This window comes from Gardnerella washingtoni (genome assembly GCF_049262705.1).
Classification (GTDB): domain Bacteria; phylum Actinomycetota; class Actinomycetes; order Actinomycetales; family Bifidobacteriaceae; genus Bifidobacterium; species Bifidobacterium vaginale_D.
The window spans coordinates 115,344-230,686 of sequence record NZ_CP058398.1; the positions used below are offsets into that span (position 1 = coordinate 115,344).

63 protein-coding genes, 3 tRNA genes, 2 pseudogenes and 1 riboswitch (2 of these 69 cut by a window edge) are annotated in these 115,343 nt (G+C 44.8%); of the genes and pseudogenes, 59 read left to right on the forward strand and 9 right to left on the reverse strand.

What is annotated here, in order from left to right; translation table 11 throughout:
* Positions 1–145, forward strand: the end of a protein-coding gene (gene glf / locus HXT28_RS00345; RefSeq protein WP_422113457.1) for a UDP-galactopyranose mutase. 1,082 nt of this gene lie to the left of the window's left edge; only the last 145 of its 1,227 coding nucleotides appear in the window; its start codon lies beyond the left edge, outside the window; the stop codon is at positions 143–145.
* Between the two features lie 523 nt (positions 146–668).
* A tRNA-Ser gene (locus tag HXT28_RS00350) sits at positions 669–753 on the forward strand.
* Positions 754–1,657: 904 nt separating this feature from the next.
* Here the strand turns inward: HXT28_RS00350 and rfbB are convergent.
* A complete protein-coding gene (rfbB, locus tag HXT28_RS00355; protein ID WP_422113458.1) occupies positions 1,658–2,740 on the reverse strand; it encodes a dTDP-glucose 4,6-dehydratase in 1,083 nt (360 codons plus the stop codon).
* Positions 2,741–2,978: 238 nt separating this feature from the next.
* On the opposite strand from rfbB, the gene HXT28_RS00360 reads away from it, so the two are divergent.
* The 6 genes from HXT28_RS00360 (at position 2,979) to HXT28_RS00385 (ending at position 8,566) form a co-directional block, all read left to right on the forward strand.
* A complete protein-coding gene (locus tag HXT28_RS00360; RefSeq protein WP_422113459.1) occupies positions 2,979–4,124 on the forward strand; it encodes a DMT family transporter in 1,146 nt (381 codons plus the stop codon).
* Between the two features lie 42 nt (positions 4,125–4,166).
* Positions 4,167–5,177, forward strand: a complete 1,011-nt coding sequence (locus HXT28_RS00365) for a ribokinase (protein WP_422113460.1) — start codon at positions 4,167–4,169, stop codon at positions 5,175–5,177.
* Positions 5,178–5,385: 208 nt separating this feature from the next.
* Positions 5,386–6,399: a ribose-phosphate diphosphokinase gene (locus tag HXT28_RS00370; protein ID WP_422113461.1), complete on the forward strand. Its 1,014-nt coding sequence runs from the start codon at positions 5,386–5,388 to the stop codon at positions 6,397–6,399.
* A 153-nt stretch (positions 6,400–6,552) separates the two neighbouring features.
* Positions 6,553–6,885, forward strand: a complete 333-nt coding sequence (locus HXT28_RS00375; RefSeq protein WP_422113462.1) for an ACT domain-containing protein — start codon at positions 6,553–6,555, stop codon at positions 6,883–6,885.
* Positions 6,886–6,945: 60 nt separating this feature from the next.
* Positions 6,946–8,310, forward strand: coding sequence for a PFL family protein (locus tag HXT28_RS00380; RefSeq protein WP_422113463.1), 1,365 nt, complete (start codon positions 6,946–6,948; stop codon positions 8,308–8,310).
* A gap of 85 nt (positions 8,311–8,395) precedes the next feature.
* Positions 8,396–8,566, forward strand: a complete 171-nt coding sequence (locus HXT28_RS00385) for a hypothetical protein (protein WP_422113464.1) — start codon at positions 8,396–8,398, stop codon at positions 8,564–8,566.
* A 181-nt stretch (positions 8,567–8,747) separates the two neighbouring features.
* Here the strand turns inward: HXT28_RS00385 and HXT28_RS00390 are convergent, their stop codons facing one another.
* The 3 genes from HXT28_RS00390 to HXT28_RS00400 form a co-directional block, all read right to left on the reverse strand.
* Positions 8,748–9,518 (reverse strand): peptide ABC transporter permease, encoded by a 771-nt coding sequence (locus HXT28_RS00390; protein WP_422113465.1) that lies wholly within the window; start codon positions 9,516–9,518, stop codon positions 8,748–8,750.
* 150 nt (positions 9,519–9,668) lie between these two features.
* Entirely contained in the window at positions 9,669–10,745 is a 1,077-nt protein-coding gene (locus HXT28_RS00395; protein WP_422113466.1) for an A/G-specific adenine glycosylase, read from the reverse strand.
* A gap of 32 nt (positions 10,746–10,777) precedes the next feature.
* Positions 10,778–11,479 (reverse strand): tRNA (cytidine(34)-2'-O)-methyltransferase, encoded by a 702-nt coding sequence (locus HXT28_RS00400; protein WP_422113467.1) that lies wholly within the window; start codon positions 11,477–11,479, stop codon positions 10,778–10,780.
* A gap of 1,150 nt (positions 11,480–12,629) precedes the next feature.
* Here HXT28_RS00400 and rpoB point away from each other — a divergent pair.
* From rpoB to HXT28_RS00450, 10 genes and pseudogenes are all read left to right on the forward strand, one after another.
* On the forward strand, positions 12,630–16,178 hold the full coding sequence (gene rpoB, locus HXT28_RS00405) for a DNA-directed RNA polymerase subunit beta (RefSeq protein WP_064347766.1): 3,549 nt from the start codon (positions 12,630–12,632) through the stop codon (positions 16,176–16,178).
* A gap of 131 nt (positions 16,179–16,309) precedes the next feature.
* On the forward strand, positions 16,310–20,329 hold the full coding sequence (locus tag HXT28_RS00410) for a DNA-directed RNA polymerase subunit beta' (protein ID WP_064347754.1): 4,020 nt from the start codon (positions 16,310–16,312) through the stop codon (positions 20,327–20,329).
* Between the two features lie 412 nt (positions 20,330–20,741).
* A complete protein-coding gene (locus HXT28_RS00415; protein ID WP_422113468.1) occupies positions 20,742–22,004 on the forward strand; it encodes an AMP-dependent synthetase in 1,263 nt (420 codons plus the stop codon).
* Positions 22,005–22,461: 457 nt separating this feature from the next.
* Positions 22,462–23,490 carry an ORF6N domain-containing protein gene (locus HXT28_RS00420; protein ID WP_422113469.1) on the forward strand — a complete coding sequence of 343 codons (1,029 nt, stop codon included), beginning with the start codon at positions 22,462–22,464 and terminating at the stop codon, positions 23,488–23,490.
* A 437-nt stretch (positions 23,491–23,927) separates the two neighbouring features.
* Positions 23,928–24,188: a type II toxin-antitoxin system RelE/ParE family toxin gene (locus tag HXT28_RS00425; RefSeq protein ID WP_422113470.1), complete on the forward strand. Its 261-nt coding sequence runs from the start codon at positions 23,928–23,930 to the stop codon at positions 24,186–24,188.
* Complete coding sequence (locus HXT28_RS00430; RefSeq protein ID WP_422113669.1) at positions 24,188–24,547, forward strand: helix-turn-helix domain-containing protein; 360 nt, start codon at positions 24,188–24,190, stop codon at positions 24,545–24,547. The genes HXT28_RS00425 and HXT28_RS00430 overlap by 1 nt, the downstream gene beginning before the upstream one ends.
* Positions 24,548–26,403: 1,856 nt before the next feature.
* Positions 26,404–28,230 (forward strand): SpaH/EbpB family LPXTG-anchored major pilin, encoded by a 1,827-nt coding sequence (locus HXT28_RS00435; RefSeq protein WP_422113471.1) that lies wholly within the window; start codon positions 26,404–26,406, stop codon positions 28,228–28,230.
* A gap of 1,099 nt (positions 28,231–29,329) precedes the next feature.
* A pseudogene (locus HXT28_RS00440) lies at positions 29,330–30,332 on the forward strand (class C sortase); the annotation flags it as partial.
* A gap of 1,045 nt (positions 30,333–31,377) precedes the next feature.
* Positions 31,378–39,351, forward strand: coding sequence for a cell wall-binding protein (locus tag HXT28_RS00445; RefSeq protein ID WP_422113472.1), 7,974 nt, complete (start codon positions 31,378–31,380; stop codon positions 39,349–39,351).
* Between the two features lie 221 nt (positions 39,352–39,572).
* Positions 39,573–39,686, forward strand: a riboswitch (TPP riboswitch).
* Entirely contained in the window at positions 39,676–41,433 is a 1,758-nt protein-coding gene (locus HXT28_RS00450) for a bifunctional hydroxymethylpyrimidine kinase/phosphomethylpyrimidine kinase (protein WP_422113473.1), read from the forward strand. (Overlaps the previous riboswitch by 11 nt.)
* A gap of 315 nt (positions 41,434–41,748) precedes the next feature.
* Here the strand turns inward: HXT28_RS00450 and thiM are convergent, their stop codons facing one another.
* Positions 41,749–43,215, reverse strand: a complete 1,467-nt coding sequence (gene thiM, locus HXT28_RS00455) for a hydroxyethylthiazole kinase (protein WP_419471013.1) — start codon at positions 43,213–43,215, stop codon at positions 41,749–41,751.
* A gap of 818 nt (positions 43,216–44,033) precedes the next feature.
* Here thiM and HXT28_RS00460 point away from each other — a divergent pair.
* The 7 genes from HXT28_RS00460 to pepN all read left to right on the forward strand — a co-directional run bounded on the left by HXT28_RS00460 (position 44,034) and on the right by pepN (position 61,843).
* Positions 44,034–44,915, forward strand: coding sequence for a hypothetical protein (locus tag HXT28_RS00460; RefSeq protein WP_422113474.1), 882 nt, complete (start codon positions 44,034–44,036; stop codon positions 44,913–44,915).
* A gap of 46 nt (positions 44,916–44,961) precedes the next feature.
* Positions 44,962–49,887, forward strand: coding sequence for a PD-(D/E)XK nuclease family protein (locus tag HXT28_RS00465; protein WP_422113475.1), 4,926 nt, complete (start codon positions 44,962–44,964; stop codon positions 49,885–49,887).
* Complete coding sequence (locus tag HXT28_RS00470; RefSeq protein ID WP_422113476.1) at positions 49,884–54,299, forward strand: ATP-dependent DNA helicase; 4,416 nt, start codon at positions 49,884–49,886, stop codon at positions 54,297–54,299. The genes HXT28_RS00465 and HXT28_RS00470 overlap by 4 nt, the downstream gene beginning before the upstream one ends.
* Before the next feature lie 156 nt (positions 54,300–54,455).
* Positions 54,456–55,154: a GNAT family N-acetyltransferase gene (locus tag HXT28_RS00475; RefSeq protein WP_016637095.1), complete on the forward strand. Its 699-nt coding sequence runs from the start codon at positions 54,456–54,458 to the stop codon at positions 55,152–55,154.
* Positions 55,155–55,278: 124 nt separating this feature from the next.
* On the forward strand, positions 55,279–56,688 hold the full coding sequence (locus tag HXT28_RS00480; RefSeq protein ID WP_064346844.1) for an MFS transporter: 1,410 nt from the start codon (positions 55,279–55,281) through the stop codon (positions 56,686–56,688).
* 257 nt (positions 56,689–56,945) lie between these two features.
* The gene (locus tag HXT28_RS00485; protein WP_422113477.1) at positions 56,946–59,054 is read left to right on the forward strand and encodes a ribonuclease J; all 2,109 of its coding nucleotides are present in this window, start codon (positions 56,946–56,948) and stop codon (positions 59,052–59,054) included.
* Positions 59,055–59,227: 173 nt separating this feature from the next.
* The gene (pepN, locus tag HXT28_RS00490; RefSeq protein ID WP_422113478.1) at positions 59,228–61,843 is read left to right on the forward strand and encodes an aminopeptidase N; all 2,616 of its coding nucleotides are present in this window, start codon (positions 59,228–59,230) and stop codon (positions 61,841–61,843) included.
* Between the two features lie 668 nt (positions 61,844–62,511).
* Here the strand turns inward: pepN and HXT28_RS00495 are convergent.
* Positions 62,512–62,694 carry a hypothetical protein gene (locus HXT28_RS00495; protein ID WP_422113479.1) on the reverse strand — a complete coding sequence of 61 codons (183 nt, stop codon included), beginning with the start codon at positions 62,692–62,694 and terminating at the stop codon, positions 62,512–62,514.
* A 236-nt stretch (positions 62,695–62,930) separates the two neighbouring features.
* Between HXT28_RS00495 and glmM the strand changes: the two genes are divergently transcribed.
* The 5 genes from glmM (at position 62,931) to HXT28_RS00520 (ending at position 69,357) form a co-directional block, all read left to right on the forward strand.
* On the forward strand, positions 62,931–64,346 hold the full coding sequence (gene glmM, locus HXT28_RS00500; RefSeq protein WP_422113480.1) for a phosphoglucosamine mutase: 1,416 nt from the start codon (positions 62,931–62,933) through the stop codon (positions 64,344–64,346).
* A gap of 209 nt (positions 64,347–64,555) precedes the next feature.
* Complete coding sequence (locus HXT28_RS00505; protein WP_016637729.1) at positions 64,556–65,209, forward strand: peptide deformylase; 654 nt, start codon at positions 64,556–64,558, stop codon at positions 65,207–65,209.
* A gap of 664 nt (positions 65,210–65,873) precedes the next feature.
* Positions 65,874–67,244 (forward strand): ABC transporter permease, encoded by a 1,371-nt coding sequence (locus tag HXT28_RS00510; protein WP_064347439.1) that lies wholly within the window; start codon positions 65,874–65,876, stop codon positions 67,242–67,244.
* Positions 67,245–67,304: 60 nt separating this feature from the next.
* On the forward strand, positions 67,305–68,624 hold the full coding sequence (locus HXT28_RS00515; RefSeq protein ID WP_016637161.1) for an FtsX-like permease family protein: 1,320 nt from the start codon (positions 67,305–67,307) through the stop codon (positions 68,622–68,624).
* 91 nt (positions 68,625–68,715) lie between these two features.
* Positions 68,716–69,357, forward strand: a complete 642-nt coding sequence (locus HXT28_RS00520; protein WP_016637162.1) for an ABC transporter ATP-binding protein — start codon at positions 68,716–68,718, stop codon at positions 69,355–69,357.
* 569 nt (positions 69,358–69,926) lie between these two features.
* On the opposite strand, the gene glnA (HXT28_RS00525) is transcribed toward HXT28_RS00520, so the two are convergent.
* Positions 69,927–71,363 (reverse strand): type I glutamate--ammonia ligase, encoded by a 1,437-nt coding sequence (glnA, locus tag HXT28_RS00525; protein WP_016637736.1) that lies wholly within the window; start codon positions 71,361–71,363, stop codon positions 69,927–69,929.
* A gap of 165 nt (positions 71,364–71,528) precedes the next feature.
* Here glnA (HXT28_RS00525) and HXT28_RS00530 point away from each other — a divergent pair, with 165 nt between their 5' ends.
* The 12 genes and pseudogenes from HXT28_RS00530 (at position 71,529) to HXT28_RS00585 (ending at position 89,462) form a co-directional block, all read left to right on the forward strand.
* Positions 71,529–73,103 carry an AI-2E family transporter gene (locus tag HXT28_RS00530; protein ID WP_016637737.1) on the forward strand — a complete coding sequence of 525 codons (1,575 nt, stop codon included), beginning with the start codon at positions 71,529–71,531 and terminating at the stop codon, positions 73,101–73,103.
* A pseudogene (locus HXT28_RS00535) lies at positions 73,100–74,325 on the forward strand (glycosyltransferase family 2 protein). The gene HXT28_RS00530 and the pseudogene HXT28_RS00535 overlap by 4 nt, the downstream one beginning before the upstream one ends.
* Positions 74,326–74,454: 129 nt before the next feature.
* Positions 74,455–75,318 (forward strand): ABC transporter ATP-binding protein, encoded by an 864-nt coding sequence (locus tag HXT28_RS00540; RefSeq protein ID WP_422113481.1) that lies wholly within the window; start codon positions 74,455–74,457, stop codon positions 75,316–75,318.
* A 15-nt stretch (positions 75,319–75,333) separates the two neighbouring features.
* Positions 75,334–76,986 (forward strand): hypothetical protein, encoded by a 1,653-nt coding sequence (locus HXT28_RS00545; RefSeq protein WP_064347445.1) that lies wholly within the window; start codon positions 75,334–75,336, stop codon positions 76,984–76,986.
* A gap of 75 nt (positions 76,987–77,061) precedes the next feature.
* Positions 77,062–78,786, forward strand: a complete 1,725-nt coding sequence (locus HXT28_RS00550; RefSeq protein ID WP_422113482.1) for a D-alanyl-D-alanine carboxypeptidase/D-alanyl-D-alanine-endopeptidase — start codon at positions 77,062–77,064, stop codon at positions 78,784–78,786.
* A 46-nt stretch (positions 78,787–78,832) separates the two neighbouring features.
* Positions 78,833–79,951, forward strand: coding sequence for a tRNA lysidine(34) synthetase TilS (tilS, locus tag HXT28_RS00555; RefSeq protein ID WP_422113483.1), 1,119 nt, complete (start codon positions 78,833–78,835; stop codon positions 79,949–79,951).
* A complete protein-coding gene (gene hpt / locus HXT28_RS00560) occupies positions 79,926–80,480 on the forward strand; it encodes a hypoxanthine phosphoribosyltransferase (RefSeq protein WP_016636970.1) in 555 nt (184 codons plus the stop codon). The genes tilS and hpt overlap by 26 nt, the downstream gene beginning before the upstream one ends.
* Positions 80,481–80,564: 84 nt before the next feature.
* Positions 80,565–82,844, forward strand: coding sequence for an ATP-dependent zinc metalloprotease FtsH (ftsH, locus tag HXT28_RS00565; RefSeq protein WP_016636971.1), 2,280 nt, complete (start codon positions 80,565–80,567; stop codon positions 82,842–82,844).
* A gap of 601 nt (positions 82,845–83,445) precedes the next feature.
* Positions 83,446–84,687 (forward strand): hypothetical protein, encoded by a 1,242-nt coding sequence (locus HXT28_RS00570; RefSeq protein ID WP_016636972.1) that lies wholly within the window; start codon positions 83,446–83,448, stop codon positions 84,685–84,687.
* A complete protein-coding gene (locus HXT28_RS00575) occupies positions 84,687–85,190 on the forward strand; it encodes a DUF3180 domain-containing protein (protein WP_016636973.1) in 504 nt (167 codons plus the stop codon). Before HXT28_RS00570 ends, HXT28_RS00575 begins: the two co-directional genes overlap by 1 nt.
* Positions 85,191–85,701: 511 nt before the next feature.
* A complete protein-coding gene (ettA, locus tag HXT28_RS00580; RefSeq protein WP_032814331.1) occupies positions 85,702–87,378 on the forward strand; it encodes an energy-dependent translational throttle protein EttA in 1,677 nt (558 codons plus the stop codon).
* Between the two features lie 185 nt (positions 87,379–87,563).
* Positions 87,564–89,462 carry a DEAD/DEAH box helicase gene (locus HXT28_RS00585; protein ID WP_422113484.1) on the forward strand — a complete coding sequence of 633 codons (1,899 nt, stop codon included), beginning with the start codon at positions 87,564–87,566 and terminating at the stop codon, positions 89,460–89,462.
* A 170-nt stretch (positions 89,463–89,632) separates the two neighbouring features.
* Here the strand turns inward: HXT28_RS00585 and HXT28_RS00590 are convergent, their stop codons facing one another.
* The gene (locus HXT28_RS00590) at positions 89,633–90,055 is read right to left on the reverse strand and encodes a DUF3052 domain-containing protein (RefSeq protein ID WP_016636976.1); all 423 of its coding nucleotides are present in this window, start codon (positions 90,053–90,055) and stop codon (positions 89,633–89,635) included.
* A 695-nt stretch (positions 90,056–90,750) separates the two neighbouring features.
* On the opposite strand from HXT28_RS00590, the gene nrdD reads away from it, so the two are divergent.
* The 7 genes from nrdD to HXT28_RS00625 all read left to right on the forward strand — a co-directional run bounded on the left by nrdD (position 90,751) and on the right by HXT28_RS00625 (position 101,385).
* A complete protein-coding gene (gene nrdD / locus HXT28_RS00595; RefSeq protein ID WP_422113670.1) occupies positions 90,751–93,123 on the forward strand; it encodes an anaerobic ribonucleoside-triphosphate reductase in 2,373 nt (790 codons plus the stop codon).
* A gap of 214 nt (positions 93,124–93,337) precedes the next feature.
* Positions 93,338–94,045 (forward strand): anaerobic ribonucleoside-triphosphate reductase activating protein, encoded by a 708-nt coding sequence (nrdG, locus tag HXT28_RS00600; RefSeq protein WP_016636980.1) that lies wholly within the window; start codon positions 93,338–93,340, stop codon positions 94,043–94,045.
* Positions 94,046–94,915: 870 nt separating this feature from the next.
* The gene (locus tag HXT28_RS00605) at positions 94,916–96,760 is read left to right on the forward strand and encodes an ABC transporter ATP-binding protein (RefSeq protein WP_422113485.1); all 1,845 of its coding nucleotides are present in this window, start codon (positions 94,916–94,918) and stop codon (positions 96,758–96,760) included.
* A complete protein-coding gene (locus HXT28_RS00610; RefSeq protein WP_422113486.1) occupies positions 96,760–98,913 on the forward strand; it encodes an ABC transporter ATP-binding protein in 2,154 nt (717 codons plus the stop codon). Before HXT28_RS00605 ends, HXT28_RS00610 begins: the two co-directional genes overlap by 1 nt.
* A gap of 105 nt (positions 98,914–99,018) precedes the next feature.
* Positions 99,019–99,092 (forward strand) — tRNA-Asp (locus HXT28_RS00615).
* A 42-nt stretch (positions 99,093–99,134) separates the two neighbouring features.
* Positions 99,135–99,207, forward strand: a tRNA-Phe gene (locus tag HXT28_RS00620).
* A 684-nt stretch (positions 99,208–99,891) separates the two neighbouring features.
* Entirely contained in the window at positions 99,892–101,385 is a 1,494-nt protein-coding gene (locus tag HXT28_RS00625; protein ID WP_422113487.1) for a leucine-rich repeat domain-containing protein, read from the forward strand.
* A gap of 196 nt (positions 101,386–101,581) precedes the next feature.
* On the opposite strand, the gene galE is transcribed toward HXT28_RS00625, so the two are convergent.
* Positions 101,582–102,601, reverse strand: a complete 1,020-nt coding sequence (galE, locus tag HXT28_RS00630) for a UDP-glucose 4-epimerase GalE (RefSeq protein WP_016637497.1) — start codon at positions 102,599–102,601, stop codon at positions 101,582–101,584.
* Positions 102,602–102,902: 301 nt separating this feature from the next.
* Here galE and HXT28_RS00635 point away from each other — a divergent pair, with 301 nt between their 5' ends.
* The 10 genes from HXT28_RS00635 to HXT28_RS00680 form a co-directional block, all read left to right on the forward strand.
* The gene (locus HXT28_RS00635) at positions 102,903–103,226 is read left to right on the forward strand and encodes a YggT family protein (protein WP_230469620.1); all 324 of its coding nucleotides are present in this window, start codon (positions 102,903–102,905) and stop codon (positions 103,224–103,226) included.
* 154 nt (positions 103,227–103,380) lie between these two features.
* Positions 103,381–104,703 carry a DivIVA domain-containing protein gene (locus HXT28_RS00640; RefSeq protein WP_422113488.1) on the forward strand — a complete coding sequence of 441 codons (1,323 nt, stop codon included), beginning with the start codon at positions 103,381–103,383 and terminating at the stop codon, positions 104,701–104,703.
* A gap of 115 nt (positions 104,704–104,818) precedes the next feature.
* Positions 104,819–105,349, forward strand: coding sequence for a signal peptidase II (locus HXT28_RS00645; RefSeq protein WP_422113671.1), 531 nt, complete (start codon positions 104,819–104,821; stop codon positions 105,347–105,349).
* Positions 105,350–105,363: 14 nt separating this feature from the next.
* Positions 105,364–106,335, forward strand: coding sequence for an RluA family pseudouridine synthase (locus HXT28_RS00650; RefSeq protein ID WP_422113489.1), 972 nt, complete (start codon positions 105,364–105,366; stop codon positions 106,333–106,335).
* A 46-nt stretch (positions 106,336–106,381) separates the two neighbouring features.
* Positions 106,382–109,948, forward strand: a complete 3,567-nt coding sequence (gene dnaE / locus HXT28_RS00655) for a DNA polymerase III subunit alpha (RefSeq protein WP_016637492.1) — start codon at positions 106,382–106,384, stop codon at positions 109,946–109,948.
* 8 nt (positions 109,949–109,956) lie between these two features.
* Positions 109,957–110,742, forward strand: coding sequence for a hypothetical protein (locus HXT28_RS00660; protein ID WP_016637491.1), 786 nt, complete (start codon positions 109,957–109,959; stop codon positions 110,740–110,742).
* Between the two features lie 165 nt (positions 110,743–110,907).
* A complete protein-coding gene (glnA, locus tag HXT28_RS00665; RefSeq protein WP_422113490.1) occupies positions 110,908–112,245 on the forward strand; it encodes a type I glutamate--ammonia ligase in 1,338 nt (445 codons plus the stop codon).
* Between the two features lie 740 nt (positions 112,246–112,985).
* The gene (gene mraZ, locus HXT28_RS00670) at positions 112,986–113,837 is read left to right on the forward strand and encodes a division/cell wall cluster transcriptional repressor MraZ (protein ID WP_032814928.1); all 852 of its coding nucleotides are present in this window, start codon (positions 112,986–112,988) and stop codon (positions 113,835–113,837) included.
* Positions 113,837–114,862, forward strand: coding sequence for a 16S rRNA (cytosine(1402)-N(4))-methyltransferase RsmH (rsmH, locus tag HXT28_RS00675; protein WP_422113491.1), 1,026 nt, complete (start codon positions 113,837–113,839; stop codon positions 114,860–114,862). The genes mraZ and rsmH overlap by 1 nt, the downstream gene beginning before the upstream one ends.
* 1 nt (position 114,863) lies before the next feature.
* Positions 114,864–115,343: the 5' portion of a hypothetical protein gene (locus HXT28_RS00680; RefSeq protein ID WP_422113672.1), read on the forward strand. 81 nt of this gene lie beyond the right edge of the window; the window shows 480 of its 561 coding nt (coding positions 1–480); the start codon lies at positions 114,864–114,866; its stop codon lies beyond the right edge, outside the window.

Here is a 115,343-nt window from a genome sequence, read left to right on the forward strand (position 1 = left end):
CGCGCGCTATGCGGAGCTTGCTGCAGCAGAGCCTAACACTGTTTTCGGTGGCAGGCTTGGAACTTACAGCTATTACGACATGCACAACGTAATCGACATGGCTTTGCGTGCTTACGAAACGCAAGTAGTGCCTTTGCTTAAGTAATCTCAACTTTCACCGCCGCAAACATTTAACGTGGTTCTTGCTTTATGTGGCGCGAGTTTTGGGGGATTTCTTTCCTCGCATGCGCGACGACCTGCTTGAGCGCAGCATTGTGCGCGCGAAAGCAACTCGGAGCGTGAGCTTGCTCAAGTTGAAAGCACGGGGTGCTTTCAACGCAAGTGAGGTCTGCCTTCGTCTCGATTGACGAAGGCAGGGCAGGTTAGTGTAGTAGCCCATTGGAATTTTGGTTCTGGCCGCCGCGTGCGCTTTGACCATTCTTCGGACACTCACGCAGATTGCGTACTGCGTTAGGGTCTCATTTTGCCTGTTTTGGGACGCGGATGCAGAAAGCGCACTGCGCGAGTGTCTGAAAACTGGCAGAATGGGACACGGATGCAGAAAGCGTACTGCGCGAGTGTCTCCAAAAAAGGTGGTTCGGCGCGCGCGAGTTTGCAATATCCGTGATTTGTGGTACTCTATTTAAGTTGTCTGCTTAGCAAGCATTTAGTTGCTGGGCAAACAGTTTGGAGAATTCGCCTAGTGGTCTATGGCGCACGCTTGGAAAGCGTGTTGGTGTAACAGCCTCACGAGTTCGAATCTCGTATTCTCCGCGCCTAGGGTTTCTAGCCAATCGCTAGAAGCCCTTTTTTCATGCCGAAAACCCTTGAAATATCAACGTTTTTGGCTTGTTTTCAGTGTTTTTCTGTTTTGCATTTTGTATCATTAAGTGCCATTATTTTTGATTATAAGCAGGGTGTATAAAGGGGTGAATATCGGGTTATTTCCCAAAAAGGGTGTAAAGCTAAGCTGATGAATATTCTGTGGCATAAACCATAGCCTCAGCACTGTTAAAAACTCAGTTATCTAGCTGAGAAAACAACGGTAATCACCCGAACACTGTTATTAGCTCAGTTATCTAGCTGAGAAAACAACGGTAATCACTCAAACACTGTTAAAAACTCAGTCAAGTATCTGAGAAAGTAACGGTTGTATGTTACTGGTGCAGTACGTAATCTGCGTTAATAACGAATAAGCGGGGTTATACGTTCTTCGCGCAGTACGTAATCTGCATTAGTAACGAATAATTGCGATTTAGCGTTATTCGCGCAGTACGTAATCTGCGTTAATAACGAATAAGCGGGGTTATACGTTCTTCGCGCAGTACGTAATCTGCATTAGTAACAAAGTTTGACGATTTATTGTTAAATATTCAGCTAATACCTACTTTGAACGCCGATTAGCATAAGAAATAACCCACATTCGATATACATTGAGCCTTACTGCTATAAGGGTTATGAGCTTATTTTTTACACACTTTTTGTCCGGGTGGCGAATGTGCAGCAAACAGATTCGATTACCGCAAAACACTTGTATTACAATGCGTGAGACATGATTTCTTACACACTTTTTGGCCTATAACCCTGGACTTGGGTCGTGTGTAAGTCCACATTTGCTCGCACTTTATCCCGAGTTTGTGGATTTGGGTGGAGTGTAACGCTCGCGCGTGCGTAACGCTTAATGTCCCAACGCTGCATAATGCTGTTCAACTTGCGCTTTAATAGGCTTCCACAAATCAGCGTGAGACGCGTACCACGCAATAGTTTCTTGCAAACCCTGTTGAAAATGAGTATGTTGCGGCTCCCATTCAAGCTGCGTACGAATTTTCGTACTATTGAGCGAGTACTTGCGATCTTCTCCTGGTCGTGGCTGTACGTGCACTACATTCGTTTCCGAAACGCCCATTATAGGTAGCAACATCCGCAATACGTCGCGATTGCTCATCTCGCACTGCGCTCCGACAAGATATGTTTCACAGATTGTTCCACGCGTTAAAATGCGCCAAATTGCATCGCAATGATCTTCAACATGTATCCAATCGCGCACCGAATCGCCATTGCCATATAACTTTGCCGGCATATTGCACATAATATTGGTAATTTGCCGCGGAATAAACTTCTCAATATGTTGACGCGGACCGTAATTATTGCCACTGCAAGAAATAGTTGCGCGCAAACCGTAAGTCCTACTCCAAGCGCGCACAAGGTGATCGCTTGCGGCTTTGGATGCTGCATATGGGCTTGAAGGTCGGTACGGGCTTTCTTCATTACAACTCAATGGACTATCTAATGGCAAATCTCCGAACACTTCATCAGTACTCACATGATGGAAGCGAATATTGTATTTTCGTGCAGCATCAAGAAGAACCTGCGTACCTAAAATATTGGTACTTAAAAATGGATCCGAATACTCGATTGCGTTGTCGTTGTGTGATTCAGCAGCAAAATGCACAATTGCGTCGATTGCTGGCATTGATATTCCTGCAGCAGTTGTGTGCTGAGTACGGGGATTGAGTAGTTGATTAACTAAATTTGTGTCGCGAATATCTCCGTGAATAAAAGCGTACTGATTATTCGCAAAATTTTGTGGCAATCCATACAAATTCGCAATATTACCGGCATATGTAAGTGAATCCAGCACTGTAATTGCAACTTCCGGATGATATTTCGCTATGTAATGCACAAAATTCGATCCAATAAACCCTGCACCGCCTGTTACCAGTATGTGAAAAGGCGTAAATGCATTGCGTTCCGTACTCATATATTCATTGTATATATGTATTTGTTGCATGTGCATGTATTTATGCGTTTACCATATTTTCTTTATTGGTTGTGATTGGTTGTTATTGATTGCATGAAAAATATTTAAGCAGTACATTTTGCTGTTGATTTTACTTATATTCATAGTAGTTGGTTTTGCTTGTATGAGCATTAGTTGAGTCAGCGTGCAATAATTGCTGCATGTTTGCTTGTTTTGGGGATGCGAGGTGAATCTGGTAATGGTTAAGCTTACGTTGGGTAGTGATGGGCGTGCTGTAGATTTACCTACGTCTGAGAATGTGTCTGCTGAGAATGTGTCTGCTGAGAATGTGTCTGCTGAGAATGCGTCTGCTGAGAATGCGTCTATTAACGCGGAATCTCGCGCGGAATCTCGCGCGGAGCAACAAACTGGCTCTCAAACTTTCGACGCCTCTAAATCTGCCGCACAGGCAATAGCGAGCACTCCGGATCGCCCTAATCCAGCGTTTAACCACTCAACGAACGCCATACTTATTGGCATTCTGCTCACTCTTTTAGGCGGCGCATTTTGGGGCGCAAACGCAACCGTGTCGAAAATCCTGATGTCAACATATCACGTAACTCCGCTGCAAATTGCGTGCGTGCGTCAAATCGCGGCAGGCATATTGTTTAGCATCACTGCAGCAGCTTGCACCCCGCGTAAGCTTACTGGAGCAATGAAATCTGGGCGTACGTGGGTTTCAATGGCAGTAACTGGCGTGGTTTGCGTGCTTCTTACGCAAGTTTCGTACTTGTGCACTATTGATTGGACTAATTCCGGCACTGCAACTGTGCTTCAAAGCCTTAATCTTCTATTCGTGCTGGTTTATGCGTGCTTGCATACGCGTCGCGTGCCGACTATGCGCGAAACGATTGGCGTTGTGCTAGCTTTCGCAGGAACTGCTTTAATGGCAACCGGCGGCAATCTTTCTTCGCTATCATTGCCGATTATGGGCTTGCTTTGGGGATTGGCGGATGCGGCTTCAACGGCGGCGCTCGCAATTATGCCGGTGAAGCTGATTGCAAAATGGGGAAATCTTACAGTAAACGGCATTACGTTTATTATTTCAGGTCTGATTATGCTGCCGTTTGTGCGTCCGTGGGCAACGATGCCGCAGCTTGATTGGCGGGCGCTTGCACTGTTCACCTTTACGGTTGTTGCTGGCACTTTTGGAGCTTACTGGCTGTTTCTTGAAGGTATTATGCGCGTAGGTTCTGTGCGAGGTACGCTTCTTGGAGCGAGTGAACCGGTTACTGCTGCGATCACAGCAGTGCTGTTTACGGGAGCTGTTTTTTCGTGGGCAGATTTCGTGGGCTTCGGGCTTATTTTCATTATGATGATTTTGTTGTGCAAGCGTGCTGACTGACTTAGGTTATAAAATAAAAACCAAACAAAGAAAGGAATTTTAATGCGTTACCATGATACTTTAAACTCGCTGGATGTATTAGAAAATGTGAAGACTGCCGATTGTGCTAAGTCTGCGATTGCAGTTGTTGGCTCAATGAATGCCGACTACACGATTGTTGCCGATCGTCTCCCGAAGCCGGGCGAAACGGTTAATGGAAGCGAGCTTAAGGTTCTTCCGGGAGGAAAGTCTGGAAATCAGGCTGTTTCTGCCGCTAAAATTGGCGCGCATGTACGCATGTTTGGTGCTGTTGGCAGCGATCAAAACGCCGACTTCTTGCTTCATTCTTTGAGTAATGCTGGTGTTGACACTACACAAATTCTGCATGTTGACAACGTTCCAAGCGGTGCCACAGTTATTACAGTTGATGCTCAAGGCGGCGAAAATACGATTGTTTACGCGCCTGGTTCCAATGCGCACGTTACGGTTCCTTATATTGAATCTGTTAAAAGCGCTTTGACGAGCGCGTGTGTGCTTGGGCTTTGCTTAGAAAGCCCGATGGAAACAGTTACGGCTGCTGCGAAAATTGCTCATGCTGCTGGTGTAAAAGTTTTATTGAATAATTCTCCTTTTGTTGATACATTGCCGAAAGAGTTGATTGATGCTGCCGACATTTTGTTGGTAAATGAGCATGAAATGGCGCAACTGCTTCATATTGACGAGCCAGAAGATGGCAATTGGGATGGTTTTGATTGGCAGCATGCTGCTGAAGTGATGCACAACTTTGGTTTTGATGAGGCTGTTGTGACTTTGGGCGGCGATGGTTCTGTTGTTTTGCAGTATGCTGAGGAAGATCCGGTGTGCCGTATTGCAGCACAGCGAGTTCACGCTGTAGATACTACTGGTTGCGGTGATGCTTTTATGGGCACAGTTTTGGCTGGTTTGGCTGCTTCGATGTCGCTGCCGGACGCTGCAGCTCTTGCTTCTTACGTTTCTGCTTATGCTGCAACTCGCTTTGGTGCGCAAGCTTCTTACGGAAGTGCTGACGAAATTCGCGCATATTTTGCTAAGTGATATTTTAGGCAAATCTGCAAGGCAAATCTGCTAGGCAATATTCTAGGAAGATTTACTAAGCAAATCTGCAAAATAATACGCGTTACTACGCGCTAGTACACGCTTTGCTGCGCCTGAATCACTCGCTGTGTCTCTTCCGGCGCGGCAACTGCTAAAATGGAAATCGACTCTGTCACTGTACATGCAATTTGCAAACGGGAAGGCAATTATGTCAATAATTCTTGAAGGCGATTCAAAAAAGCAGATGATGCTGGTTACGGGTCGTGCGTATCCGGAACTTGCCAAAGAAACTGCGCAATATCTTGGTATTGACGTGCTTGAGACAACTGCCTACGATTTTGCGAATGGCGAAATGTACGTGCGCTTTACGCAGCCGGTTCGTGGAGCGGATGTTTTTGTGCTTCAAGCGCATACGAATCCTATTAACAATTGGATTATGGAACAGCTTCTTATGGTTGATTCCTTGCGCCGCGCGTCTGCTCGCAGCATTAACGTGGTTGCGCCGTTCTTTGGGTATTCGCGTCAAGATAAAAAGCATCAAGGCCGCGAACCTATTACTGCGCGCCTTATGTTTGATTTATTCCGTGCTGCAGGTGCTACTAGAATTTTGACAGTTGACATGCACGCAACTCAGGAGCAGGGCTTCTTTGACGGCCCGGTTGACCATTTAACTGCTATGCCTGTGCTTATTGATTATGTGCGTAATTCTATGAAGCTCGACAACGCAACCATTGTTTCTCCTGACGCAGGGCGAATTAAAGTTTCTGAACAGTGGGCTGCAAAACTTGGCAATTTGCCTCTTGCTTTTATTCACAAAACGCGCGATATTACGCGTCCAAATCACGCTGAAGCTCACGGAATTATTGGTGAAATTCAAGGTCGCGACTGCATTGTTGTTGACGATATGATTGATACTGCTGGCACCATTTGTGAAGCTGTGCGCACTTTGCGTGAGGCAGGCGCTAAGTCTGTGACGTTGGTTGCAACGCATGCTTTGCTTTCCGGTCCTGCTGTTGAGCGTTTGAAAGATGCGGGTGTGCGCGAAATCATTGTGACGGATACCGTTCCTGTGCCAGAAGAAAAGCGACTTAGTAATATGACAGTTCTTTCGATTGCGCCTCTTCTTGCTGCCGGTATTCGTTCCGTATTCCGGTCTGGATCGCTTGTGTCACTGCGCAATGCACTTCCGGAAGATATGAAGCAGCATAATATTTACGCGTAATTTTATAAATAAGAATAAGCCTTACGAATAAAGTTAAGCTTTACAAATAAAGCTGAGTGCGCAAATAAAGCTGAGTGCGCAAATAAAATTTACGCATAAAATATACAATAAAATAAATCCGCATACTGCGGTTCGTAACAGCAGGAGGCAAATATGGTCGCCAATACTACAGTTGCAGAGCATGATGAATCGCAAGAAGTACTGCAATCCGATGCTTCTAAAGCGATTATTACCGTTGTTGGCTGCGATACCGTTGGTATTATTGCAAAAGTTACTTCGCATGCTGCCGGGCATAACGTCAATATTTTGAATATTTCTCAGACTATTGTTGATGGCTTTTTCAATATGATGATGATTGTTGACGTGTCAACTGTGGATTGCGAGTTCGGTGAGTTTGCTGCAGGATTAGAAACACTCGGTACTGAAATTGGCGTGCGTATTCGCTGCCAGCGTAGCAATATTTTTACTGCAATGCACAGAATCTAAAATTCCTAGCAATATCGTAGCAATATCGTAGCAATCTAAGGAAACGTAAGGAAGTACGCCATGCTCAACCTGATGGAAGTAAGCGAAACTAATTCGATGATTGAGCAAGAACAGCTCGATGTTCGCACAATCACCATGGGAATCAACCTGCTCGATTGTGCTTCAGAAAATTTGCAGGACGTGTGCCGCAATGTTGAAGCAAAAATTACGCGTCTTGCTAAAAATTTAGTAAAAACTGGCAACAACATTTCGCGCGACTACGGTATTCCAATTGTAAATAAGCGCATTACAGTTACGCCGATTTCGCTTGTTGGTGCATCCGCCTGTAAAAAACCTGAAGATTTCGTTGAAATTGCGCGCGCTCTCGATAGTGCAGCGCACAAAGTTGGCGTTGATTTAATCGGCGGATATTCCGCGCTTCCTGCAAAATCGATGACCGCAGCTGACCGCATGCTTATTGAATCACTTCCGCAAGCCTTAAGTGAAACAGAAATTGTGTGTTCGTCAGTAAACGTTGGTTCCACACGAACCGGTATAGATATGGATTGCGTGGAGCTTTTAGGTCACACAATTAAGCAAATCGCCGAAGCTACGGCTAGCAAAGATTCTTACGGCTGCGTTAAATTTGTGGCTTTTTGCAATGCTCCAGACGACAATCCTTTTATGGCAGGCGGATTCCATGGCGTAACTGAAGGCGATGCTGTGATTAACGTAGGCGTTTCTGGACCAGGCGTTGTTTCGCGCGCACTAGATGCGGCTCGCGGCAAAGATTTTGCGTTCCTGTGCGAAACAATTAAGCGCACAGCATTTAAGATTACGCGAGTTGGGCAATTGGTTGCGCAAGAGGCTTCTCGCAGACTTGGTATTCCGTTTGGAATTATAGACTTGTCGCTTGCTCCAACTCCTGCAGTTGGAGATTCCGTTGGCGAAGTGCTTGAGAAGATTGGCTTGGAGCAGGTTGGAGCTCCTGGAACAACTGCTGCGCTCGCAATGCTGAACGATCAGGTTAAGAAGGGCGGCATTATGGCGAGTAGCTATGTTGGCGGTCTTTCTGGAGCGTTTATACCTGTTTCGGAAGATGCGAATATGATTGCCGCAGCGAAGTCGGGTTGCTTGACGATTGAAAAGCTTGAAGCAATGACGTGCGTATGCTCGGTTGGCCTCGATATGATTGCTATTCCAGGAGATACTTCCGCAGCAACGATTTCAGGAATGATTGCTGACGAATCTGCGATTGGCATGATTAATCAAAAGACTACTGCTGTGCGCGTTATTCCAGTGATCGGCAAGGGTGTGGGTGAGATGGCGAATTTCGGCGGATTGATGGGATATGCGCCGATTATTCCAGTAAACCAAACCAGTTGTGAAGCGTTTGTGACGCGCGGTGGGCGGATTCCGGCGCCTGTTCACAGCTTTAAGAACTAGCGCTCCGACCTGCTTGAGCGCTTGTTCCTCACGGCTATTGATAGCCGTTCGGCTGATTTGCGAATCGACGACTTCGAGCTGCATAATGCGCGAGAAGTCACTTCGATTCGCTGAGCTTGCTCAAGTTGAAAGCACAGTGTGCTTTCAACGCAAGCTCAGTAGTGAGCGCTTGTTCCTCACGGCTATTGATAGCCGTTCGGCTGATTTGGCATGTGAAGCACACCGTGCTTCACATTTGAGCCAAATCACGCTTTGAAGGAGCTTGAAATCCTGTTGATTTCAAGCTCGGTCAAAGTGCTGCGCGAGCGTTAAGCACACCGTGCTTTCAACCCTGAGCGCGTGTTTGGAGTGCTGCGCAACCTCAAACTCTCCAAATGCGAGATGATTCTCTCGCGTTTGGAGTGTTACGCTCAAGCAGGTCGTTGCGTGCGTGAATCCTACTGCACGTTAATGAGCACTGGCTCGCTGTGAAGTCCCGGTACGCGCTTATGCTCAAGCCGCGCAACGTATGTGCCGCGATCCACCTTCGGTAAATCTTCATCCGCACTACAGCCTTTTCCGACGGTAGTATTGGTATTCCAAGTAATTTTCTTCTCGAAATGATCACCCTTCGCCATAAGCAGCGGCTTTAATGCAGAGTCACAACTGTCAGATCGCCATATTGCATGAGATAAGTAGTCTGTATTATTTAAGTTAGCAGCATTTTCGTTATTTTTATGTGTTTTACTATCTTTCGCATTTTGATTTTGAGCTGCCGAGTTACTTGCGTTGATAGTTAGCACAGCATTCATATTAGAAGCGTCAATAAGACATGAAGTATTACCCTCATATATAAATCTCTCAGTTAATTCAACGCTACCGCTCATAGGGACAGTTTGAGATTTAGTAGAAAGTTCAAGACGAATATCTCGAGCACTGCAGCGAGGAGTTAAACCAACTGGACGCGGATCAGGAACAGATTTGCGCGCTACAGTAACTTCATGACCAGCGATTGCATTGCCAATAGCAGCAAGACCTTTTCCTAAACTGATAATGCAAAATACTGCCAATGTCAACAATAATAGCAAAGCAATGCCAACCACAATCCTGCGGCGACGATACATTCTGCGTCGTTCTGCACTCATCTTACGTACAGGCTTGCGCTTTTGCTTACGCGGCAATATTGTGCTCGCTTTGCTATGCGGATCGCGTGGTGACGTAGTTGGCATTGACATACTTACTATTGTAATACATACGTCGATGAGACGAATTATATGCAACTACAAACTGCACAGGATAAACTTACTTACAAAAGTAATTACATTGTTCATTAAAGAGTTATAAAAGCAGCGTAATTACTTACTTACTTACTTAGTTACTTAAGGTAGTGTTAAAGTACCATCTGGCAATATGGTAATAAGTCTGTCATGATCGAGTGAAGCAATACATTCACCAAGTTGCGCTTGATTCGACCATAAATTGCTGATTTCGCTATGTTGCAATACTTGTTGTTTTCTATGTGCTTCACGTAAGGCTTGCAAAATAATGCCGCGCACTTGCCGATTGGTGCCGGCAAAATGTTGCTGGGGACGGGTGCGACGTACGCCAAGACCTGGAAATCCAGCAGCTTTGAAACGACACCACGTTTGCAAAGGGCATACAGTGCATTGCGGAGATTGTGCTGTGCAAATGGTAGCGCCAATTTCCATAATTGCTTGATTCCAAACAGATGAAGTGCAGGTAGCGCTGGAAGTGCAGGTAGCGCTGGAAGCGTTAGTAGCATTGGTAGCGTTGGTAGCGCTGTGATTATCTTCCGGCAATACCGCTGCAGCAAGCTCGCGGTCAGATTGCGTTGTGCTACCGCCATGCGATTCAGTCCCAGTGAAAGCGCGCACAAGCACGCGGCGAATATTCGTATCAACCACCGCAATGTGCTTACCATAAGCAAAACTGAGTACCGCACTGGCTGTGTAATCGCCTACACCTGGCAAGGCAGTAAGTTCCTCATAAGTGCGTGGCAGCTTATTGTGATATGTTTCTGCTACAACTTTGGCGCAAGATTGTAAACGCAATGCACGTCGAGGATACCCGAGGCGACCCCAAGCCGTAATAACTTCAGCACTCGTAGCGTGTGCTAGCGATTGTGCATCTGGCCAAGTTTGCATCCAAGTGAGCCAATATGGTACAACGCGGCTCATTTGCGTTTGTTGGCTCATCACTTCGCACACAAGAACACCCCAAGGGGTAGTGCGCCCAAATCTCCAAGGCAAATCGCGTGCGCAATTGTGCCAAAAAAGTGCAACGCTATTGCGTGTAAGTGATGCCAATTCGCGCAATGATTGAGGAGATTTTTCGGGGAGATGTTCTTCCTGAAGAGAGTCCTCGGTGAGATGTGCTTTCGGGAGATGTGCCTTCGGGAGAGATTCTTTCAGGAGAGATTGCGGATTGTGTTGCATGCTCAATGATGTAAACGTCGTGTAATTCGTGACTACTTTCCGCCTGCAAAACCGAGCTGCCTCCACGCTTCGTACACTGCAATAGAAGCGCAATTCGTAAGATTCAGACTGCGAAGTGACGGGCGCATAGGCAAGCGTACCTGTTCGGCAACATGTGGACCAGCCATAACATCCATCGGATCTGGAATATCTCCAGGTTCTGGACCAAAAAGCAGAATATCGTTCGGCTTATACTCAATTTCGGTATAAAGTTTTGTGGCATTTGCAGTAAACGCAATAATTCGCGAATTTGGCATCGACTCAACTAAATTCTCAAAATTAGGATGCAAAACAACGTGAGCCATATCGTGATAATCCAAACCTGCGCGACGCAACTTAGTATCATGCAAATTAAAACCAAGCGGCTCAACCAAGTGCAAAATCGTGCCGGTTACAGCGCAAAGACGAATCGCAGAACCGGTATTTCCTGGAATACGAGGGGAGTAGAAGCAAAGGTGAGGCGTGTGCGTTTCGGTGCGCGCAGCGTCGTCGGCGCTGAGCATGGCGTCCATAACGCTAATCGGATTGCCGTGAGCATCAGTTACAAGCTCGTCTGGGCCGTAGTTTGACTTGCGGTAGCCGTACTCGTACATTTGCTCTACGCGGCTTGCGGCGGCTTTGTGTGCGTCGGTTTGTTCTTCGGTTTGTGCGTCGATTTTGGCTGCTACTTCTTGCGTCTTTTCGCTGTTATTCATGCTATTCCTTAGCTTTTTAAGTATTCCTTACGTAACTTCGTAATCGTAACGTATTTAGTTTACTCGCAACTTGTATCGTTTAATGTGGCGCGAGTTTTGGGTAGTGTTTGGCTGGCGGGTTTCTGGAGTGGCTGTGGGAGATAGTTGATTTCTCTTGAGTTACGATTTTTGTTTTCGTTATGCTTGCGTATCGTCTATGAGTTTTGTCTGATGTGTTTGGTGTTTAGTGTTGTGAGGTCAAGGAAATTTCAGCATCGTGCGTCCCGTCGCTACGCTCCTCTTTTAGCACTCTGCTCGAAATTTTCTTGACCTCTACTTCGTTACTCTTTAACACAAAACTCATAGACTCGTGCAGAAAGTTGCGAAAGTGCGTGGCTTACTCAGTGCAACTCAAGTCACGTAACTAAGTTTCGGGTGGGTTGGTGGTTGAGTGGGTTTGGCGTAGTGTGTGCAGCAGCACGGATGCTAGTGTTCACTCATCAACAAATACTCAGCGTCTGCAGAGCATGAATGTTAAAGTTTCATGAATCAACAAGTAATCAACGTTAGCAAAGCATGACTGCAAAGCTACACAAGCAGTGTTAGCAGAGCATGACTGCAAAGCTACAGAATCAATTTTTGCAGAAGCATGACTGCAAAGCTACAGAAACATTTGCCGGAGAATTCCCTGCGTTTGTGTACTTGGGTCGTGTGCAAGTCCACATTTGCTCGCACTTTATCCCGAGATTGTGGACTTGGGCGGAGTGTAACGCTCGCGCGGTCTAAGCGTACTTGCTACTGAGCTTGCGTTGAAAGCACACTGTGCTTTCAACCCTGAGCAAGCTCACGCTCCGAGTTACTTTCGCGCACTAAATCGCAGCGCTCAAGCAGGTCGTCGCGCAAACGCGCGCAACTTTTCCGGCTTTTGTTGTCGTTTTTTGTTGTCAGGGTGATAGCGGCGAAAAGTCTGGAGTTTTTGATAAAATAGACAATCTGTGTAAGGTGTGTCATATAGCGGGCATACTCATGGAACCGAAGAAGGCGCCCGCGAATTGCAATCTGCTTCAATAGCACTTCATTTGCCGCGAATTTCTTTAGTTTTCAAAGATTACAAGATTAAATAGTTAACTAGCGAGTGATAAAGGAACGTCCATTGGCTGCTGAACAAGCTATGACGAGCACCACGAAAGTCATCGCACGTGCTGACGAGCATGATATTAAGTTGCACAAAGCGTCAGATCGTGTGAATTTTGGCTCTATTTGTGAGCCTATTGATGTGCCATACCTCCTCGGCGTGCAAACCGACAGCTTTGATTGGTTGATTGGTTCTGAACGCTGGAAGAAGCGCGTTGCTGAAGATGAGGCAAACGGAACTCATACCGTACCTCACGTTTCCGGTCTTGACGAAGTCTTCCAAGAGATTTCCCCAATTGAGAATTTCGCTGAGACCATGAGCCTCACATTCTCTGACCCATACTTTGAAGAACCACGTCACACTGTGCTTGAGTGCAAGGAAAAGGATTACACCTATTCTGCTCCACTGTATGTGAACGCTGAGTTTGAAAACGGCGAAACTGGCGAAATTAAAAGCCAGACTGTTTTCATGGGTGATTTCCCACTGCAAACACCACACGGTACCTTTATTATTGGCGGCACCGAGCGAGTAATCGTTTCGCAGCTTGTGCGTTCTCCAGGTGTGTACTTCGATCGCACGCAAGATCGCACTTCCGACAAGGATGTTTTCGGCGCGAAGATTATCCCAAGCCGCGGTGCATGGTTGGAATTTGAGATTGATAAGCGCGACGTTTTAGGCGTTCGTGTTGATCGTAAGCGCAAGCAGTCTGCAATCGTATTCCTTATGGCTATCGGTATGACCAAAGATGAGATTGCCGACGCTTTCCAAGGCTATCCACTCGTTTTGGATGCGCTCGCAAAGGAACCAATCGAAACGCAAGACGATGCACTTACCGATTTATATCGTAAGATTCGCCCAGCAGATACTGCAACTCCAGAAGCTGGTCGCAATCTTCTCGATTCCTTCTACTTCAATACGAAGCGTTATGACTTGGCTCGTGTTGGTCGTTACAAGATCAACCGCAAGCTCGGTATTGAAGCCGACTACGCTGATCGCAGCTTGAATCGTGAAGATATTATCGCCACTATCAAATATTTGGTAACCTTACACTCCGGTGAGAAAACCTTCCCAGGTAAGCGCGATGGTCAAGATGTGCAGTTGCGCGTTGATGTTGACGATATTGATCATTTCGGCAACCGTCGTATTCGTCAGGTTGGCGAGCTTGTGCAGAATCAGCTTCGTACTGGCTTAAGCCGCATGGAGCGCGTTGTGCGCGAACGTATGACAACTCAGGATGCGGAAGCAATTACTCCTCAGTCCTTGATTAACATTCGCCCAGTAAACGCAACTATTAAGGAATTCTTCGGAACTTCCCAGCTTAGCCAGTTTATGGATCAGAACAATCCTTTGGCAGGCGTTACGAACAAGCGTCGTCTTTCCGCACTTGGTCCTGGTGGTCTTTCTCGCGATCGCGCTTCCATGGAAGTTCGAGACGTGCACCCATCCCACTTCGGACGTATGTGCCCAATCGAATCCCCAGAAGGTCCAAACATCGGTCTTATCGGTTCTTTGGCAACCTTCGGACGCATCAACCCATTCGGCTTCATCGAAACGCCATACCGCAAGGTTGTGAATGGTCATGTAACGAATGAAGTTGAATACATGACTGCAGACCGCGAAGCCGAACACGTTATTGCTCAGGCAAACCAGGAACTCGACGAAAACGGCAACTTCGTAGGCACTCAAGCACTTGCTCGTGTGGACGAAGAAGAAGCAGTCGATGTGCCTGTAAGCACTGTAGATTACATGGATGTTTCCCCTCGTCAGATGGTTTCCCTCGGCGCTTCCTTGATTCCATTCTTGGAACACGACGAAGGCCACCGTGCATTGATGGGTACGAACATGCAGCGTCAGGCTGTGCCGCTGATTAAGTCCGAGCGTCCGCTTGTTGGCACCGGTTCCGAATGGCGTGCTGCAGTTGATTCTGGCGACGTAATCTTGGCAGAAAAGCCTGGTGTAGTAATCTATGTTTCTGCAGATATTATTCGCGTTATGAACGACGATGGAACTCAGTCCAGCTACAAGCTTTCTAAGTTCCAGCGTTCCAACCAAACTACCTGCTACAACCAAGTGCCGCTTATTAAAGACGGTGAGCGCGTAGAAGCTGGTACTGTACTTGCAGATGGTCCTGCAACCGAAAAGGGTGAACTTGCATTGGGTAAGAATTTGCTCGTTGCGTTCATGCCTTGGAATGGTTACAACTACGAGGATGCTGTGATTATTTCCCAGCGTCTTGTGCAAGACGATACGCTTTCTTCCATTCATATTGAAGAGTACGAAATCGACGCTCGCGAAACTAAGTTGGGTGCTGAAGAAATCACGCGCGACTTACCAAACGTTGGTGAAGACGCAATTGCAAATCTCGACGAGCGCGGTATTATTCGCATCGGTGCTGAGGTTGAAGCTGGCGATATTTTGGTTGGTAAGGTAACTCCTAAGGGTGAAACCGAGCTTACTCCAGAAGAGCGTTTGCTCCGCGCAATCTTCGGCGAAAAGAGCCGCGAAGTGCGCGATACTTCGTTGCGCGTACCGCACGGCGAAACTGGTACTGTGATTGCAGTGAAGGAAATCACCCGCGAAGACGCTGAGGACGACGGTGACGAGCTTCCAAATGGCGTGAACCAAATGATTCGCGTTTACATTGCTCAGCATCGTAAGATTACGCAAGGCGATAAGCTTTCCGGTCGTCACGGCAACAAGGGTGTTATTTCCCGCATTCTTCCAGAAGAAGATATGCCATTCTTGGCTGACGGTACTCCAGTTGACATTATGCTTAACCCGTTGGGCGTGCCTTCTCGAATGAACTTGGGTCAGGTGCTCGAGCTTCACTTGGGTTGGATTGCTCACGCTGGTTGGGATATTAACCTGGATCCAGATCTTGAAGCAGCTTGGAAGAAGTACGTTCCGCAGGGTGCTGAACATGGTGATCCTGGTACTCCAGTTGCAACGCCAGTATTCGACGGCGTGCGTCCAGAAACGTTGAAGGGCTTGCTTTCTACAACTCTCACCAATCGCGATGGCGACAAGCTTGTTGGTTCCGATGGTAAGGCAACGCTGTTTGATGGTCGTACTGGTGAGCCATTCCCGAAGCCAATTTCCGTGGGCTACATGTACATTTTGAAGCTGCATCACTTGGTTGATGATAAGATTCACGCGCGTTCCACTGGCCCTTACTCCATGATTACCCAGCAGCCGTTGGGTGGTAAGGCTCAGTTCGGCGGCCAGCGCTTCGGCGAAATGGAAGTGTGGGCGCTCGAGGCTTACGGCGCTGCTTACACATTGCACGAAATGATGACTACGAAGTCCGATGACGTCGACGGCCGCGTGCGTGTATACGGTGCTATCGTCAAGGGCGATAACCTGCCACCAGCTGGCATTCCTGAATCCTTCAAGGTGTTGCTTAAGGAAATGCAGTCGCTTTCACTTAATGTTGAAGTGTTGAACGCTGAAGGCGTTGCGATTGACATGAAGGACGAAGAGGACGATCCAGTTTCATCCTCCGACGATCTTGGCTTCAATATTGGCGCTCGACCAGATTCGTCCGCCAAGGAAGACCAGATTGCTGTTGAACCTGAATACCAGTGATTCTGCAAGAAGTGAGTAACGGCGCTTCTCAACAAATCAACATTTGCTTAGAAGCGCCCTTGCTGGTAACACTTGCTTAGAAACACCTTTTAAAAAACGTATAAAACAATTTCACAGACAGGACGATAAGAGTGCTGGACGTCAACGCATTTGACAAACTGAGGATTGGACTGGCAACCGCCGACGACATCCGTAGCTGGAGCCACGGCGAAGTAAAGAAGCCAGAAACTATTAATTACCGTACCTTGAAGCCGGAGAAAGACGGTCTGTTCGGTGAGCAGATTTTCGGTCCAACTCGCGACTGGGAGTGCGCATGCGGCAAATACAAGCGTGTGCGCTTTAAGGGAATCGTGTGCGAGCGATGCGGCGTGGAAGTTACCCGCAGCCGTGTTCGCCGCGAACGCATGGGACATATTGAGCTTGCAGCTCCAGTGACGCACATTTGGTTCTTCAAGGGTGTGCCAAGCCGTTTGGGTTACTTGCTCGACATTGCACCAAAAGATCTTGAAAAGGTAATCTACTTCGCAGCCTACATGGTTACGAAAGTCGACGAAGAACAGCGTCATCAAGATCTTCCAGATTTGCAAGACGAATTCGATACTGAAATCGGCAACCTTCGCAAGCGCCGCGATAACGAAATTGAAGCGCGCGCAAAGAAAGTCGAAGAAGATTTGCACGAACTGGAAGAATCTGGCGAAGGCAAAGGTGCTGCTCGTGCTAAGTTGCGCGCCAGTGCTGAGCGCGAGATGTCTGCTATTCGCACCCGTTATGATGAGCAAATTCAGCGTTTGAACGCTGTGTTTGATCGTTTCAAAGGTTTGCGTGCCGGCGATATGGAAGGCGACGTTGACTTGTGGCGCGAGATGGAAGATCGCTACGGTGACTACTTTGAAGGCTGCATGGGTGCTGAGGCCATTAAGAAGCGTTTGCAGGACTTCGATTTGAAGTCTGCTGCAGAGGAACTTCGCGCAGAAATTGACAGTGGCACTGGTCAGCGCAAGGCTCGCGCTTTGAAGCGATTGAAGGTAGTCAACGCATTCCTAACTACTGGCAACAAGCCAGAAGCAATGGTTTTGGATGTGATTCCAGTAATCCCACCGGATTTGCGACCAATGGTTCAGCTTGACGGTGGTCGTTTCGCAACCTCCGATTTGAACGATTTGTATCGTCGCGTCATCAACCGTAACAACCGTTTGAAGCGACTTATTGAGCTTGGTGCTCCTGAAATCATGCTTAATAACGAAAAGCGCATGCTTCAGGAAGCAGTTGACTCGCTCTTTGACAACGGTCGCCGCGGTCGTCCGGTAACCGGCGCATCCAACCGACCATTAAAGTCACTTTCCGATATGCTTAAGGGTAAGCAGGGTCGATTCCGTCAGAACTTGCTCGGTAAGCGTGTTGATTATTCCGGCCGTTCCGTAATCGTCGTTGGCCCAAGCCTTCGCATGCATCAGTGCGGTTTGCCTAAGCCAATGGCGTTGGAGCTGTTCAAGCCGTTCGTAATTAAGCGTTTGGTAGATCAGGGCTTCGCACAGAATATGAAGAGCGCCAAGCGTTTGGTTGACCGCGGTGACTCTGAAGTGTGGGGCGTTTTGGAAGAAGTTATTTCCGAGCATCCTGTGCTGCTGAACCGTGCACCTACACTTCACCGCTTGGGTATTCAAGCATTTGAGCCAATCTTGGTTGAAGGTAAAGCAATCCACCTGCCACCACTTGCCTGCGCAGCATTCAACGCAGACTTCGATGGTGACCAGATGGCAGTGCATCTTCCGCTTTCTGCCGAAGCTCAAGCTGAAGCTCGTACTTTGATGATGGCTTCCGACAATATCTTGAAGCCAGCAGACGGTCACACCGTTACCATGCCATCCCAGGATATGATTTTGGGTCTTTACTACTTGTCTACCGTAATCGAGGGAGCCAAGGGTCAGGGCCGCATCTTCTCCTCGCTCGCCGAAGCTGAAATGGCGCTCGACAAGCACGAAATTGACATGCAGGCTAAGGTGTTGATTCGCGTTCCTGCAGACTTCGTGCTGCCAAAGAATTGGGAACCTGCTGAAATTAAGGTCGTTGACCCTGAGCCAGGTAGCCCAGACGTTGTACGCGAAGAACGCTTTAAGGACGGAACAGTACTGTTTGCAACTTCTTGCGGACGTATTTTGTTCAACGGAACTTTGCCAGTCGACTATCCGTTTGTTAACGAACAGGTACCAAAGGGCGTACTCTCCAAGATTGTCGACGATATCGCAACACGCTACTCTACAGCGCAAGTGGCGGCAAGCCTTGATGCTTTGAAGGATCTCGGCTTTACGCGCGCACCTTGGTCTGGCGTAACAATGGCATTCTCCGACATTGTGCTTCCTCCAAATCGCGAGCAGATTGCGCAAGATTACGAGGATCAGGCTGCAAAAATCAACTCTCAATACGATATGGGTCTTCTTACAGACGAAGAGCGTCGTCAAGAGTTAATCAACTTGTGGACCGAATGCACCGACAAGGTCGCAGACGCAATGCGCGAAAACTTCCACGATGACAACAACGTGAACATCATGGTTCAGTCAGGCGCACGTGGTAACTGGATGCAGATTCGCCAGATTGCAGGTATGCGAGGTCTTGTGGCAAACCCTAAGGGTGAGATTATTCCTCGACCTGTTAAGTCAAACTACCGCGACGGCTTGTCTGTGTTGGAGTACTTCATCTCCCAGCACGGCGCTCGTAAGGGCTTGGCAGATACCGCACTTCGTACGGCAGAATCTGGCTACTTGACTCGTCGACTCGTGGACGTTTCGCAGGAAGTTATTGTTCGCGAAGAAGATTGCGGCACGAAGCGCGGTCTTATGATGAAGATCGCTGATCGCGACGAAAATGGCAATTTGACGCTTGTTAAGGCTGCTGATGGTGGTCCATACTCGCGCTTGCTTGCTGCAGATGTTCTCGATCCTGCTGACGGTACAACAGTTTTGGCAAAGTGCGGAGATGCGCTTTCTATGGACGTGTTGCGTGATTTGGTTGCGCATGGCGTTGAGGAAGTTAAGGCGCGTTCTGTGCTTACTTGCGAATCCAAGCGCGGTGTTTGCGCAAAGTGCTACGGCTGGTCCTTGGCTACGAGCCGACTCGTGGATGTTGGCGAAGCTGTTGGTATTGTGGCAGCACAGTCCATTGGTGAGCCTGGTACGCAGCTTACGCTTCGTTCCTTCCACTCCGGTGGTGTTGCTTCGGCTTCCGATATTACGCAGGGTCTTCCTCGTGTTACGGAGCTTTTCGAGGCTCGTACTCCTAAGGGCGAGGCTCCAATTGCTGAGTTCCCAGGCGTTGTGAAGGTTGAGGATACTGACCACGGCCGTCAGGTGACTTTAACTCCAGACGACACTACGGTTGAGCCAATCGTTTACCCAGTGACGCGTCGTGCGCCAATGCTGGTTAAGGACGGCGACCACGTTGAAGTTGGTACGCAGTTGATTGAGGGTTCTGTGGATCCTAAGAAGATTCTGCGTATTCTTGGCCCACGTGCAGCTCAGGTGAATATCGTGGAAGAAGTGCACAACGTGTACCGTTCTCAGGGTGTAGATATTCACGATAAGCACATTGAAGTTATTGTGCATCAGATGCTTCGCCGCATTACGGTGATTGATTCTGGTGATACGGATCTTCTTCCAGGTGAACTTGTGGATCAGGCAAAGTTCCGCGAGGCAAACTTGGCTGCTGTGAAGAACGGTGGTAAGCCTGCTGCTGGTCGACCAGAGCTTATGGGTATTACCAAGGCTTCGTTGGCTACTGACTCTTGGCTTTCCGCAGCATCCTTCCAGGAGACTACGCGCGTGCTTACTGAAGCCGCCTTAAGCCAGAAGGAAGATGACCTTAAGGGCTTGAAGGAGAACGTGATTATCGGTAAGCTCATCCCAGCTGGTACTGGTTTGGCGCGTTACCGTAACGCTAAGGTAGAGCCAGATCCTCAGATTCGCGACTCCATTTACCCGAACTTTGGTTTAGGCGGTGCTGATAGCACGCCATCGAACTTCGGTGAAAGCGATATGGGTGATGTTGACTTCTCCAACATTGATTTTGGTGATATGAAGCTCGGCGACGACTTTAATCCAGATGACTTCCTTGATGATCAAGGTGGTCAGGGCGATTATGGCGACGAAGCTGAGTGATTGCGCTAATCTGATATAAATGGGGCTTCAAGCTTTCGGGCTTGAAGCTCCTTTTTTGTTGCTGGACATATTGCGTTCTGCATTAGTAACGTATAATGCAGATTTTTCGTTACTGGTGCAGATTGCGTTCTGCATTAACAACGTATAACAGCGTTTTTTCGTTACTTGCGCAGTTGGTGTTCTGCATTAGCAACGTATAATGCAGATTTTTAGTTACTTGCGCAGTTGGCGTTCTGCATTAGCAACGTATAATGCAGATTTTTCGTTACTTGCGCAGTTGGCGTTCTGCGTTAGTAACACATGAATCATCCTTAAATACCTTTTAACCACAATGCTGTAAATTTATTGTTTATGTATCGTATTCTCAAATAACCTCAGTAGTATGCCTAAAACTAACAACGAAATGATACGTATGATAAGAGACGCTGAAATAGAGCATAGATGCATCATACCTATTCACGCAGCTCAAAAACAATATGCATACAGACGCGTGAAAAACGGCACTTTTGTGCGCACTTTTCGCAATCTTTACGCGCAAACTGAATATTGGGGAAAGCTGTATACTCCAGAACGTATACGTCATATAGTGCTTTCTTTGATGGAGCTTTACCCGGATTGGAAGTTTACGGTTACGAGTGGGGCAGTGTTATTTGGCTATAACGTTGTGGAAGATTACGATGTGCTGTTTGCTGGTGGCGAATATGATTCACAGAATAGTAATCTTCAAACGCAGCCAACGCAGATTTATATTCGCTCCAAAACTAATAAGTCTGCGCACGACAATCCGCAATTGCATCGTATTCGCGCGACCGGTAGGGAGCAGGATGCTACGAGTGACGACGTGCGCATTGAGCAACCAAGTCGCAAGTATGGTGGGCGTCTTGTTACGCTTCCGCATTTTAGCGATAGGGTAAGTTACGAGATTAGAAGTCATGTTGTTGACAAAAGTACGCTGCTTTTTGATTCTGCTAACAGTTTGAGTTTTAGGTCTGCTTTGCCGATTTTTGATTCTGCTGCGCGCGATAATGTGAATTTTAATAAGGTGATTGAGATTTGTGAAAGTAGATATTGCGGTTGCGGTAACTGCGGTGTTGGCGGTGTTGGCGGTGTTGGCGGTGTTGGCGGTGTTGGCGGTGTTGGCGGCAGTGGATTTTGTGTTAGCAGTGTGGTTGGCGCTGGTAGTGATGCGGATTCGCTTTTTCGATTGCGTCGTCTTTGCTGTTTTGCGAACGGATTAAGTGAGAATGGTGGCGAGTCTTTTGCGCGCGGAACGATGATTGATCTTGGGTTTATGGTGCCGGAGTTGCAGCATGAGTTTGTTGTGTCTAATACGGGGTACAAGTATCGGTGTGATTTTTTGTGGCAGCTTCCGGGCGGTGGGCTGATTGTTGGTGAGCTTGATGGGTATGGGAAGTATTTTGTTGATTCGAGCAATGCGGCTCATGTGAATATTGATTTCAATTCTTCGGCTGATAATCAAATGTTGCGTAATTCCTACAATCAGGCCGCTATTAATCGCAATATTGATAGACAGGCTGAGCGTGAGTCGAGGCTGATGAGGGAGTGCGGTGTGAGTAAGATTGTCCGTTTTAATTTTGCAGATGTTGTTGGCATTAAGAATCTTGAGCGTAAGCTTGTTGAGGCTGGTGTGCCGCGTATTATGCGCGTTGGATGAGAGCGAGCGCTTAGAGCGCGCGGTGTTGTTGTTTTTCGTTGCTGGTGTAGATTGCGCGCTGCGTTAGCGCTTTGACCGAGCTTGAAATCATTGGGATTTCAAGCTCTTTCAAAGCGGGAACTCGCTTAAGTTGGAAGTCCGGGGGACTTCCAACGCGAGTTTCGTAAGTGAGCACGTTATCCGTGCGAACGTCACCGTTTTTTCGTTGCTGGTGTAGATTGCGCGCTGCGTTAGCGCTTTGACCGAGCTTGAAATCATTGGGATTTCAAGCTCTTTCAAAGCGGGAACTCGCTTAAGTTGGAAGTCCGGGGGACTTCCAACGCGAGTTTCGTAAGTGAGCACGTTATCCGTGCGAACGTCACCGTTTTTTCGTTGCTGGTGTAGATTGCGCGCTGCGTTAGTAACGTATGGTTGGCGAATTGGGAAAGATATTTAGATAATGTTGGAGGTTTATTTCATGGCAGAAGAAAACAGAGAAATTGTAGTGATAGATGAAAGTACAGTGAAAAGTAAGATTCACTATATAAGAAATCAAAAGGTTATGCTTGATTTTGAACTTGCTGAAATATATGGATATGAAACAAAAACATTTAATCAGCAAGTAAAGAATAACATAGAAAAATTTGATGAAGATTTTAGATTTCAACTTACAAAAGATGAATGGGAATTTTTGAGGTCAAAAATTTTGACCTCAAAATCAGATGAAGGTTCAGGTGGTAGAAGATATATGCCTTATGCCTTTACGGAACAGGGCATCTATATGCTTATGACTGTATTAAGGGGAGAGCTGGCAGTTAAACAGAGCAAGGCTTTAATACGAATGTTTAAGCAGATGAAAGACTTCATTGTTGAAAATAGAGACTTTCTTAGTTCAAAAGAAATGACGCAACTGTTATTGCAAACAAGTCAAAATACAAATGACATAATGCAGCATTCAAAAGAAATAGCAAATATAAACGATAAAATTAGCACCTTGGCAACAAAAGAAGATTTGAAAAAGGTAATGGATAATTTTATAGATCCGGACACCTACAAGCATTTTCTTTTGATGAATGGAGATAAGATAGAAGCAGATGTTGCATATACAAAAATATATAAGTCAGCAAAGAAAAGCATTTATGTTATAGATAATTATATAGGGCTTAAAACATTGGAACTTTTAAGGGCTGCAAGAGATAACGTACAAATCGTAGTTTTTAGTGATAATGTAAGAAATAAAGATATGCTTACGAAAAATATTTTAGATGATTTTAGAAAAGATTATCCTAACATAGACCTGAATCTGAAGGTATCCGATAAAAAATACCACGATAGATATATTGCACTAGATTTTGGGTCAGAAAATGAGGCCTTTTATCTTTGTGGAGCATCATCAAAGGATGCGGGAAATAAAATATCAAGTATTACCAGGATAGAAGAATTGTCGAAGGATATGTATCATGCAATGTTTGAGGGAATGTTAAACAATAAGAATTTGAAAATTTAATACACAGAGAACAAAGTAGATAGTTGTATGAGCTTTAAGCAAGACGGTAGAAATAAAAATCTATCGTCTTTTTAATTACTGCAAATTAGAGAGCGCGTGTTTTCTGCGTTAGTGTCTGATTTTGCTTGTTTTGGGACACTGGCGCAGTTTGTGTTCTGCGTTAGGGTCTCTGGTGGTCGATTATCGGACACTGGCGCAGTCGTCGCGCTGCGTGCGTGTCTGATTTTGCTTATCTTCGGACACTGGCGCAGTATGCTTTCTGCGCGCGGGTCTCTGGTTGCCTGTTTTGACAAGGTGTGCATATACGGATTATGCTATATATAACATAAATAGGGGGTTGGGGGGAATTGTTTGATGTGATTTTTTACAGTGATGAGGATGGTGATAAGCCAGTACGCGAGTTTATTAAAAGTTTGGATGTCAAGTTGTGAGCGAAGGTGGTTTCGGATTTGCATCGCTTGGAGATGCTAGGAAGTGATGCAAGGGAGCAGCTTAGTAAGCATGTTGGCAACCATATTTTTGAGCTTCGCACTATTTTAGGTAGCAACATAGTGCGTATTTTGTACTTTTTTGATGCGGATAAGATTATTGTTGCCACCAATGGATTTGTTAAAGAGCAGCAGAAAACTCCGCGTAGTGAAATATTGGTAGCTATGCAGAGAAGGGCTAAATATTTTAATAGAAAGATAGACTTGTGATGAAAAATCAAGAGTTGCAGGAAAATCAAGAGTTGCAGGAAACGCGCGTAGTGCAGGGAACGCGAGTGAATGATTTGCAGGAGCTTACTGACGAGCTTATGAAGGATCCCGAGTTCAAGAAGGAGTATGATGCGCTTCAGCCGGAAAGAGATTTGACTATGTCGCTTGTGATGGCGAGGAAAAAGGCTGGTTTGACTCAGGCTGAGCTGTCGGAAAAGACGGGTATAAGTCAGTCGGATATTAGCAGGTTGGAAAATGGTTCAAGGAATCCGACTATTGCGCTTTTGAATCGTATTGCGAATGCTTTGAACGTGACTTGCAGGATTGAGTTTGTACCGAATACGCGACGACCTGCTTGAGCGCGTTATCCGTGCGAACGTCACCGTTTTTTCGTTACTGGTGCAGTTGGCGTTCTGCGTGAGCGCTTTGACCGAGCTTGAAATCATTGGGATTTCGAGCTCCTTCAAAGCGGAAACTCGCTTAAGTTGGAAGTCCGGGGGAGACTTCCAACGCGAGTTTTGTAAGTGAGCACGTTATCCGTGCGAACGCTTTTCTGTTCTTTCGTTACTGGTGCAGTTGGCTTTCTGCGCGAGTAACGTATAATTCTGTTTTTTCGTTACTGGTGCAGTTGGCTTTCTGCGCGAGTAACGTATAATTCTGTTTTTTCGTTACTGGTGCAGTTGGCGTTCTGCGCGAGTAACGAATATTGACGTTTTTTCGTTACTGGCGCAGTATGGTTTTTGCGCGCGTGTCTGATTGCTTATGGTGCGCTTATGTAGTAAAAATATCGATTTTGGGGTAGATTACAGTAATAAAAAATATCGATTTTGGGAAGAAAGGCGGAATTGCAACGGTTTACGAAGGTAATACGTCAGCTAAAACTCATTGTAATCTTATGCGATAGCTCCTGCACTAAATCTCGCACTAAATGATTTTGTAGATTGGCTGTTTGTTGATTGCCGTAATGAACGCTTTTCTTTGCATCTCCAGATCGCCGCCATCGCAAAGTGGTTTCGTTACGTAATCTTTGTTTACAAGATCCACTTTTCTTCCTAAACATTCGGACAGAGCTAAGCGTAATCGTTTGCGCGCTTGCGTGGTGTTTGGCTGGCGGGTTTATATATGTGGCTGTGGGAGATAGTTGTTTTTTGAGTTGCGATTTTTGTTTTCGTTGTGCTTGAGTTTCGTCTATGAGTTTTGGCTAGTGTGTTTGGTTTTTGGTGTTGTGAGGTCAAGGAAATTTCAGCATCGTGCGTCCCGTCGCTGCGCTCCTCTTTTAGCACTCTGCCCGAAATTTTCTTGACCTCTATCTCACTAATCTTTAACACAAAACTCATAGACTCGTGCAGTCTGTTGCGAAAGTGCGTGGTTTGCTTAGTGCAACTAGAGTCGAAAAACCGAGCTTCGGATGGGTGCGTGGTAGGAGAGTCTGGTGTGGTGTGTGCAGCAGCAATGATGCTAGTGTTCACTCATCAACAAATACTCAGCGTCTGCAGAGCATGAATGTTAAAGTTCACTAAGCAATAAGTAATCAATGTTTGCAAAGCGCGACTGCAAAGCTTCTTTGGTCGTGTATGCGCGCTTGCGTTGAAAGCACACCGTGCTTTCAACCCTAAGCAAGCGCTACCGCATTGGGTCGCTTTTCGCGCTACGCTTAAGCGAAAAGCGAGTCAATTGTATTTATGTCTTATTGGATTTTTGCTCGGCAGATTGTGCTTTCTTAAAAAATAAAGAAAGCACAATCGAGTGCGCGCTTGCGTTGAAAGCACACTGTGCTTTCAACTCTGAGCAAGCGCTATCGCATTGGGTCGCTTTTCGCGCTACGCTTAAGCGAAAAGCGAATCAATGCGACACGCCGATGATTTGGTTAAAAAAGTTTGGGAAAAATAAAATCAGCGAATTTGGGCAGTATATTGTCGTCTCGTCACATGTCAAAATGTTGATTTTATGCGGTTTTTAGCGGGGGGGGGGTAGACTGTCTAAAAGCATAAACATTTGTTGGTGTTATACTATGTCTATTTTTTCGTCTTGCTAAGAGTTAGAATCGAGAGTACTCAGAGTTGAGCGTGTCGAGCACAACTCACAGATAGCTGAATAATACGGGTACGCGGTATCACACTACAAGATTCCTCATAGTATTACCGCTCGTTTTATTAGCTTTTTACAACAACAATCACAATATAAACGATTCTGTATCGTAGGGAAGAGAGGGAATATGCGTTTAAAAACTATTCCATGGAAACGCGCCGCAGCTGTATTAGCTGCAGCATGCACACTTGGCACCTGCTGCATTGCAGGCTCCATCGCCTGGGCTGGTGAGCCACAAGGTGCAAGCACTGCAAACATTGTTACTACTAAGGATGTTTCTTTGTCTATTCACAAGTATCAGGGTCCTGCAAGCGCAACAGATCGCTCTGACGGCTCTGAAAAAACGATGGGAACAGACAAGAAACCTGTTGAAGGCGTTAAGTTTACGCTTTACAAGGTTCAAAAGGACGGAAAAGACATCGATTTATCCAAGCCAGATGGTTGGAAAGAAATTAGCGTAATTAACAAAGATAATCCAAACCCTTCTGATTACCTTAAGACGAGTGAGACTGATACCACTGCAGGTCACGTGTTTACCAAGACAGAGCTAGCTGAAGGCACAACCAACGCTCAAGGCTTGGTAAAGTTTGTTAAGACTGGTACTGAAGGTAACGGAACTGTTGTAAGTGTTGGCTTGAAGCAGTCTCTTTACCTTGTTGAAGAAACTAACACAGATGGCGCAAAGATTAATAGCAAGCATGTTACGGTTACTGGTCGCGTAGATCCGTTCTTCGTAACTTTGCCATTAGCAAATTCAAAAACTAAGACCTGGATTTACGACGTTCACGTGTATCCAAAGAACGACACAACAAATCAGGTGCCAACAAAGACAGCTAGTGACCCAACTCGTATGGATGTAGTTGCTGATTCCACAGGTAAGACAGACGATACTCGTATCACTTGGAAGATCGCTATCCCACTTCCATCACCAGCTGCAGGTCAAGCGTACGATGCTATCGGCTTTAGCGATAAGTTAGCTAAGGGCTTGACTTTCGATAAAGTTCAGAAAGTTAGGCTTGTAAAGTACACCACAACTGGAGCTGCGGTTGAGGGTACTGATACTTCAAAGGATCTTAAAAATACTGAATACACAGTCACACCGCCTGCTGATGATAATCAATTAGTTACACTCGACCTTACTAAGACTGGTACAACAAACGGCTTAACCACGGCTTACGCTTTCTATTCTGCTGCTAAGACCGCTGGTCAGATTGCTAAGCTCGAGGCTGAGGTGGTAACTAAGGTTGGTGCAGGTGTGAAAGACGTGAAGAACATCGCCAACACTTGGGCTGATAACAACAAGACCGGTGATAAAAAGAACCCTTGCGATCCTGACAGTACAAAACCAAGTGACGATTGCAAGACTGCACCATCAGATACCGCCCACTACGGCACATTGCATGTCACAAAGCAAGACAATGATAACCAACAGCCTTTGGACGGTGCAAAGTTTGATGTGTACGAAATTACTGGTAAAAAGAAAGCTGATGTAACGTCTGTCGAAAATTCCAGCGGTAGCTACACCTTCAAAAATAATGACGCTGCTATTACTAGTAAAAAGGTCGGAAGTTCTTTGGAAACAAAGGAAAAGACCGTAGGCGAGACTAAGACCCACGGTACTGACTCTGTAAAGTTGTTTGTAAGAAAAGATAGCGATAAAAAGACCACGAACAAGACTTATTGCATCGTGGAAACTGAAGCTCCAGCAGGTTACGACCTATACACTAAGCCGGTTTGCTACGACCTTGTAGAAGATAGTGCAACGACTGCTGCTACAGCAAATTCTGCAGTTGTTAAGGATATGAAGTCGACTCCAATGAGCAAGATCGTTAACGCCTTGCCAATGACCGGTGCTCGCGGCTTGGTGATTTTGACGCTTTGCGGCATTGTCGGCATCGCTGGCACGTTCTTCTACATTGTGATGAAGCGTCGCAAGGAGCAAGAGCAGGAGTAAAACTCGCTCGGCTGGCTGAGTGACTTTGCTTGGTTGTTCAGCTGATTTACTCTGTCGGTTGCGCAGCTTGGTTCCGAACCAAACTGCGCAATCGTTTTGAGTGGCCTTATTAGCTGTGAAAGATAATAAATTCCTATTTCTCACAGCCGCATCTCATAACTGCCGTTCACAACCACGCACTTTCGCAACTTTCTGTACGAGTCTATGAGTTTTGTGTTAAAGATTAGTGAGATAGAGGTCAAGAAAATTTCGGGCAGAGTGCTAAAAGAGGAGCGCAGCGACGGGACGCACGATGCTGAAATTTCCTTGACCTCACAACACTAAACACCAAACACATTAGCCAAAACTCATAGACGAAACTCAAGAATTTCGCAAAGCAAAGTTGAAGGAGAGAAATCTCCGTCAAAGTTCCTGAAGCTTTGCAGTAATGCTTTGCGAACGTTGCTTGTGTAGCTTTGCGGTTGTGCTTCTGCGAAAAGCGATTTTGAAGCTTTGCGGTTGTGCTTCTGCAGCCGTTGATTCTATAGCTTTGCAGTAATGCTTTGCAAACGTTGCTTGTGTAGCTTTGCGGTTGTGCTTTGCGAACGTTGTTCCTGAAGCTTTGCATCATCGCTTTGCAAACAGCGGCTATTTGTTGCTTAGTGAGCTTTAACATTAATGCTCTGCGGACGTTGAGTATTTATTGCTTAAAGAACACTAGCATTCGCGCTACTGCACGCGTCACACCAAAAATAATTTACCAACAAAAAACCAATCCGTAGCTTAGTTGCGCAACTTCAGTTGCACTGAGTAAACCACGCAGTTGCGTAACTTTCTGTACGAGTCTATGAGTTTTGTGTTGTTGTTTAGTATGTTGAGAGGCTGGAAAAATTGTGTTCAGCAATAAAAGAGGACTGCGCATTGACTTGCCTGAGCGCTTAAAGCGTAGCGCGCGAAGGTACTTCAATGCGGAAACTCGCTAAAGTTGGAAGTCCAGTGGACTTCCAACGCGAGTTTCGCAAGCGAGCGTAATAAAACGCGAGCGTATCGTTAAGAACATTTAAGAATAAAGCGACGAAGGAACACTTGCACACGAACGCCTTCAACAGGATTTACTAACATGTTTAGGTTTTTTGAGAGTCACATTGTGGCGGTTAAGCCAGATCGACGCGATTATCGTAAGGAACACGGTCGTCGCGATGATCAAGCTTATCCAAACGCAGGTGACACCAAACCTCAAACAACCAAAAAAGCCAGCACCCAAAAATGGCGCTTCTCTAAGTCATGCATTATTCCATCGTTGCTGTTACTTGCGTCGTTCGCATCGCTGATTTACCCGCACGCCGCTATGTGGCTGAGTCAGTACCACATGTCGGAAGTTGCGGCTGAGTATGCGAAGCTCATCACGCACGCGGTCCCGGCTCCGCACGAGCAGTTGCGTCGTGCGCGTGAATATAACCAGAAACTTTCTTCTGGTGCTATTTACGAAGCAAACACAAATATTCCAACTTCGCATGGTGAAACTTCGGACGCCAGCGAGGACTACTGGGAGCAGCTAAAAGCTAACGATGACGGGCTGATGGCTCGCCTTCGCATCAAGAAAATTGATCTTGATTTGCCGGTTTACCACGGCACAGAAGATGCCACGTTGCTTAAGGGTCTTGGTCATTTGCGCGGCACGTCGCTTCCGGTTGGCGGTAAGGGCACGCGTTCGGTGATTACGGGCCATCGTGGTCTTGCTAGTGCGGAAATGTTTACGCGTTTGGACGAGATTATTAAGGGTGACACGTTTACGATTGAGGTTTTCGACGAGATTCTTACCTACAAGGTAGTTGACAAAATCGTTGTGAATCCGGACGAGACGAAGAAGATTGCTGCTGTTCCTGGCAAGGATTTGGTGACGCTGATTACGTGCACGCCGCTTGGTATTAATACGCAGCGCATTTTGGTGACGGGTGAGCGCGTGATACCAACGCCGGCGGCTGATAAGGCGCTTCGTGGTAAAAAGCCGGATATTCCACGCTTCCCATGGTGGGTTGTTGGGTGTGCTGGCAGCTTGCTGGTAGTTGGTAGTTACATTTGGTGGGCTGGTTTGCCGGTTAAGAAGAAAAAGAAAGACGACGAAAGCGATGCTGGTGCTGGTGCTGCTGGTGCTGATGCTGGTGCTGGTGCTGCTGGTGCTGCTGGTGCTGATGCTGGTGCTGCCGATGCGGACGTTGAGGCTAGTGCGAACACTGATGATGCTCGCGTGGATTCTACGGCTGTGGATTCTACGGCTCTGGATTCTGCGGCTCTGGATTCTACGGCTCTGGATTCTGCGGCTGTGGCATCTGAGCAGTTAGCTGCGTTAGTCAAAGCTTCCGCCGGAAACGCAACTTCCGCCGGAAATGCAACTTCCGCCGAGAACTCAACTTCCGCCGGGGATATGCCTTTCGGAGATGACACAGCTGAATTTGCGCCTATCTCCAGCGTTGTGTCTACCTCCAGCGTTGCGCCTGCCTCCAGCGTTGTGCCTGCCTCCAGCGTTGTGCCTGCCTCCAGTACTGCAGATCTTGAGCGAGCTGAAGCGCAAGCTGTTGCCAATAGGTTGCGTAAGCGCCCGAAGGTTCGTTCTGCAGGTGTTCACAGAAAACGCAGTCATCGCGCAAAGAATCAGCAATATACGGGTGCGACGCAACGTAATCGGCAGCAGCAAAAAGCGAATCGTAAAACTGAAAGCATACTCGATTGGATTATGAATGTGCTCGGTCTTTAGCTATGAGCTTTTTCGATGGCTGTTCTTTGTGTGCAATCAGTTTTCGGTTGCGCTGGCTAGGCATAACTGAAAACATTAAACTTATAACTAAATAACCAATAACTGAATAACCGATAACTGAACAGCTCATAATTGAACAACCAATAATTGAATAACCAATAACTGAACAACCGAAAATATATACATAACAACAACTGCATTACGTCAAACAATTTTGCGAATACAGTGTGCAAATGCGTGTGAAAGTTTGTGGAAACCTACTTAAGCGTGCAGTAAGCGTGCAGTAAGTGTGCAGTAAGCGTGCAGTAAGCGTGCAGTAAGCGTGCAGTAAGCGTGCAGTAAGCGCGAGCAACAAGTGCGCAGAAGTAGCAGGGTATGGCAGTATTTGTAGCGAACGGTGAAATGAGTGGACAATGAGAAATACGTGGACTATTGTGCTAAATGTTCTTGCGCGTATTGGTAACGCAACGCAGAGCGCAATTCGAGCGGGACGTGATGCTGTTCGTATGCTTTCTGCTACTGTTCGTACGCTTTCTAATATCGTGATGCGCGCGTTACGAGCAATTCTTATTTGCGCTCTTGCAGTAGCGATGTGGCTGCCGATGTGCTTGACAGCTGACACTGCGGTTGCGGCGAGTACCGCAAAAAGTTCCATTCACTCAGCAATAAAGCATGCAGCAGCAAAGCAATCAGCAACAAAGCGTTCTGAGACTGCTCCCGCTCCTGTTTCTAATGGTTCGCTTATGCAACCAGCACCATCGCCAGTTTTTGTCAACGGTGACGATGATGTATTCGCAAGATTTCAAAATGGTGGGTATATCGGTAGCGCGAATGGCGTTATCAATAGCAGTGATGCGAAGGGTGATGGGGATACTAAGAGCCTTATTGACAGTGCTATGATGAGCGCTGCTGAAGGTATGGCTTCGCAAAGCGGAGCGGACGGTGCTTTTGTCAATACTGATCGTGCTAGCAATACTGATCGCTCAAGCAATAGTAATCGTGATAGTAATCGCAATAGCAAAATGGAGTTCCGCCCAGGTTGCTATAGACAATACGCTCGTTCCGAATGCATTACTGATGACGGCGACCAAATGGGTCACCGTGCATCACGTGGCGCTGATATGGAGCGCAAACCAAATCCTTGGAGTACTGTATATAGCAATTTTGCTAGTCCTCAAGGTATTTACAATGAAAATGATCCAAACTTTACTCCGTATCCGCGCGGAACGTATTTACAAAAACGTCTTCGTAATTTGCCGTATGATGCAGGCAGAAACGGTGTTGATCCTTTGGCGTTTAATCAGCTTGATGATGTGCACGATTATATTTTTATGAAGCGTACTCCTAAACGCGATGGCAAAGGCTATATCTGGGATGTGCTCGTCAACATGGGTGCGCGTATTCATGGTGCTGCTAATGCTTTAACATATTTCGTTGTTCCTAAAGATCAGAAGCTCGATGCAAGTAATGGTCAGTACGATCAGTATGTAGAGCGCTTGCATTTTGATGCAACTAAGCGCACTTGTTCAAAAGATTGGGTTAATCCTAACGGTTTTTGCCTTGATAACGGTGTTCAAAGAGTTACACTTAATAATACTGAAACTCTTGATAAAGCTTGGTATCGCCTTAAAAATGAGGGTGTTATTAGGGATGCAGCTGTTTATAATGGCGGAACTCAAAAAAATAACGAAAATAAAAATAGAGGCCTTGGCTCATGTCATACTGGTTATGGCTTTGATTGCTATCACAGTACTAACTATGGTTTCCCAAGCGATGGGGAACATCTTACTGGTACTCGTCTTCCTCCTGATGGTAGACAGCGATTCAACCAAACGTATATTGATTTGATTGATCATTTGTATCTTGAGTTGCGCGGACCAGATAGTCCAGAAAAATCAAAAATATTTACGTTGACTAATAGCATTGATGATAAAACATCACCTTATAGTTACCATATTCATTATACGACTTCAGATAATGGAAAATATGGAGCTTTGAGCACATCGTATTATGGTGCAGGAACTTATTATGGTGATACTTGGCATGGTCCAGCAACTCGATATGGTCGTTCTGATCCATATGGTCGTTCTGAACCATATTCACTCTTTCAGTGGCGCGGTGGTAAGGGCCATACTAATTACGAATACACGACTTTGTACCAACAGTGGTACGGTATACCAAATCTAGTTGATATGCGAGTCCCGCATTTCCAGTTCCTTCGCGGTACTCATTTAGGACCTTTAACAAGCAATAATGGTCAATTATTAGCTCATACTAATAATATTGGTGTTACAAGCTTACTTTTCTACCCTTCACAGCAAAGAGTGTGCGATAAAGCTGATGAATCTCAGTGCACAGGTCAAGTGTGGGCAAAGGGTCAGATTTCTCTTTCTCCAAAATACAATTCCGCAGATAATAAGTATGCGAGAGGAAACCGTTGGTGGAGAGTGCCGTTAGATCCAAACACTAATATTAATACTCAGGATTCTTCTTTTGGCTCTCACCAGATGACAGTAAAGTATTGGAACGATAAACTTCAAATGGGCTCGAGTATGCCTTTTAAGTACGATATTATTGGTCAAGCGGATGTGTTTAGACCTTTGCAGACTGAAGAATGGAATGATAAAGCTAAGTATCGTTCTCCTAAAACAAGTTTAGGTAAAGCAGAAAGCTATGTGAAATACCTTGATAGCAAACTTGGAATTTATGATTTTGCTATTGCGTTAAATCCGCGCATATACATGCCTGATGCTCATACTCCGAAGAATATTGACAACTATGCTAAATATGCAGATGGCGTGGACTCTGTTTACTACGGTTCTATTAAAGATGGCAAAAATCCTGGTGATACTCATGGTTTAGAATATCCACTCAATGATAGCTATGGTGATGGCGGATCCGGAGCAAGCAAAGCTATTAAAGATCGCGCAATTTATAGCGTTGAATGGACTGATAAAAAAGGTAATGATAAAAAGTCAGACACTTTGCAAGATGCAGAAACAAAGATTGCTGTAAAAGTTCCTGTAGTAAACGTAGTAGATCCTTGCAAGGGTGATGATGATAAAGCTTCAGATAACGCTGCTGAAAAAAATGAAGACGGTCAAGAGTGTCAATTTAGGCCATTAAACGATACTAAGCGTTATATTTGGAAACTTTATGATGCGCCTAAAGGTAAATCTGTTGACCAAGCTTTGACTGACTCTGAGAAAGCGTATTATGCGAACCTTGCGAAAGCAGACTTCTCAAAGCCAGTAAAAGAAGAATACGCAACTCCAACTAATACTAATAACGAAAATCGCATTATGCTTCAATCTGGCGCGAATCCAGAAGTAAAGCCAGTATACGTATTAGCTAAGTATGCGAAGATTACATACTGGGATGAGTCTAAGGATGTTTTGCCACTCGTATTCACGCATGTTGACGGCGAGAAGCCAACTATAGACGTGAAAGTGAGCGTTGATGGCGGTGAGCCTCAGTCAGTTCCTGAAGGTGGATTAAACGTATCCGTTGGTAGCCGTGTTAGATTCTTGGTAACAGGTCATGACGATATGCATGTGCATATGGGTACGAAGGAGAATGTGCCTCATACTAGTAGCACAGATGTTTTGGAAGCTAGTAGAAATTGGTCTGGCAGTTTTAGTAAATATGATCAGAGTTCAAAAGCTTGCGGTAGCACAGCGTGTGCTAATACTCTTAAAGATCAATCCGGTTATGTAACTATAGATAATCCTAATGGTTCTCCGGCTTCTGCTAGTGATGTTCCGTCTAAAAAGTTTACATTCCACGCTTGGGATGATGCTGGAAATAATGTTCAAAAAACTGTGAAGTTGAATATTATTGATGGCAATTTTATTGTTCCTAATGTGCGTTGGCAAAAGCAGAATGATGGTAAGTATGTTGGTAAAGTGACGCTTTCTAAAAACGCTACATCAGTGAAAATGCTAGTAGTGCGAATTTGGGGACGTGGAAAAACTAAGCCTTTTGAAGAAAAAAATGGAACTTCAACAGATATTTACAATACATGTAATGCTCGCGCTGATGGCTGCCAAGGAATAATCCTTAATCGCCAAGACGAACACCACGATTGGGCACAGATAAATTCTCCTAATGCGTTTTTCACAAAAATTATGCCATATGAAAAAGAGATTACTTTTAATCCAAAAACTGGTGAAATTACTATTCCAGAAAACTTAGCAGAAATCGGTTCGAGAATTTATGTTGGCATAGGAAGATCTGACGGTGGTATTAATACTAGTGACCACGCTGTTTCTCAGCCACTTCCACTTGAAATGAATTGGCCAGACGATGGCATGGTTCAAGTGAACCCGTATGAGCTGAATCCTTCTGAAAAACAGGGTTTGATAGATAGAATTAAGCAAAAGAATCCGCGTTTGTTTGATTACCGAAAAGATGAAATTGGTTGGTCGAAAGATGAAACTAAAACTCTTGGCGGCACAAGCGATAAATATTCTTGTAAAGACAACACAAAGCAGTATAAAATCTGCCTTTCTGTAACTCCTGACGGTAAAAATACTGGTCAAAATAAGTCTGGTTCAGAAAAGACTTTTAATGTAGTAAAAGCAACTGGAACAGGCACTGGCACTCAAGATGATCAAAAGCAGGAAACTGTGCTTGATCCAAAGCAGAAGAAAATCACGCGATTTGTTGATATTCGTGCAGATTATGATTGGTTAATTCATAACGGAGATAAGTTACCGGGTAGAGATAGTGACGATGGTTTTTATTGGTATGGTAGCGATGCAGATAGTACGCAATATTTAGTGTACAAATTCAACATTAACCAAGGTAGCAACTTCAATACAAATGATGCTTTGAGCTTATTCAAAGGCACAAAGAAAAAATGGCTTAAAGGCCAAATACAGCCATCACTGTACCCGTTGAACACTAATGATGCTGATGCTACTAATAAAACAGCTATAGAAAATCTGTGGGGTGGATACAACAGTATGCCTAAGCGTGGTGATGGCATTGGCTACGCTCGTAAATTAGCGAATGGCTCGCGCGGAGAATGGGTAAACGTTGTTGACTTAGTAAGACAAGACAGTCTTGGCGGTGGACTCGGTATAAATACTAATGGTATTACTGATAAAAATAGTTTCTTGCAGCCGCAAGGTTACGTTATTCCTGGTGGAGAAGATTACAATCAGCAAGCTTCAGGCGCAAACTTAGGATCTGCAATTCTTAGGAATGGTCAAAAAACGCCAATGCGCACTCAGCTCTATATTTTCAACGGTAATCCGTGGAGAGAATTAGAAGCTAGAGGCGAAGGTGATAATAATAAAACGCCAAATGTAATTAACGTGTGGTTCGTGCCAGTAGACAAGAACAAGCCGTGGATTTCAGTAAAAGATGTTAGTAAGAAACTTCTTGGCGAGTGCAATCCTACTAAAGATAAGGCTGATTCTTGCGGAACTGCTACGACTATTGATATGAATAAGACTGATATTACAAAGCAGTCGGGCTTGTTCAACGTAGTAGATTTGCTTGCAATGGATGATGATTTCAATGTTGCAAATCCTGATACGCATGTAAGCGAAGCTTTGAAGAACACGCTGAGCATAGACATTGAAGCAGAAGGAGTTACAGATTCAAAAACTAAAAAAGCTCCTCGCGTAAGGTTTGTTACAGATGGCAATATCAACAAGGAACTGTTGCGCGGATTTATAGAAAAATGGCGTGGGAATGATGCTACAAAGTCACCAACTTTCAAGATGATTGCTCAAGTAACTGACGACTCTGGAAATAAGAGTGACGAAGCAGTAGTAGGCAAATTCAAGTTCAGTTGGACTGTAGCTAAAGCTCCAATTGTGCGCGCATACGATGGTCATCATTATGGTGATTTATCTTCTTCTGGCGTGTGGCTTCATGATTGGGAAGGTGCTGTTGCGAATAATTACTATAATGCTGTGTCAGTTGTTGCAGGTGGGAATGCGACTCGACTCGTAGTGTATTTCACTCGCGCACAAAAAGCAAAACTCGCTAGTTTACGATCTAGCAATAATCTCATGTCTAGCTTGGGTGCACGGGATAACTTGAGTAGTAATAATGCTAATTCTCAAAGCGATACTGACACGAGTGAAGCATTAGCATTATGTAGATCGAAGTCAACGGATAAGTGGCAAGTTTGCGAAGGTTATACGCTGCCTCAAGGCGTTACGTTGAATTCTAATGACTATGGGAAAAATAATTCTGCAATAATATTTAATCCTGAAGTCTTAGCTCCTGGAAGCGTAGTGCGTGCAAGGAATCGCGCAGAATCTTACGGACCTTGGTCTAATATGCCTGGCGTTAAATCTGAAAATTTGGATGAGTTATCGAATAACAACAACTCATCTCAATCAGACGGCAGTGAAAATCCAACTCATGCAAGTAGCGCTGTAAATAGCAATTCGACGAATGGTAATGCGTCAAATGCGTTAAAAGAAAAAGAAGAAGAGAAAGAAGAAGACATGCGCAACGTGCTATCTGCTGACTCAATGGTTGCGCAACGTAGTAGCGTGTGTAGGCCTGAAACAGAAGCGCCAAAAGATTGGAACTCGCCTTCAGATTGCGTGTTCTTCCCAGTCGTAGTCAATAAGAAAGTCGTACAAGTGCATCCATTGCTGCTGAATGACTCTGAAAAGCGTGCTGTAAATTACGTGCTACGCAATGGCAATTCCGGTGGCAAATGGCTTGGATTTGGAGATGCTGACAGTCTTATAAGCGTGGATGATGATGATACGCTTTCTGCAAACCAGTCAGAAGTTGCTTGGAAGCGTGGGGAGTATGTTGCGCCTACTGAGCAGAAAGATAAACGCAACAATTACTCTAACGCAGGCAATGAGCAGGATTCGTTTATTCTTTTGCGTGGATGGCGTAGGCGAAATGTAACGCCGGAACCAAGATATAATGTTGTAACAAGATTCGCTAGGTTGCGAAGTGTTGGTAATGATGCTGCTGACTACACGATTGAGTGGGATAAAGATAAGCCATATATTGACGGACGTTCTAGCGACCCAGGATTTGAGCTGGTTGGCACGCCTGGTCATCAATCGCTTGTGTATCGCTATAACGCGAGCAGCAGCGGTCAAATAGGTTTAGGTGACTTGCAGAATGCGTTAAAGCTTATGCCAGTAAAATTGAAAGAAGCAACAAATGGCAAATCTGGTAACGAGTTAAAGAAAGCTGAAGATGATTTTGCTAAGAGCCAACCATCTTTGCGTGTTGTTAATGGCACAGATAAGGCTGCTGCTGAACAGGGTAAGAATGGTTTCAATCGTCCTGGTTTCTTTACGCTGAATGGTGAGTTTACTAACGCACCTGACTTGGTTACCGCAAATGGTTATTATGGCGGCGGTAATAGCGTTTCAGTTCGTAATTCAAATAGTGGTATGAATGCTAGTGTTTTGGGAAACGATCAATATAACAAGATGACGCCGAAATCAACTGATATACCAGAGTGGGGAATGGGTGATGTAAAGTCGTCTCAATTCACGCTAGATAAAGTTCTTGGTGGTCTTGAAGGCATAAAATACGTTAATAATTCCTCAAACTCTTCGCACTATGTGCTTTCGCTTTCAAACCGTTATGCTAGGGAAAGTCTGCAAGGTACATACGGTTATGAAGCAAAATCTGACTTTAGTGATATTGCTGGAGCGCAGTCAATTCTACCAGTATATGTAGTGCCGGTTGATGTAATAAAGCCTAAAGCTGAAGCGAAAGGTTCGCTTGAGACTTCGTCTATGGATGAGCCTTACAAAGTTACTGCTAACGATATTAAGTTTACATTTACTGGTAATCCAGATGCTAAAGGCAAAGTAAACGGCAAAGAGCTGTTAGTAGACGCTAGCGATGATTTTGATTCTCGAGATGCAGTTGAGAAGAATCTTCAAGTATGCGTGCGAAAATTGAACAATCGTAAGCCTGTTGAAGATACTTGCACGCCTATTTTGAAGCGCGATACCAACGGCAACGCAAGTGTAGATGCTGACGAATTGCAGAAGTTGCTTATAACTAATAAGAATACGGCTGTTTACGCAGTATACGCGCAGACAAAAGATAAGTCAGAGAATAAGAGTGAGCACTATGATGCTGGCAAAGATGATACGAAGGCAATCATTGGCTATATAAAGATTACTGGCATTAACGTGTCGCCAATTCCGCTGCCGTTTACTGGTGGAAACGCTGCTATTACGTACACCTTCTTATTCGGCATATTGATGGCGCTCTTCATAGCATCGGGCGCATTCGGTAGGCGCGGATGGTTGGCATCTGTGCTTAGCGGAAACGGCTTCGGCTCGCTTACTGACAGCAAGCACTGCGGCGATTCGGCTGAAGCGCTTCGAAGCGGTAGGATGTTCTTCAAGTTCAAGTGGCTTAGGTTGTGATGCGTAAGCGCGCGCTTTTGGGGACTTACACCCCACTCAAGTAACGCTCGCGCGGATAACGCGCTCGCTTACGAAACTCGCGTTGGAAGTCCCCCGGACTTCCAACCTAAGCGAGTTTCCGCTCCGAATTGCTTTCGCGCGCTCAATCGCTGCGCTCAAGCAGGTCGTCGCGTAAACGTGAGATAAATTCTCCACGTTAGTAGTGTGTGAACGATATAGTCGAAGATGGTTCGGAGTGCGCGATGCTGCGATAATTCACAAGCAAAAACGCTGAGATTACATCCGCAGAACCTGATCTAGATAGTGCTAGCGAAGGGAAACATAATGACAATACCTGCACAAACAAACGCCGATAGTAAAATCACTTCCGTAGTAAACGCTACTAATGTGAATACAACCGCGAATACAACCGCGAATACAACCGCGAATACAGCTTTCTCAACTCCACGAAAAAGCTCGTTGCCGTCACTTGACGATCCAATCATTCCGCGCGTGCTCTCCATAGCTGGCACAGATCCGACGGGTGGTGCCGGTATCCAAGCCGACCTCAAATCAATCATGGCATCTCATGGCTTCGGCATGTGCGTAACTACCGACCTAGTTGCGCAAAACACTTGCGGTGTGCGCGAAGTCTATACTCCGCCAACCTCGTTCCTACGCGCACAACTCGAAGCTGTATTCGACGACGTACGCATTGATGCTGTTAAACTAGGCATGCTCGGAGACAAACCATACATTGAACTTGTGCGCGACTGGCTTGAATCGCATCCCGTGCCAGTAATCGTACTCGACCCTGTGATGGTAGCTACTTCTGGTGATCGTCTGCTGAAACAATCAGCCGAAGAAGCATTACGCCAATTTGCTGCAAAAGCGGATATTATTACGCCAAATATTCCCGAACTTGCTGTGCTGTGTGAACAACAGCCTGCAACCAGCTTTACTGAAGCGTGCGCACAAGCTCGCCGTTGGGCTGCCGACAACAACACCGTGGTAATCGTGAAAGGTGGTCACTTAACCGGCACGGACGCTGGAAATACGGCAGTTTTCCCAGACGGTACCGAGATTCACGTTCCTTCGCCACGCGTCGACACTTCTACAACGCACGGCACAGGCTGCTCGCTTTCGTCGTCTCTAGCGGCTCGCGTTGGTTTAGCGCTTCGAGAAGGAAAAAAGCTTGAGGATCATGAAACCGTTGCGGAAGCATTATCTTGGACTACGCATTGGCTTAATGAAGCGATTGCGCATGGAGCGGATTTGCATGTTGGCAAGGGGCATGGGCCGGTGAACCACGCGGCACGTCAGTATAGGATGGAGCTTGATTCTTCGGCAACACCATGGGAACACATGAAAATTAATGAGCGAGATTTAGACGGCACGAAACCTGAAACTTGCGTTGTGTCAGCTCATTCTGTTGCGCGAAAACCGTGGATTGCTGCCGCTGGTAAGTGGACTGCGGCTTTGTGGAACGCGAGTGCTGATGTCGATAATAATATTATGCGGATGCCGTTTATTCAGGCGCTTGGTGACGGATCTTTGGATGAAGATTTGTTTGACTTCTATTTGAATCAGGATGCGGAATATTTGAAACGCTACTCGCGAGCTTTGGCGGCTTGCGGAGCTAAAGCACATGATGATAAAGCGCGTGTGCACTGGTCGTCAAGTTCCGCAGGATGCATTGAGGCAGAGTCTGAGCTGCATCGTGGCTGGTTTAAGAAAACAGGTCAACCAATGCAACCTGTTTGTTCGCCAGTGACGCTTGCTTACGTGAATCACTTGCTTGCTTCGACATTTGGTGAGGATTATGTAGTGGCAGCGGCTAGTGTGCTTCCTTGCTATTGGTTGTATGAGGAAGTTGGTCATGTGCTTGCTGCTGCGTTGAAGCCTGGCAACCCATACTATGATTGGATTGAAATGTATTCTTCGGAAGGCTTTGACGCGTGCGTTCGTACGGCAATTGAGTGTGTGGAAGATGCTTTTGAGAAAGCTTCACCTGAACAGCGTGTTCGTGCTGCTCAAGCGTACATGACGTCGTGTGTGTACGAATACGATTTCTTCAACCAAGCGCATCGCGCACTGCGTTAACGCTCCGAGCGCTTTGACCGAGCTTGAAATCAATGGGATTTCAAGCTCGGTCAAAGCGGGAACTCGCTTAAGTTGGAAGTCCGTGGGACTTCCTCGTGTTTGGAGTGCTATGTAGTCCGTAACCCTCCAAATGTGAGGGGGATTCCTTGTGTTTGGAGTGCTATGTAGTCTGCAACTCTCCAAATGTGAGGGAAATTCCCCGTGTTTGGAGCAAATAACCACATGGCACGCTCCAAACGTGAGATGAGTTTCCCTGCGTTTGTGGACTTAGAGTGTGTGTAAGTCCACAAACGCTCGCACGGTCTAAGCGCGCGCTTACTCAGTAATCACGCGCTTCAGCTCGCGCGCAACTTTCGCTGCATCCTCAGCACACATCAGCGCCGACACTGTGCACACGCCGTCAATTTCAAGACCGCGAATAGGGAACACCGTATTCTCGTGAATTCCGCCAATTGCCAACGTTTTCACGCCCATCGTGTGCGCAACTTTTGCAACCTCATTCACGCCATCAACGCCAAGCGGTGGCACGTCGTGCGCCTTCGTATGTGTTTCAAAAGCAGCGCCAATACCAATCGCATCTGGCAGCGGTACATCATTTTCTTTGCACTCACGGTACGCTTTTTCCATCAAATCCGGTCGCGCGCAAGTAAGCCCAATCATCCACTCAGCCGGCATCATCTTGCGCGCTTCAACAAACGGCATATCTTTTTGCCCAATATGCAGGTTAAAACCAAGCCGAGCTGCACAATCAACATGATCATCAATAAACACAGGCACATCGCCATGTCCAGAATCAATGAGCGCGTGGCGCAATCTCTTCGCCTTAGCGGCAATCTCAGTATCGTCAGAATACTTATCGCGCAACTGCACAACCGTAACTCCACCCTCAATTGACTCTACTGCCACCCGCTCTTCCGGTCGATTGCCCATGCGTGGATCAGTGACCAAATACAGCGTCCAATCAACAGGCTCCACTGTAAACTCAATATTAGTGAGCTCAAACATGTCGTTTACGCTTAGCGTTGAAAGTGCGTCCATCCACAGCGTGCGGAAGGTTCCGGGAGCTGTGGTTTGGCGAGCTGCCCAAGTTCCAGCGGCTGCAGCATGTACGTGCGCAGCAACAGTTGCAGCAAGCGGTCGCTCTGGGTTTGCGCCAACGTACGCTGCAACAAGCGCTCCTAAAGCACAGCCCGTGCCAACAACTTTAGTCATAGTTTTGTGGCCGCCTGTTACGCGAGCTAAGCAGCCATGACCATAAATTGCGTCTTTCTCGCCGGAAATTGCCACTACTGAGCCGTACTTTTTGGCTAATTCGCGTGCTGCCTGAAGCGCGTCGTTCACATTATCGTGCGAATCTACGCCTTTGCCGTTGCTTTCTTTGCCTGCAAGCGCCATGATTTCGGAAGCATTTGCGCGAATTACGGTAGGGTGATGCTTAATAATCTCGTGTATAAAGCGCGTGCGCGGAGCGAGAGCCGGCACGCCAATGCCAACAGGATCAAGTACCCATGGGGTATCGGCTTTTTCACAACCTTCAACGGCTGCACGCATGTACTCGGAAGTTTCCGGTTGATGGAAGGTGCCGACGTTGATGAGTACACCGGTGGCGATTTGCGCGAGTGCGTGCGCTTCTTCCGGGTCGGTTACCATGATTGGTGATGCTCCTGCGGCGAGGAGTACATTTGCGGTGATGTCTTGCACGATGACGTTCGTGATGCAGTGGGTGAGTGGCTGCTGTGCGCGCACGCGTTCGATGCATTGGCGCACATCGTTGAGGAACATGCGTCGGCGAGCGCGTGCAGAAAAGCTGGTGTCAACTTGCGTTGTGCTTTGATTGTTTATTGCTGCTGCGTTTGCGGCTGTGCTTGTGTTTGCTTTGTTTGCTTCGTTGCTGTTGTTTGATTCTGCAATGTTATTTGTTGTCATTATGTTTCCCTTCGCTAGCACTATCTAGAGCAGGTTCTACGGATGTAATCTCAGCGGTTTTGTTTGCGAATTATCGCAGCATCGCGCACTCCGAACCATCCTTCGACTATATCTTTTATTCGTGACTTACTTCCTTCTGTGCTAGTGTAACGACTTGCTTGATCGCTGTGATTGAGCGCGTACCTTCCCGTGTTTGTGGACTTGGAGCGTGTGTAAGTCCCCATTTGCGCGCATCCTTTCCTGCGTTTGCGCGACGACCTGCTTTCGCGCAGCGATTTAGCGCGCGAAAGCAACTCGGAGCGCCGAGCTTGCTCAGGGTTGAAAGCACAGTGTGCTTTCAACGCAAGCTCAGTAGCGAGCGCGTTATCCGCGTGAGCGTTCCTTCGTGCAGCAGCACGGATGCTAGTGTTCACTCATCAACAAATACTCAGCGTCTGCAGAGCAATAACGCTAAAGTTCACTAACCAGCAAATACTCACCGTTCGCAGAAGCAATGCTGCAAAGCTTCAGGAACATTTGCTGGAGAATTCACAACGTTTTGTAGCACTTGCAGGAATCTACAAAAATTGCGCCGCATTTTTGCAACTTCTGCTACAGATTTTTACTTTCGACTATGTAAATATAAACATGATAAACAATAAGTAGATAAATAGAAGTCACGAAAGCGAGTAAACATGGCAAACAATTCCATGCCACAACAAACCACATCAGAAACCACATCCGCTGCAAATCCACTCGACACGCATGAATATGTTGTACGAACTGCGATTCGCACCATCGCAATCGTCGCCTCGCTTTACGGAATGGCAGCTTCATGGCAAGGTTTCATGACGTTCACATATTTTACGAATCTTTCCAATCTTATGATTTGCGTGGCTCTTGCTGGCTCACTTGTGTTCGATACTGCTGCCTTTATGCGTGCTCGCAGTTGTGCTACTAACTCTGCAGAATCTTCCGCTTCCGCAGCTTCCGCAGTTTCCGCAGCTTCCGCAGCTTCCGACGCTTCCTCTGTTTCTCAATCAACGCCCACAGTTTGGTTTGATTCAAAATCCAACGCTTGGTACATTTTCAAGTTCATGATGACAATCGCCATTGCAGTAACATTTACGCTTTATCTTTGCTTCTTAGCTCCTACGAATAAGCTCGGTTTTATTGGTGCTTATATGAGCAACGGTTGCAGCAGTCTTTGCGTTCACGCAATCGCCCCACTTCTTGCAATCATAGATTTTATACTTTTTGACTACCGTTTCCGTTCCACTCGTGCACATATTTATTTTGCTACGATTCCGCCTCTTGCATATGTTGCTTATGCAGTTATGTTAAGCGAGTTTGTTGGTGTTCGTTGGGGGACTCATGCCATGCGCGCGCCTTACAATTTCCTTAATTATGGTGCTCCTGCTGGCTGGTTTGGTTTTGCTCCACAGACTTTTAACGCCACTACTTTAGGCGTTGGTGTTGCGTATTTGCTTATTGTGTTTACGCTTATTTTTATTGGTGTCGGAACTATGTTTCTTGCGTTGAAAGATGCTCGTGCTCGCGTGACGCTGCAAAATTAAGTGTTATGTAGCGCATCGCTATTGTTTCATTGCTAGAATTAAGCGTATGAGTGATGATATTGCGCACCAAAAATCGTCTGGCAGCACTGCGTTACATGAAGGCACTGCACTACAGTCTCCGCAGTTTTCGCAGTTTTCGCAGTCTCTACTATCGTTGCAGTCGTTGTTCGACGGTACTTTGCGCAATTCTTCCGGCAATATAACTAACACCTTACTCGTCTATGGTGCTCCGAATACTGGTAAAACGCAGTTTGCTGTGCGCGCAATGATCGCCGGTTATCATCATTGGCAGCATGGCGTTACCGCAATGGCTGTGCAAAACCGAAATTTGGCTGCGAATATTGACAATATTATTATTCGCGAAATTGGTGTGATTGAGCAGTCTCGCCCAGTTGGCACGTTGGCTTCGCTGGCTTTTCGTATTATTTCTGCATATTGCAACAGTCGGCATAAGCCTCATCCTAAGCTTCTTAATGGTGCTGAGCAGGATGCCCTTCTTCGTAAAGTTGTGCGCGCACATATTGAACATGTTTCTAGGGGAGATAATGGTGATTGTGCAGTATGTCAGCTTTTCCAAGATTATTTTGGTACGCCGCTTTGGGTTGCACCCTTAACTTGCGCTGGAAATGATAGTGATGTAGTTTCTGCTGCTGCATCCAACTCTTCTGTGGGTTCGGCTGTAGGTTCTTCTGTAAGTTCTTCTTCTGATTCATTCTTGAGTTCAGCTTCTCGCTCGCAATGTGAAGTCAGTAACGCGTTTATACATCAATTGCGAGATATGCTTGCGCGTTTGGATGAGCTTGGAATGAGTGATTCTGCAGATGAGCAGACTGTTCTACGTTCACTTGATGTTGCGAAGTCTCATGCAGAAGCTGAAAATATGTTGCCAACGTCTGTGTTGATTGATCGCCGTAGCACTCAGTGGCGTCTTGTTTTTGCACTACGTTCAGAGTATCGCAATATGCTTGCTGATACGTATCAAGGTTCCTTCCGTTTGGACGCTTCTCAGCTTTTGGTGGAAGGTGCAAAAGCTGCACGCAAGCTCAGTGATATAAGTGTTGCTGCAAATTCGGCGATTCCAGTGTTGCTTGTGATTGATGATTATCAAGACATTACGCTTGCTGGTTTGAGTTTTATAGAAACATTGTCGAAACTTGGTACGCGTTTAGTTTTGATTGCTAATCCGGATGAGTCCGTGCAGACCTTTAGGGGAGCGTACCCGGATTATGCGATTTCGGCAGCTTTGCATGAATTGCATGCGTCTGAGCAAACATTGCAATACGTGATTTCTGCTGATTCTTCTGCTGATTCTTCTGCTGATTCTTTAGTCAATAATTCCAGTTCTTCTGTTAGTTCTGCTAGTTCTGTTAGTTCTGCTAGTTCTGCTAGTTTCGCTGGTTCTTCCGCGCGTCAGCCTCAAGCACCTTCGATGCGTGATTTACTTGCCGCTCGTGTTTCGCTTTCACTTATATCGCAATTCAACACGACTGTTGCGTTGCCGAATCGTCCTTGGAAAATGCCTGCTTTTGTTGGTGCACTTCCGTTGCAATCGCTGAATCAACTCGAAAATCAACTCGAAAATCAGCCTCAAAATCTTCAGCATCCTCAAAATTTGCAAGAACATTTACGGCTTGATGAGGATGGAACCGTAAATACTGCACTTTATCGCTCTCAACGTGAAGAATTAGACGCTGTTATTTGGCAAATGAAGCACGCGCATGTAAAAAATCATCGCAAGTGGAGCGATATGGCGTTAATTGCGCACGACAATGCTACTGTTCGTCTTTTTGGCGAGCAGCTTCGCCAAGATGGTGTTCCAGTGCGATACTCTTCAGTAACTCGCCCGTTAAAAGATGAGCCGTTCGTACAAGGATTGTTTGCTCTTATTGAGCTTGCTCAATTTGTACAACGTTGTATTGCTGGGAATTTCACTGCTTGCGTTGTAGAGCAAATTCAGCGCGGCAGCAGTTTGCAGCATATAGCATCTTGGGTGCAATCTTGCGTTAAGCACATTATGGATAGTCCACTTGCGTCAATAGTTCGTAACAATTCTGCTGACGGTAATTGCGATTTAGAAACTCCAGTGCAACTTAAAAATGTTGAGTCGCTGATGCGGTCGCTGGCTTCGCTTTCCGTGGTTTTAGATGAGCAAAAAGACGAAAATAATGAGCTTCGTAATCACGATATTCCTTTGAGAAAGCTTATGGATTCGTGGGATGAATTTAGAAGCAATCTCAAGAACGCCTCTTATAACAGCTCTCATGGCGATTCCAATGTTACTGTAGTTGTCAATTTAGATAACAATACTAACGAAGATATGCGCGCACTTTCGCTAGATGCGTGCTATCTTCTTTGTGTTGCAGATGTGGCACATTGCAATACTGATTCCCAGCAGTCTGATTCAACTGTGCTTCATCTTTTACAAAATATGGCTCCTCGAAATCCGCATGTTGCATCCTTTGTTACAATCTGGAACAATGTGCGAACACTGGCGTTACGATTTACAGCTCACCCAGATTTGCGCAATGCACAATATGCTCTTGGTGAGGCTTGGAATGTTTGCAATGTTGCGGAACGCTGGCAGCGTACGGCTTTGCAACATAATAGAGATGGTTACCGTGCGAACGATCGCCTAGATGCTGCAATGCGGCTGTTTGATTACGTTGCTTCGTATAGTGATGAGTTAAGTAACGGTTTTGAAACTGATTTGCGTAATAATCGCGACTCTTCAGCTTCCGCAGAAACAGATGTGGTAGTTTCTGCTGATATCAGCGATTTTATAGCTCAAGTTCGCGGCATGGAAATTGAGGCAGATTCACTGGCTCATGTGGCTCCTGTGCCAGATGCTGTAACACTCACTACTCCTGCTGGTGCTGCAGGAAAGCATTGGCGGTTTGTGTGGATGCCGACTTTGCAGCAGCGTGTGTGGCCAAATCTTGCTTCGCGTAGCACAATGTTTGGTGCTGAAAGTTTGACAAGTATTGTGTTGGATTCTAAACAGCGTACTATGAACCAGCAGCATGGTGACAGTAATCAAGCAGAGCAATCGCAATTATTATTGCCTGTATCTTTGCAACTTCTTGCTGCTAATGACAAATCTGTAGTTTTTGCTGGTGAACAGCGTAGTTTTTTGCTTGCTATTACTCGTGCGACTGAAAGTTTGTATATGAGTGCGCAGTACAGCGATAGTGCTGTTCCAAGCGATTTTCTTTACTATTATTTGCCTGAGCGTTACTATAACAACGAACATTCGCGCACGCCTTTTACTGATTTTACAATTCCTTTTGCTGGCTTAGATATGGATGTTCGCGGATTGGTTTGTGCTGCGCGTGCAAAACTTGTGCGAGAAGCTGTAGGCAAGAATACTTGCGATACTGCGAATGAAAGTAGCGGAGTTTTAGACGCGGTTCAAGCATTGCGATTATTGCGAGAATCTGGAGTTGATTGTGCTCATACTGCGCAATGGGATTTTATGAGCGAAATTACAGGAAATACTTCTACAGGAAATACTTCTATAGAAAATGTTTCTACAGAAAATGTTTCTGTAGAAAATGCAGTTACGAAAAATAATAGCGTTATAGTGAGCCTGTCGCCTTCCGCAGTAGATAGTTTATGGGCTTGCCCAGTGTGTGGATTGTTGAATCGCCAGCTTGCAGGCCCTCAGCCGGGAAGTGCTGCAACATATTTTGGTACGTTAATTCACGAAACTGCAAGGTGGGCGAGTGAAGATCAGCATTACGATATGCCGGAAACTGCTGTTGATGAGACTGCTGTTGACGAGACTGTGGTTGACGAGACTTCTGCTGATGATACTGCGGTTGATGAGGCTGCTTCAGCATCTTCTTCCAAACCGGCTTCTACAACTCACTCTGCAGATTCCTCTCCGTACGCATCTCAAGTTTCTCGTATCAACTCAATCGCAAATCATATGGAACAGTATTACGCAAGTATTGCTCCCGAACTTGCCGATATTCGAGATATAAAAGAGCGATATTCTGCACTTTCTAGGCAGTCGAATATAAGTCGTGCTCTTCATACGATTGCGCAATATTTTGTCACATCTTTCGATCAGTCAACCTACCGACTTGACGCAAAAAAGTCGGATGATGGTGTTCTTGAATTGCTTACGCCAAGCGAAAAATCTTTAGAAAGTAGCATTGGGAAACTTGCTCAGGCGTATTGTGAGATGCCAACAAGTGCTCATTTTGGTTTTGATGACATTACGCGCGTTCTTAATAACACGCTGACAGCCGCAAATTTGCAGACGGTGAGTAAGCATGATGCTTTTGGGCTTATGGGCGCTTTAGTGGGAGGCTGGCCGGATGGTGCGTGCGAGGATTTGCAATTGCATATTCACGGCAGAATTGATCGACTTGAAAAGCGAAAAAATGCTGACGGCTCCGAAAATATTCGCTTACTTGACTATAAAACCGGAAAAGTTCCCTCTGCAACAGGAGTTTTTAATGATTTGCAGTTAGTTTGCTACCAGCTTGCTTTACTTTTTGCAGACGAAAATCCGCTTATTTCCGCTGCTAACGCACCAACAATTGCAAGAAGTGTACTATTTCATGTCGTTGACAATGATTACCCGGCGCAAGACCACAGTGTTGCAGAAAACTTGTATCAGCCTCCACTTTGCATTGCTCAAGCTTTGAATAATCAGCCGCTTGAAACTCGTGCTGGATTCAAAACAATGTCGAGATTGTTGGATTGTCCACAATTAGAAGAAATTATGAAAACATGCCCGAAAGGTGTAAGTGAGCAAGCGTGGCAGTCATTCCGTTGCTTAAGTGAAACTGCAAAATGGTCGCTTACTATGATTTCTCGCGTTTTCTACGCTGCTGCCGCAGTTTGTTCTCAGCAAATTATTGCGCGTCCAACTTCGGAACATTTGAAATATTGCCGTGCAAAACAAGTCTGCCCAGCATGCGCAGGTCGCATAGATACCGTATATGAGGTGCGTCAATCATGATTGATGAAATGAATAACAAAGCTTTGCGCGAAAAAGCTTTTCGCAAAGATGCCGTTCATGCAAAATCTCCTCGCAACAATACGGATAGTGCAGAACAGTCTGCAGCAATTACGGCACCAGCAAATAAGAATATGATTATTGTTGCTGGAGCCGGCAGTGGAAAAACCTATACTATGACGCGTCGCGTTATTGATCTTATTGACCGCGGTGTTGCTCCAGAAAGTATTCTAGGGCTTACGTTTACGAATAAAGCTGCGTCGGAATTGTTGGCAAGAGTTGCGCAAGCTGTTAGTCAACACGCAAACGTAGGTAAACAAAGCAGCGTGAATGCGCCATATTCAAACGCATTTTTGAAGCCAGAAGTAATGACATACGACGCATTCTTCCAGTCAATTGTGCGGCAATATGGTTTGCTAGTTGGTTTCGATCACAATACGCAGCCTCTTAGCGATGCTGGCGCGCGCGAATTAATGAAGCCGCTAGTCAACGAGTATGTTGATAAGCATCCGGAAGTTGTGCAATGGTATAAATTCGATGCGCTTGTTGATGATGTTCTTGCGCTCGCTGCAGATATTTCTTGCTCAATGATTGGGTTGAATAGTAAAGGCGAGTCTTGTGACAGCACTTCGTTGGCTGTTCGAGAAATTCAAAAGTGGAATAATGCGTGGATTGAGCATTTGCAACAAGCGCTGAGTTCAGCTGAAACTACAGAAATTATTCCCAAAAAGCCGAGCGCTATTAAATTGCGCCGCGGAAAAACCGAATCAGACGAAAAATATTTCAAAAAATGTGAAAATTACGGAAAAGAATACGTAGAATACCTGAATATTGCGCTAAAAAATACGTGTTACGATTCTTGCAATACATTATTTGAAGCTGCTAAAAAGCGTGCAGTTTTGCTCGATTTAGTGTTAGCTTTTGATGCAGCAAAGCAAAGTACAAATATGGCACAATTCAGCGATTTTACGATTGCTGCATACCGTTTGGTAACGCATTTTCCTTCGATTGCGGCGCAATATCGAAGGCAGTACAGTCAAGTTTTGTTGGACGAGTATCAAGATACTTCCACAACGCAAGCAATGCTGATTGCAACGCTCTTTCATAACGAACGTAGCGAGCGTAACGAGAACAATAACAATCATAATGAAAACTGTGCAAATAGTAACTCGTATGAATCTCAGCAAACGCATATTGCAGCAGTCGGAGATCCGTTCCAAGCAATTTACTCATTCAGAGGAGCAAGCTCGGGTGCTTTTAGAAAGCTTCAGCAAGCGCTTCATATTGACCAATCAAGCGAGTTTTCGCTTACTCAAACGCGTAGAAATGCCCAGCTTATTTTGCAAGCAGCAAACGCTATTACAAAACCTTTGCGCGTGCCTCCTCTTCGTAAAAGCAGTTCGTTAGCTTCGGAAGTGGAAGTCAGCAATCTTCAATATCTTGAAAATGCGCCACGAGGCAGTATTAGTGTGCTCAATATGCCTACGCAATATCAAGAAATTGAAGCTGTTGTGCGCTTTGTAAAACATGTAAAACAACATGCTTTAGCACAAAACGACAATATTGGCGCTTCCAACTCTCAAGCGCGCGTTGCTGTGCTTTTCCGCAGCAAAACCAATATTGCGCTATACGAAGAAGCCTTGCAAAAAGCAGGTTTGCGTACTCTCACTGTTGGATATTCTGCTCTTCTTGAGAAGCCGGAAGTGCAAGACGTTCTTGCACTACTTTCTGTTGCTGCAGATCATACGAATACTTCTGCATTAATGCGACTTCTTGCTACGCCCCGATTTGCGCTGAGTACGGACGATTTGAAGGTTTTGGCAAGTGTTGCAACTGATGAAAACGTTGAATACGTGTTCCATGCTTTAGCTCAAGCTGGTTTAGTGGATGCTCAAGCTCCGCGCGCATCTTGGGTGAAACTTGTGCGTGATCAGCAGTCTCAAGGTGCTCAAACGAATAGTGTTCACGGCGGAGTGTTTATTGCGGATGTGCTGCTTGAAGCGTTTCGTGCAAGGTTATTTGCAAAAAATTCTACGAAAGAAACGCTGAATCATCTTAAAAATATGCTCAGCAAGAAGGCTTATGCCGCAATCCTTCGCGCAGGCAATGTTCTTGATGCTGTAGAACGAGCACAATCTGGAAGTTTGCATGATATTGTGCGTACAGCAATCGAAGCGCTTAATATTGATATTGACGTAGCTGTTTCGCGCGCGCTTATGAACGAAAATTCAAGTAGTTCTACGCTTCTTAACGATATGCACAGCACGCTTGACGCAATGCTTTCACTTGTGGACGCGTATTTGCAAGAAATGAGTGATTTTACGCAGCCTACCTTGCGCGGATTTATGGCTTGGATTCAAAATATTGACAAGTTGAACGATCAGCCTGCGTCGGTCGACGAACCTGCAGATGTGGTTTTGATGACAATTCATCAGTCGAAGGGTTTGGAATGGCCTGCCGTTGCAATAGTTGGTCTTAACGAAAGTGCTTTCCCAAGTAGTCAGGGAGATGGTTTGCGCGTAAAGCAAACCAAGCAGGATGGCGTGTATTGTGAAAGTGCGTACGCAACTCTTGAAATTGCTTCAAAAGTTCCTGTACCAATGCGAGTTGACGCGGATATTTTGCCGCGATTTCCTCACAATGCAGATTTGAGTGTCAGTATGAATCCGCAAGAATCCTTAAAAAATATGGAAACTGTTGAGAAAATCGATGCTGAAATCTACGGTTCTCGCGCGCAAGCATTGCTTGATGTAGCCGAAAAATTCTACGAGCGCGAAGATGTTCCAGAAGGAGCAATTCCTGCGGAAGTGCGTCAAATGTACGATGCTGCGATGAAAACTGGAACGCTGCCTCTTTCACAAGTAGAGGAGCGCGGTCGAGCTTTGCACGTTGATGAGAGGCATCTTATGTATGTGGCTTTGACGCGAGCGAAATTTGCGGCTCTGCTTACGTGCAGTCAGTCAAGTGCTATGACAGTGGATACTAAGGGGGAAGATAGCAAAGACGGTGCTGCTAGTGTTGCTGCTAGTGCTGCTGCAGGTTTTGCTTCTTCTGCTTCTCATACTTCATCTTCGCGTTCAAAAAAGCCTTCTGTTTTTTGGACTGAAGTGTGTCAAGCAATGCAAGAATCTAGCGAATCTGTTGCTACAGTAAAAGCTGGTTCAGATGAAGTTGGTTATGTGGTTGGTGATTCTGCTTCTCAGTTTGCTGAATTATTAAGCGAGCCTAGCGAAATTCCGAGTGAAAATAACAAGCAGCTATTAGCGTGGCCGAGTGCGTCAAGTGAATATGTGCGAGATGCGCTTAATAAGTCTGCTGAATATTCTGAAATTGCTGAGATTGGTGAAATTGGTGCAACTGACAAGTCTGCAGAAAGTGACAAGTCTGCCGAAAATTCACTATGTTCGCGCGCTGAAGCATTGTTGCAAGATGCAGATTTAATGCCGCATGTTGACTGGTATCGTGATATTCACGCTTTAGCACATCAAGCAGATCAGCTTTCAAATATTGAAAATGTGAATGTTACAGCTGTACAGCGCAGAGCAATGTTCCATGCGACTGATGCTGACAATACTAACGTTTCAGAATCTCAAGAAACAAAGCGTTTGCGACGTGAATGGATGGCAATTATTCGTCCTATTCCGCGTACAGCTTCTCCTGCTTCAGATTTAGGTACACGATTCCACGCGTGGGCTGAGCAGTTTGTCAATGCTGGCTGCGTGCAATATGCGTCTTTGAACGTTGCTGACGTAACTGATGTCGCTGATGTTGCTGACGTTGCGAATGATGTTGCGTCGAGTGAATATTGGCCGATTATTGTGAAACAAGGCGTGAAACTTTCAGATCTTACGTCTGCACAGAAAAATTTAGTTAATCAACTGAATAATTTATCTAATAAACTCAATAATAACGACAATATTTCTGAGAAACTTGCTCAAACCGAAAAAACTACGCAAGCTGAACCATCAATTGAGCGTAAGTTACTAACTTGGAAGCAGCGTCTCGTTACTTCACGATGGGCGTATCGTCGCCCGCTTGCAGCAGAGCAGCCTATTGTTGCACACGTGCCAGAATTAGGTGCGCAAATTATTAATGGAAAACTCGATGCTGTGTTTGCAGGTGGTTTAGATCCGAACGATTCTACCAAACTGTATACCGTAGTCGACTGGAAAACCGGGCGTAAGCCAAGCGATCCACAAGATATTGCTCTTAAACTCGGTCAGCTTGACTGGTATCGTCTGTTACTCAGTCTTATGACGAATGCTCCGCTCGAGGCTATCGATGCCACCCTTTATTATGTGAACATATCGGATGAAAACCAACGTGAAGTTCATGCCGAAGCAAAAACAAAAGATGAAATCCTTGCCGAGCTACATTCTGACACGTTCATTTCCCTCGAAGATGATGACGCATAAACGTTGCTATTGCAATCAATTTGCTGCAACTATATTGCGCCGCGATTGAAACGCATCGTGCATCACTTCGATAACGTGCAGTTTTCTCGTGCAGTGTGTGTGGGCGGGCATACGCACAACATCGATTTGAGTATGAAGTAAGGAAGAATCAGAATTATGAACGTAGAGTTCCGTCCTGTAAAACTTAGCGATATTGATGCAATCGTAAAAGAATACGAACGTACCTGGGGTATTGCACAACAAGTTGGAAAAGATGCGTCACTAAGTCTTTCTCGTCGCTGTGTGTTGCACTATTTGAAACCTTCAACGCATGGTACTATTGCTGAACTCGACGGAAAGTTTATGGGATTGCTGTTGGCGCGCGTTTTCGACGCTCCAGTTTTGTTCCCAGAAGTAAGTCAAATGCTTCATGAGCAAGATTCTGCTATGAAAGCTCAAGGTGACAAAAATTATGCGCTTGCCTTAGAAGAAGCTCACGGTATGCGCGCCTTGGAAACAAAACTTGAAGCAACATCGCATATTAATAATCTTACGCAAGCAGAACTTGAGCTGTTTCTCGTATCTCCAGATGCTCGTGGGCATGGTGTCGGCGGCGGCTTGTGGAAGCGCACCATGCATTTGTTAAGAAATAATGGTGTAAATCGCTACTATTTGCACACAGATTCAGCTTGCGATGTGAGTTTTTACGATTATCACGGGCTGAGAAAAGATGCTTCATGGTTGCGCAAAGATCATTCATATGAAGCAAAAAACATGAAATCTTTGGTTGATGACTTGTATATTTACTCAGGTGAGCCAATGATTCGTTCAAAGCGAGCAAAAGTAGCGAATGCGCGCTCTCAAACGAGAGCGTAAACGTAACTTCGAGAAGTTTAATTTGTAAACTTATGCGTAAGTTTATTTGCGGATTTATTTGCGAGCTTATTGGCAAATGTAACAATAACAGTTGGGGAAAGTTTAAAAAGGAGTAATAATATTTATGTCGTCTCAAACGGCAGCAAAGTCTAGCACGGCAGTGAAAAAACCTTCAGCGTTGTCGCAATATTCTAGACTGTTTTCATTAAGTGGTGCTAAAGCGTTTTGTATCTCGGGGGCAATCGCTCGTTTGCCAATGTCAATGATTGGTTTGGGAATTGTGTTGGCGCTCAACCACTTGTATAACAATTGGACTGTAGCTGGAGCAATGGCTGCATCCTATGTACTTGCACAAGCTGCAGTAACGCCAGTGTATGCAAAACTTTTTGACAGATTTGGTCAACGAAAAGTTGGTGTTATTGCACTCACAGCGCAGGTTATTGCAATGCTTTCTTTTGCTATAGCGGCGTTGGTGCGAGTTCCGCTTGCACTGTTGTTTGTGCTAGCAATTGCGATGGGTGTGACGCAGTTTGCGTTTGGTGCGCTTGTACGTACGCGCTGGGCCTACACTCTGCGCGCGGAAGAGGACGATTCGCTGCTCAACGTGGCGTATGCGCTGGAATCTGGCATTGATGAGATTGTGTTTATTCTAGGCCCTATTTTGGCCGCGTGGCTGGCTACTTCCGTACATCCAGTTTCGCAATTATTTGTGCCGGTTTTAGCTAGCGGACTAGGTGGAGCATGGTTCTTCTCGCTTAAAAATACCCAGCCTGCTGTGCTGAAGATTGTGGAAGTGCCAACGGCTGCATCTGAAGATGTAGACGTTATGATTGCATCTCAAAAAGAAAACGAAATCTCTGCAGTTGAATCAGAATCGCAACAACAAAATGCTAAGCGCAAGTTTATTGACAAATTTAGTCTTCAACAATTACATAATCATCGTGCAAAAAAGCGTAATAAAAACGTGTTGCTTTATCGTGGCATTATTCCACTCGTACTTATGTTCGTTGTGTTTAATATGAGCTTTAGTGCGTTTGATGTGTCGGTGACGGCTGCCATGAAATCGCAAGGGCTTGAACATTTTATTGGCATGCAGTTGGCGTTATTTGCGTGCGGATCGCTTGTGGGAGCCATCATTTTCGGCTCGCACAAATTCCGCGGATCTAACTGGTCGCATCTTATTGTGTTCTTAACTGTGCTGACTATTGGTTACGTGCTTATGAGCTTGAATATCGACAGGCTTATGCTTATGAGCGTTTTTGAAGTACTTTCGGGGCTTTGCGTTTCGCCAATTTTCGCAACTGGAAATCTTATTGTGAAAGCAACTGTGCCTGAAGAATCGCTTACGGAAGGGCTTTCGTGGCTGCCAACTGCTTCTGCAGTAGGTGCATCGCTTGGTTCGATGGCTGCAGGTGCTGCTATCGACGCATGGAATGCGCACGGCGGCATGATGGTACCGTGGATGTCTACGTTGGTTGCAATTCCTATAGCTGCGTTTGGCTGGTTTATTGTGATGGTGCTCGGGAAGCGATAGTTTCTTTACAAGCATGTAAAGGGAATGTTGGAATCTCGCGGCAAATGTTCCGCAACAACGCTAACGCTCGCGCGGGTAACGCGCTCGCTACTGAGCTTGCGTTGAAAGCACACTGTGCTTTCAACCTTGAGCAAGCTCACGCTCCAAGTTACTTTCGCGCGCTACGCTCTAAGCGCGAAAGCAGGTCGTCGCGAGCGTGAGTTGAGTCCTAACGGTATAATAAAAAGAAGTGTGTGCAGTTGCGCAAGTGTAGTGAGATGGATATGACAACAGAATATGATGAGCGTACTGAAGAAATTCTTGCTGAAGTGGTGCGCGAAGCATTAGGTGTTAGTTCTGATGCAAATATTACCAGTGCTGTTCGTAGTAAAGAATTGTCGGAATCATCCCAACAAATTTCGCAGCCAATGAAAAAAATGAAGAAAAAAGTGGATATAACATCTTCGGATGCTTCAATCGCATCAGTATCCGTAAACAATAAAAAATCCGCTCAATCAACTCAAAAAACTCAAAAAACTCAATTTGTGAAACCTACAAAAGAAAAAAAGTCTACAAAAGTGAATACATCAACTAGCCAAACTCGTAAAACTAATAAAACCAATAAAACTACTAAAACCAATAAAACCAATAAAACTGGTAATGTTCTGCCGCCAGTAGTAAACGATCAGCGTGAAGGTGCGCTTATTGCACCGCCGAAGTATCGTAAAGGCTCAATGCGCATTGTGCCTCTTGGTGGTTTGGGCGAAATTGGCCGCAATATGAACGTGATTGAGTATAACGGTCATATTTTGCTTATTGATTGCGGCGTGCTGTTTCCGGAAGAAGAACAACCAGGTGTTGATTTGATTCTTCCTGATTTCCACTATATTCAAGATCGTCTTGATAAAGTTGAAGCGTTAGTTTTGACGCACGGTCACGAAGATCATATTGGTGGTGTGCCATATCTTCTTAAAATGCGTCCGGATATTCCGCTGATTGGCTCTAAGCTTACTCTTGCCTTCGTGGAAGCGAAATGCCAGGAGCATCATATTGAACCGAAACTGACTCGCGTTGAAGGCCGCGATAAGATGAAAGTCGGTCCGTTTAATCTTGAATTTATTACTGTAACGCACTCGATTCCAGATGCGCTCGCTGTGTGCGTTAAAACGCCTGCTGGAACTTTGATTGATACTGGCGATATTAAGCTTGACCAGCTTCCTCTTGACCATCGAATCACCGATTTGGTGGAATTTGGGCGCTTAGGCGAGCAGGGTATTGATTTGCTGATGGCTGATTCCACTAATGCTGAAGTTCCGGGATTTGTGAAGCCTGAAACTTCGATTGGTCCGGCTTTGGATCGCGCTTTTGCTGAAGCTACGCGCAAAATTATTGTTGCTAGCTTCTCAAGTCACGTGCATCGTGTGCAACAAGTGGTTGACGCTGCGCATAAGTTTGGGCGTAAAGTCGTGTTTGTTGGGCGTTCCATGGTACGAAATATGTCGATTGCGGCGGATCTTGGCTACTTGCATATTCCTGAAAATACGGTTGTTGACTTAAAACAAGCAAAAGATATTCAAGACGACAAGCTCGTGTACATGTGCACTGGTTCGCAAGGTGAGCCAATGGCAGCGCTTGGGCGTATTGCTGACGGCAGTCACCGCGATATTACTATCAACGAATTTGATACTGTTATTCTTGCAAGTTCGCTTATTCCAGGAAATGAGCACGAAGTTTATAAGGTTATTAATAAGCTTGTGCAGTTGGGTGCGCGTGTAATCAATAAAGATAATGCTGCTATTCACGTGTCTGGTCACTGCAACGAGGGTGAGCTGTTGTACTTGTATAACATTGTGAAACCAAAGTGCGCTATGCCAATTCACGGCGAGCATCGTCACTTGGTTGCAAACGGTTTGATTGCTGTAAAAACTGGTGTGGATCCGAAGAATGTTGTTTTGGCAGAAGACGGCGATGTGGTTGATTTGTATCACGGGAACGCTGCAGTGGTAGGCTCTGTGCCCTGTGGTTACGTATATGTTGACGGTGATTCTGTGGGTGAGCTTACTGATGAAGAGCTTGAAAAGCGCAGAATTTTGGGCACAGAAGGTTTCGTTTCAAGCTTTGTAGTAGTCGATACTGAGCATGCAGACGTAGTTTCCGGGCCAAAGATCTTCTTGAATGCTGTTGCTGAAGACGAGGCTGATTTTGAGAAGGTTCGTCACCAAATTGTGGAACAGCTACAAGACGCAATGATGCATGGTGAGCACGATACTCATAAGTTGCAGCAGATTATGCGACGCACTTTGGGTAGTTGGGTTGCTCGCGCTTTGCGCAGGAAGCCAATGCTTGTGCCGGTAGTTGCGGATATTGCAGAAAACGATCAACGATAATCAACAATTATTAACGATAATCAACGATAATCGGCAATAATTAACGATAATCGGCAATTATCAAATATAAAATATAATCAAAATAAAGAAAAATATTCGCAAATATTTGCAAATAGCTGAAAGTAATCGTAAATATAACCAAAAATAAGAAAAATATAAGGAAGGTACAAAATATGCCAGGAGCAAATCTGACTCGCGTAGAAGCTCAAGAGCGTTTTGACGCGATTCAAATGCCAATTCATTACGATGTTGCGCTTGATTTAGGCAAAGGTGGACGCGATTTTACTTCGCGCACAAAAATTGAGTTCGACGCTAAAGCTGGTAGCACAAGCTTCCTTGATCTGATCGCAAACAGCGTGGAATCCGTGGTGTTAAATGGTACTGCTCTTGACGTTTCTCAAGTTTTTGCAGATAGCCGAATCACGCTCGAAAATCTTCTTGAACACAATACTGTAGAAGTGGTAGCAAACTGCCAGTATTCCAACACAGGCGAAGGTTTGCACAGAAGCGTTGATCCTTCCGACGGTAATGTTTACTTGTATACTCAATTTGAGGTTCCGGATGCGCGCCGCGTTTATGCTGTGTTTGATCAGCCAGATTTAAAGGCTGTTTTTGACTTTACGGTTGATGCTCCAGAAAGCTGGATTGTGACTTCAAACATGCCAGTAGCCAGCGAAACTGCGATTGAAGGCCGCGAAACTGAAGCAGGCACTTTAGAAAATGGCGCTGTAGAAGGCATGAAGCGCTGGGTGTTTGAGCCAACGCCAAAGATGAGCTCTTACTTAACTGCAATTTGCGCAGGCCCTTACGCTGGATGGCATACGGAATACCAAAACGAAGACGGTCGCGTAGTGCCAATGGCAATGTACTGCCGTCAAGCACTTAAAGACGCTTTTGCAAAAGATGTTGACTACTTGTTTGATATTACGAAGAAAGGCTTTGCTTTCTACGCTAAGACTTGGGGAGTGCCGTATCCGTACGCAAAGTACGATCAGATTTACGTGCCAGAATACAACGCTGGCGCTATGGAAAACATTGGTATGGTTACCATTCGAGACCAGTACGTGTTTGAATCCAAAGTTACGGACGCTTATGCTGAGCGCCGTGTTGTAACCGTTTTGCACGAGCTTGCACACATGTGGTTCGGCGACTACGTAACCATGAAGTGGTGGAATGATTTGTGGCTTAACGAGTCTTTTGCCGAGTTTACGTCTACGCTTGCAACGGCAGAAGCAACAGAATGGCACGACGCTTGGAGCACTTTCAATTCTGGCGAAAAAAGCTGGGCGCTTAATCAAGATCAGCTTCCAACAACGCACCCAATCGTGGCTCCAATCAACGATTTGAACGACACTTCCGTCAATTTCGACGGCATCACTTACGCAAAGGGCGCTTCCGTATTGAAGCAACTTGTGGCGTACGTTGGTCGCGAAAAGTTCTTTGAAGGAATCCACAATTATTTAAGCAAGCATGCGTATAGCAACGCTACTTTGGCTGATTTGTTGCACGAGTTAGAGCTTACCAGCGGCCGCGATCTGAAGGCGTGGAGTGCGCAATGGCTTGAAAAAGCTGGAATTAATACGATTTCTACGGAAGTTGAAGAGGCTGGCGACGGCACTATTGCTTCTTTGCGTTTGCGTCAGAGCGCACCAGTTGAGCATCCTGTTCTTCGCGCGCATCGCTTGGCTGTTGGCTTCTACAATGTGGACGAAGCAACTGGCGAAATTAAGCGCACAAAGCGAATCGAACTCGACGTTGACGGCGAAGTGACGGAAGTTGCGGAAGCTCGCGGCGAAAAAATGCCTGCGCTTATTCTCGTAAACGACGACGACTTGACTTACACGAAGCTACGTTTCGACGAAAAGTCGCTTGAGTTTGCTGCAGAAAACTTGTATCGTTTCAAGGATTCTTTGACGCGCTCGCTTATTTGGCTCGCATTGTGGGATATGACTCGCGACGCAGAATTCCCAGCAGAACGCTTCGTGGAACTCAGCCTTAAGGCCTTGGCAACAGAGCGCGAATCAACTACTTTCCGCTATGCTCTTGGTCAAGTAAAGGTAACTGCAAGCCACTACGTGGTTCCAGAGCGTCAAGCAGAAGTTGCAAAGCATGTAGCTCACGAATTGTGGCAGTTGGCTTTGGCGGCTTCTGCAGGTTCCGACGAGCAATTCCAGCTCGTTAAGGCTTATCTTGGATACGGCGAAGTTGGAGATGCCGAGTTTGTGCGCGTAGCTAACGGATTGCTTGACGGTTCCGTAAGCTTGGAAGGCTTGGAAATCGACAACGACTTGCGTTGGAGCATTTTGATTGCGCTCGCAGGTGTGAACGCTTTGGATGAAGCTGGAATTGACGCGGAACTTCAAAAGCGCGACACGACTGAGAATCGTGAGTATGCATATCAGGCTCGTGCAGCTCGCTCAACTGCAGAAGCTAAGGATTGGGCTTTTGAACAGGCTTTGCGTAATCTCGATTTGACTAATATGCAAATGGGTGCTGTTGTTGCTGGTTTTGCAAGCACAGCTAAAGGCGATTTGGTTAAGCCTTATGTTGAACGCTACTTTGCGGAAGTTGAGTGGATTTGGAAGAATCGTACATTCCACATGGCTGAGGCTCTGATTGAAGGCTTGTATCCAAATTATGCAGATGTAGACGAGCTGGTTGAGCATGGTGAAAAGTGGCTTGAGGCTCATGCTGATGCGGATCAGGCTTTGCGCCGCATGGTGCTTGGCAGTCTTGATTCTTCTCGCCGCACGCTTAAAGTGCAGCACTACAACGCTTCCTTGCGTTAGTGCGATGTCCTGCTTTCGCGCTGCATTGAGCATGAAAATTCTTGCTTAATGTGGCGCGAGTTTTTTGTTTAATGTGGCGTTTGGCTGGCGGGTTTATATATGTGGCTGTGAGTGGTGGGTGTTACTTGTCTCGCAGCGCTCCGCTCTTATACCTTACTTGGACTTAGCGGTTGTTTAGTTAAGTTTAGTTTTTTGCTTACTTTTTTGCGGAAATAGTTATTCATCATCAAGATTATTACTATCGTTCCGCTTTTATATTGCTCGACCAAGCAACACCCACCCCTCACTACTAGTAAAACCGCTAGTGTTCTGTGGTGTGGTAAGAGTACTTGGCGTGGTGTGTGCGGCAGCAATGACGCTAGTGTTCTCTAATCAATAAATACTCAACGTCTGCAGAGCAATACTGTTAAAGTTCCATGAATCAACAAGTACTCAACGTTAGCAAAGCATGACTGCAAAGCTTCACAAGCAACGTTAGCAGAGCATGACTGCAAAGCTACAGAATCGATGTTCGCAGAAGCATGACTGCAAAGCTACAGAATCGATGTTCGCAGAAGCATGACTGCAAAGCTACAGAATCAACGTCAGCAGAGCATGACTGCAAAGCTACAGAATCAACGTCAGCAGAGCATGACTGCAAAGCTACACAAGCAACGTTCGCAGAAGCATTACTGCAAAGCCATAGAATCAACGTTAGCAGAGCATGACTGCAAAGCTACAGAATCAACGTTAGCAAAGCATGACTGCAAAGCTACAGAATCGATGTTCGCAGAAGCATTACTGCAAAGCTTCACAAGTAACGTCAGCAGAGCATTACTGCAAAGTTTCACTAGCAGCGTTAGCAGAAGCATTACTGCAAAGCTACAGGAGTGTGAAACTTATTGTAGTGCTCCGAATGTGAGGTGGTTTTCTCGTGTTTGTGTACTTAGTGAGTGTGTATGTAAGCTCGCACAAAAGCTCGCTTTGTCAAAGCGCTAGCGCGTTATGTAATACTACGAGTAAGATGGCAAACAGTGTGTGACGCGCCAGTAGCGATGTTGTTTGCTTGCGCGCAAAGTGAAGTGATTTTTGCGAAAGAGGCTTTATTATGCCAAATATGTTTGGTACTGACGGTGTACGCGGTTTAGCTAATCGCGATTTAACTGCTCAGCTTGCACTAGATTTAGGCGATGCAGCAGTGCGTGTTCTTGGAGATAAGCATGCATCTACTACATCCCAAGTATCTGCTCGCGAAGAACATACAACTCACGCTCGTCGTCGCGCACTTATTGGCAGAGATACGCGCGTTTCTGGCGATTTTCTAGCTTCTGCGCTCGCTGCAGGCATGAGCGCCGGCGGTTTTGATGTTATTGATGCCGGAATTATCCCAACTCCTGGCGTTGCATTTTTAACTTCCGTACTAAACGTTGAAATGGGTGCTGTTATTTCCGCATCTCATAATCCGATGCCAGATAACGGCATTAAATTCTTCGCTCGTGGCGGTTTTAAGCTTCCAGATAGCAAGGAAGATGAGATTGAGGCTGTGCTTGGTCAAGATTGGGAGCGTCCAACCGGCGCTGGTGTTGGTCGAGTCAGCCACGATACTACTACCGCAACAAACCTGTATATTGATCACTTGGTTTCTGCTGTTGCGCCTTTGAGTAAAGATTCAACTACACGTCCAAAGCCGCTTGCAGGTTTGCGCGTCGTAGCGGATTGTGCGAACGGTGCTACTTCCGTTGTTGCTCCTGAAGCTCTTCGCCGTGCCGGCGCGGAAGTAATCGTAATTAACGCTTCTCCTGACGGCTACAATATTAACGATCACGCAGGCTCGACTCATCCTGAGCAGTTGCAAGCCATGGTTAAAGCTTCTCAGGCTGATTTAGGCGTGGCTTTTGACGGTGACGCCGACCGTTGCTTAGCTGTTGACGAGAACGGCAATATGGTTAATGGCGATCAAATTATGGGTATTCTTGCACGTGCTAAGCAGGCTGAAGGTAAGCTGAATCACGATACGCTTGTTGTAACCGTGATGAGCAATCTTGGCTTAAAGCTTGCTCTTAAAGATATGGGCATTGCAACTGTTCAGACAAACGTCGGCGATCGTTACGTTTTGGAAGAAATGCTGAAGCATGATTATTCACTCGGTGGTGAGCAGTCTGGTCACGTTATTAATCGTGAATTTGCAACCACCGGCGATGGCACTCTTACTGCTTTAACTTTGTGCCGTGAAGTTGTGCGCTCCGGCAAGAAGCTTTCTCAAATGGCAGCTGACTTCCCGCAATTGCCACAATGCTTAGTAAATGTGCCAAATGTAGACAAAATGGCTTCCAAAACTAACGCAGCCGTGCTTGCCGCGGTGGAGAAAGAATCTAAGCTTTTGGGAGATACCGGTCGCGTACTTCTTCGCCCAAGTGGTACTGAGCCGCTTGTGCGCGTTATGTGTGAGGCAGCAACGCAGGCTCAAGCAGATGAAGTTTGCGCTCGACTTGCACAAGTTGTGGTTGATAATTTGAAGCTATAGCGTTTGCTTGCGTTGCTTGCATTTACTGCTTTGCTACTTACTTGCTTTTGCCTACGTTTCAATATGCTCTAGCAGTGCGCAAATAATTTTGGTACAATTAACACCTTGGTGCTTGTTTCGCGTAACGTCAATGTGCGTACGTAACGTGTGCCGCTCAAACTTTCTTATACAACTTCGCGTCTATTGCCGCGTTACAGTAAAGGAGTCCTATGTTTACGCATCACGCAAGTGTTGATACGAAGCTCAGTCGTGCCGTTGAGCATTTGTTGGATTCCGCTACAGAAGATGGTATTTTGCCAATTGTTCAAGCTGGCGAGCCTGTTTTGCGCCAGCGAACTGTGGCATATGACGGCCAGCTTACGCGTGCTACTCTCACAAAGCTTATTTCGCTGATGCATAGCACAATGCTTGAGGCTCCAGGCGTTGGGTTAGCGGCTCCGCAGATTGGTTTGGGTCTTGCTATTGCTGTTATTGAAGATCACGTTCGTGACGATGAAGACGATCCTCGCGATATTGCAGAGCTTCCGTTCCGCGCTATTATTAACCCTCACTACGAGCCGATTGGTACTCAAACTCGTAGCTTCTACGAAGGTTGCTTAAGCGTTTCTGGTTATCAAGCTGTGCGTCAGCGTTGGCTTGACATTCAAGCGACTTGGCAAGATGAAGACGGAAAGCAACATTCCGAGCGTTTGCATGGATGGCCTGCGCGTATTTTCCAGCACGAAACTGATCATCTTCGCGGTGAACTTTATATTGATCGCGCGGAAATGCGTTCGCTTTCTACCGACGAGAATCTTGAAGATTATTGGGCAGACGAAGCAGTTCCAGTAGCTGCAGCTCGTACGCTCGGTTTTGCAATCTGAATATTTTACTTTTACTTTTAGTGCGCGAGTGTCTCTGTTTGGCGATTTTCGGACATTCGTACAGATGGCGCTCGCGCGCTAAATCGCAGCGCTCAGGCAGGCGCTTTGACCGAGGTTGAAATCAATGGGATTTCAGCCTCCTTCAAAGCGGGAACTCGCTTAAGTTGGAAGTCCGGGGGACTTCCAACGCGAGTTTCGTAAGTGAGCACGTTATCCGTGCGAACGTCACCGTTTTTTCGTTACTGGTGCAGTTTGGTTTCTGCGTGAGTAACGTTCAATAACGTTTTTTCGTTACTCGCGCAGTCAGCGCGCTGCGTGAGTAACGTATAATTCTGTTTTTTCGTTACTGGTGCAGTTTACATACTGCGCGAATAACGCTCGCTACTGTTTTTTCGTTACTAACGCAGTTAGCGCGCAAATGCCGGAGAAAAAACTCCGGCAAATGTTCCACACTAATCTGCCCTGCCTTCGTCAATCGAGACGAAGGCAGACCTCGCTTGCGTTGAAAGCACACTGTGCTTTCAACCCTGAGCAAGCTCGGCCCACGCGAAATCGTAGGGCCGGCTTTTTACATATAGCAGTTATAAGTGCGCATATGTTATACTGGCATACTGTATGTTTTGCATACTATATACAGTTATTTTTCAATGTGGAAAGGTAGTCGATGACGTTTATCTCTCGTGCAATACGCTACATTCTGAGGAAACGAATAAAAACATTAATAGTTTTCATTGTTCTATTTCTTATTTCAACATTATTATTTGCAATTTCTGCTGTTTCGAGTGCTGCTAATAAAGAGGGTCAAAAAGTTGAAGCTCAAGCAGAATCTAGTTTCGTACTTGCAAATAATCCGCAAGTAAATCCTGGAACTCCTAGAGGAGCTGGAACTGTAAAACCTAAAGATGTACGAGCAATCGCAAAGTTGCAGGGAGTTGCCTCGTACGTGGTTCGGCAAAATGTAACAGCGGATTTAGTTAATGCCAAAGCTGCGAGAATTCCAGGCGTTCAGGATTATGATCAAAAGCGCGAGCAGCAGTTTGGCAATGCAGTTAATATTGAAGGAACCAATAATTCTGCTGCTCTTAATGCGTTTAAAACAAAAGCAATAACCGTATCTAAAGGTAGGCATTTGCTCGCTAGCAATGTTCACGCATCTCTTATTCATGAAGATCTTGCTAAAGCTAATGGATTGCATGTAGGAGATGCTCTTACACTTCGCGCTAATCCTTACGATGCCGACAATATTAACCAATCAACTGCAACCGTAAAAACTCGTATTGTTGGAATTTATGCTGGAGCAAATAAGCGACAAGTTGCAACTAGAGCGGAGCTTACTGCCAATACTGTGTATACGGATTTGCAAACTACGCGCGAATTGTATAAATATAAGCCAGGAAAAGAAATATATCAGGACGCAAGTTTTAGGGTAAAGCGCGGTGAGGATGCGGATAATATTATGGCACAAGCTGCCAAATTGCCTATTGATTTGCAAAATTATCAGCTAACTCGTGACGATCAGTTCGTTGCTGGCTTATTGAGAGTCGCTAAAGGCGTTCATTCAATGATGACTATTACGACTATTGCTGTAATATCTTTCGCTATTATTGCGCTTGGATTGGTGCTTTTGTTGTGGATGAATGAGCGACGCCATGAGATTGGTGTATTTACTGCGATTGGCAACAGCAAGCTGTCTATAGTTTGTCAGTACGCTAGCGAGGTTCTACTTATTGCAATACCTTCGCTAGTTGTTGGGTACTTTTTTGCAAAAATCATAGCTCCGTGGATGAGTGCTGCTGCGCTCGGATCCGTAAAATCTGCGGCTGCTAATGATTTGAGCACTATGGGCCAAGCTGGTGGGAATCTTGAATCAACGTTGGCAACTAGGACTTTGGACAAACTTATTGTGCAAGTAGACTTGCAATGCTTTGTTGGAGTTTCGGCAATAGTATGTGCGGTAGTTGTTGCTGTAGTAGTGCTGTCGTATTTGCCAATGATGTGCAAATCTCCTCGAGAACTGCTTGGATTGCAAAAATAAAAAATTGCGTATTTTTTAGCAATTTTTAGCAAAGTTTATAAAAGTTTATTTGGAGTGATTATGAGTGTTGGTGTAATTTCTTTATGCTCTAGAGCGTGGCTTGCAATATTTCGCAAGCCTCGACGCAACGCAATAATTGTGCTGATTATGACTCTTGTTTTAAGCGCGCTAGTTTCGCAAGCTGGTATTAGTGCTTCTGTTGATGGTGCTAGGGATCGTCTTCAATCCAGTATTGGTTTGGGTTTTACTGTACGAGCAAAAACGCGCGGTGAAACTCTTCCAGAGAAAAGTAACGCAAATTCTAATTCTGCTGCTACGTCTAATTCTCCAATTCCGCAAGATTTGGACGCGAATGAAGGAATTGCCTCTAGCCAAATTCGTAAATTTGCTGCGATTCCGGGCGTAAAAACTGTAGTGGAAGAGCGCGATGTTTTAGCTACGCCTGTTGGAAAGCAACTTGTGCTTCCTGCGCAGGGTCCTAGACTAGACGATGATGTTTTGGCTCATGCTGCCGGAATTACTGGTACAACAGATTCCCGATTATCTCAAGGTTTTCAAGAAGGATTGTACCGTTTAGTGCAGGGTGAGCATATTACTAATCGTTCTGCGGGTAGTGCAATAGTGCATCGTGATTTTGCTAAGAAGAATAATCTTAAGATTGGCTCTACTATAACTCTTAAGCAGGGGTTTAATGTAAAAGTTAGCGTTGTTGGCATTTTTGCCGGCAAATTGCAAACTAAGGGAGCACTTCCTTCGGATACTTCAGAAAATCGCATATTTACTGACTTAAGTTCGGCGTTGTCTTTAGCTGGCTCTTCTAAGCGAAGTGTTTTGCGCTGTGCTGTTGAGCGTTCTGATTTATTAGCTAATGCAATACGTGATGCTAAAAGTATTGCCGGAAAGTGGGCTGATGTAGAGCAGAATGCTTCGCAATTGTCTGGTGTAATAAACTCAGTTAATTCTGTACAACAACTTGTGCGAATGATTTTCGTTGCGTTAAGTTTTGTTGGCGTTTTAGTGCTTGGACTTGTACTAGTGTTCTGGGTTAGGGCACGTATGCACGAGATTGGCGTACTTATGTCTATTGGATTGTCGAAAGCAGCAATAGTTAGCCAATTGCTTGTTGAAATAGTAATACTTAACATTGTGTCATTCGTTATTTCGCTGGGATTGGGTGCTGCTTTTTCTGGCGTTATTGGTTCTGCGATTTTGCATAGTGCAAATTCGTCATTTATTGCGGATGGTGTTGCAGTGTTGCCGTTGACTCAAACATTTACTGCTTTTGTTATGGGTTTGCTTATTTCAATACTGGCGTTAATTATTGCTGTATTACCTATATTTATAAAGAAGCCGCGGCAAATACTAAGCGCTATGAGTTAGCAGAAGCGCAATCGCATAAATGAAGCGAATCTCATAAATGAATCAAATCGTATAAATCATATTTAAATTATGTAAAAATAAGGAGCTTATTATGTCGACTTTATTGCAATTAAAAAATGTGAAGTATACTTATGGACCTGCAAATATTGCAGTACTAAATGACGTTAATGCAGAGTTTGAAACTGGCAAAATGTACAGTATTATGGGAGCTTCCGGAGCTGGAAAGTCTACTATGCTTTCGCTTTTAGCTGGATTAGATACTCCGTATAGTGGAGAAGTGCTTTTTAATGGTGAAAATATTGCAAAAACAGGATATTGTGAGCATCGCAAAAAGCATATCTCGCTTGTTTTTCAGAATTTTAATCTTATTGACTATTTGACGCCGTTAGAAAATTTGCGATTAGTAAATTCGCGTGCGGGCGCTCAAGTTCTAGTAGATCTTGGGTTGACGAAGGAAGAAATAAATCGCAATGTTACGCAACTTTCCGGCGGTCAGCAGCAGCGTGTTGCAATTGGGCGAGCCTTGGTATCTTCTGCACCGGTAATTTTAGCGGATGAGCCTACAGGCAGCCTTGACCCTGCAACAACTAAAGAAGTTCTTACAATATTAAAGAATCTTGCTAGCAAACATGGCAAATGTGTGATTGTAGTTACGCACGATTCGAAAGTTGCGTCTCAAGCTGACGTAAAGTACGTGCTAAAAAATAAGCAACTAAAGCAAAAATCTGCTTGAGCGCTTAAGCCGGTGTAGAGCGACATTCGTGCAGATGGCGTACTGCGCGCGTGTCGGAAGATTGGTGTTTTGCGACATTGGTGCAGATTGTGCGCTGCGTGAGTGCTTTGACCGAGCTTGAAATCATTGGGATTTCAAGCTCGGTCAAAGCGGGAACTCGCTTAAGTTGGAAGTCCGGGGGACTTCCAACGCGAGTTTCGTAAGTGAGCACGTTATCCGTGCGAACGTCACCGTTTTTTCGTTACTGGTGCAGTTTGGTTTCTGCGTGAGTAACGTTCAATAACGTATAATTCTGTTTTTTCGTTACTGGTGCAGTTTACATACTGCGCGAATAACGCTCGCTACTGTTTTTTCGTTACTAACGCAGTTAGCGCGCAAATGCCGGAGAAAAAACTCCGGCAAATGTTCCACACTAATCTGCCCTGCCTTCGTCAATCGAGACGAAGGCAGACCTCGCTTGCGTTGAAAGCACACTGTGCTTTCAACCTTGAGCAAGCTCGGCCCACGCGAAATCGTAGAGCCGGCTTTTTTGTTAGAAAATAGCTTAACTTAGCTAAGCTAGTTGCAAATCAGATGTGGAAGTAAAGCTCATACTCAAGTGGCGTTGGAGCCAAGCGAGCCATATCCATTTCCTCATGCTTCAAATTCAGCCAAGTTTCAAGCAAATCGCTGGTAAACACATCGCCTTGCATAAGGAAGTCGTGATCCTCTTCCAAAGCCTGCAAAGCTTCACCAAGCGAAGAAGGAACCTGCTTAATTCCCTCATGTTCCTCTGGAGGAAGCTCATACAAATCCTTGTCAACAGGAGCAGGAGGCTCAATGTGATTCATAACGCCATCCAAGCCAGCCATCAGCTGAGCAGAGAATGCCAAGAATGGGTTGCAAGAAGGATCCGGAGCGCGGAACTCAATACGCTTAGCAGCAGGTTCCGTACCAGCAAGAGGAATACGAATAGCTGCAGAACGGTTGCGTGCAGAGTAAACCAAGTTCACAGGAGCTTCGTAGCCTGGCACCAAGCGATGGTAAGAGTTAAGCGAAGGATTAGTAAAAGCAAGCACAGAAGAAGCGTGCTTAATCAAGCCGCCAATATACCAACGCGCAATGTCGGAAAGCTGAGCGTAACCGGTTTCCGCATAGAACAGCGGCTTGCCGTCCTTCCAAAGCGACTGATGGCAGTGCATACCAGTGCCGTTATCGCCAGCAATTGGCTTAGGCATAAAGGTTGCAGCCTTACCAGCCAAAGCAGCAGTCTCATGAACTACATACTTGTACTTCATCAAATCGTCGCCAGCATGAACAAGCGTATTGTAACGATAGTTGATTTCCTGCTGACCAGCGCCACCAACCTCATGGTGAGAGCGCTCAAGAATCAAACCAACTTTTTGCAAATTGTAAACCATGTCGTCGCGCAAATCCTGATTATGATCAACAGGAGGCACAGGGAAGTAGCCATGCTTTACGCGATTCTTAAAACCAATATTATTGCTGCCGTCATCTTCGGTATCGATACCGGAATTCCAAGGAGCTTCATTAGAGTCAACCTCATAGAAGGAACGCTGCATGTCATTTGCAAAACGCACCTTGTCAAAAATAAAGAACTCAGCTTCCGGAGCAAAGCTTGCGGTATCTGCAATGCCAGTGGACTTCAAATAAGCCTCAGCCTTAATAGCCACCTGACGAGGGTCGCGAGAATAAGGCTCATCCGTTACAGGATCAACAATAGAAAAAGCCACATTCAGCGTCTTATGCTTACGGAATGGGTCAATGTAGGCGGTATCCACATCCGGAATAAGCTTCATATCAGATTCGTTAATAGCCTGGAAGCCCTGCATTGACGAACCATCGAAAGCCATGCCATCAGTAAATGCGCTATGCAAGAATTCATCAGCTGGCACTGTAAAATGCTGCTGCACACCAATCAAATCAGTAAATCGTACGGAAACGTATTCAATGCCTTCCTTCTCAATAAGAGCTGCGGCATCCTCTTTCGTTTGTAAAGTGGTCATGGAGACACATTCCTTTCCTAAAATCTCAGTAACGAGTTTAGAACTTTGTAAGCAATTTTGGATTTCAGCGACTCGACTATCTCGTTACGTTTGTGTTACATACTGTTGTACGCCGTTACATGCCGTACATACTATTCATCAGTTCGCGCCGTTACAATAGAGAGTATGACGTACCAAGAGCCTGAAATGCATGAATCTACTGTGCATCAAACAAGTGAGGAAGAAGGCAATAAGCTCGATTTAGCTTCGTTATTCCCAGCTAAGGGCGACGATAGGCGTCCTCCGGATTGGCTGGGTCGCGCACTGATTTATGTAGTAATCGTTACTTTTGGATCAATTTTTCTGTGGTTTGCTTGGAGCAGTATTTCTTTCATCGTTTTTGATGTTGTAATTTCTATTTTTATTGCGCTCGCAATGGAACCGCTCGTAGTACGTCTGATTAAGCATGGCTGGAGGCGTGGTGTGGCTTCTGGTTTTACGCTTACGAGCTTGCTGGTTGTGGTCAGTGTGCTTTTGGTTTTGTTTGGCAACTTGTTTGTGCAGCAGGCGGTGTCAATGGCGCTTGGCTTGCCAGATTTATACCATCAGATTGCTGATTTTGTGCTACATTCTACTGGTTTTAGGATGCCGAATATTGAACAGCTTGGCATGGAAATTTTGAAGCATGTGCAAACTTCGTGGGTAGTTGACTTTGCTGGGCAAGCGCTTAATACTACTTGGGGTGTGCTGACAATTTTGCTTGACTTGCTCACTATTCTTATGGTGACGTATTACATTTCTGCTGCTGGTCCTGCTATGCGTAGGAGTATGTGCCGCTGGATGAATCCTCAGTCGCAGCGTAGGTTCCTTTTTATTTGGTCGGTTGTTCAGGAGCAAATTTCCAGCTTCCTGTTTTCGCGCATTATTTTAGCTGCTATTAATGCTGCTGGTACTGCAATATTTCTTGTGATTATGAACATACCTTATTGGCTGCCATTATCGCTATTTTGCGGCATTGTTTCGCAGTTCGTGCCAACAGTTGGTAGCTATTTAGGTGGCGCTTTGCCTATTTTATTTGCTTGGGGTTCTCAAGGTTTTGGCGCAGCTCTCGCAACGCTAATTTTTATTACGATTTATCAACAAATTGAAAATATGGTGATTTCACCTAAAATTTCCGAAAAAACTATGGATTTAAATCCTGCTGTAGCTTTTCTTTCGGTGTTGGTGATGGGTGCCGTGTTTGGTGCGCTTGGAGCGTTTTTGGCGCTACCAGTTACCGCAAGTTTGCAAGCTATTTTTAAGGTTTGCACAAAGCAGTACCATCTTGTGTCTTCGCCGTTAATGAATGATCCAAAACCTGAACATACTTCAATTATGGTGAAGCTCGTTGAAGCGATGAAACGTAACTTTATGAAACCAGTAAGTGATACTGTGCTACGCGTAATGAAAGGCACAAGTTCTCGTATCTCTCTCAATGATGATATTTTATACTGGTATAAGCAAGCTTACGTATCAGATACTGAAGATGCGACTAGTGATGCTACATCTTCTGGTTCTCATGATTCTTCTGATGCTCATCAGATTGATGTGTTAGCAACAATGCCAATTTCGCGCGAAATGTTAGATGAAGTAAACAAAGATATTGCTTTGAAAAATAGGAAAAATACAGAAAATAACAAAACTAAAGCAAATCATACAAAAAATACGAAACGTAAAGAAAATAACGTAAAAAATAACCCTCGGAGCGGGTGGAAGCGATGATTCTTCTATCAATATTTGATGTACTGGTAATAATTATTGGCATAAGCAGCGTTGCATATCAGGGCGTGTGTGCTGTAGCATCGCTATTCGCTAAACCTATCGTTTTTCCGGAAGCACCAATGGATAAGCATTACGCTGTGCTTATTTCTGCTCGTAATGAAGAAGCAGTTATTGGCAATCTTATCCATTGTATTCAAACGCAAACGTATCCGCAGAAACTTATTGATATTTGGCTTGTTGCCGACAATTGTACAGATGCAACTGCAGAAGTTGGGCGAAATGCCGGATGCAACGTAATCGAGCGCTTCGATAAAGAGCATATTGGCAAAGGCTTTGCGCTCAGCTATTTGCTTGACCACATTATGAAAATTGGTGCGGATAAAGTTTACGACGCTTACTTCGTTTTTGACGCGGACAACAAGCTCGATCCTCACTATTTTGAGGAGATGAATAAAGGCTTCCACGCAGGATACCAAATCTTAACCAGCTACCGAAATTCCGTAAATCTTTCCGATAACTGGGTTTCTTCCGGATCTGCGCTTTGGTTTATTCGAGAGTCGCGCTTTACTAACAATTCGCGCATGCTTTTCGGTTCAAGCTGCCACGCAGGCGGAACCGGTTTTATGTTCTCGCGCGAAATTATGCATAGAAATCGCGGCTGGAAATTCCATCTTCTTACCGAAGACCTTGAGTTTACTATGGATTCGATTCTTCACGGAGACAAGGTTGGCTACTGTGGTTCGGCAGTATTGTATGACGAACAGCCAGTTTCGTTTAGGCAAAGCTGGAGGCAACGTCTTCGCTGGAGTAAAGGTTTTTTGCAAGTGTTCCGTTATTATGGTGCTGCTCTTATTCGTCATGGTATTCGAGAACGTGATTTTTCATCCGTGGACTTTACGTTGATGTTGTGCCCGTTTATGGTATTAGCGGTTATAAGGCTGGTTCTGGGATTTGTGTTTGCTGCTTTCGGTTTTGTTACATGGGCAAGCCAAATTGAATCATCGTTGAACCTTATAACTACTACTGTTACTAGCGTTTTCGGCATGATGGTGTTCGTGTCTCTCACGATTTTAGTTGAGCACGATAAGCTTGGGGCCACGAATAAGGAGCTGTTTGCGTACGCTCTGAGCTTCCCGATTTTTATGCTTTCATACGTGCCTATTGCGTTCCAAGCTATTTTCTCCAAAGCGAGTGGAAGCCAATTCAACACACTGGTCATTGATTTGGTGTGATGGTGGGACGATTGCGCAAAAATTGCGAGTGTGAGATAATGAAATCCCTATTGTAAACGTGCGGCTGCGCAATTAAAGTAGCGCAATGCGTGCGTTTATCTGTATGTTGTGAGGTTTCTATGGTAGATTCTATTCCAGTTTTTGGCGCAAACACTTACGCTGCTGACGGCGAAGAAGTTCCAGCTGTTTCTATTCGCGGATTTGTTAAGACTTTCGGCAAAAAAGTTGCTGTAGATAATCTTTCGCTAGACATTCCAGCAGGCTCTTTCTACGGCTTGGTTGGCCCGAACGGTGCCGGCAAAACTACCACGATTAAAATGCTTACGGGCTTGCTTATGCCGGATGCTGGTTCGGCTTCGATTTTTGGCAACGACGTTTGGAGCGACGTAAATAGTGCCAAGCGCGCAATCGGTTTAATGCCACAAGCGGATGAGATTTTTAAGACGATTACTGGCCTTCAGCTTTTAACTTACGCTGGCATGCTTCGCGATATGAGCCGCGCTGAGGCTGTTCGTCGCGCGAACGACTTGCTTTCTGCATTCGACTTAACAGAAGCTGCAAACACTATGGTTTCTGACTATTCAACTGGTATGACGAAGAAGATTTGCCTTGCAACAGCTATGATTCACAGCCCGCGCGTGCTCGTGCTCGATGAGCCTTTTGAGGCAGTGGATCCTGTTTCTAGCGCGAATTTGAAGGATATTCTAGCCGAATATGTTTCTACTGGTGGCACGGTGATTATTTCTTCGCACGTTATGGAATTGGTTGAAAAAATGTGCTCGCACGTGGCGATTATTAACGAAGGTCACGTTGCGGCTGCTGGCACTCTTGCGGAAGTAGCTCAGGGCAAAGATCTTGAAGATCGCTTTATGGAGCTTGTTGGCGGTCGTCACGCGGCTGCGCGCATTGATTGGCTTAACGGCGGTAAGTCTGATAACGCTCCTGCCGCTCCTAGCACCGATTCCACCAATTTCAACGCTTAAAAAAGGAGAGCCATAATGTCTATGATTGTTACCATGGTTCGCCTTCGCTGGGCGCTTACTTTTTCCGTTATGCGAAAGTCGATTTGGCAAAAAATTGGCTTTGGTATAGTTATTGTTTTTGGACTTGCGCTTATATGCGCTCTTGGTTTTGCGGGTTTTCAAGCGGGAAAGTATCTTAATTCAGGAATGCTTGCAGATACTAAAGATTGGCAGGAATTCCAAGTTGCTCCAATAATGGTTGCGTCGGCTGTGTCAATTTTTACGCTGTTTATAAACCTGTTTATGTTTGGCAGTGACACAACGCTAAAGTCGCGTAGTTTTGCGCTTTACGGCATTCCTTACGTAAAGCAGCAAGCTGGCATGCTTCTTGGCTCTCTTTTTGGAGCGTTTTCTATAAGCTGCACAATCGCACTTGCTTTGTGGTCTTTAGCGTACAGAAGCTTTGGAATTGTGCCGGTTTTAGTCAGCGTAATTGCAGCTCCGCTTTACGTTGCAACAATCGTGTCTTTAAGCAAAATGCTTATTGAGCTTTTGGATACTATTTTAATAAACAAGCGTTCAAGAAACATTTTTTACATTGTTATTTTCGTAGCGTACATGATTTTTGTTGCGTCAATGAACAGGCATGGTAGTTCACCAAATGGGATTGTGTTCGGCTCGAGTTTCTGCGCTGCGTCCGCTTTTACGCCGTTAAGTGCGGCTATAGCTTTGCCGCTCGATGCTATTAATGGCAATTGGTTTGCTCTTGCTATTCGCTTCCTTATTTGCGTTGTAACCATTGCTGCTTGCTTTGCAATCTCTGTATTTTGTGCAAAATTAGAGCCGAAGCTACTGCGCGGTGAGCAAAAAACGGTTGTTAAAACTAAGGGAATCGGCTTGTTTGCAGTAGTTCCAGACAACGTAGTTGGTGCGATTATTGCACGAATTATTAGCGTTATGAGAAGAGATATGCGCCAACTGTTCTTGCTTATTACGCCGCTTTTTATTCTGGTAGTTGCAGGAGGAACTAGTTTTAATGCTAAAGGTTTTGGTTCTATAGCACAGGACATAGGCGTTTCTAGCTGGATGATGTATGCTGGTTTGCTTATGGGCATGGTTGTTGGAAACAATATTGCATACGATGGCACAGCTTTTACTATGCACGCGATTATTGGAGTAAAAGGTTTGCACGATCGCTTGGCGAACGCAATAGTTTGGTCCGTGATTTGCGCTGTGTATTTTGCAATTCTTGGAATAGGGGTTTATGCTTTCCTTTTCTTCGTAGCAAATGTTCAGCAAAATATGAATGCAGTTATGTTCCAAACTCTTTCTCCAATCGGAGTAGCTTTTGCTACCATAGGCATAGGCTTAATTTCTTCGTGCATTGCAATGTACCCTGTAGCGTCAATCGAAAAGCCATTTTCTAGGCCGCAAGGTTCTGCAGGCGCTAGATCCTTTGCTCCAATAGGTTTTTCGCTTCTTTCTGCAGTATGCATGATTCCGTCTATTGCTGCAGCTATGGCGTTTTTGGCTATTAACGCGAATCTTTTGTGGATTGCAAGCATTATGTTTGTAGTAAACGGCTTGATTGTGCTGGTTGTTGGCGTAATTCTTGGTGGCAAAGTAATGGATAAGCGCATGATTCGTATTGTAGAAAACTTGCGCAGATTCTCGTCTATTACTGCGTAACTTACGCACGCTTTGTTGCAAGCGCAAGGTATAGTTAAGCGCGGTAATTGCAATCGACTTAAAGGTAGTGCTCGCATGAACAGTAGAAAAGGCTCACAAGATGCCTTCAATACTCGCAAAGCAAGCATTTTCTGTGAGGTTGGATCGTTAGACGACATTGAGCCATTAGAGAATATCGTTTCTTCTGATTCCTCTCCATCTGCATCTTCTCAATCTTCCGCAGCAAAGCCTATTACAACAGGTTTAAATCAGCAGCAATCAAGCGCGTACGCCGCTATGCTTCATAGAAGCCAGTACCCATCTCGGTGGCGTTTTCTTACTACGACTGTAGCAGTTATAGTAAGTGCTGCAATAATATTTACATACGCTGCGCTTGACGTATGTGATATTGCTCCTGGTCCTTTAACTTTGCAAACTCAGCGTGCTGCTACCGCTTCTTCGCCGCGGGCTCTACTGTATGCTCCTACTCTCGCTAAAGGTGTTAATTATAGTCGACCAATCAATCGTGCTCAAGCACAAAAGCTTATCAACGCTGTGATGGCTGATTCTTCTATCAGTAGTAGCTCTTCAGCAGTAATTATGGATGCTCAAGGTCGTGTGATTGCTTCTCATGAGCCAAATGCTTTACGCGAACCTGCATCTACGCTTAAAACGCTTACTGCTGCTGTAGCTTCTCGCACGCTTGACATGGGTTCAACACTTGATACGCAAGTATTTTTGCTGCCTGAAACTAGCGATGTTCCTACTCATGCATCTAGTGCGCACGCTCGTAAACTTGTGCTGCGCGGTAATGGCGATATGCTTCTTGGTGTTGGCGAAAATGATTGGCATCATGTGAATGGTCGCGCTGGTTTAACAACCTTAGCGCGAAGAACGGCTGCTGCGTTAAAGCTTGATAATATTCACAAAGTTTCACTATCTGTCGATGACTCACTTTTTGGTGCTCAACGAGCGCCTGCATTAGTGTATGACACTGATGTTGAGCACCGTTTTTATGCGCGAACTTCGTCGCTTGCTATTGATGATGCGCGTCAACGTGATCTTGTTGCGCAAGGTGTGGATGCTGACGCTATGACTGATTTTCCGCTTTCTGATCCACAGCCTGCGCAAAGCGTTGGTAACATTTTTGCGCGATTGCTTGAAAAACAGGGTATTTCAGTTGTTTCTTCTGCTGAATATACGTCTGTAGATCAACAATCTCAAAAACCTGTAATACCAGTAAGTAGAACGCGGCAATTAGTTACTTCTTCTTCGCGTTTGCTTGCTCAGGTTTCTTCAGCACCATTAAACGAAATAATGGCTTATATGCTTCGTATTTCTGATAATACGTTAGCAGAAGAATTTGGTCGTTTAACTGCGATTGCTGTGCATAAGCGTAATTCGCCAGAAGGCGCAGTTCAGGCAGTGGAGGAAGGTTTACGTAAGCTTCATATTAATACGCGCGGTTTGCATATGTCTGATTGTTCAGGATTATCGCCGAAATCTAAGCTACGCGTTGCAACGTTAGCTCAAGTGCAAGCGCTGAATGTGCAAGCTCATTCTGGTGGTGCTGCGGCTGCTGAAGGTTTATCGTTGCCTGGTTTGGTTGGTACTGCGCGTAAACGTTTAGCAGATGAATCTGCTGCTGGTATGCTTCGCGTAAAAACTGGTTCTTTAAGTGATGTAACGTCCATGACTGGTAATGTGTCACGTAACAATGGTGGTGTGCTTACTTTTGCAATAGTCGTGAATCAGCCGACTGATTTTTGGGGAGCTTTCGTAGCAATCAACAAGTTTATGGCAGAATTGCCAAAACTATGATTTATGAGTTGCAATTTAGCGTTATTAGCGCGCTACACTAGAATCTATGGTGTATTCTTCTCGCATACGTGCAGGTATTGGTGCTATAAAACGCTGCTTTGATGAGCTTTCGTTGTGCGCGCAAGATTCGTGTTTCCATGAGCATGGTATGCATAATGCTGCAGAAAATGCTCCGCTAGTGCTCGTTGCATGTTCAGGAGGACGAGATTCACTTGCGCTTGTGGCGCTTACTGCTATTGTATGCGCAAGCCGAGGTTTGCGTTGTGGAGTGGTTATTGTTGATCACCATATGCAGCCTCATTCAACTCAGGTTGCGCGCGAGGCTGCAAAACGTTGTACGCAAGCGGGAATAAGTGAACAATACGTTTTTATTCAATCTGTTCAAGTTACAAATTCTGGTAAAGGTGAGGAATCTGCAGCTCGTGATGTGCGTTATCATGCCATTATTGAAGTTGCTCAACGTCAACAAGCTGCAGTAGTACTGCTAGCGCATACTGCAAATGATCAAGCAGAAACAGTGCTGATTGGTTTAAAAGATTCTGCAGGCTTAGAGGCAGTTGCTGGCATGAAAGCAATAACATTTCGTGAAAACGTTCAGTTTGCGCGACCTTTTATTGAGCTTACGCGTGAGCAAACAACTGGAATTTGCGAAGATTTGGGCATTTCTTGGTGGGATGATCCCACGAATGGCGACACTCTTGAGCAAAACCTTGAGCTTGGTGAAAATTATCCATTGCGTTCTAGAATTAGACACACGCTTATGCCGTATATTTCGCGATTTTTACACGCAAATATGGTTACGCTGCTTTCACGAGGTGCAACGCTTGCGCAGGATGATCTTGATTATATTAATGCTCAAGTTGACGCAACAATACCACAAGTAATGTTCGTTGACACAACGGCTCAAAGCGTAACATTGCATGCGGAACAATTAGCACAATATCATCCTTCAATACGCAGACGCATTATTGCTCGAGCATTGACTGCTGTGTCACTGCGTTTCTCGTCGAGTCATGTACAAGCAATCGACGAACTTAGCGTACATTGGCATGGTCAGAAGCCTTTTTCTCTTCCAAATCACTATGAAGCAGTTCGACGCAATCATCGTATCGTCATTCGCTTATGCAAAGATAGTGAACATGCAAATTGCAGATATACGAGATGACATCGACTATGAATTAATCAGCCACGAAGAGCTTATGAAGCGTATTCGTGAAGTTGCTCAGCAAGTGAGTGAAGATTATAAAAACCGTAATGTTCTGCTTGTTGCGGTACTGAAGGGAGCAGTTAATACTCTCGCTATCTTCTCACAGGAACTCAGCGTTAACGCAGCAATGGACTTTATGAGTTTGTCAAGCTACGGTAGCGGTACGCAAACAAGCGGACAGATTACAGTTCGTCAAGATTTAAGCACGGACGTGCGTGGTCGCGATGTGCTTATTGTTGAAGATATTGTTGATTCTGGTCGCACATTGGCTTGGCTAGTAGACGAGTTAAAGGGTCGTGGTGCTAACAGTGTTAAAGTTTTTGCGCTGCTCAGTAAGCCTGCCCGTCGCGAAGTTGATGTGCAAATTGACTACTCAGGCTTTGAAATTCCTGACGCTTTTGTTGTTGGTTTCGGCATGGACTATGACGAGCGTTACCGCAACCTTAATAGCATTGCGGTATTAAAGCCATCAGTGTATGGTGCTTAATTAACTACAAAATTCTTATTGCAATCTTACATACCATAACTATTAAGAATTTTTATATAGGGAGTTTGAAAGGAGCCTTATTACATGGGCGCTTCTCCTATGATGCCGCAAGGTCCAATGGGTGGTCCTGGACGTGGTAATAACGGTAACAATCCGTTCCTTAATCCACACAACCCTAGGAATCCTCGAAATAACGGTCAACAGGGTAAGAATAATAAAGGTAGTAGCAGCGAAAACGGTAATAATAATGCTCGCCGCCCGTTCTGGCAATCGCCATGGACATGGGTTGTGCTGCTTGTATTACTGTCTGTTGCGGGCTTCCAAATGTTTGCGCACAATGGTACTCAAACTATCGATACACAAGATGGTTTTGCGTTATTGCAATCGCATAAAGCAAATTATGTTGAAATTATTGATAATAAGCAGTTGGTTAAGCTGACGCTTGATAAGCCGTTTAAGAAGTTCGATAAGCGCAATAAGCAAAAGCGTGATTTTGGAAAAGATGTGCAATTCTACTACACGCTAGCGCAAGGTAAATCTGTTATCCATGAGGTTGAAAAAGCGAAACCATCTAATGGTTGGACTGCCAGCTTACAATCTCAAGGTATTTTCTCGTACCTTATTACTTCGCTTGTGCCAATATTGTTCTTCCTTGGCATGATTTGGTTCATGTTTAGCCGTATTGGCGGTGCTGGTGGCAGCATGCTTGGCATGGGCGGCGGTCGTGGTCGCGGAAAGCTCCTTGAAGGTCAAACTCCTAAGACGAAATTTGCTGATGTTGCTGGCGAACAGGCAGCAGTAGAAGAAGTTGAAGAGATTAAGGACTTCTTAAAAGATCCATCGCGCTATAAGGCTTTGGGTGCGCGTATTCCTCGTGGTGTACTTCTTTACGGCCCTCCAGGAACTGGTAAAACGTTGCTTGCTCGAGCGATTGCTGGCGAAGCTGGCGTGCCATTCTATGCAATGGCTGGTTCTGACTTCGTTGAAATGTTCGTGGGCTTGGGTGCGTCTCGTGTTCGTGAGCTTTTTGATGAAGCTAAGAAAAACGCTCCTGCCATCATCTTTATTGATGAGATTGATGCTGTTGGTCGTCGTCGCGGAAGTGGTATGACTGGTGGTCATGATGAACGCGAACAAACGTTGAACCAGCTTCTTGTGGAAATGGATGGTTTTGATAACGATACGAATTTGATTATTATCGCTGCTACTAACCGTCCGGATGTGCTCGATTCTGCATTGTTGCGTCCTGGTCGTTTTGATCGCCAAGTGGCTGTTGAAGCTCCTGATTTGGAAGGTCGTGAGGCAATTCTTAAGGTTCATGCCAAAGGTAAGCCTTTCGTGCCGGATGTTGATCTCCACATGGTTGCTGTGCGTACTCCTGGATTTACTGGTGCTGATTTAGCTAATGTGCTTAACGAAGCTGCTTTGCTCTGTGCTCGCTCCGGCGCGCAATACATTGATAACCGCGCAATTGATGAGGCGATTGATCGTGTGCAAGCAGGTCCTCGCCGTAAGTCGAAGAACATGGCTTTGGATGAATTGCGCAATACTGCTTATCACGAGGGTGGTCATGCTCTTGTTGCTGCGGCTTTGCATCATACAGATCCTGTTACTAAGGTGACGATTTTGCCACGCGGTCATGCTCTTGGCTACACTGCCGTTATGCCAACTACGGATCGTTACTCACAGTCGCGCAATCAGTTGCTCGATCAGATGGCTTATGCTATGGGCGGTCGTACGGCTGAGGAAGTGGTATTCCACGATCCAACAACTGGCGCTTCTAACGATATTGAGAAAGCTACAGCCATTGCTCGCAAGATGGTTGTTGAGTTTGGCTTCTCTGCAAAGCTTGGCGCAGTTAAGTGGATGGATGCTGACGACGACGCTTCCGGTTCTCTTGACTCTTTGCAGCCGCGCAAGTTCTCAAATCGTACGGCTGAAGTTATTGATGAGGAAGTTCATAAGCTTATTGAAACTGCTCATACTGAAGCGTGGGAGATTATTAACAATAATCGCGATGTGCTTGATGAGTTAGTTCGTCAGTTGCTTGCAAAAGAAACATTGAACGAGAAGGAGCTTACAGCAATCTTTAGTAAGATTCGCAAGGCTCCTGAGCGTACGCTTTGGCTTTCTAACGATCAGCGACCTGATTCGGATATTCCTCCTGTGGAAATTCCGGAGAGCTTACAGCGCAACGTAGCTGGTAAAGAGGAAGCTGCTGGTAAGGAAGAATCTGATGGTAAGGAAGAATCTGATGGTAATGCAGATTCTACGCAAACTGATGCTTTCTCGCCAATCGTTCCTGCTAACCCGCTTGCTCATCAGTCTGAGCAATCAGAATCTGGTACGCAATTTGGCGAGTAATCTCGTGGATTGTAGGAATAAATTTCTGTACAAGCACAATATGTACGAACATAATTTTACGAACATAATATTGTGTTGTGAACATAACTGAATATATGTGACACTGATAGACGTTGATAGCACTTACTATTGTTATCAACGTCTATTCTTATAAGAAGCTGTTGATGTTGTTGCTTTTGTAGTGTCAGCTTATAGTTCTTGTTGTGAAGAAGTGTAGAAACATAGGATGTAGCGTGCAGAAATATTAATCTCATCCCGAGTTTCGTTAATATTGCAAGGACAATTCGTGGTAAGACTCAAGTTTCATATCGTTCAGTATGAAAACGAATAAAAGTATTGTCCAGAGCTTGGTAAGCCTATGCTAAAAACAGTCAAGATGAATGAGGAATTAGCGTGGTTGCTCTCACTGTAAGTCTCATAAGTCAAAAATAGTGTGCATCAATAAAATGTATACACATTTTGAAAAATATATCACATTGTCACTTTGCTGCGAGTAGAATATAACAAAATATTACTATTGGCAATGCGATTGAAGTTGTAAAAGTAAATATGGTTACACTTTACGATTGTGTTGTTGCATTGAAGCGTAGAAGAGACGATTATGGATACTATACGACTTACAGGAATTCGTCCTAAAGGTGACGACATAACTATTGGAATATACCGATTCATCTATGTTGATGCTGTTTTGCAAGTGAATTTATCTAAAGCGTTGGATGGCAACGAAACTCACGCAATAGATATTCCACAAGTAATAGACCGTCTTGCTTGCGCGTTGCGTCAATGTGAACATGATGATGAGATTGAAGATCATCCGGCTATTGCGTTGGAGCTTATTGCTAAAGCTGTAGCAGATTCTGCTATGCGTACGTGGCAAATTAGCGAAGCTGAAATTACGGTACATGCTTCTTTACGAAGCCAATATTATGGTTTACAAAGCACTGTTGATGACGTGTCAGTTACTTTACATCGCGTTGCTCAAGAAGAATTTGATTTGAATAATAGTGTGACTCCGGAGTCAATCGCGCATGTTGCTGTTCGCGGCGGTAGAGTAGAGGTTGACGAATTCGACGACAGCGAAGTTGCTGATTATTATCGTTCTCTTATAAGCATTGATGAGGAAGAAAAACAACGTAAAGAAGATGAAGAAGCTGCGGCTGCTGCTCAAGCTGCTATGGATATTGCGAATGCTGCTGCTCCCAATGATGCGAGTGCTCATGCCAACCAACAGGATGCTAGTGTTTCGGATGTTGCTGATAGTGACGACGCGCAACACGGCACCGATCTTGTGAAACATGAACGTAAGTCACCATTTTTTGGTATATGTCCTCTGCCAATGCAAACGACTGCAGTAGTAGCAATGAAGGGTGTTGCTCAACAAGCTACGCGTTCTGCTATGCTAAGAACTATCGCGTTGCTTGAGCAAGATAGGGATTCGCGCGTTGATGGCGTATCGGCATTATACGTTGTTAATGCGCTTGAAGGCGACTACTATGCTGCCGTTTTTCTGCTTTCTTCAAGTGGTGATGAGTATGAATTGTTGCGTTTGGTTCGTGCTGTTGCTACCTTGCATAAAGATACAGTAACAGTGCGTGTGCTGGGTGCACGTTCGTACGGCGAGTCTGCTGCTAGCACAAAGACCATTAATCCGGAAGGATTACCGAGGGAAATAGCGGAAATGGTGACTGTGAATCCTAAGTCACCGGAGCTTATGCCATGGTTGCAGATTGAGTCGGATGCTGCTTTAGACGATAACCCAGTTTCGTATTCTTTAGCATTTGCTTTGGATACTCAAACTGTTGGCGTATACTCAGAGCAATGGCTTGTAGGGGATGATTACTAATGAGAGCGTATCGCACACCGTGGTGGTATCTGGTGCTAGGTCTGCTGTTTGGTTTTTTGCTAGGTGCATTCTTAGTATCGTCGACTGAATCAAGTGCTATGTCGTTGGCTGGAGCGCCATGGATTGTGGTGGCAATTATGGTGGTTGCTGGCATCATAACATTTGTGATGGCTTGGCAAACGCATCAAAGTGTAAGTGAAAAAGCTAAGAATAAAAAGCGTGTTAGTTCACAATTTGCTGTAGCAGCTCTTATGCTATCGAAAGCTTTGGGTATGGCGGGCGCTATTTTGGCTGGCTGGTATGTTGGGCAACTGCTCATGAGTTTACCTCATAGCGAAATAGCATTGTATGGTTCCGTTATTCGTGAGTGTGCTATTGCTGGTTTTGTTTGCTTTGTAGATATGCTTGTTGGTATTTTGGGTGAGCGATTGTGTCAGTTGCCGCCGGAAGACGGTCCTGAGTCTGCTGTGAAGAAAGCGAATCCTAGTCCGGTAGCTTATTGATTTTTCTTACTGCATACTATGACGTGTTGCGGTGCATTTGTAATGTATTTTGATGCGTTCGTAGTGTATTTGCGACATGTTTGTGGCATATTTGTGTCATATTTTGACGCATCGCAACGCGCGTAGCAAATTGTCTGTGCTGAGCAGTGCACTTCGTGTGTTTGCAGTTGTGTACTACTTCATGGTATATATGCCTACTTTTTGTTATGCATCTTCGCTATCTTCGCTATCTTCGCTATCTTAGCTATCTTCGCTATCTTAGCTATCTTCGCTATCTTAGTACGCGTAATGTAGTTGCCGCATGAGATAATGTCTCTTGGTATTTTTGCTGCTGCTATTAGCGATTTCCCTATTTACACGCATCATGTACGCGTACGGTTATGTTGTTATGTGTACTTGGAATAAGAGCATGAAAGACTTAACGTATTGGTTATGTGCGAAAGTCAGTCGTGTTTTCGTAGAGCTGCAGCAAACGCTGGAATTCCAACGTTTTTAAGGATGGTATATTACTTTGGCTGAATTTATCTATCAGATGATTAAAGCGCGTAAGTCGTATGGTGATCGCGTCATTCTCGATGATGTTACTTTGAGTTTTTTGCCAGGTGCGAAGATTGGTGTAGTTGGTCCAAATGGTATGGGCAAGTCTACACTGCTTAAAATTATGGCTGGTTTGGAGAATGTGACGAATGGTGAGGCTTCGTTAACTCCAGGCTACACGGTAGGTATTTTACAGCAGGAGCCACCGCTGGATGAAACGAAAACGGTTGGCGAAAATATTAAGATGGCTTTTGGTGAGATTGCGCAAAAGGTGGCGCGTTTTAACCAAATAGGCGAAGAAATGGCTAATCCGGATGCTGATTTTGATGCATTGATGGAAGAAATGGGTAAGCTACAGACTGAAATTGATGCGGCGAATGGCTGGGATTTGGATTCGCAGTTAGAGCAGGCAATGGATGCTTTGCAATGCCCAGATCCTGATTCGCCTGTGTCTGTGTGCTCTGGTGGTGAGAGGCGTCGAGTGGCGCTGTGCAAACTTCTTCTTGAAGCTCCTGATTTGTTGCTTTTGGATGAGCCTACGAACCATTTGGATGCAGAGTCTATTCTGTGGCTTGAACAGTTCTTGCATAAGTACGAGGGTGCTGTTATTGCCGTTACCCACGATCGCTACTTTATGGACAATGTTGCTGAGTGGATTTGCGAAGTTGACCGCGGTCAGCTTTATCCGTACAAGGGTAATTATTCCACGTACTTGGAAACCAAAGCTAAGCGTATGGAAATCCAAGGTGCCAAGGATGCCAAGCTTGCTAAGCGTTTGAAGAATGAGCTTGATTGGGTGCGTAGCTCGCCTAAGGCTCGCCAAGCTAAGAATAAGGCTCGTTTGGAGCGTTACGACCAGATGGAACAAGAGGCACGTAACTCCAAGAAGCTTGATTTCTCTGAAATTCAGATTCCAGCCGGTCCACGCTTGGGTTCGCAGGTGTTGGAAGCGAAGCATATTCACAAAGCTTTCGGCGACCGTGTGCTTATCGACGACTTGTCGTTCACGTTGCCTCGTAACGGCATTGTTGGTGTGATTGGTCCGAACGGCGTTGGTAAGTCTACGCTTTTCAAGACCATTGTGGGCTTGGAGCCGCTTTCTGGTGGCGAGCTTACTGTTGGCGATACTGTGAAGATTTCTTACGTGGATCAGAACCGTGCAGGTTTGGATCCAAACAAGAACTTGTGGGAAGCTGTTTCCGGCGGACTCGATTATATTGAGGTTGCAGGAGTTGAAATTCCTACTCGAGCCTATGTTGCTAGCTTTGGGTTTAAGGGTTCGGATCAGCAGAAACTTACGGGAGTGCTTTCCGGCGGTGAGCGAAACCGTTTGAACTTGGCGTTAACGCTTAAGCAGGGTGGTAACTTGCTGCTTCTCGATGAGCCTACTAACGATTTGGACGTTGAGACTTTGGAAAGCTTGGAGAATGCTTTGATTGAGTTCCCAGGCTGCGCTGTGGTGGTGAGCCACGATCGTTGGTTCCTTGATCGCGTTGCCACGCATATTCTTGCGTGGGAAGGTGATGACGATAATCCTGCAAAATGGTACTGGTTCGAGGGTAACTTCCAAGCTTATGAAGAAAATAAGATTGCTCGCTTGGGTGAGGAAGCTGCTCGTCCGCATCGTTTGCATCGTAAGTTAACTCGTTGATTGAGTTTTTGCTTTTACTTATTGGCGGAAACATTTGCCGGTGATTTTTCGGCTTTTGTTTCCGCTTTTGCTGTTTTTGACCACAAACGTCGTGATTGTGCTAGGTGTGTGCTAGGCTCAGTAAGTTCGTGACTTTGTAGGATTACGCATAGTTAAAAATATACAGAAATTTACGAAAGGCTATCGTGCCGCATACTTATCATGCTGCGCCTGCTCAAAAGCGAGGCGCGAAAAATACTCAGAATACTCGTAGTAAAAGCGTCTATGCTAAAAACGTTCATACCAAAAACGTCAAAAATAAGAATGCTAAAAATAGTAAAAACTCTCAAGTTTATGACGCTTATGATCCACGCGTTCGTGAATCGCACAACGCTAACAAATCCACAAAAAAACGAAATCCTTTTGAGTATCAGGGGAGTCATAAGAATTACGGCTCTCATCACGAGTCCAATTCGCGCAGGGAGCGCAATCGCAAAGCAGAAAAAGCTCGTCAAAAGGCGCGCGAAAAAGCCTTGCGATATGAAGAAGTGGCTATCGCGGATGCTGAACAAGATTTTGCTAAGCATAATATTGCTAAGGATAATATTAATAAAAATAATGTTGCTAAGCATAATGTTGATAAATCTCATAATGCAAAGCAAAATTCTGCAATATCTTTACATTCTACTTCAAAAAAGCAAAAGCAAGATTCTCATAACGCAACAATAATTCCAGACTCTGCCATTGAATCTCGTGAAAATTACCGTGACGATGTGACTTTTGCGCAACTTGGCGTTCCAGAGCCTTTAGTAGAAGTGTTGCGCGCGGATGGAAAAACCACTGCATTCCCGATTCAGCAGGCAACGCTTCCAGATTCCTTGCGTGGTGCAAATATTTTGGGTCGTGGTCGCACGGGAAGTGGCAAGACGCTGGCGTTTTCCATTCCACTTGTTGCGCGTTTGGCGGAGAATTTTGTTGATTTAATTCATTCTGGTAAAAACCATAAGTCACGCGAGTTGAGCGATATTCCTGCTCCTAGAGCAATAATTCTTGCTCCAACGCGTGAGCTTGTGCACCAAATTGACGACGTAATAGCACCGCTTGCTGCAGCCTACGGTATGCGCACTGTGACAGTGTATGGAGGCGTGAGATACCAGCGCCAAATATCGCAACTTAAGCAGGGTGCGCAAATTGTGCTTGCTTGCCCTGGCCGTTTGGAAGATCTGCTGCGTCAGGGAGCACTTACGCTTGAAAAAGTGATGGTTAGCGTGCTTGATGAAGCAGACGAAATGGCGGATATGGGGTTCCTTCCTGCTGTTACTAGACTTCTTGAGCAAGTTGCGCCAGATGGTCAACGCATGCTGTTTTCTGCAACGCTTGATAAGCAAGTTTCTACATTAGTTGAGCGTTTCCTTCCAAACGCTGTTGTTCATGCTGTGGATGATGCTGATTCACAAGTTGATACTATGACGCATCATATTTTTGCTGTGTCGGCAGGGGATAAGTACGAAGTTTTGCGTAAACTCGCATCCGGACAAAAACGCGCTATATTCTTTACTCGCACGAAGTATCAAGCGAAAAATATGGCGAAAAAATTTGTTCAGCAAGGTATTCCTGCAGTCGATTTGCAAGGTAATTTGTCGCAGAATCAGCGCGATCGTCATCTAGCAGTGTTTGCAGAAGGTTTGGTGCGTGTGCTGGTTGCTACGGACGTTGCTGCGCGAGGTATTGATATTAGTGATGTTGCGCTGGTGGTGCAAACTGAGCCGCCAGAAGACCCAAAGTCATTCTTGCATCGTTCGGGTCGTACTGCTCGAGCTGGTGAGGAAGGCGATGTTGTAACGCTTGTGCTGCCGAACCAGAAGCGTGCTGCGCATATGATGCTTCGTCGTGCTGGCATTCATGCGAAAGCTGAAGATGTGAATCCTGCTTCGCCAGTTCTAGATGAGATTGTGGGAGAAGCTGCTGAGCTTCAAGAAGGTTGGAGCATGCCTGAGCCAGAGCAGCAGAAGCGCAAGGGGCGCGGTCGCGGGCATAGACGTGGTAGTGATCGCGGTCGTGGCCGCGGTCGTGGCCGCGGTCGCGGTCGCTTTGACCGAGCTTGAAACCAACTGCAATAGTAACAAAACTGCGTTCGCTGCTAAGCTTGCGTGTAAACTTGCGCGCGTTTGTGGACATAAGCGCGCTGCAAGTCCACATTTTCTCGGGAAAACATAAGTTACTCATGCAGAAACTGTACTGCATGAGTAACGAAAAGGCATTTGTTTTATTTGCTTTACTTGCTTTGACCTTTGCCAAATGCGCGCAATTGAACGCCGTTCCAGTCTGCGCTTACAGTAAGGGGAGTGGCTGCATTCATGCCAGCTGTTTTTGCGGCAGACTGAACTGTACTGGAGCTTGGGGAACCTTCGCGACCAGGTTTAGGCGTGAGTACCCACATAGGTGCATCATCGTCAAGCATATTTGTGGCATCCATAATGGTGTCGGCAAGCTCATCTTCGTCATCGCCGTCGCGCCACCAAATAATCGCGCCATCAACAGCAGCATCATAATCTTCGTCCACCAAGTCTTCGCCGGTGAGCTGTTCGATACTTTCACAAATTGTTTCGTCGACATCGTCGTCCCAGAGCCATTGTTGCACAATGTCTCCTGGTTGGAATCCGAATTCCTGTGCATGCTGAAAAGCTATCTGTTCCACGAGACTCAATATATCAAAGCGTCAAGAAGTGCGCGCGCATAACGGCGTGTATTGTGCTACTAAAAGAGTATTGCTCTGCTGACATCGAGTTTTGTTTATTAGAGAACACTAGCATCATTGCTGCTGCACACACTGAGTACCTATTGCTTAGTGAACACTAGCATCCGAGCTGCTGCACACACTACACCGGACTCTCCTATCACACCACAAAACACTAGCGGTTTTACTAGTAGTGAGGGGTGGGTGTTGCTTGGTCGAGCAATATAAAAGCGGAACGATAGTAATAATCTTATTGATGAATACTATTTTTGCAGAAAAAGTAAGTAAAAAAACTAAACTTAACTACGCAACCGCTAAGTCTAAATAAGGTATAAGAGCGGAGCGCTGCGAGACAAGCAACCCCACAACTCACAGCCACTCCAGAAAACATGCCAGCAAATTAAGCTCCCTCATCCTCGACACACCAGGACACGCCTCAAAAATAGCGAATAAATCATAAATCACTATATATAGTTACCTATATGAGTGTTTCCCCTAGATATTGTGCATGGTTTGGACTATAGTAAAGCAAGTTATGAAAAAATGAAGCCTCGTTTTTGTGGCGATTTACATGAGAAAATAAAAAATAATATTGAGAAAGGTTTGTACTGATGCGGGTTTTGGAGAAAACTGATGTTGATTACGCAGAAGTTCAAATGGATAGTGTAGCTGAAGCTCCAGTTTCCCGCGTGCAGGTGGAAAAGCGCGATGGTCGCGTTGTTGACTTCGATTCAATGAATATCATCATGGCTATTAAAGCTGCTTTTAAGGATTTAGGCAAGGAAGTCGGTCCGCAAGAAGAGCAGATGATTCGCGATATTTCAGATCATATTGAAGCTGAGATTCAGGATCGTTACAATGGTCCAGCAAAAATCGAAGATATTCAGACTTTGGTTGAGCATAGTCTTATTGAGAATCATCTTTATGAGGTTGCTCGCTGCTACACGAGCTACCGCCTGAATCGCGATATTGACCGTGCTAAAGCTACTGATATTAACGAAGCTGTGAATCGCCTTGTCAATCGCGATGAAACGCTTGTGCGCGAAAACGCAAATAAAGATTCCAATGTTTATGCTACTCAGCGCGATCTTCTTGCAGGCGCTGTTTCCAAGGCATCTGCGTTTTCCATGCTTCCTCACGCAGTTTCTAACGCACATATGAAGGGTGATATTCACTTCCACGATGCTGATTATTCGCCATTTACTTGCATGAGCAATTGCTCACTTCCTGATTTTGGCGACATGCTCGCTAAGGGTTTTGCTCTTGGTAACGCAATGATGGATAGTCCAAAGTCTATCGGCACTGCTGCAACTCAGGTTACGCAGATTATTAAGGATATTGCTGGAGCACAGTACGGTGGTCAGACGGTGAATCGTACTGACGAAATGCTTGAACGTTATGCTAAGTGCGATTACGACAAAAATCTTGCTATGGCAAAAGCCATGATTCCTGATTCCACGCCAATTCAAGTCGCGAAGGATATGATTGACGGCTTGAAGGCTCAGGAGCCTAAGAATCTTCACTGCTTGGATAGGGATCCCCTTCCAGCTGATACTCCTTTTGATGATAATTTGAGCGAGCTTGACCAGCTTCGTGAGATTTATGCAAAGATTATGACGCGTAAGGCTATTTACGACGCTATGCAAACGATGGAATATCAGATTAATTCCAACCGTGTTTCTAATGGTCAGACTCCGTTCGTAACTGTCGGCTTTGGCTTGGGTACTTCTTGGTTCGCTCGCGAAATTCAGCGCGCTATATTGCTGAATCGTATTCGTGGCCTCGGCAAAGATCGTCACACTGCTATCTTCCCTAAGCTTGTGTTTACCGTTAAGCACGGTGTCAACGCGGATCCTGGCGACCCGAACTACGATTTGAAGCAGCTTGCGCTCGAGTGCTCTACTAAGCGCATGTATCCGGATGTTGTGTTCTACGAGAATATTGTGAAGATTACCGGCTCCTTCAAAGCTCCTATGGGTTGCCGCTCCTTCCTTCAGGGTTGGATTGATCCAAAGACCGGCAAGGATGTTGAAGACGGTCGCATGAATCTTGGCGTTGTAACGGTGAATATGCCGCGTATCGCTCTTGAATCTCATGGCGATGTGACTCGCTTCTGGAAGCTTTTCGACGAGCGTATGGAAGTTGCTCACCAAGCTTTGCGATTCCGCATTATGCGTTGCAAGCAGGCAACTCCTGTGAACGCTCCAACGTTGTTCCGCTATGGTGCTTTTGGTCGTTTGGAAGCTAACGAGGGTGTTGATCAGCTGTTCCGTAACGAGCGCGCAACTGTTTCGCTTGGTTATATTGGTTTGTACGAAACTACGGCCGTGTTCTTCGGTAAGGATTGGATGAAGGATCACAGCTGGAATGAGGATGGCAAGCAGTTTGCGCTTTCTTTGGTGCGCCGCATGAATAAGCTTTGCCAGCAGTGGTCGAAGGCTGAAGGATACCACTACTCGGTATACTCAACGCCTGCTGAGTCTTTGACTGACCGCTTTAACCGCATGGATCGTCAGAAGTTCGGTCGCATTGAAGGCGTAACCGATCACGACTTCTACACTAATTCCTTCCATTACCCGGTTTGGTTGCAGCCAACTCCTATGGAGAAGCTTCGTTACGAGGTTGACTTCCCGTATTTTGCTTCCGGCGGCTTTATTAACTACTGCGAGTTCCCATGTTTGCAGGCGAATCCTAAGGCTTTGGAAGCTGTTTGGGATTATGCTTATAAGATTGGCATTGGCTACTTGGGTACGAATACTCCAATCGATCATTGCTTCGTTTGCGGATTCCAGGGCGATTTTGAGCCGACTAAAGAAGGCTTCCGTTGCCCTGAGTGCGGCAACAGCGACCCAGATAAGTGCAATGTTACGAAGCGTACTTGCGGCTACTTGGGCAATCCTGTTCAGCGTCCAATGGTTCACGGTCGTCACGAGGAAATTGCTCACCGCGTAAAGCACATGTCTGGCGAAACTGGTCATGTGACGCTGGATAATGGCGAATCTCGCGAATGGTATGAGGAAACTAAGTAAACTTAGCTAATGAATTATGTTGAAACTTAGTAACATAAGTTGACTAGATAATTTAGTTAGATAAATAGCGTTTTTTGTGTTTGTTGTTTGGTAATAATCTGGCCGCTAGGAAGTGTTGATTACGTTTCATAATTGCACTTTCTAGTGGCTGGATTTATTTTATGTTTGTACTTATTGGATTTTAATGGTTTCTTGAGTATTAAGGGGGTTGGATATGGCTCGCATTACTTTGCATGATTTTGCGCCTGCAGATGTGAATCGTGGGCCGTGGATTCCTACCTCACTTTCTAATAATCCTCGCGCAGGGCAGTGGTCAAGCGAGCGTATGAGTAAAGGCATGATTGCTGATTACAAGCGCTTTTTGATGACCGACGGCGAGGGTATTCGCTGTTCGCTGTATGTTTCCGGCTGCCCGTTCCATTGCGTTGAGTGCTATAACGAGTCGATTTGGGATTTTCGCGCTGGCCACCCTTATACGCAAAAGCTTGAAGATCAGATTATGGAAGATTTAGCGCAGCCTTATGTGCAAGGTCTAACGCTTCTTGGTGGCGAACCACTGCTCAACACAGGTATTTTGCTGCCTCTGTGTAAACGTATTCGTAAAGAGTTTGGTCATACGAAAGATATTTGGAGTTGGACCGGCTACACGTGGGAAGAGCTTATGCGCCCGGGTGAGACGCCTGATAAGCTTGAGCTGCTGCAATACATTGATATTCTTGTTGACGGCCGCTATATGAAGAATTTGCACGATTCACTGCTGCAATTTCGCGGCTCTAGCAATCAGCGCATTATTGATGTGCCAAAGTCATTGGAAAATCCGCAAAATCCTCCTGTAATCTGGGACAAACTTCATGATCAGGAGCGTTTTATTCCGTCAATTTACGGAAAAGACCGTGCGCAAGGCGAAGGCGACGCTTCGTAATCCTATTGAATTTGCCGCTAACACGATATATTTAACAATGTTTGCGGACGATTATAAGAATGCATACATATACACATGCTAAGCTAAATATAATTAACCTAGTAACATCTGTATTGCAAACTGTCAAAAGAATTATGCTAACTATGCTCATAAATACTGTAACTAAACGATAGATAGTTTGGTATGTCTTTTCTTTGCATAAATATAAAAGATAGATTAGTAATATTAGTAGGACGAATGCTTGAATGGTGAGACTAACAGTATTAATACAAGTGTTATCGTCTTTTAAGTCCTTCAATTGTTTAAAGAAATAAATAGCTGACGAAATATAACAAAGCAGCGTTATTGGCAGTAGAACTACGTGTTTGCTGTTCATATTGTTCCTCACATAATTGTTGATATTAATTGGAAATTCTCACTGCAAGTCGACACGAATGCCTTTCTGCTGTGCTACAGCGCCAACTATCTTTGTGTTGTATCTTTGTGTTACTCATAAGTTTCTTCTTGGGTGTTGGCTTGAACTTGCAATGATAGTAAAAAAGATATGGATAATGCTACTGAGCAAGTAAGTATTCTATTAATAGCTTTTTTATATTCATGACAGTACCTCTTTATACATGCGAATATACATTCTTTCACTATATAATTTTTATAAGATGAAATCAATCGTTGTTTATAATTTGAATGTGTAGAAGCACTTTTTCGTATGTGATTTGTCTGTATACTACTATGTCAAAGATTCATCTATTTATGCATTTGGTAATGAAGTAACTCAATACGGAAATGCGCCATGTGCGATAATTCAAATATGTATTTGAAGAAGTGATATTATTAAACCTACACATGACGTTATGTAGGGGAAGGGATGCAATGGCAGAGAAGCCGAAGAACAATTCACGAAAAATTAGCAATAATCCTCCTCGCGCATTGCGTACGATTCTGTCATCTTTAAAAAAGTACCGTTTTCTTGGAATGTTAACGTCTGTATCCATTCTTATTGAAGCTGCCATGCAAATCGCTATTCCAACAGTAATGTCTCATCTTATTGATCTTGGCATTATGGCTGGCTCACCACAGGCGGTGCAATATTACGGTTTACAACTGCTTACTTTTGCTGCAATTGCAATGATTTTCGGCATTGTTTCGGGAATTTGTTGCGCGCATTCTAGTGCCGGTTTTGGTAGAAATTTACGGCACAATATGTTTGCGCGCTTACAAAGTTTAAGTTTTCCTGATTTAGATAAATTTTCTACAGGCACGATTGTGACTCGCATGACGAACGATGTGTCTAATGTGCAATTTGCTTATCAGCTGATTATTCGCTCTGGTATTCGCAGCGTTATGATTATTGTTACGGCTTGGTGGTTTACATTTCTCATTAGTCATGCGATTTCTTGGGTTTTTCTAAGCTTTGTGCCAATTGTTGGCGTCATTGGTGCAGTGGGTGCTGCGATTGTTGCCCCTAAATTTATGCGAATTTACCGCATAGTTGACGAGTTAAATAATCATGTCGGTGAGAATTTGCATAATATTCGCGTTGTGAAGTCTTATGTGCGTGAGGATTACGAAAATAGTCGTTTTATGCGTATCTCTCATAAGCTTTATAAGCATTTTCTTCATGCGGAATATGTGCTGAATTACAGTATTCCGTTGTTTAACGTGTGCTTTTATGCGGGAATGTTGCTGCTTGCATGGATGGCTTCGCATGAAATTGTGGCATCTGGTAATAATCCTGCGTTTGGGCTAACAACAGGAAATCTTGCTGCGCTTGTGGTGTATGCACTGCAAATTTTATTCGCTTTGGTGAATTTGGTTGCAGTTTTTGTTATGACTGTAACTGCGCGCGCTTCGATGCATCGTATTGCGAAAGTTTTGCAATCTCACAACAGTGAGCATGTTTCTGAGCATCCGCTTACTCAGCTCTCTGATGCGTCGGTGCGTTTTGAGCATGTTTCGCTGCGATATCCTCAATCAGATAACACAGATGAATCCACTCCAGTAGAACAAGAAATTTTACAGGATGTAAATTTGACGATTCCTTCTGGTTCGACTGTTGGTATTGTGGGAGCAACAGGTTCTGGAAAATCAAGTCTTGTGCAGCTTATTGCAAGGCTTTATGACGTAACTTCTGGTACGCTTTTTATCGGCGGTCATGATATTCGCGAGTATGATTCTGCAAGTTTGCGTGAAGAAGTTGGTGTTGTTTTGCAAAAAAATATTCTATTTAGTGGCACTATTGCAGAAAATCTTCGTTGGGGTAGAGCTACGGCAAGTGACGATGACTTGCGCGAGGCTTGCAAAATTGCTCGCGCAGACGAGTTCATTAACGATTTGCCGGATGCGTATAACACTTATATTGAGCAGGGTGGTAAGAATATTTCAGGCGGTCAACGACAACGTTTGTGCATTGCTCGCGCGCTTTTGAGGAAGCCGAAAATTTTAATCCTTGATGACTCTATGAGCGCTGTTGATATGAAAACGGATCGTACAATCCGTGAAGGCTTAAAGAAGTTTATGCCTGATTCTACGCAAATTATTGTGGCGCAGCGTGTATCTTCAATCGAGCATGCGAATATTATTGTTGTGTTGCAAAATGGGCACGTACTCGCTCAAGGTACGCATAATGAATTAATCGCATCTTGCGAAGTATATCGAGATATGGCGCTTTCGCAGGCAAAAAGTCAGGTATCGAGTGAAGAAGAAAGGGCTGCATAATGACTACCGACAATAAGGCTCAATCTTCTCAAAATACCCTTGCAGACCCTTCTGCAAATACTTCTGCAAATACTTCTGCAAATACTTCTACAAATCCTTCTGAAAAATCCTTAAGCAGTAGTAAAACCTCGAAAAAAAGCAGGGCAATTAACTGGCCGGTGCTGAAACGTCTCGCTTCTTATTTGCTGGTTTATCGCGCTAAAATTTTCGTAATTCTATGCGCAATTATCGTAGCTTCTATCGTACAAGCAGCTTGCTCAATGTTCTTGCAATCACTGGTTGACGTGTATATTCTTCCGCTTGTTGGCAAGCATAATCCAGATTGGATGCCGCTTGTGCGCATGATTATTCTTATGGCAAGTGTGTATGCGGTAGGCGTGTTTAGCTGCTGGCTGTGGGGTAGATTGGTTGCAAATGTTGCTGAAAGCGTTATGCGTGATTTGCGTAATGCCATGTTTCAGCATCAGCAAAAGCTTTCGCTCCGCTACCTTGATTCTCAAAGCTACGGCGACGTGATGAGTCGTTATACGAATGACACAGAAGTACTCCGTGAAGCAATTTCATGGGCTTTTCCTGACTCTTTTTCTGCGTTTATATCTATTGTTGCTGCGTTTGTTTCAATTATGTGGCTTTCGCTTTCGGTAGCAGCTTTTGTGGCTGTGTTTACGGCTTTGCTTCTTTATGTGGTACGTTTTATGTTGAAACGTTCTGGCAGGCTTTTCGAGCAATTTCAAGATGCTTTAGGTGAGTTGAATAAATTTGTTGAAGAATCAGCAACTGGCAGCAAAGTTATTAAAATTTTCAACCACGAAGCTGCAACCATTGAACAATTAGATATTTGTGTTGAAAAAGTGCAAAAAATTTCTGCTAGTGCCAATTCTTACGCAAATAATGTAATGCCGGTAATTAGTAACGCAAGTTACTTACTGTATGTGCTTATTGCGCTACTTGGAGCGTGGGCAGTTTCAGTTGGATTGCCAGCATTTGGTCTTGTTGGTTCTGGTGCTTTTACACTTGGCACGCTTATATCTTTGCTTACTCTTTCGCGAGCGTTTATTAATCCTATTGGCGAAATCACGATGCAAATAAATTCGCTTATGATGGCTTTGGCTGGAGCGTCTAGAATTTTTGAGCTTCTTGATGAGCAGCCAGAGGTAGATGCTGGTACAGTTCGATTAGTGAAAGTTCGTGTTGCTGAATCAGTGCAGCAGCTTTCTCATAAAGCAATATTTAATGTTCTTGAAGAAGTTGATGAAAAAGAAGAAGGTGTAAACGTTTATTGGGCTTGGAAGCGTGATGCTCAAGATAATGGCACAAAAGCTACTCAGCGTGCGCAGAAATTAAGTAAGATGGCGCAAGAAGTGGTATGCCATGCTAAACGCGATGCGCGTACTTCTCAGGATGGTCGCTACACTTTGCTTCGAGGAGACGTGCGCTTTACGGATGTTGTGTTTGGATACGATGCTGAAAAGCCGGTGTTGCATGATATTACTTGGTTTGCAAAGCCAGGGCAGAAGGTTGCGCTTGTGGGTGCTACTGGAGCTGGAAAGACTACTATTGCAAACCTGCTTACACGTTTTTATGATATTGACGACGGTCAAATTTTGTACGACGGAATTGATGTGCGTGATATTTGCAAAACGGATTTGCGTTACGCTATTGGAACGGTTTTACAAGATGTGAACCTATTTACGGGCACAATAATGGATAATATTCGTTACGGAAACCTAGATGCTAGTGACGAAGAGTGTGTGAAAGCTGCGAAATTAGCTCACGCTGATACTTTTATCACTAAACTTGCAGATGGGTATAATACAAAGATTGATGCTGATGGTGAGGATCTTTCGCAAGGTCAAAAGCAGCTTATTGCGATTGCTCGTGCTGCTGTAGAAAATCCACCTGTGCTGATTCTCGATGAAGCTACTTCTTCGATTGATACGCATACTGAAGCTTTAGTGCAACATGGTATGGATTCACTGATGGAAGGTCGTACAGTATTCGTGATTGCTCATAGGCTGTCTACTGTTCGTAATGCTGATGTGATTATGGTGTTAGATCACGGCAAAATTATTGAGCGAGGTTCACACGAGGAGTTATTAGCTAAGCGCGGCGAGTATTATCAGCTTTGCACTGGCGCAATCGAGTTGGAGTGATTTTCGCTGATATTCTGCGGCAACACGCCGAACGTGCTGTTGGGCTTGCATTTTGCCGTGAATTCTGTAAGATAGTGACTCGGCTGTTCAAGAGAACGAAGCCACGGCCCCGTAGCTCAGTTGGTTAGAGCGCCGCCCTGTCACGGCGGAGGTCACCGGTTCAAGTCCGGCCGGGGTCGCGATTAGTAGAGGCCCGGTTCGCCGGGTTTTTTATTCATCATGGCTCTGTAGCTCAGTTGGTAGAGCGAGCGACTGAAAATCGCTAGGTCAGCGGATCGATCCCGCTCGGAGCCACGCTTTGTAGTCGCGGTGCTTTTGCACCGCGTTTTTTTTATTCAATCTTGGTGAATAGGGTTTATAGGCCCAAAAGTGTGTAAAGCTAAGCTGTGAATATTCTGTGGCATAAGCCATAGTCTCAACACTGTTAAAACTCAGTCAAGTATCTTAAGAAAGTAACGGTCATATGTTACTCGCGCAGTACGTAATCTGCGTTAATAACGAATAATTGTGATTTATTGTTACTCGCGCAGTACGTAATCTGCGTTAATAACGAATAATTGCTATTTAGCGTTATTCGCGCAGTACGTAATCTGCGCCAGTAACAGCGTTTGATGATTTATTGTTAAAAATTCATCTAATACATGCCTCGAACGCCAATGCGCATAAGAAATAACCCACATTCGATATACATTGAGCCTTACTGCTATAAGGGTTATGAGCTTATTTTTACACAGTTTTGTCCAGGCGGCGAATGTACAGCAAACAGATTCGATTACCGCAAAACACTTGTATTGCAATACTCGGCACATGATTTTTTATGTACATGACCTATAGCCTTCCTTTTTCGTTTGCTGCGAGTACGCTAATTTTGGCATTGTTTTACATGCGGAGAGTGTTTGCACCATCGTAACGAATAAAGCCCATGCATTTCGCAGATTGCATGTATTCAAGAAGAAAGGTAAGTTAAGGAAGGTACATATGTTGAATAAAAAATTTATAGCAACGTTAGCAACAGCTGCCACATTACTCAGTGGTGTTGCGTTAGTATCGGTGCCTTCGACTGCATACGCTAGCGAAACTTCGGAAGCAGCAGTAAGTAACAATTCTCAAGCTTTTATTACATTCACTCATCCTGCGTTGAAATCTCAAGTTCTCGAGAGTATGCGTGCAAGTGGTGTAATAAATAACTCAGTAAACGATGTGACTCCAGATCAAGCAGCATCAGTAACGCATCTTAATATTGCTTCCTTGGCTGATGGCTCGACTCCTATTACTAGCATATTAGACTTTTCTTACTTCACTCATCTTAAAGATTTGTTCCTTGATTGTTCCCATATTGCCAACTTGTCGCAGCTTTCAGGTTTGAATCAAGTACAAAAGTTAAGTCTTGTTGTCACTTCTGGTACTAATTTGTCGCAGCTTTCAGGTTTGAATCAAGTACAAACATTAAATCTTATTATTACGTCTCTTGCTGATTCATCACAGAGTTCTGATCCTAGTGTTATCAATCTTTCCGGGCTGTCTGTTTTACCAAATTTGCAGAATTTAGATATTGACGCTCAAGTTACTGATTTGCAGCCTCTAGTAGGTTTAAAGAATTTGCAGAATCTGAATATTGCTGTTTCTGCGGATGCTGATATAACTCCGTTAGCTGCTTTGAAGCATTTGCATACGCTAAATCTGTATGGACCACATCTTGAGAATTTGTCGGGTTTAAGTGGAGCAACAAGTTTGAAACGCTTGATTTTAAATAGTGATATTGAGCAAGCTGTTGATGCTTCGCCGCTTGCTAATCTTACGAATCTTGTGGATTTGAGTATTGGCATGTCTCTTGCAGATGTTGCTCCACTTGCTTCTTTATCACATCTTCAAAGATTGCAGTTATCTGGTTCCAAGATTTCTGACATTTCGTCGTTAGCTGCTCTGCAGCATTTACAAACTCTAAAGATTATTGGCACGAATGTTACAGATGTTTCTGCTTTGAGTTCTTTGAGTTCTTTGAAAAAGCTGTTTATTAATAATAGCGTTCATAACGATACATTGACAGCTTTGAAACAAAAGTTACCTTCGCTGTTAGTATCTTCGGATTATTCCGCAGAAGATGATGATTCGCCAATTGTGTCTGATGATACTTCAGATACTTCAGATACTTCAGATACTTCGGATACTTCAGATAGTGGTGATGTTGCTGTAGATGATTTTAATCTGGATAATTTAGATTTGGATACTTTTGATTTGGATGATGTAAATGTATCTGATTTTGACGAGTCTGATTTTGATATGTCTGACAGTGATGACATTGATTTTGATGCGGATTTAGACACTATAGCTGATACTGACTTTGACGTTGACACTGACTTTGATGCGGATTTTGACACTGACCTTGATATTGATACTGATGTTCATGATGCTGCTCATACAGCTCATCCCAGCACTATTAATAGCGTTCAGAAAGCTGATGCAACCAACTAAGCAGTGTGAATAGCAAATTATGAATTACACGTTGCATATATGAACATTGCATATATAACACATGTTGCCAGCACACTTTTATGTACTGGCAACATGTTCGTTTTATCAGTAAAATTCTAAATTTTATAGCTTAAGATAAAGCTAATAAAGCTAATAAAGCTAATAAAGCTAATAAAGCAAGAAAGCTATTTTTACGCTATTTTTGCTCATCAAGCTGTTTCCATGAATCAACATCAATATGATGTTCAGGATTTGCTTGCCAAGCTGCCCAAGCTGATTCCACAATATCCTTTACATCGTAGCGAGCATGCCAACCCATTTCTTCGTTAATGCGCTTTGTGCTACCAATAAGTTGGGGAGGATCTCCAGCTCTGCGATCTAGCACTGTTTCTTTAAATGGTAAGCCTGTAACTTTTCGCACTTCGTCTACAATTTCTCGCACAGAAGTGCCCTTGCCGGTACCTACGTTAAAAGCGTCATACTTGCGTTCGTCACGATCTAAATACGTAAGTGCTGCAATATGAGCGTCTGCTAAATCGGAAACATGAATATAGTCGCGAATGCAAGTGCCATCCGGAGTAGGGTAGTCGTCACCAAAAATAGCAGGTGCTTTACCGCGCTGTAAGCGATCTAGTAACATAGGAATCAAATTCAAAATAGCAGGATCTTCCAATTCCACCGGACCGCATCCAGCTACGTTGAAATAGCGCAAAGCGCAGAAACGAATACCGTAGGTATGTTCGCATGCACGTGCCATCCATTCGCCAAATAGCTTGGTCTGACCGTACGGATTAATAGGCAACATTGGAACCACGTCTTCTGGTACTACTTCAACAGGTGGTATGCCATAGGTTGCAGCTGAGGAAGAAAATACGAGTTTCTTTGCACCGCTTTCTCGCATTCCTTCAAGCACATTGAGCATGCCGTTAATATTCTGCTGGTAGTACCATAGTGGCTTTTCAACTGACTCACCAACCTGCTTGCGTGCTGCAAAATGAATCACTGAATCAACATGTTCATCTTTCATAATCTGTGCAAGACGCGCTCCTGCATCAGGGGAAGCAATATCCATGCCATACAGTCGTGCGCCTTCGATACGTGTAGGTTTTCCGTAGCTTAAGTCGTCAACGACGACGACATTTTGATGAGTTTCGTGCAATGCGTGAACTACATGCGCGCCAATGTATCCACACCCACCAGTAACAAGAACAGTCATACTTAGCCTTTCCTCTATAATTGTGTAGCCAGTGAGATTATATCTCGCTAAAGTGAAGTCTTATCTGCATGCGACGATACGTAACGGTATGTAGCGGTACGTAGCGGTAGCATCTTTAGATGTAGATACATGCGTAGATGCAGCTGCGCTGTATGTTGTAGTAATGTAGGAGCGTATGTAAAGATTTATTGTGTAAGTTAGCAATTCACGTAATGTATGTACGTAATGTTCCGTCCAGCAATGATTTTGGTGACATAATGGTACGGAGATGCACGCAGTTAGAAGTGAGTAGGAGTGTAGGTTGCAAGTAATAATATCAATTATTGCAATGCTGTCAGCAATATCGTTTTTGTTCATTATGTTGTTTATTGTGCGCATGCTGATTGGCGCTTATTTATGTATTATGGTTATCCGCATGATTGTCGATTGGCTCATGGTCCTAGTTCCTCGCATGCGTCTTCAAGGAATTTTTGCTGTTCTTATGAATATCATTTACTCTATAACGGAACCGCCGTTACGTTGGTTGCGCAGATTTGTTCCGCCTGTGCGCTGCGGCAATATAAGCATTGATGTGAGTTATATGCTTTTATATGTTGTGTTATACGCACTACAAATCATATTATGAGTGCCATTGTTGTGTTCGGTGATTATAATTTTTATAAAACCGGCGTTTTATAATATAAATTTTTTGTATTAACTATCCCAATTTTCTGCGGACGTGATAGCATCGAAGAGATATATATCAAAGAGATGCGTCCCAAAAGCGAGGTGTAAAGCATATGACTCTGTTGACGCCTAAGGACATTCGAGAGCATACCTTCCAAATTGTACGATTCAAGGGTGGGTATGACGTTGACGAGGTTGACGAATTTCTCGATCAAGTTACAGAAACAATAGAAGCACTTGGTCAGCAGGCAGTGCAAGGACTAGGTCAGTCCACGCAGTCGCTTGGTCGCGATGTTGCCGGCTTGAATACTAAGATTGCTGAATTAACTTCTCAAGTAGAGTCCTTAACTCAAGAAAATGAAGCGTTGCGTAACGCTAACAAGCAGCAAGGTGACAATAATGAAGCTGCTGCTTCGCTTGAAGCTACTACGGTGAAGTTACGTGAAGCTGAAGAAAGCAATCGTGCTTTGACTGCTCAAAACCAGCAATTGAAGGAGCAGTTGGATGGTTTGGGTGCTCAAGTTGATCAGTTGACGGCGCAAACTGCGCAAGCAGATAATGCTAAGCAACTCCAGAAGGAACTTGAAAACGTTACTCGTGAGCGTGATGATTTCCGCGCTAGTAGTGAAAACTTGGGTCGTGAACTTGAAACAGTTCGCCAGCAGTTGGTAGTGACTCAGCAGGAGAACACTAAGGTTGCTGAACTTGCCAAGCAGTTGGAAGAGTCTCGTCAGCGTGAAGAACAGCTTCGTCAACAGGTTGCAAAGTTGGAGCCGAATACAGAAACTGGTAGCTTACAGAAGATTGCTGGTGCTGGTGCTGAAGCTCAAGGTTCGGAGCCAGAGCGCGCTACTGCTATGTTGACGCTTGCTATGCAATTGCACGATCAGTATGTTGATAAAGGTAAAGCGAAAGCTCAACAAATTGTTGAAGAAGCGCAGGCTCACTACAACGACACTGTTGCTAAAGCCGATGAATATTCGGCTCGTACTCGTTCTGAGGCTGAAGAATACGGTAAGCAGACTCGTGGCGATGCAGATGATTATTCGGCTCGTACTCGTAGTGACGCTGATGCTTATGCTTCGCGTGCACATAATGAGGCGGATGCTTATTCTGGTAAGGTTCGTCAAACTGCTGACGATTATTCCAAGCAGACTCATGATCAAGCTGATCAGTATGAAGCAGAAGTACAACATCGTGCTGCTGACTACGATTCTACAACCCGTACAGCTGCTGATGCTTACGCTCGTCAGGTGCGTGAGAACTTGGAGAAGCAGACTCAGGTTATCGAAGGCAATATTCAGAGTCTTAAGCAGTTTGAGACTGAATATCGTACTCGTTTGACTGATTTCCTTGGTCAGCTTGTTGCGCAAGTTTCTGATGAGAATGCGTATGCTGAGCTAGGTCAACAACCTCAGGCTGAAGCTAACAAGTAGGCATAGTTTTCAGTAAAACAGCATGTAAGCTAGGTAGCTAGTGTGAACTGGTTGTGTAGTATATGCTGATAGTACGCTGAAATTGAAGATCGGATAAAAATTGACGCATAGAGATGTGCGTGTGAAACGGCTGCGTATTCGCGCAGCCGTTTTTGCACTTGTAGTTACTATTGGTCTTGTTATAGATCGTGTAACTAAACTGTGGGCGCTCCATGGTTTAGCTAGTGGCAAGCATATTCAGCTTATTCATAATGTGCTGTCGTTGTCACTGGTAAGGAATCCTGGTGCTTCATTTGGTTTAGGATCTAGCGCAACGTGTGGTATTAGCATATTGGCAATTGTAGCTTGTATTGCAATGTTGGTAGCGATTCGTCGTACGAGTTCATTGCAATGGACGCTTGCGTTATCATTCGCTTTTGCCGGAGCGTTTGGTAATTTAATTGATCGTGCTATGTATGCTGAACATTTTTTGGATGGCAAAGTAATTGACTTTATTAATTACGGTTGGTCAGTTGGTAATGTTGCAGATATTATTTTAGCTATTGCAGGCGTATGGTTTGTAATACTAGTCATATTTGAATTTCCTTTTCAACCAGCCGAAAGCACATATAAAAATCAACTTTCTTCTGACGAAAGTAATGAGTAGGTTGTGCAAAAAGTATGCTAGTTCCAAAAGATTTAGTTGGCTGCCGTTTTGATGTTGCTATAGCGCAATTACGTAATATTTCACGCTCAAAAGCGAGTGAACTTATTGCGAAACGTATTGTGTATCTTGCTCATCGTAAAGCAAATAAGTCTTCGTTGTTGCTTAGCGGTGACGAAATACTTTGTGATGACGTAGTTAGCGAAAAGTCTCTTGCGAATAAGAGTAACAGTGAGGTAGTGCAAGACAGCAATCAAGATTCAAAACAAGGTGCAAATCAAATAGTAGAACATAATATGGTTATTGCTTACCAAGATGACGATATTGTGATTGTTGATAAACCAGTTGGTATGGCAGCTCACGCAGCTAACGGGTGGAATGGTCCAACTGTTGTTGATGCTTTAACAAAGCGCGGAATTAATATTTTAACTACTCTTGGAGATGAGTTTCGTCGTGGTATTGTAAGTCGCTTGGATGTTGGCACAAGTGGTTTAATGCTAGTCTGTAAAACGGATTTAGCGTATGAAGTAATGAAAAAACAGTTTGCAAATCATACTGTTACAAAAACTTATCATGCGCTTGTGCAAGGCGACTTAACGCAAGATAAAGCAACAATTGAAGCTCCTATTGGTCGCGCAAAAGTTTCGGATTTTCGTTTCACAATCACGCCAGATGGAAAACCTGCTGTAACACATTGGGATGTGCTTGAACGTTTTGGTAGAGCAACACTGGCTAGCGTTAATTTGGAAACAGGTCGTACGCATCAAATCCGCGTGCATTTTACGTCTATTGGTCATCCTTTAGTTGGCGATTCAATGTATGGAGCTAACCCTGTGCTAGCTGAACAACTTGGTTTGCATCGGCAATGGTTACACTCAATGGCACTCACTTTTACGCATCCAAGAAGCGGTAAAACTTTGACAGTACAGTCGCATTATCCTTCTGATTTGCAACACGCGTTAGAAGGTATGCGAGAATTATCAAAGTAGCATTATCTCGATTTCTTGGTCAACTTTCGCTTATAGAATAGCATCTATGACTCAGCCGGAAACCAATTTTGTACATTTGCATAATCACACGCACTATTCTCTTCTTGACGGTGCGTCGAAAATTCCCGATTTAGTTAATCGTGCTAAAGAATTAGGTATGCCAGCTGTAGCAATTACTGATCATGGCAACATGCATGGTGCGTACGAAATGTGGAGTACGGCTGTAAAAGCTGGTATTAAACCGATTATTGGTATTGAAGCGTATGTGACGCCTGAGACTGCTCGTCAAGACAAAAGCCGCGTGCACTGGGGTACGGAAGATCAGCGTGCAGACGATGTTTCCGGCGGCGGCTTAATTACGCATATGACAATGTGGGCGGAAAACGATACCGGCTTAACGAATCTTTTGAAAGCATCTTCTGTTGCAAATCTTGAAGGGCGCGTGATGCGTTACCCACGTATGGATAAAGACGTGCTCGCAACTTACTCAAAAGGTGTTATTGCATCGTCTGGTTGCCCTTCTGGAATTATTCAAACGCGTCTTCGTTTGGGGCAGTTTAAGGAAGCTTTGCGTGCTGCAGGCGAGTTTCAGGATATTTTTGGACGCGATAATTTCTTTATTGAACTCATGAACCATGGGCTTTCCATCGAAACGCGCGTAACAAAAGACTTACTTGAAATTGCGAAGAAGTTGAACGCTCCACTTCTTGCCACGAACGATTTGCATTACGTTCATGAGGAAGATCGTGAAGCGCAGGATGCTATGCTTTGTATTAATTCCGGTTCACGCTTGGACGATCCTGACCGCTTTAAGTTTGACGGTTCAGGATACTATTTGAAGTCCGCTGAGCAAATGCGTGAGCTTTTTAAGGAGTTTCCAGAAGCTTGTGACAATACGCTTGAGATTGCTCGACGTTGTAATGTTATGTTCGACGACGGCGAAGATGGCGCTTTTATGCCTCAATTTGATTGCCCGGAAGGTTGGGATGAGACTTCGCTATTCCTTAAAAAAGTTGAGGAAGGATTGGAATGGCGTTACAACAATCATGTGCCAATGGAAGTGTTAAAACAGGCTGATTATGAATGTGGTGTGATTTGTCAAATGCAGTTCTGTGGCTACTTTCTTGTGGTCGCGGATTATATTAATTGGGCTAAAGAGCATGGTGTAATGGTTGGTCCTGGCCGTGGTTCTGCTGCAGGCGCTATGGTTGCGTACGCAATGGGTATTACGGAGCTTGACCCTATGAAGCACGGTCTCATTTTTGAACGCTTCCTCAACCCAGAGCGAGTATCCTTGCCAGATATTGACGTTGATTTTGATCCAGATGGTCGTGCGAAAGTACTTGAATACGTTGGAGAAAAATACGGTAGAGATAAGGTAGCTCAGTGCGTTATTTACGGAACTATTAAAACTAAGCAGGCGCTTAAAGATTCTGCGCGTATTATGGGCTACGAGTTTTCAGTAGGCGAAAAAATTACAAAAGCATTGCCTCCAACAAAAAATGGTAAAGACGTAAGTTTGCACGATATTTTTGATGAAAAATCAAAACGTTATGCTGAAGCTCGCGAGTTTCGCGAGTTGTATGAAGCAGATCCAGATACGCGTCGTATTACTGAAGAAGCAAAAGGTATTGAAGGTTTGATTCGTCAAACTGGTGTGCATGCTTGCGCAACAATTATGGGTTCTGAGCCAATTACCAACACTTCGCCGCTTCTTGAACGTACTGACGGTACTATTACCACAACTTTTGAATATCACACATGCGAAACGCTTGGCTTAGTTAAAATGGACTTTTTGGGTCTTTCTAACTTGACGGTTATTCGCGATACCTTGCGCAATATTGAGCATAATGGTAAAGATCCTATTGATTACACAAAAATTCCGTTAGACGATAGGCCCACGTATCAGCTCCTTTCTAGGGGAGATACTTTAGGCGTTTTCCAGCTTGATTCTGACGGCATGCGCGCATTACTGCGCACCCTTAAGCCAGATAATTTCAACGATATTTCTGCTTTAATTGCACTGTACCGTCCTGGTCCTATGGATATGGATTCGCATACGAATTATGCTAAACGCAAAAACGGTTTGCAAGATATTATTCCAATTCATCCAGAAGTTGAAAAACCTCTTAAGGAAGTTTTGGATGAAACATATGGTCTTATTGTTTACCAGGAACAGGTGCAGTCTGCTGCGCGTATTTTAGCGGGTTATAGTCTTGGTAAAGCAGATGTGCTACGTCGAGCAATGGGCAAGAAGAAGCCGGAAGTGCTGGCAAAAGAGCAGGTTCCATTCTTTGAGGGTATGAAAGAGCACGGTTATTCAGAAGAAGCTGCGCAAGCAGTGTGGGATGTTTTGGTTCCGTTCTCCGGATACGCGTTTAATAAAGCTCACTCTGCAGCTTACGGATTAATTTCTTACTGGACGGCATATTTAAAAACGCATTATCCGGTTGAATTTATGGCTGCTTTGCTGCAAAACGAACGCACGAATAAAGACAAAACCGCACTATACTTAGGTGAAGCTCGACGTATGGGTATTCAGGTTCTACAACCAGATGTGAATGAATCTGTGCTTGAATATTCCGCTGTTGGTGATGTTGTGCGATTTGGCTTAGGTGCTATTCGTAACGTTGGCGATAAAGCAGTGAACGATATTATTGCTGAGCGTGAAAGCGGTCGTGGACGCTTCGTAAACTTTATGGACTTTATTAAACGCGTGCCAATAACAGCGTTAAATCGTCGCTTAGTGGAATCGCTTATTAAAGCTGGAGCTTTTGATTCTATTGACTCAAATCGTCGCGCACTGTTCCAAATTTGCGATCCTGCGATTGATTCAGTAATTGCACTGAAACGTAAACAGGCAGAAGGACAGTTTGACTTATTTGCAGACATCGACTCGTCTTCTGACTCATCTGACGACTCTGGTTTGGGAGATATGCAAATCACTGTGCCGGATGTTGAAGAGTGGGATAAAAAAACGAAGCTTAATTTTGAGCGTGAAATGTTGGGTTTGTATGTCTCAGATCATCCTCTTAGCGGGTTGTCGGCAGTATTAGCAGACTTGCGTGAAATGACTATTGCTCAGCTTATTGATCGTGCAAAAACGATGAGTGATGGTCAGCAAGTGACGATTGCGGGGCTTGTTACCAGCGTCGATAGGCGAGTGTCTCGTAAAGGTAATGCTTGGGCGATTGTGACTGTTGAAGATATGGAAAGCTCCATTCAATGTATGTTCTTTGGTAAAGTTTACGAAGCTTCGGCTCAGGAACTTGCAATTGACCAAGTTGTGCGTATTCGCGGTCAAGTTGAAGTGCGAGACGAAACAGTATCGATGCGTGCTACAGAATTTGAAGTACCAACATTAGAATCAGTGGACGAAAGACCTTTGACTATTGTGCTACCTCATCAAGCATTAGATAAAGCCCATGTAGCAGAATTAAGCAATATTTTGCGCCGTCACCCCGGCTGCTGCCAAGTTCGTTTAGCGCTACTTGACAATACGGGTAGAGCGCAAGTGCTCACTTTTGGTGATACTTTTCGTGTTAAGCGAGACACATCACTGTTTGCGGAAATGAAAATCGTATTTGGTTCTAACTGTTTGCCAAGTGCGTAACGTGCTGCATGTGTGTACTTTTGTGTAATGAATTTGATAGCATACATGTACATCAATCCGACTCGAATATACTACGTAAAGAAGAAGAAATGACAAATAAACAGAACAATCATGATGCGTCTCATGAAAATAATGAGCCAATTCGTACTTCTTTTACTGATACTGAATTAAACGATGCGCTCGCAGGTTTTGAACGAGAATTTAAGGAAGATGCTGCGAATACTACAGATAACACTAAGTCTAAAAATTCTCAAAATAATAGTGAAGATCATGAAGATGCTGCGCTTGATGAAGCTATGCGTAATATTGAAGAAGCTAATTTTGAAGAAGATTTACAAGGTTTACTTGGTAATAAAGCCAAGGTTGCTATGATAGTCACTTATGTTACTCCGGCACAATTATTAGCAGCTTTTTGCAAAATGGTTAGCGTTTCAGCACAATGCTTTGACGAAGAACAAGGTGCTGTTGCGGTATTAAAGCATTTGAACAACAATGAGCCAGAAGAAGCAGTGCAAAAATTTGTCGATTTCTTCCGCGGAATGGATGTTATGCTTATCACCAATCGAGCAGATAAATTAACAGCAAAAGTTTACGAATATAGTGTTGAACCGCAAGACATTGTGGCGCCAATGGCACTAGCGGTGTGGTCTCGAACAGTAGAAGATCTTGCTATTTGCATGGAAGACGTTAACAGCATTGCAAAACAAGGCGTGAAAATATTTGACAGTGATGATTTCAGCGATGGAGATGCAATAAGAATATTTCAAAAATATGGTAATTCAAACAAATCATGATATGACTGCATTTATCACAATTGCGTAAGTACATTACAATTACGTAAATTCATTGCATATAGTTGTGATACTTGCAGCATAATATGCAATAATACACTACAATTACACGTGACTGTGCATGCATTTGATTGTGCATGCTATTGAATGCTACCCAAGGGGCTAATTATGGATCGACAACAAGAGTTTGCTCTACGTACTGTTGAAGAGCGCGACGTGCGGTTTATTCGACTCTGGTTTACGGACGTGCTTGGCACGTTAAAATCCGTAGCTATTGCTCCTGCAGAGCTAGAAGCAGCATTTGAAGAGGGTATTGGCTTCGATGGCTCGGCAATAGAAGGCATGACGCGCGTTTTGGAAGACGACATGATTGTGAAGCCGGATCCGTCAACCTTCCAAATCCTTCCGTGGCACGGAGGTCCAGAAGGCACAGCACGCATGTTCTGCGACGTGTTAACTCCTGATGGCGAACCTTCGCTAGGAGATCCTCGTCACGTGCTTAAAATTGCGCTCGCAAAAGCAAAAGAAAAAGGCTTTACTTTCTACGTTCATCCAGAAATTGAGTTTTATTTGTTTGAAGCTCAAGATGATTGGTCTAAAACTCCAGTGCCAATTGATGAGGGTGGATATTTTGATCATGTGCCGCGTAGTTCGGCTATGGATTTTCGTCGTAGTGCAGTAAGCATGCTGGAGCAGATGGGTATTTCTGTAGAGTATTCGCATCACGAGGGTGGACCTGGTCAAAACGAAATTGATTTGCGTTACGCTGATGCTCTTACTACTGCGGATAATATTATGACTTTCCGCACTGTGGTGAAGGAAATTTCTCTTGAGCGTGGAATGTATGCAAGCTTTATGCCAAAGCCTTTAACTGATCAGCCTGGATCGGGTATGCACACGCATTTGAGTTTGTTTGAAGGTGACACAAACGCTTTTTATGAGGCTGGTCAAGAGTTTAATATGTCATTGATTGCCCGTCAGTTTGCTGCAGGTATTTTGTATCATGCTTCCGAAATTTGTGCTGTAACTGATCAATATGTGAATTCTTATAAGCGTTTGTGGGGTGGTGCGGAAGCTCCTAGCTACGTGTGCTGGGGTCATAGCAACCGTTCTGCGTTGCTTCGCGTGCCGCAGTATAAGCCTGGTAAGGGCAATTCTTGCCGTATGGAATTCCGTGCGCTTGATCCTGTAGCGAACCCGTATCTTGCTTACTCTGTGCTTTTGGCTGCTGGTTTAGATGGTATTGAACAGCAAATGACATTGTGTGAGCCAACGAGTGACGATGTGTGGGAGCTTACAGATGCTGAACGTCAGGCGATGGGGATTCAGCCATTGCCAGAATCGTTGGATGAAGCTTTGAAGATTATGGAGAAGTCTGATTTTGTGGCAAGCGTGTTAGGCGAGCATGCGTTTGAATATTTCTTGCGTAATAAGCACCAGGAGTGGGAGGAATACCGTCGCCAGGTGACGCCTTTCGAGCTAGAAAAGTATTTGCCGCGCCTATAAAACCGTTGTAGTGAGTTTGTTTATTCACTTATATTGATGAAATGCTGGAAGCTAATAGCTTCCAGCATTTTTTATTGTTTGGCAACATAATAATCTTTCTTGGGGTTATAGGCCAAAAGTGTGTAAAGCTAGGCTGATGAATATTCTGTGGCATAAGCCACAGACTCAACACTGTTACTAACTCAGTTAGCTATCTGAGGAAATAACGGTAATCACTCAAACACTGTTAAAAACTCAGTCAAGTATCTGAGAAAGTAACGGTTGTATGTTACTGGTGCAGTACGTAATCTGCGTTAATAACGAATAAGCGGGGTTATACGTTCTTCGCGCAGTACGTAAACTGCGCTAGTAACAGCGTTTGACGATGTATTGTTATATTCAGCTAATACATACTTGGAATGCCGCTTAGCATAAGAAATAGCCCACATTCGATATGCTGCGAGCCTTACTGCCGTAAGGGTTATGAGCTGATTTTTTACACACTTTTTGTCCAGGTGGCGAATGTGCAGCAGACAGATTCGATTGCCGCAAAACGCTTGTATTGCAAGGCCTAAGACATGATTTCTTACACACTTTTGGCCTATAACCCCTTTCTTGTTTCATTATTTGATTGATATAGGTGGAAAAGTGTGGAAAAAACAAAATTTTTGTAAAAAAGTGGGGATTTTTGGTGATGAATGGGTTAATATGGTGAATAACGTGCAAATGGCATAGTGCATGTTGAGCTAAGGAGGTGGAATATGGTTCATAGTGCTGCTCGCAAGCAACCGCAGAATGAAGCTGATTCTTCCTCACAGCATTCTTTACATCAGGTTCAATCGACTGCGGAATCTAGCGGTTCTTCGCCTATGCAGATGCCACTGCAAACGCCAGTTTCGCAAATTTCGCAACAGCAGTATGTGCAGCCTGTTGCACCTCATCAACCTATGCAGTCAGCTCAGGGCTACTTTGTAATGCCACCAAATGCTATGCCAGTCATGCAGCAGCCAATGCCAACACCGGTCTTCACTTCCACTCCATCCGGTGTTGCAGATTCAGCTGCCCAAACTACAGCTATGCCAATTGCACCATCATATTTGACTTCTCAGTCTGCGCAGATTCCTCAGACTCCGCAAGTTCCGCAAGCATCTTACGATCCAGCGCTTCCATCTTTTTCACCTATTTTGCTTGGTACGTATACGCCAAAAATTGACGACAAGGGACGCGTGGCGCTTCCTGCAAAATTCCGTGCTCAGCTTGGCAAAGGGTTTGTGATGGCTCGTGGTCAAGAGCGCTGTATTTATGTGCTTCCTATGGTTGAGTTTCAACGTATGACTGCGCAAATTCAACGTACTTCGATGAGCAATAAATCAGCTCGTGACTATTTGCGCGTATTTCTTTCTGGTGCTGTCGATGAGGAAGCAGATAAGCAGGGTCGTATTGTTGTGCCGCCTATGTTACGAGATTATGCAAATTTAGGCGATGAAATTGTTGTTATAGGTGTTGGTACGCGTGCAGAGATTTGGAATAAGTCTGCTTGGGAAGAGTATCTTGCTGATCGTGAGCAAGGGTATGCCGATATCGCTGATGATGTGCTTCCGGCGGTGATGTGATGACAGATATTACAACTATTCACGCACCAGTACTCTTGCAAGATTGCGTCGATTTAGTAACTCCTGCTCTGCAGCATGAGGGTGCAATTGTAGTAGATTGCACTCTCGGTCTTGCCGGTCATGCTACTGCTTTTCTTAAAGCTGCTCCTCATGCTACGCTTATTGGAATTGATCGCGATACTGAAGCGCTTTCTTTAGCTACAGAACGCATGCGTAATGAAGGTTTAGTTCAGCGTTTTATTCCAGCGCATGCCGCATTTGATGAAATTGATGAGGTGTTGCGTGAACATCACATCAATCGTATTGACGCTGCTTTTATGGATTTAGGTCTTTCCAGCTTACAAATTGATGAAACGGAACGTGGCTTTTCATATTCGCACGATACTGCGCTTGATATGCGCATGGATACTACGCAATCAACTACTGCTGCAACTATTTTAGCTACGTACGATGCACGTGAATTAACTAAAATTTTCCGCGAGTATGGCGAAGAGCGTTTTGCAGCTCCTATTGCTCGTCGTATTGTAGAAACTCGCGTAGCACAACCACTTACTACTTCTAGTCAATTAGTGAATTTAGTTGATGCTGTAATTCCTAAAGCTCATCGTGCTGCTGGTAATCCAGCTAAACGTGTGTTCCAAGCTCTTCGTATTGAAGTGAATGGAGAGTTAGATAAGCTCAGTCGTACGCTTCCTAAGATTGCGCTACGGCTTCGTGCTCATGGTCGCTTAGTAGTAGAATCCTACCATTCGCTGGAAGATACTACAGTTAAGCGTTTTATGAATCAAGGCTTATCGGTTGATGTTCCTGCCAATATGCCGGTTATTCCTGATGATGCGCAACCATTTTTTGCGCCACTTACTCGCGGCGCAATGAAAGCTTCTCAAGAAGAAATTGCACATAATACTCGATCTTCCTCAGTACGCTTACGCGCAGTTGAATTATGCCGTCCTATTCCTGAGCGTTGGATGTCTAGGTTGGAAGATGAGGCAGCCGGTCGTACGCTTCGCAACGGAGGCTGTTGACATGGTGTTGAATATGAAAAATCGTGTATTGCATTCATCTACTACATCGGCTCCTGCAGGTCGTTCAAAAGATGCGTCTGTTCGTAAAGATTATGCACATAATTCAACGTCTGCGGTGTTTAGCTCAGTGCAGTCTCAATCTTCAGGTGTATGCAACCGTTTTCGCAAAGTTATGGTGTGGAGCAACACGCGTAAAGTGCCGTTAATAAATTGCATGATTGTTGTAATTGCAATGGTTGCTACATTGTCAACTTCTTTACTACTTCGTACACAGATGGCTGAGCTTTCATTTGAACAAACAGCAGTACAGTCACGTATTGCGCGTTTGCGCCAAGATGTAGAGGCAAAGCAAGCGAAATTAGATACTTTAGAGGCGGAACTTCCAGCAAGAGCACAACGCATGGGTATGGTTCCGCAGCAAGGTTCTATTGCTATTGATCTTAGTGATTATGCTGCGAAACGAAAACGCAATCGAGCGGAT

Excerpts from the sequence above, each read along its gene's own strand:
- rfbB (WP_422113458.1), bottom strand. The coding sequence starts at position 2,740 with ATGAGTACGGAACGCAATGCATTTACGCCTTTTCACATACTGGTAACA.
- HXT28_RS00360 (WP_422113459.1), top strand. The coding sequence starts at position 2,979 with ATGGTTAAGCTTACGTTGGGTAGTGATGGGCGTGCTGTAGATTTACCT.
- HXT28_RS00365 (WP_422113460.1), top strand. The coding sequence starts at position 4,167 with ATGCGTTACCATGATACTTTAAACTCGCTGGATGTATTAGAAAATGTG.
- HXT28_RS00370 (WP_422113461.1), top strand. The coding sequence starts at position 5,386 with ATGTCAATAATTCTTGAAGGCGATTCAAAAAAGCAGATGATGCTGGTT.
- HXT28_RS00375 (WP_422113462.1), top strand. The coding sequence starts at position 6,553 with ATGGTCGCCAATACTACAGTTGCAGAGCATGATGAATCGCAAGAAGTA.
- HXT28_RS00380 (WP_422113463.1), top strand. The coding sequence starts at position 6,946 with ATGCTCAACCTGATGGAAGTAAGCGAAACTAATTCGATGATTGAGCAA.
- HXT28_RS00385 (WP_422113464.1), top strand. The coding sequence starts at position 8,396 with ATGCGCGAGAAGTCACTTCGATTCGCTGAGCTTGCTCAAGTTGAAAGC.
- HXT28_RS00390 (WP_422113465.1), bottom strand. The coding sequence starts at position 9,518 with ATGCCAACTACGTCACCACGCGATCCGCATAGCAAAGCGAGCACAATA.
- HXT28_RS00395 (WP_422113466.1), bottom strand. The coding sequence starts at position 10,745 with ATGCAACACAATCCGCAATCTCTCCTGAAAGAATCTCTCCCGAAGGCA.
- HXT28_RS00400 (WP_422113467.1), bottom strand. The coding sequence starts at position 11,479 with ATGAATAACAGCGAAAAGACGCAAGAAGTAGCAGCCAAAATCGACGCA.
- rpoB (WP_064347766.1), top strand. The coding sequence starts at position 12,630 with ATGACGAGCACCACGAAAGTCATCGCACGTGCTGACGAGCATGATATT.
- HXT28_RS00415 (WP_422113468.1), top strand. The coding sequence starts at position 20,742 with ATGATAAGAGACGCTGAAATAGAGCATAGATGCATCATACCTATTCAC.
- HXT28_RS00420 (WP_422113469.1), top strand. The coding sequence starts at position 22,462 with ATGGCAGAAGAAAACAGAGAAATTGTAGTGATAGATGAAAGTACAGTG.
- HXT28_RS00430 (WP_422113669.1), top strand. The coding sequence starts at position 24,188 with ATGAAAAATCAAGAGTTGCAGGAAAATCAAGAGTTGCAGGAAACGCGC.
- HXT28_RS00435 (WP_422113471.1), top strand. The coding sequence starts at position 26,404 with ATGCGTTTAAAAACTATTCCATGGAAACGCGCCGCAGCTGTATTAGCT.
- HXT28_RS00445 (WP_422113472.1), top strand. The coding sequence starts at position 31,378 with ATGAGAAATACGTGGACTATTGTGCTAAATGTTCTTGCGCGTATTGGT.
- HXT28_RS00450 (WP_422113473.1), top strand. The coding sequence starts at position 39,676 with ATGACAATACCTGCACAAACAAACGCCGATAGTAAAATCACTTCCGTA.
- thiM (WP_419471013.1), bottom strand. The coding sequence starts at position 43,215 with ATGTTCCTCAACGATGTGCGCCAATGCATCGAACGCGTGCGCGCACAG.
- HXT28_RS00460 (WP_422113474.1), top strand. The coding sequence starts at position 44,034 with ATGGCAAACAATTCCATGCCACAACAAACCACATCAGAAACCACATCC.
- HXT28_RS00465 (WP_422113475.1), top strand. The coding sequence starts at position 44,962 with ATGAGTGATGATATTGCGCACCAAAAATCGTCTGGCAGCACTGCGTTA.
- HXT28_RS00470 (WP_422113476.1), top strand. The coding sequence starts at position 49,884 with ATGATTGATGAAATGAATAACAAAGCTTTGCGCGAAAAAGCTTTTCGC.
- HXT28_RS00475 (WP_016637095.1), top strand. The coding sequence starts at position 54,456 with ATGAACGTAGAGTTCCGTCCTGTAAAACTTAGCGATATTGATGCAATC.
- HXT28_RS00480 (WP_064346844.1), top strand. The coding sequence starts at position 55,279 with ATGTCGTCTCAAACGGCAGCAAAGTCTAGCACGGCAGTGAAAAAACCT.
- HXT28_RS00485 (WP_422113477.1), top strand. The coding sequence starts at position 56,946 with ATGGATATGACAACAGAATATGATGAGCGTACTGAAGAAATTCTTGCT.
- pepN (WP_422113478.1), top strand. The coding sequence starts at position 59,228 with ATGCCAGGAGCAAATCTGACTCGCGTAGAAGCTCAAGAGCGTTTTGAC.
- HXT28_RS00495 (WP_422113479.1), bottom strand. The coding sequence starts at position 62,694 with ATGCTTCTGCTAACGCTGCTAGTGAAACTTTGCAGTAATGCTCTGCTG.
- glmM (WP_422113480.1), top strand. The coding sequence starts at position 62,931 with ATGCCAAATATGTTTGGTACTGACGGTGTACGCGGTTTAGCTAATCGC.
- HXT28_RS00505 (WP_016637729.1), top strand. The coding sequence starts at position 64,556 with ATGTTTACGCATCACGCAAGTGTTGATACGAAGCTCAGTCGTGCCGTT.
- HXT28_RS00510 (WP_064347439.1), top strand. The coding sequence starts at position 65,874 with ATGACGTTTATCTCTCGTGCAATACGCTACATTCTGAGGAAACGAATA.
- HXT28_RS00515 (WP_016637161.1), top strand. The coding sequence starts at position 67,305 with ATGAGTGTTGGTGTAATTTCTTTATGCTCTAGAGCGTGGCTTGCAATA.
- HXT28_RS00520 (WP_016637162.1), top strand. The coding sequence starts at position 68,716 with ATGTCGACTTTATTGCAATTAAAAAATGTGAAGTATACTTATGGACCT.
- glnA (WP_016637736.1), bottom strand. The coding sequence starts at position 71,363 with ATGACCACTTTACAAACGAAAGAGGATGCCGCAGCTCTTATTGAGAAG.
- HXT28_RS00530 (WP_016637737.1), top strand. The coding sequence starts at position 71,529 with ATGACGTACCAAGAGCCTGAAATGCATGAATCTACTGTGCATCAAACA.
- HXT28_RS00540 (WP_422113481.1), top strand. The coding sequence starts at position 74,455 with ATGGTAGATTCTATTCCAGTTTTTGGCGCAAACACTTACGCTGCTGAC.
- HXT28_RS00545 (WP_064347445.1), top strand. The coding sequence starts at position 75,334 with ATGTCTATGATTGTTACCATGGTTCGCCTTCGCTGGGCGCTTACTTTT.
- HXT28_RS00550 (WP_422113482.1), top strand. The coding sequence starts at position 77,062 with ATGAACAGTAGAAAAGGCTCACAAGATGCCTTCAATACTCGCAAAGCA.
- tilS (WP_422113483.1), top strand. The coding sequence starts at position 78,833 with ATGGTGTATTCTTCTCGCATACGTGCAGGTATTGGTGCTATAAAACGC.
- hpt (WP_016636970.1), top strand. The coding sequence starts at position 79,926 with ATGCAAATTGCAGATATACGAGATGACATCGACTATGAATTAATCAGC.
- ftsH (WP_016636971.1), top strand. The coding sequence starts at position 80,565 with ATGGGCGCTTCTCCTATGATGCCGCAAGGTCCAATGGGTGGTCCTGGA.
- HXT28_RS00570 (WP_016636972.1), top strand. The coding sequence starts at position 83,446 with ATGGATACTATACGACTTACAGGAATTCGTCCTAAAGGTGACGACATA.
- HXT28_RS00575 (WP_016636973.1), top strand. The coding sequence starts at position 84,687 with ATGAGAGCGTATCGCACACCGTGGTGGTATCTGGTGCTAGGTCTGCTG.
- nrdD (WP_422113670.1), top strand. The coding sequence starts at position 90,751 with ATGGATAGTGTAGCTGAAGCTCCAGTTTCCCGCGTGCAGGTGGAAAAG.
- nrdG (WP_016636980.1), top strand. The coding sequence starts at position 93,338 with ATGGCTCGCATTACTTTGCATGATTTTGCGCCTGCAGATGTGAATCGT.
- HXT28_RS00605 (WP_422113485.1), top strand. The coding sequence starts at position 94,916 with ATGGCAGAGAAGCCGAAGAACAATTCACGAAAAATTAGCAATAATCCT.
- HXT28_RS00610 (WP_422113486.1), top strand. The coding sequence starts at position 96,760 with ATGACTACCGACAATAAGGCTCAATCTTCTCAAAATACCCTTGCAGAC.
- HXT28_RS00625 (WP_422113487.1), top strand. The coding sequence starts at position 99,892 with ATGTTGAATAAAAAATTTATAGCAACGTTAGCAACAGCTGCCACATTA.
- galE (WP_016637497.1), bottom strand. The coding sequence starts at position 102,601 with ATGACTGTTCTTGTTACTGGTGGGTGTGGATACATTGGCGCGCATGTA.
- HXT28_RS00640 (WP_422113488.1), top strand. The coding sequence starts at position 103,381 with ATGACTCTGTTGACGCCTAAGGACATTCGAGAGCATACCTTCCAAATT.
- HXT28_RS00650 (WP_422113489.1), top strand. The coding sequence starts at position 105,364 with ATGCTAGTTCCAAAAGATTTAGTTGGCTGCCGTTTTGATGTTGCTATA.
- dnaE (WP_016637492.1), top strand. The coding sequence starts at position 106,382 with ATGACTCAGCCGGAAACCAATTTTGTACATTTGCATAATCACACGCAC.
- HXT28_RS00660 (WP_016637491.1), top strand. The coding sequence starts at position 109,957 with ATGTGTGTACTTTTGTGTAATGAATTTGATAGCATACATGTACATCAA.
- glnA (WP_422113490.1), top strand. The coding sequence starts at position 110,908 with ATGGATCGACAACAAGAGTTTGCTCTACGTACTGTTGAAGAGCGCGAC.
- mraZ (WP_032814928.1), top strand. The coding sequence starts at position 112,986 with ATGGTTCATAGTGCTGCTCGCAAGCAACCGCAGAATGAAGCTGATTCT.
- rsmH (WP_422113491.1), top strand. The coding sequence starts at position 113,837 with ATGACAGATATTACAACTATTCACGCACCAGTACTCTTGCAAGATTGC.